This is a genomic window from Rathayibacter sp. PhB152, from assembly GCF_003751395.1.
GTDB classification, from domain to species: Bacteria; Actinomycetota; Actinomycetes; order Actinomycetales; family Microbacteriaceae; genus Rathayibacter; species Rathayibacter festucae.
Window position 1 is genome coordinate 285064 of sequence record NZ_RJUT01000001.1, and the last position, 113319, is coordinate 398382.

Genomic DNA, 113319 nt, shown 5'->3' on the forward strand with positions numbered 1-113319 from the left:
GGATGCGCGTGGTCGGCGTCGTCGCCGGGACGAACGTGCTCCGCGGGCTCCCGGCCGAGCGCACCTCCGTCGGCGCGGCCCTCGTGGACACGGCGAGCGAGCTCGCGACCGCGGTCGGCATCGCCGCCGGCGGCACGATCCTCAGCGCACTCGTCGCCGGCAGCATCACGAGCGCCCGGGCGACGGCGGCCGGGGCCGAGCAGCTCTCCGGCGCGGTCGGCGTCGCCGGGCTCGTCCTGGCCGGCCTCGCCGCGGCACTCGTCGCCCTCGGCGTCCTCCGGGCGCGCACGTCGCCGTCGGAGCGGTGACCTCGATGCCGAGCACGACGCCGACCGGCACTCACCGTGGAGCGCCGGCCGGCGTCGGTGCCGTTCCTGACCAGTCGGGTCAGCGCTGGACGAGCGGGATCGCGATGTCGGTGACGTCTGCGCCGATCGTGCCGAGGCGGGTGGCCGTGCCGTTGAGCACGCCCACCTCGTAGAGCGAGCCGTTCACCGCGGCCAGGCCGATCGAGCCGATCGAGCCGCCGTTGCGCAGGACGGAGTAGATGTCGAAGCCGGTGACACCCGCGGCGTCGACGCCGAGCTTCCCGGTCGGCGCCAGCGTGCCGGCGTTGGCGGGGGACTGGATCGCGATCTGGTCGAGCGCCGTGTCGAGGACGAAGAGGGTCGTCGCCGTGTTCGGGTCGAGATCGTTGTTCGTGTACGCGGCCCCGTTGACGCCGGTGGCGACGGCGGGCGCGGCGTAGCTGAGCGCGCCGTCGGCCACGGTCGCGGCACCCGGGGTCGCGAACGGCTGGCGGAGATTCTGGCCGGTGTCGCTGATCACGCGGAGGGCGTTGGCGGCCGGGTTGAAGTCGACCCCGAAGGTGGTGCCGCTCAGCGCCACGGTGAGGCGGGTGACCGGGGTGGCCACGCCGGTGGTCGCGTCGATGGAGTAGACGCCGGCGCTCGCCGCGGTGTTGCCGACGCCGTAGAGCTTGCCGTCCTGGACGCGGTAGTCGATGCCGACGAGCGCGGTGTCGCCGCCGGTCAGACCGGTGACGGCGACGCTGCCGGAGACCGTGCCGGGCTTGAGGGGGTTGAACTGCACCAGCGTCGTGCCCTCGTCGGCGAGACCGACGACGCGCAGCTTGGCGGCCACCGAGCGGGCGGCGCTGACCAGGGCGCTGCTGGCATCGCTGGTCGCGGCGGCGGGAGCGACAGTGCTCGCGCCGGCCAGCACGGGGGCGACGGCCATCACGCTCGCGACGGCGACAGCGGTGATGCCGACTTTCAAGGTCCTGCTCATCATGAACTCCTCGAGACTTCCGGTCGCCGCAGATCGGCGACTCGAAGAGGGGTACTGCGCGGACCGCGTGAGCGTTCATCCGGGTCGCGAGATTCTTCGCGGATCGGCGTGCGGGAGGTCGGGTCGCGGGCCGGAGGGCGCGCTCGGGCTCGCGGAACGGGCTCGGGCTCGCTGGCTTCGCGCGGAACGGCCTGCCGGAGGTCGAATCACGTGCCGGAGGTGGCGGCGGACACCCTCCGGCTCGCGGAACGGGCCTGGGCTCGCTTGATTCGCGCGGAACGGCGTGCCGGAGGTCGAATCACGTGCCGGAGGTGGCGGCAGACGTGCTTGGGCTCGTGGAACGGGCCTGGGCTCGCTTGATTCGCGTGGGATGGCGAGCCGGGGTTCGGATCGCGTGCCGGAGGTGGCGGCAGGCGCGCTCGGGCTCCCGGAACGGGCCCGGGCTCGCTTGATTCGCGCGGAACGGCGTGCCGGAGGTCGAATCACGTGCCGGAGGTGGCGGCGGGCGTGCTTCGGGTCGCGGGACAGGCCTGGGCTCGCCGGAATCGCTCGGGTGAATGCGTGCTGATCGAGTAGCCCGCGGAGCGGGCGTATCGAGATCCGTCAGCGTCAGAAGGGGAGTCTGCAGACACGCCCTGCTGATCGACGGCGGGTCTCGATACGCCCCTGCGGGGCTGCTCGACCGGCATGTGTGCGGGCGTCTCTTCCAAGTAGATCCACCAGCGTCAGAAGAGGAGTCTGCAGACACGCCCTGCTGATCGACGGCGGGTCTCGATACGCCCCTGCGGGGCTGCTCGACCAGCATGTCTTCAGGCGTCGCTTCCACGGAGATCGCCTTGTACGTGCGGGTGAAGGCATGCTGATCGAGTAGCCCGCGAAGCGGGCGTATCGAGATCCACCAGCGTCGGAAGGGGAGTCTGCAGACCGCCCAGCTGATCGCGGCGGATCTCGATACGCCCCTGCGGGGCTGCTCGACCACCATGAGGCAGCGTGCGGGCTGCGATCGTCAGTCGGCTGGCGCGTCGGCCTTGTAGACCTTCCGGAAGGCGTCCTTGCGGGCGATCCTGCCGCCGCGGAACTCGTAGATGTCGCAGCCGCGGGTGACCTGGGGCTCGCCGTCGGGGCCGGTCCCGGTGAAGGACCAGGTGGCCGCGCCGCGCGTGCCGGCGATGAGGGGCTCCCCCTCCTCGTGCCGCTCCTGGCCGGTGTCGAAGGCGAGCATCAGCGCGAAGCCCTCGCGGACCTGCTCCTTCCCGGTCCAGGTCCGGCCGGGCTCGGGACCGACGGACGCGCCGTAGACGCAGTCGTCGGTGACGTGACTCATCAGCTCCTCGAGGTCGTGGCGGGACCAGGCGTCGCTGAACGCCGCCAGCACCTCGGGCGTCATCTCGCTCGTGGGGTGATCGGTCGACAGGGAATCGCTCATCGGTGAACTCCGGTCCTTCGAGTCGTGGACCGTCATCGGTCGCTCTGCGACAGTGGCAGGGTCCGGGGCGAGGAGGCAACGTCCTCTAGCGGTCATGTCCGGAATCGGACGATCGGCGGTCGGCGAGGGGCGGTCGTCCTCCGGCGGGCCGGTGACGTGGCGGCCGTCGGAGACCGCGGCGCGATCACTGCAGGACGAGTCCGACCAGCGGGGGCAGGACCAGCGTCGCCAGGCCCACGAGGACGCCGTGCGCCCCGACGCCCAGGGCGATCGCGGCGAGGATCCGCGGGCGTCCCTGCCGGACCACGCCGGCGACGCCGAGCCCGGTGGTGGCGGCGGCGAGGAGCAGCTGAACGAGGGCGATGCCCGTGAACAGCGCGCCGATGCTCGTCGCGTCGATGCCGTTGCCGTAGGCGAGCACCGGTATCGCTGTGGTGACCCCGGCGAGCAGGATCTGCGTCAGCGTCTGGAGGACCGCGAGCAGGAAGCCGATCAGCCCGACCGTGTTGCGAGGACGACCCGGCGCGTCAGTGCGTGTCATCGTCGAAGCGTAGGGCGGAGCGGGCCCACGGGTCGATCCCCGGGGGCGAGTGCCGTCGCCATGCAGCGTGCAGGTGGATCTCCTGGGAAGAGACGCCCGCAGACATGCTGGTCGAGTAGCCCCGCAGGGGCGTATCGAGACCCGCCGTGATCAGCAGGGCGGGTCTGCAGGCTCCAGGACCGGCGCGGGTGGATCTCGATACGCCCGCTCCGCGGGCTACTCGATCAGCATGATTCTCCGAAAGCCCATCCCGTCGGGGCTGGTGCTCTCGGCCGCAGTCCCCCGATGCGGCCGAGAGCACCTCGGCACCGACGTCCGCGTCGGTCTGCCCCGCGGCGTCGCCGGAGCCCCCACTCCTCGACCGCCCCTCCACAGTAGGTTTCCGGGGCGCTATTCGCCATCTGTCGTTTTGCGTCAGGATCCGACCGCGGGGGAGCTAGGCGCTCTGCTCGCGGGTGCTGAGGAAGGCCGCGGCCGTCGCGGCGGCGAGCAGGACGGCCGCCGCGATCAGCATGCTGGTCTGCATCCCGGTGACGAAGTCGCGGCTGCCGGCGAGGAGGGCGCCGAAGACGGCGATGGCGACGGCGCCGCCGACCTGGCGGAAGGTGTTGAAGACGGCGCTGGCGGTGCTCGCCCGGTGCGGCGGGACGCTGGCGAGGACGACGGCGGTCGCGGGGGGCATGGCGACGGAGCCGCCGACTCCGGTGAGCACGAGCAGGCCGCTGACGAGGAGCGGCGAGCCGAGCGGTGCGGTGGCGAGCAGTCCCGCGAGGCCGGCGGCCATCGTGGCGAGCCCGCCGACGATCGGCAGGCGCGGGCCGAAGCGGTTGGCGAGGCGGCCGCTGACGATGTTGCCGACGACGGCGAAGGCCGCGGAGGGCAGGAAGGCGAGTCCGGCGAGCAGCGGGGTGAGGCCGAGGTGCTGCTGGAGGTAGAGGCTGACGACGAACACGGAGCCGAAGTTGCCGACCATGAACGCGAAGCCGACGAGGAGGGCGAGGCGCATGTTCCGGCTGCGGAAGAGGTCGGGCGGCATCATCGGATGGCGGGCGCGCTGCTGCACGAGCAGGAAGCCGGACAGCGCGAGGACGGCGAGGGCGAGGCAGCCGAGGACGAGCGGGTCGTCGAAGCCGATCGCGCCGCCCTCGATCAGTCCGTACATCAGCGCGCCGAGTCCGACGAGGGAGAGGACCTGGCCGGCCCCGTCGAACGGCGGCGAGGTGGTGGGCGAGGGGGCGACCCGGCGCAGCAGCACGAGCATGACGGCGCAGACGGGGATGTTGATCAGGAAGACGAGTCGCCAGTCGATCGTGGTCAGCAGACCGCCGAGGAGGGGGCCGACGGCGCCGGCGACCGCGCCGCCGACGGCCCAGATCCCGAGGGCGCGGGCGCGTTCGCGCGCGTCGGGGAACGCCTCGCGGATCAGCGCCATCGAGGAGGGCAGCATCGCGGCGGCCGCGGCGCCCTGCACGAAGCGGGCGGCGATCAGCGCCCCGACAGTGGGCGCGAGGGCGCAGGCGATCGACGACAGCAGGAACAGCGCGATCCCGCTGCCGAGGGCGCGCTTGGCGCCGAGGCGGTCGGCGAGGTTGCCCGCGAAGAGCAGCAGCGACGCGAACAGGAGGGTGTAGCCGTCGATGATCCACTGCTGACCGGTGGTGCCGCCGCCGAGGTCGTCGCTGATGCGGGTGAGGGCGACGTTGACGATCAGGATGTCGAGGGTGATCAGGAAGAACCCCAGCGGCGCGAGGAACAGGGTGCGCCGCGGGGACGCGGGCTGTCCCGGGACGCGCTGTTCGGGGACACGCTGCTCCGGGACGGGGGGCCGGGGGTGCTCCATGCCCACCACGCTAGGTCGGGGCCGCGCCGCCAGGGGTTCCCCAGCAGGGCACCCGCCCGCCGGTGCGGTGGGCGGGCTGCTGATGCGGAGTGTCCTGCCCGACGTCCCGCGCCACTGATCCTCCTCACTGACCTGACGCGACTGACGCCGGTAGAATTTTGACCTGACGCGATTGACGGGGGGTCGAGACATGGGCGGGCGGGTTCGAGGTGGCGGTGCGGCCTTCCGTCGGGCGCGCGGGCGGAAGCTCAGCGGGGCGGATCGCCTCCGGGCGGCCGCAGGCGTCGGCGGGGTCTTCGGTGTCGCGCGAGCGGGGCGAGTCCTGCGAGCGCGAGGCGGAGGCCCTTCGGACCGAGCCGTGCCGACCGCGTCCGTCGTGCCCGACGACGCCTCGAGGGATCGAACCGTCAGGCAGAACCGGACCGGCGAATCGATCGACGAAGCGGAACCGGAGCTGCGCGCTCTCCTGGAGGCGGTGCGTCGCCACGCGACCGGCCTGGACCTCGATCTGGTCGCCGGTCGGAGCGGGGGGATGGAGGGCGTCGTCTCGAGGATGTTCGCGAGCGTTCCCGGCGCGAACCACTACGACGCCAAGATCGGCCCGTTCTACGACACGGCCGGTCTGCGGGCGTGGCGGAAGGTGACCCGGCAGTCGATCGACGGCCAGATCGAGCGACGCGATCTCCTCTGCGTCCGCACGACGGACGGTCATCGGCTGTACCCGGCGTTCCAGTTCGAGGGTCCCGGCGGAGCGCTGCTGCCGCAGCTCCGCACCGTTCTCGCCGCACTGGACCCCCGATCGATCGACGAGTGGGGTGACGCGCTCTGGTTGAACAGCCCGATGCCGTACCTCGACGGGGCGACTCCTGCTCAGGCGCTGCGCCAGGGACGCATCGCGGAGGTGCTCGTCCACGCGAGGAGCGCCGGCGCGCTCTGGGCGCCATGAGCCGCGCGGAGGTCGCCCAGCAGGGCCCGAGTGCCGATCAGGACCTCACGGCGTTCCCGGCGGTGGAGCCGGAGCCCGAGTGGCGGTGGCGGGCGCACTCGACGGAGCTCGCGGCGTGGTGGTTCAGCACGAGCGGCCGCGGCCGGTTCGACCTGCCCGACAGCGGCGCGGACGGCACCTGCTACGTCGCGGACGACGTCCGGACCGCGGTGCGGGAGAGCCTCGGTGACCGGGTCGTTCCCGATCAGGTGATCACGCCCGCCGCGGCGGCCGCGTTCCGAGTGTCGGCCGTCCGTCCTCCGCCGGGGCTCACCTGCGCCGCTGTCACCTCGCAGAGCGCGGACCAGCACGGCGTCACGCGCGAGCTCACGACGATGACCGACTACGACGTCACTCAGGCGTGGGCGGCGGCTCTGCACGCCGCCGGATTCGACGGGATCCGGTACTCCTCCCGGTACACGAGCGCCGCCGGACCGAACTCCTGGGCCCTGTTCGCGCCGAAGGGCGGGAACGACGACTTCGCCGTCGACGCGGCGCGCGAGCTGGACGGCCCTGCCGCCTGCGCCCAGGCCGGGGTGCGCGTGCTGGAGCCGCCGCCGCTCAAGCGCGCCGTCACGCTGCTCACGGGGCCGCCGCGCTGACAGTGCTCGGGCCTGCGTGCTGGTGAAGCGACGGCGGAGGACAACGGCATCGACCCGAGAGGACCGGCCAGCAGCGCCTGTGAATGAGACGCAATGTCTCCAGATCCGCTTCGTTCTTGCGACCCTGTGGATACAAACACATATGTCGGATACTGTTCCGAGCGTGCTCCTCACCCGAACGTGGGGCACTCCCCCCTCCGGTCACCCTGCCGATGAGGTGTGCGCGCAACGCCCGATTCCCTGATCGGTTCCATTGCGCTCCTCGGGGACGTCTCGCTCGTGGAACGTCGTGAGCGCGACTCATCGGAGCAGGGCGGCGACGTACCCGGTCGACGCGTAGCCCGGAATCAGTACCCGGATTCCGGAACTTCCTCTGCTCCATCGATCCAGCGAGGCCGAGAGGCGCCGCTGGCAGCTGCGCGGGAGCGCAGTGAGCCCGATGACGTGCTCGATCATTTTGATGACGGTGCGACCCGAAAGCGCGCCATCAATTTCTGGAGAGTGCTATGCCCGAAGCGCTGATTCATCGACGCCGAAAACTGACCGAAGCCTCCTTGCAGGAACGGTCCGTCCCGATTCCGCGAGCGCCCCGAGACGCTCTCCTCAGACGGCTGGCGGCTCCGCAGCCGGTCGCGGCGGCACCCGAGGATCCCGCAGACCTCGACGTGATCATCCCGGCTTTCAACGAGGAGTCCCGGATCGGTGAGGCACTCGAGGCGCTCTCTCGAGAGTTCTCCTCGCAGCCCGGGCGCATCCGTGTGCTGGTCGTCGACAACGGCAGCGTCGATGCCACGGTCGAGGCCGTCGACAGGGTGCGGCGCTCAGGCGTGCGGATCGACATCGTCAACTGCCGGACGCCGGGGAAGGGCGCAGCGGTCCGAGCCGGAGTGGCGCGCGCGACCGCGGGCTCCATCGCCTACGTCGACGCGGACACCTCGGTGCCGCCTCATGCCCTCGCGACCGGTCTGTCCCTGCTCGAGCACGGGTGGGACGGCGTGATCGGGTCGCGGCGTGCGTTCGGCGGCAAGTACGCCGTCGCTCAGCCGCTGGTCCGCAGGCTCGGGAGCCGTGCTTTCAATGTCGCAGCTCGCACAGTGGTCGGGCCGCTCAGCGATACCCAGTGCGGAATGAAGATGTTCCGACGCGAGGTGGCTGAGCACCTTTTCGCCGAGGCCTGGGTCGACGGGTTCGCGTTCGATGTGGAGATCCTCGCTCGTGCTCGTGCCGCGGGGATGAAGCTCATGGAGCTGCCGGTGACGTGGACGGACAGCCCGGGCTCGTCGTTCTCCCTGATGAGGCACGGGACGGCGTCCTTCCGCGAGATCGCTCGCGTCCACCGCCTGACCAGGAAGCTCGCTCGTGTCGCGTGACGGCCGGCGCGACCGCAGAACGGGTCTCCTCGTCATCGCCAACTGGCGTGACCTGGACCACCCGGAGGCGGGTGGGGCCGAACTCGTCTGTCAGGAGCTCGCCGCACGGTTCGCCGAGCGCGGCGAGAACGTCGTCGTCCTCGCCGCTTCGGTGGCGGGTCGTCCGCGCCACGAGCGACGCGACGGCTACCGGATCGTTCGCGGCGGGGGACGGTTCACCGTCTACGCGCATGCCCTGGCGTGGTTGCTGCGGCACCACGGCGAGGTGGGCGCGGTCATCGATTCGCAGAACGGCATCCCGTTCTTCACCCCGCTGGCGGTCGCGTCGCGCACTCCCGTCGTCATGCTCCTGCATCACGTGCACCAGGACCAGTTCGGTGCGTACTTCTCTGCACCCGTGGCGGCACTCGGCCGCTGGCTCGAGAGCAGCGCGAGTCGACGTGTCTACGGTCGGCGCGCGGTGGTCGCTGTGTCGCCCTCCACGCGGACGGATGCCCGCCGGAGGCTCGGCCTGCGCGGGAGCCTGTGGGTCGCGCCGCCCGGCTTGGCGGTGGACAGTGCCCGAGGTGTCGCGCGCTCGGAGCATCCGTCCGTCGTCTCCGTCGGACGCCTGGTGCCGCACAAGCAGGTCAATCAGGTCATCTCCGCGCTGCCGGCGGTGCTCGAACGGCACCCCGCTCTCACCGTGACCTTCATCGGGCGCGGACCGGAGCGGGAGGGGCTCCTGCGCCTGGCGGAGGATCTCGGAGTCGCACATGCGGTGGACATCCGCGGAGACCTGGACGACGAAGCCCGCGACCGTGCCCTCGCCGGCGCCTGGATGTCGGTCAATGCTTCGGAGGGTGAGGGATGGGGCCTGTCGGTCGTCGAGGCGAACGCACAGGGAGTCCCGGTGCTCGCGTTCCGTCGGCGGGGCCTGCGCGACTCCATCGTCGACGGTGAGACCGGCTGGCTCATCGACGAGGGCGGCGATCTCGCCGCCGCCCTGGCGGACCGGCTCGACGAACTCGACGACGCTCGCACGGCAGCGCAGTACGCTCGCCGGGCCCGCGACTGGGCCGCGACCTTCACCTGGGAGGCGATGGCCGACCGGATCCTGCTCGCGCTCGACGTCGAGGAGGACCGGCTGAACGCGTCCGGTGAGGGAGCGCGAACGCTGTCCGATGCGGCGACGGTGCTCACGCTGCCGACGGAGGTGCTGCCGGCGGGGTGGACTCAGCGTCTGCGCCGCTCCGATCTGTGGATCCGGGACGGCGACGACGTCCGGATCCTCTGCCTCGACACGGACGTCGTCGCAGCGGAGCAGCTCGTCCAGTCGCTCGGTCTGGCGATCGGTTCGCCTCAGCGAGCTCGAGTGACGATCGAGGTCGCGCGCACCCGCGACTACCTCAGCCTGAAGCGGGCGGATGTCCGGAACGCGCTGGCGGACCAGTGAGCACGACGATCGCCCCGGATGCCGCCGGCATCCGCCTCCCCGTGTCCGCTGCAGCGCACGTCGCGAGGCATCGGGAGGAGCGTCCCCGTCGACGACCGGTCACGACCGTCGCGACCGCCTTCGGAGTCCTCGCCGTTGCGCTGTTCCTCCGGTTGTTCCATCTCGCGTCCTCCTACGACCTGTTCATCGACGAGACGACCTACACGGCGATCGCGAGGGACACGACCCTAGGTGCCGGCCCGCTGCTGCACGGGATGCCGTTCGTTCTGCATCCTCCGCTGGCGCTCCTGCTGCTGGCGGGCCCGGCACGACTTCTCGCCACGCAGGACACCGCCGCACTGGTGGACGGACTGCGGCCGTTCGTGGCGGTCACCGGGGCGCTGATCGCGGCACTGGTGTATCTGGTGCTGCGTCAGTCGGGATTCCGGCGGTACGCCCTGGTCGGCGCGGCCGTCGTCGCACTCGACCCGCTGATCGTCAGCTTCGACAGCCGGGTGATGCTGGAGGCTTTCGCGCAGCTGTTCGCGGTACTCGCGATCGCTGCGGCCGTCCGGGCGGTCACGGCTCCGCCGGCCTCACGCGGACGATGGTCCCTCCTGACCGCCGTCGCAGGCGCGGCGACGATCGCGACGAAGGAGACCTTCGGGATCGTCGTCCTCGTCACTCTCGTCCTCGTCGCTCTCACCGCAACGCGAGGACAGCGTCGATGGCCTCTGGCCGCCGTCGGCGGAACGCTGCTCGGGTACGGGCTCGTCAACGTGGCCATGATCGACTGGGCCGGACTAGGGCTGTGGTGGCACATGCGGACCGACGGCCTCATGCGGCTGCTCGGTCTGCAGCAGTCGACGGGATTCAAGGCGGAGGGAGTCGAGCACTCGTTCTGGGAGCGAGTGCTCCCGAACGGGGCTGAACTCGGCGGCACCTACGCGGTGCTCGTCCTCGGAGGACTGAGCGCCCTCTCCCTGCTCTGGAGAGTCCTCCGTCGGCACGAGACGGTGACGACGCTCCCGCCCACCGGCCGATCCGCCGCGCGGATCGTCGCGATCTGGGCGGTCTGCGCATGCGGTTACGTCGGCTACGCCGTCGTGTTCGGCTCGCTCGAAGAGCAGATGTTCTACATCGCTGCCGTGCCGTGCGTCGCCGCGCTGATGATCCGATCCGCGATCGCTCGCCGCTCTGTGCGCCGCATCGCGGCCTTCGGCATCGCCCTCGTTCTCCTTGCGCAGGCGTTCGCCTGGTTCTCGGTGCACACCGCACGAGATGACGTGTACTCCCAGATGCTCGAGCAGCTCCCTCGAGTCGTGGCGCCCGACAGCACGATCGCGGTGACCGAGGAGACCGCTCAATTCGTCCTCACCGGATACGACCTCGGTCAGTGGGTGACAGTGCCTGACCTCCAAGCGAACGCGGTCGACTACGTGCTGCTCTCCGACCGCCTCGTCGAGTACGGGTACGGACTCGCTGACGGTGACTTCGCCGCCGAGGTCCGCGCCAACGGCACGCGCGTCCTCTCCATCCAGGGTCGGGAGAACGACCTCCAGCTCTACGACGTCCGCGAATGGACCGGTTCGGCCGTCGACTCGACCGCACCGTCAGGAGATGAATCATGACGACCGTTCGACCGCGGATCCTGCACCTCGGCTACGAGGATCCTCGCAAGCCCGGCGCCGGTGGTGGATCGGTGCGCACCCTCGAGATGAACAAGCGTCTCGCCGACGACTTCGAGATCGTCGTCGCGTGCGCGCGTTTCGCCGGCTGCGAACCGTACGAGGAGGACGGAGTCCGCTACGTGCACCTCGGTGCGGGAACGGGCCGCGACGTCGCCGCTGCGACCTACTTCGCCTCGCAGCGCCGCGCGGTGAGCCGCTACGCGCCGGATCTCGTCGTCGAGGACTTCGGCGCCCCCATCTCGACCTGGGGACTTCCGCGCACGACGTCGGTCCCCGTCATCGGCGTCGTTCAGTGGTTGTTCGCTGCGGAGAAGGCTCGGCAGTACCACCTGCCGTTCGATCGCCTCGAGCAGTACGGTCTCGCGGCGCACCGCACCCTGATCGCCGTCTCGGACGACCTCGGCGCGCGATTGCGCGAGCGCAACAGCAGAGCTGCGGTGCATGTCGTGCCGAACGCCCTGCCGCCGCAGGCGTTCGCCACCCCGACCCTCGGTCGACGTCGCGGAATCCGGTACCTCGGTCGGCTCGAGGACGCGCAGAAGGGGATCAGCCTGCTGCTCCGCGCCTTCGCTAGCGCAGCGCGAGCCGGCCTCCAGCAGGACCTCCTCCTCGCAGGCGAGGGACCCGATCGCATCGCGCTCGAGGCGCTCGCCGCCGACCTCGGGATCGCTGATCGGATCGAGTTCGTCGGGCCGGTGGCACACCAGGACCGCTTCGCGTGGCTCGCCGCGGCCGAGATCGTCGCGATGCCCAGCCGCTACGAGACGTTCGGGATGGTCGCCGCCGAGTCGATGGCGGTGCACTCTCCGGTCGTCGCCTTCGACATCGACTGCCTGCGCAACCTGGTGCACGACGGCACCGGACGGCGGGTGGCGGCGTACGACGTCGAGGCTTACGCTCGCGCTCTCCTCGAGCTGGGCGCGGATCCTGAACTGCGGTCGTCGCTCGGTCGAGGCGGTGCGGCGGACGTCGCATCCCTGACTTGGGACAACGCGGCGGAGCAGCAGGGCGACCTCTACCGCGCTGCTGTGCGCGACCGAGTCTCCGCGGAGGCCTCTCGGTGAGAGAGACGATGAACGGCGCCCACGACCGGGAGCTGCGCGCTGACGAGCCGACGACCGTCGATGCCGACGCCGACAGGGTCCGGCGGCAGTCCGCGGTGGTGTCCGCGACGACTCTGGTCGTCTCGATCGCGAACTACGCCTTCTCGCTCGTCCTCATCCACCTGCTGACGGCGCCCGACTACGTCGCCTACGCCTCCGCGCAGAGCCTGCTCCTGGTGCTCGGCTCGGGAGGCATGGCCGCGATCCCCTGGGCTGTCGCCCGGCATGTCGCTGTTGCTCGGACGACCCGAGCGGTGAGCGAAGCACTGGGATTCGGCCTCGTCGCCTCAGTGCTGCAGGGCGTCGTCTTCGCGGGGCTGGCCTTCGCGCTCGTCACGCCGACCTCGGGCGTCGAACTCGGAGCGGCGACGGCAGCCGCCGCCTTCGCGCTGTCCGTCATCGCCGCGCCGCTCGGACTCCTGCAGGGACAGAGCCGCTTCCTCTCCATCTCCGCTCTCCGTCTGGTCGAGATGGTGGTGCGGATCGGGCTCTCCCTGCTGCTGCTCCTTCTCGTGGCAGCGGATCCGCTGTCTCCCGTCGTCGGTTTCATCGCCGGCAACGCCGTCCTCTTCGTCGCCGCACTCATCGCATGCCGGGTCGCTTTTCCTCTGCGCCGTGCGGCGCTCACGACCTACAGCGGACTGCTCCGGCACAGCGTCCTGCTCGGAGTCGCCCAGCTCGCTCTGGCGGCCCTCGGCACGGCCGACACGGTCGTGATCGCGATGACCGGCATGTCGGCGATCGACGCCCGCGACTACCAGGTGGCCGCGCTGCTGGGACGCGTGCCGCTGTACCTCGGCACTGCCCTCGCCATGACCTACTTCCCGATCATCGCCGGCGCGGTCTCTGCAGAAGAGGCGAGGAGTCATCTCCGCCGGGTCGTCCGTCTGATCGTCGTCGTCGCCGCTCCGGTGTCGATCCTGATCGCCACCACCCCGGCGTGGGCGCTCGAGATCATCTCTCCGGAGCGGTCCGTCGAGGTCGGCCGACTGCTCCCGCTGACGGCGATCACGGGGTTCTCCGTCGCTGTGGCGACGGTACTGGCCTGCGCTCGCCAAGCTCGAAGGAGATACGGACGGCTCTTCGCGCTTCTCGTTCCGCTGGTGGCCGTGCAGCCGTTCGCGCTCTTCGCAGTGGGAGACGGCGCCGGGGCGGTCGGCTTCGCAGCCACCGCTGCAGTGTTCGGAGTCCTCGCAGTCGCCGTTCTCGCTGTCGACCTGCGCTCGTGGCAGCCGTGGTCGCTCGTGCGCAGGGTCGATGTCGGGGCCGTGCTCCTCGTCCTCGTCTTCGCCACCTTTGGCCGGGAGATCGGGTGGCTCTGGTGGGTCGCGGCGACGGGAGGCGTCGTGCTGTGCGCCTGGGTCCTGCTCGGGCGATCGGCGTCGACCGGAAGAATCGCCGGGTGACCGAGACGGGAACCGGGCGGCGCTGTTCCGATGCGCTCTAGTCCGGGAACGCCGCGAACAGAGTCTGCGGCGGCAGGGCGCCCGCCCTGTCCGGCATCCAGGTGACACGGTCGAGATCGAGACGATTCACCTGCGAGACGACTCGGTCGACTGCAGCGTCGCCCCCGCCCCCCGTGTTCTCCCCGCTCAGCGGCATCCCGAGCTCGCGGACGAGCGGCGCCAGGTAGTCGGCCGGCGCGAGGTCCCGCGGGGCCGTGCCGTAGGACGGCGCATCCAGCCAGGTGGTGACGGCAGTGACGTTCAGCCCGAGCTTGTCGATCGCACGGAGCTGTCGGGGCCAGTCGATCCCACCGGCGAGATCATCGCCGGTGCTCGCGACCGCGGAGCTGGAGACCCGCGCGTTCGCCACTCGATCGATGTCGCCGGGACGCACCCCCCATCCCGGGAGCAGGACGTCGATCGGGGCACGCGGGAAGGCGGTGCCGACTGTCCGGGTGAGCCACGTGCCGTATCCGCTCACCGACGAGAGATAGAACTCGAGCCACTGGCGCGACTGAGTAGCCGTCCCCGACCCCGGTCGCCATCTCGGGTCCGGAGCCGCCGCGAGAGCCCCAGGGCTGAACGCCCACAGGCTGTCGACGCGTGCGGCCGAGTGTGCCGGCGGAAGTCGCAGCTCGCCCGAGAGCAGACCGCCCACGCGGACTCGATCGACGACGCCGGCGAAGTCCCTGGCGACCGCCGAGACGTAGCTGCTCTGCGCTTTCCGGACCGCCGGGTTCCAGACCGCGTCGAGTGCGTCGCTGCCGATGTCTCCGCGCCACTGCTCTCCGTACTGATTCGTGAACCGGGTGCTGCCGGGCAGCTTCCACGCCCAGGCCGGTGGGTACTGCAGGCCCAGGTCCAGGACGACCTCGATGCCTGCACTCCGGTAGCCGCGGGCCTCGGCCAGACGGCGTGCGACGTAGTCCCGATTGGTCGAGGTCGCGGTGGGCTGGTAGGCGTCCCACCCCAGCTCGAGGGTGACGAGGTCGATTCCGGCAGCTGCATAGGAGGATGCGTCGCCCGCGATGGGCTGCAGGAGCTCGATGCTCACCGGGTGATCGGCCTCAGCGGCGGTCGTCGTCAGGGAGGCCGGGTTCACGGACCCACGCCCGACGAACGAGGCTGCGCGAGCCGGGAAGTCCGCGTCGCCCATCGTCATTGATCGAGTATCGCCGCTCGGAGCCGAAGGGCCTTCTCCGCCGGCGCAAGCCGAAAGGAACAGGAGCAGGACGCAAGCCAGAAACCCTCCTGCTGTTCCGACTCGGTGAGACGATCGTGGAGAACGCATGGTGCCCCCGGTGCTGTCCTGGCTTCGGGCCTCGCACTGCGACGAGCGGGACGGTTCGGCTGACGTTAACACTGCGGGTATTCGGCCCTTGCCCCGCAGAGAGAGGGCAAGGGATCTCACAAAGACTCACTGGACCGGCGACCGATGCGGCCGGCGGTCGCAGATTCAGCGGCTGGCTCCTCGGGCGGAGGGACGCGGGTCGAGGCCGGTGCGAGTGCCGCGACAGGCTGTCGCCGTTCGAGTAGCGGCGGAGGGGCGTCTCGAGCCCGACGCGTTCGTGCGGTGGTGGATCTCGATACGCGCGCTGTGCGCGCTACTCGACCAGCATGATTCCGCGACGGGACCAGCGGTCTGCGCGCGACCTGAAAGCGCGGTCTGCTCGATCAGCAGGTTTCCGGGGACGGACCCGCGCTCTGCATGCTGGTCGAGCAGCCGCGGAGCGGCGTATCGAGACCCGCCGTCGTCAGTGCGGCGGAGGGTCGGGCGCGATCCCGGGCGTCAGACCGCCGCGAGGACCGCGCGGGCCGTCACCGCGTCGGTGACCAGCGCGTTGATCAGGGAGCCGCGGACCGCGCCGAGGATGCTCGGGGCCTTGTCGACGCCGACGGCGACGCCGACCGCGTGGGGGAGGGCGGCGAGGTCGGCGCGGGAGACGCGGACCATGCGCTCGCTGCCGGGGAACTCGACGGCGGAGCCGTCGGCGCGGAAGAAGTTGAGGCAGACGTCGCCGGCGGCCTCGTCGAAGAGGTGCCGGTCGCTGGGGAGGCCGGAGGAGAGCTCGTGGCGGGTGGCGGTCGGGGCGCCGATGCCGAGGAGGGCGCCCTTGGCGCTGCTCCAGAGGTCCATCACCTGGAGGAACGCGGGGTCGGCCTCGAGGCCGGAGCGCATCGCCGGGCTGGGCAGGGCCTGCGCGAAGAGGAAGCTGGAGCGGGCGCCGGTCGCGGCGGCGGCCATCCGGGTGATCTCGTTGGTCTGGAACCAGGACTGCGGCTCGGCCTGGCCGCCGACGGCGGGGACGATCGTCACTCCGGGCAGCGGCGGCAGCATCCCCGAGCTGGCCAGGTCGTGCACGGTGCGGCCGAGCGACATCAGCAGGGCGTCGCCGACGCCGAGCTGCATGTCGGCGAGGGCGGCGGCGACCGGGACGGCGAGGTCGCGGCCGAGGGTGGCCGCGTGCGTCACGGGGGCGAGGTGCACGGCGTTCAGGCCGAGTGCCTCGCGGAGGGCGTCGGCGAGGCCGGTGTTCTCGTCGACGAAGGGGTCGATCACGCTGATCTGGACGAGGCCCAGCCGCCGGGCCTCGGCGATGAGGCGGCTGACCGTGGGCCGGGAGACGTCGAGCCGCGCGGCGATCTCGACCTGCGTCGCGTCCTCGAGGTAGTACATCCGCGCCGCCTGGTAGACGACGTCGAGGGGGAACCTGACGGTGTCGGAGCGCCGGGGGGCACTGGGCGGCGGAGTCACGTGCGTCATTGTGCCCTCTTCCTCGGCGTCGTGCAGGTCCCCTCCCCCTCCGCGAGATGCCACTTGTGAGCGCGACACGCCGTGGAAGGCGCTCACAAGTGGCATCTCGCGGAGAGGGGGGAGACGGGCGGGTTACTCGGAGAGGGTGAAGGGGGCCGTCATCTTGTCGACGTTGTCCTTCGTGATGAGGATGCAGTCGAAGGCCTGCTTCTCCTCCGAGGCGCCGGTCTCGCCGGTGCGGATGAAGGAGTCGGCCTGCTGGACGGCCTCCTTCGCGAAGGTCGCGACGGGCTGGAGCACGGTGTACTGCAGCTCGCCGGCCTTGATGGCGTCGACCGCGTCGGGCGAGCCGTCGAAGCCGCCGACCTTGACCTGCTCGAGCTTGCCGGCCTCCTTCAGCGCCGCGATCGCGCCGAGCGCCATCTCGTCGTTGCCGGAGATGACGCCGGTGACGTCCGGGTTGGCCTGCAGGATCGACTGCATCTTGTCGTGGCCCTCGGTCCGGTTCCAGTTGCCGACCTGGTTCGCGACCTCGACGAGGCCGGGGTACTGCGAGATGACGGTCGCGTAGCCGTTGGAGCGGGTCTGCGCGTTGTTGTCGGAGGGGGATCCGAACAGCTCCGCGTAGTTCGCGGTGTCGCCGACGTCGGCGACCCACTGCTGCGCGCCGAGGGCCGCGCCCTGGGCGTTGTTCGAGACGAGCTGCGCCTTCGCGAGGCCGGTCTCGTTGATCTCGGCGTTGACCAGGATCACGGGGATGCCCGCCGCGTCGGCCTTCTTGACGGCGCCGACCGAGCCGGAGGCGTTGGCCGGGTCGAGGATGATCGCGACCGACTTGTTGGTGATCGCGGTGTCGATCAGGGTGCTCTCGGTGTTGGTGTCGCCCTTCGAGGCGCCCACGTTGGCGGTGTAGCCGAGCGCCTCGGCCTCGGCCGACGCGACGTCGCCCTCGGTCTGCCAGTAGGGGTTGGCCGGGTCGTTGACGATGATCGAGATGAGGCCGCCCTCGGAGGCGCCGGGGGTGCCGGCGGCCTCTCCCGCGGTCCCCGCGTCGGAGGAGCATCCGGACAGGACGAGGGTGAGCCCCGCGCCCGCGGCGAGCACCGTTGCCAGCTTGCGGTTCATTGGTCTGTTCCTTTCACTGTGGTCCGATCGGCGGTGGCCGACCGAGGTCTTCTCTCGGGAGGCCGGCCTAGGCGGCCGGGGTGCCCGATGTCTGGGGGACGGGCGCCGCAGCGCCCGCGTCGGAGGCGGGCCGCGGGCCGGAGCCGCCGCCGCCCTTGCGCGGCTTGCCGCGGTACTGCACCGCGTTCAGCAGGACCGCGAAGACGATCACCGCGCCGGTGAAGACGGTCTGCCAGTACGACGAGACGCCGATGATGACGAGGCCGTCGGAGAGGAAGCCGATGACGAACGCGCCGAGCAGCGTGCCGCGGACGGTGCCGACTCCGCCGGTGAGGGCCGCGCCGCCGATGACGACGGCGGCGATCGCGGTGAGCTCGTAGGAGCTGCCGGCGGTGGGGCTGGCGCTGGTGAGCTCGGAGGAGAGGATGAGGCCGGCGATCGAGGCGAACAGGCCCGAGAGCACGTAGACGCGGACCTTGACCCGCTTCACCGGCACGCCGGAGAGCTCCGAGGCGCGCTCGTTGCCGCCTGAGGCGTAGAGCCAGCGGCCGAAGACCGTGCGGTTGAGCAGGAGGCTGACCACGATCGCGACGACGATCATGATCACGACGCCGATCGGCAGGCCGAGCAGCCGGTTGAAGCCGAGCCAGTCGAAGCCGGTGTTGCCGAGCTCGGGCTGCCCCGCGAGGTCGTTGTAGGTGAGGCCGTTGGTCATCAGCAGCCCGACGCCGCGGACGACGTAGAGCATGCCGAGGGTCGCGACGAACGGGGCGACCTTGAACCGCGCGACCAGGATCCCGTTGATCAGGCCGATCAGGGCGCCGGCCGCGCAGGAGAGCACGACCACGACCCAGAGCGCGGGGTAGAGGGTGCTCCCGCCGATCTGCACGCCCTGCATCAGGAAGCCGGCGATCACTCCCGAGAAGCCCAGCGTCGAGCCGACCGAGAGGTCGATGCCGCCGTTGAGGATGACCAGCAGCATGCCGATCGCGAGGATCGCGTAGACCGCCACGTGCGAGGACATCGTGAGGATGTTGCCGACGGTGAAGTAGTTGGGCGAGAGGATCGAGAACACGACGATGATCGCGATCAGCGCGAAGAACGCGCGCCCCTGCAGCAGCAGGCGGCCGAGGTCGAAACCGTCCTTGAAGAGCGCGGGGCGTCGCTGCCCGGTCGCGGTGGAGGTCATTGAGGGCTTCCGTTCCGTAGTGGTCACGAGATCACGGCCTCACCGGAGGCGGCCATGATGTCTTCTTTGGAGACGTCCGAGCCGAACTCGGCCGCGATCCGGCCTCGGCTCAGCACGATGATGCGGTGGGCGATGCTGAGGCACTCGCCGACCTCGGAGGTCGTGTAGACGACGGCCAGGCCGTCGCGGGCGCGCTCGGAGAGCAGTCGGAACACCTCGGCCTTGGCGCCGATGTCGATGCCGCGGCTGGGCTCGTCGAGCAGGATCACGTCGGGCTGCGTGGCCAGCATCTTGCCGATGACGACCTTCTGCTGGTTGCCGCCGGAGAGCGAGCCGATCATCGCCTCGCCGCCCGCCGTCTTCACGTGCACGGTGCGGATCGAGTCGGTGACGAGGTCGACCTCGCGGCGGGGGGAGAGGAACAGCCCCTTCACGAAGGAGCCGATGCTCGCGAGCGAGAGGTTCCGGCCGACGGTCATGGTCTGCACCAGGCCGTCGCGCTGGCGGTCCTCGGGGACGAGGCCGAGGCCCGCGCCGATCCGCTCGGCGATCGACATCCCGGCCAGGTCGCGGCCGTTCTTCGAGATCGTGCCGGCGGTGACCGGGGTGCGGCCGGCGATGGCCTCGAGCAGCTCGGTGCGGCCGGCGCCCATCAGCCCGTAGAGGCAGACGATCTCGCCCTCGCGGACGTCGAGGTCGATGCGGTCGACCACGTCGCGGCCGGGGATCGACGGGTCCGCGACGCTGACGCCGCGCACCGAGAGCGCGACGTCGCCGAACGGGTAGCCGGTGGGCGGCGAGCCGAGGTCGAAGCCCTCGCCGACCATCGCGCGGACGACCCAGGCGAGGTCGATGTCGGCGGCGACGGCGGTCGCGGTGACCGAGCCGTCGCGGAGGACGACCGCGTGGTCGGTGATCTCCAGCGCCTCCTCCAGGTGGTGCGAGATGTAGACGATGGAGACGCCTCGGGCGGTGAGGTCGTGGATGACGGTGAAGAGCACCTCGACCTCGGCGGCGCTGAGCGCGCTGGTCGGCTCGTCCATGATCAGGATCCGCGCGTCGACGGAGAGGGCGCGGGCGATCTCGATCAGCTGCTGCTGGCCGAGCCGCAGGTCGGCGACGAGGGTCAGCGGATCGATGTCCTCGCCGAGCTCCTCCAGCACGGCGCGGGCCTGGCGCGCCTCCTCGGCGTAGTCGACGCCGGACGGGCCGGTGATCTCGCGGCCGAGGAAGATGTTGTCGCGCACCGAGAGGTTCGGGGCGAGGCTCAGCTCCTGGTGGATGATCGAGACGCCGTGCTCGCGGGCGTCGACGGTGTCCTCGAAGGCGACCGCGGTGCCGTTCAGCACGATCTCGCCCGAGGTGGGCTGCTCGACGCCGGACAGGATCTTCATCAGCGTCGACTTGCCGGCGCCGTTCTCGCCGAAGAGCGTGGTGACCTGGCCGCGGTGCACCGAGAAGCCGACGCCCTTGAGCGCGCGGGTGGCGCCGTAGGTCTTGACCACGTCGACGGCCTCGAGGACGACCTCGCCGATGCCGGCGACCGGGGCCGCGGCGGTGCTCACTGGACCACCAGCTCGGACGGCGTGACGAGCCAGCCGGCCGGGTTGATCAGCTGGAACGCGCCGGTGACCTGGATCGTCTTCCCCTCGAGCGCGGTGGTGTCGACCGCGCCGAGCACGGTGGTCTTCAGCTGCTCGTTGAGGGCGCTCGCCGCGTCCTGGTAGTCGATCTGGTTGGTGAACTGGCCGAACTCGACGGTGCCGGTGGCGTCGCGGAGGTCGGTGCCGTTGATCGCGGGGCCGGTCTGCACGCGGATCAGGACGTCGCCGGGGACGCCCTCGACGGTCACGGGGTAGATGCCGTTCTGGCCGGCCCCGACGGTGCCGGTGAAGGTGGTGGCGAACTCGGGGCCGGTGCCGCCGGGGACGCCGTACTCGGTCGCGGCGCCCGCGCTGTCGGCGGCGATCGCGGTGGCGAGGGTGGCGGCGTCGACCGCGCGGTCGGCGATGCCCTCCTGGATGACGGGGAAGTTCTCGGCGGCCCAGGACTCGGCCGAGAACTCGGCGGGTCCGGCGCCCAGGTCGGAGTCGGCGCCGACGACCTTGGTGCTGAACGCCATCGCGGCGAGGACGACCACGACGACCGCGGCGAGGATCAGGCGCTTCCGGGAGGCGCCGATCGGGGGCCTGCTCGTGGTGGGAGGGAGTGCACGCGTCATCGCGGTGTCCGTTCGCTGGTCGGGAGTGCTGGTCGTGGTGGTGCTCGTGACGGCGTCCCCCGGGGGCGGCTCCGTCGCTGCGGGAGGTGGGCGAACCCGCCTCCGGAGAAGAAATTATGTTCAACACAGAATTTCCGCAAGGGCCGCGACGGAATTGGCGGCAGATCGGCCACGTCCCGCGGAGAACAGAAATTCTGTTCTTGACAAGTGTTCTGGACGGGGTAGGTTCGGGAAGGCCGCGACGAAGCGGTCCCGCGAACCCCTCGGAGGCTTCCCATGACCATCACCACTCCTTCCCCGCAGACGGCCCCGCAGTCGCGGCACTCCGACGGCTCCGACGTGCCCGAGTCCATGCGCGCCGTCGTCGTGCACGGCCCGGAGGACTACCGCCTCGAGACCGTGCCCGTGCCGGTCCCCGCGGCCGGCGAGCTGCTGCTGCGCGTCGACGCGGTCGGCGTCTGCGCGAGCGACCTGAAGTGCTACCACGGCGCCGCCAAGTTCTGGGGCGACGAGAACCGCCCCGCCTGGGCCGAGCGCGACCGCATCGCGGGCCACGAGTTCGTCGGCACCGTCGTGGCCGGCGACGACGCGGCGCTCGCCAAGCGCGGCGTCGCGCTCGGCGACCGCATCGCCTGCGAGCAGATCGTGCCGTGCTGGGAGTGCCGCTACTGCCTGATGGGCGCCTACTGGATGTGCGGACCGCACGACATGTTCGGCTTCAAGGGCTTCGACGGCGCGATGGCCGAGTACGTGCTGGTCCCGACCCGCGCGCTCACCCACCCCGTCAGCCGCGATCTCGCTCCGCAGGTCGCCGCGTTCAGCGAGCCGCTGTCCTGCGCCATGCACGCGGTCGAGCGCGGCAGCATCCAGTTCGACGACGTCGTGGTCATCGCGGGCGCCGGGCCGATCGGCCTCGGCGCGATCGCGGGCACCCGCCAGAAGAACCCGAAGATGGTCATCGCGCTCGACATGAGCGACGAGAAGCTCGCGCTCGCCACCAAGGCCGGCGCCGACCTCGTCATCAACATCACGAAGCAGGACGCGGTCGCCGTCGTCAAGGAGCTCACCGGCGGCTACGGCGCCGACGTCTACATCGAGGCCACCGGCCACCCGTCCGCGGTCTCGCAGGGCCTCAACATCCTGCGCAAGCTCGGCACCTACGTCGAGTACTCCGTCTTCGGCTCGAACGCGTCGGTCGACTGGTCGATCATCAGCGACGACAAGGAGCTCAACGTCCTCGGCGCCCACCTCGGCCCGAACTGCTGGCCGGCCGCGATCAAGCTGCTCGAGAGCGGGATCCTGCCGATGGACGAGATCTGCACGCACCAGTTCCCGCTCGAGCAGTTCCAGGAGGCGCTCGACCTCGTCGCCGACAGCCAGGGCGGCTCGGTCAAGGTCTCGATCGTCCCGTCGCTGACCGAGGCGGTCGTCGCGGCCGACGCTCGGAGCTGAAGGGCATGACGACGATCTACGACGACCCCGACGAGTTCGCCGAGGACCAGCTCGCCGGCTTCCTCTCCCTCTACGCGGACCGCCTGCGCGGCGTGCCGGGCGGAGTGGTCGCGCACCGCACCGCCGGCGCGGAGCCGCAGGTGGCGCTCGTCATCGGCGGCGGCTCCGGGCACTACCCGGCGTTCAGCGGCACGGTCGGCCCGGGTCTCGCGACCGGAGCGGTGGTAGGCAACATCTTCACCTCGCCCTCCGCGGCGCAGGCCTACTCGGTCGCGAAGGCGGCCGATCAGGGGCGCGGAGTGGTGTTCAGCTTCGGCAACTACGCCGGCGACACGATGAACTTCGGCATCGCGGCCGAGCGGCTGCGCAAGGAGGGGATCGACACCCGGATCGTCGTCGTCACGGACGACATCGCCTCGGCGGAGGAGATCGGGAAGCGCCGCGGGATCGCGGGCGACTTCCCGGTGTTCAAGGCGATGGGAGCGGCGGCGGCCGAGGGGCTGTCCCTCGACGAGGTCGAGCGGGTCGGGAACGCGAGCAATGCGGCGACGCGCACGCTCGGCGTCGCGTTCTCGGGCTGCACGATGCCCGGTGCCGCCGAGCCGCTGTTCAGCGTGCCCGAGGGTCACCTGGGTCTCGGGCTCGGGATCCACGGCGAGCCCGGCATCCGCGACATCGAGCTGCTGCGCGCGGCCGAGCTGGCGGACATGCTCGTCGACCGGCTCCTGGCGGACCTTCCCGAGGGTGCCGGGGCGGAGGGCGGCACGACGCGCGTCGCCCCGATCCTGAACGGGCTCGGCACCACGAAGTACGAGGAGCTCTTCCTGCTCTGGCGCCACGTCGCGCGCCGGCTGGAGGAGGCCGGGCTGCAGACCGTCGAGCCCGAGGTCGGCGAGCTGGTCACCAGCCTCGACATGGGCGGCGTCTCGCTGACGCTGCAGTGGCTCGACGACGAGCTCGAGCGCTTCTGGCGCGCCGACGCCTACACGCCGGCCTACCGCCGGGTCGCGGCGCCGGTCGCGGCGCTGCTGGCGCCCTCGGGCGAGGACGCGGCGGCGGGCGAGGAGGAGTCCGCTCCCTCCGCCACCGGCGCGGCCGTCGCGCTCGGCGAGACCGTGCGCGCGGCGCTCGCCCGGATGCACGAGCTGCTGCAGCGCGAGGAGGAGACCCTCGGGCGGATCGACGCGGTCGCCGGCGACGGCGACCACGGCCGCGGGATGCTCAAGGGCATCGGCGCGGCGACGCGGCGCCTCGACCGGATCGAGGAGCGCGCGGGCGGCGCCTGGCTGCTGTCCCGCGCGGGGCAGTCCTGGGCGGAGCAGGCCGGCGGCACCTCCGGGGTGCTCTGGGGCGCGGCGCTCGAGGCGCTCGGCGCGTCGCTCACCGACGGGCGCGAGGAGTACTCGGCGGCGGACGTCGTGGCCGGCGCCGACGCCTTCGCGGAGTCGATCGTGGATCTCGGGCGCGCGAGCGAGGGCGACAAGACGATGCTCGACGCGCTGCTGCCGTTCGCCCGCGTGCTGCGCGAGCGGGTGGCGGGCGGCTCGTCGCTGGTCGAGGCGTGGCGGGAGGCGGCGGGTGTCGCCGTCGAGCGCGCCGCGGCGACGGCGGACCTGCGGCCGAAGGTCGGCCGCGCGCGGCCCCTGGCCGAGAAGAGCCTGGGCACACCGGACGCGGGCGCGACCTCGATGGGGATGATCCTGACCGCGGTCGGCGACGTCCTCGCGGAGCGCGCCGGTGCGGATACCACGATGGAAGCCACCACGGAAGCCACTACGGAAGCCACTGAAGAAGGAGGAGCGGAATGACCACCACCTATCGGGTCGTCGTCGGATCGGACGACGCGGGCTACGACTACAAGGAGGCGCTGAAGGCCGACCTGATGAAGGACGACCGCGTCTCGCTGGTGACCGACGTCGGCGTCGACGCCGACAGCCACACCGACTACCCGGACATCGCGGTCACGGCCGCGCGGATGATCGCCGACGGGTCCGCGGACCGCGCGATCCTGATCTGCGGCACGGGCCTGGGCGTCGCGATCGCGGCGAACAAGGTGCCGGGGGTGCGCGCGGTGACGGCGCACGACTCCTATTCAGTGGAGCGGTCGGTGCTGTCGAACAACGCGCAGGTGCTCTGTATGGGCCAGCGCGTGGTCGGGCCGGAGGTGGCGCGGCGGATGGCGCGGGAGTGGCTCGGCTACGAGTTCGACCCGTCGAGCGCGTCGGCGGGCAAGGTCGCGGCGATCTGCGGGTACGACGGGAGCGCGCCGAAGGGCGTGGACGCTCAGGCGTAGGGGGCGGCCCCGCGGCTCCGCTGCGCCAGGCGGTGCACGGTGGCGCGGGTCTCGGGGTAGAGCCGGCGGAAGTCGGCGTACAGCTCGTCGTAGAGCGCGGCGACGGCCGGATCGGGCACGAGGGTCGTCGCCGCCGGGTTCCACTCCTCGATGTCGACCTCGGTGACCAGGCCCGCCGCGAGCACGGCCGAGCCGTAGGCCGCGCCGACCGAGACCGTGGGGATCACCTGCTCCAGGCCGCAGACGTCGCTGACGATCTGCGGCCAGAGCTCCGCGGCGACCCCGCCGCCCGCGCCGACCAGCGCCTCGACCCGCACGCCGTGCTCGCGGAGCACCTCGAGGTGGTGCCGGACGGCGAAGGCCGTGGCCTCGAGGACCGCGCGGTAGAGGTCGCCCCGGGTGGAGCCGACGCCGAGTCCGGCGATCACGCCGCGCGCGTCGGAGTCGGCGAACGGCGAGCGCTCGCCGGCGAAGTAGGGCAGCACGAGCAGTCCGCCGGCGCCCGGTCCGGAGCGCGCGGCCTCGTCGAGCAGCTCGGCCCAGGAGGCGCCGGTCAGCCGGCGCAGCCAGTCGGTCACGGCGCCCGACGTCGCCATGCCGCCGGCCGCGGTCGGCTCCCCCGGGGCGGCGCCGACGGTCGTCCACATCCCGCCGAGCGGGGTCGGGGCGGCCATCGGCGCGACCAGGAACATCGTCGTGCCGTACTGGAGGAACACCCGGCCCGGTCGCCGGCGCCCGGCGCTGAGGCTCTCGGCCCAGGCGTCGATGGTGCCGAAGACGACCGGCACGCCGGCCGGCAGCCCGGTCGCGGCGGCGGCCTCGGGCGTGATGCGGCCGGCGGTCTCGCCCGGCCAGCCGAGGCGGGGGAGTGCGAGGCCGGGGGCGAGCAGGGCGGCCCACTCGTCGATCCACTCCTCGCGGGCGACGTCGTAGAGCGGCGTGCACTGGCTGGCCGAGTGGTGGTCGAGCACGTACTCGCCGGTGAGCAGCTCGACGATCCGCGAGGAGGGCATGGTGAAGCGGACCGCGCGGCGCCAGAGCTCCGGCTCGTGGCGGGCGACCCAGGCGAGCTTCACGCCCGCGGCCTGCGCCGAGAGCCCGGAGCCGGTGCGGGCGCGCATCGCCTCCTCGCCGCCGAGCAGCGCGGTCACCTCGTCGAGCATGCCGACGCTGCGGGTGTCGACGCCGTAGAGGATCGCGGGGCGGAGCTCGTCGCCGGCCGCGTCGGTCAGGAGCACGCACGGGCCCATGCCGCTGACGCCGACCGAGACGACGACCCCGAGCGGCGCGGCGGCGGTCAGCTCGGCGACGAGGCTGCGGAACTCGGCCCACCAGACGCCGGAGTCCATCTCGACCCAGCCCTGCCGCGGCCGGTCGACGACGTGCGCGCGGGCCGCCTCGGCGACGACCCGCCCGTCGAGGCCGACCAGGATCGCCTTCGTGCTGGACGTGCCGACGTCGACTCCGAGAACCACGTCCACGACTCGTCCTCCTGCTGGGCTGCACCGACCACCGACGCCCTCGAGCTTAGGGCGGCCGCCTGCGGCCCCCGGCGGGGACCTGGAGTGCGCCGCCGAGGCGTCCTCGAACCGTCGAGGCGTCCCGCTGCTCCTGGACGTCTCGACCGTTCGAGGACGTCTCGGCCGGGGGGCGTCAGCGGGGGCGGCACTCCAGGCTGAGCCAGAGCTCGAAGCAGGCGCTGCGGGAGAGGGCGGTGGCGCCGATGGAGGCGCGGCCCATGCGGCCGGCGTCGGGGCCGAAGACGTCGAGGAGGAGGTCGCTCGCGGCGTTCGAGACCTCGTTGAGGCGCTCGAAGCCGGGCGGGCAGAGCACGAAGCACAGTCCTCGGGAGAGGGCGACGACCTCGTCGAGCGAGCCGAGGGCCGCGCGGATCATGCCGAGTGCGTTGACGGCGGTGTAGCGGGCCGCCTCCCGCGCCTGGTCGAGGGTGATGTCGACGCCGACCGCGCCGGGGTGCAGCAGGGCGCCGTCGCGGGACTCCGGGGTGATGCCGCTGAGCTCGAGCAGGTCGCCGGTGCGGTGGAACGCCCGCAGGGTGCTGCCGCCGTAGCGGCCGCCGTAGGGCGGGTCGAGGTAGTCGGGGATGGCGAGGCCGAGCTCGCGGGCGCGCTGCTCGGCGGAGTGCTCAACGGCGGAGGGGCTCATGCCGCCAGCGTATCCGGCGGTAGCCAGAATGGATACAACCTGCGTACGATGGGATCCATTAAGGGGTCGGCGGTACGGCGACCGCGAGAAGGGACCTGCAGATGACGATCGGCCTCACCGGTGGCGCCCCCGCCCGGACGTCCATCGATGTGGCCGCCGAGCGCGCTCGCACCGCCGGAACGGCCGGCCGGCACTACTTCAACGCGGCCGGCGCGGGCCTGATGAGCGACTCCGTCCTCGAGACCGTCATCGCGCACCTCCGCCTCGAGCAGCGGATCGGCGGCTACGAGGCCGCGAACCACGTCGCCGACCGGGTCGACGCCGCCTACGGTGCCGCCGCCGCGCTGCTCGGCGCGGACACCGACGAGATCGCCTTCTTCGACAGCGCGACCAGCGGCCTCCGCGCGGTCTTCGACGCCCTCCGCCTCGGCCCCGGCGACACCGTGCTCGCCCCGCGCTCGAGCTACGTCAGCCAGGCGCTGCGGCTGCTCGCGCTCGAGCGCTACGACGGCGTCCGGCTGACGCTCCTCCCCAACGACTCCAGCGGCGGCCTCGACATCGAGGCGCTCGAGAGCGCCCTCGCCACCGCGAGCGGCCGCACCGTGATCAGCGCCGTGCACGTCCCCACCTCCTCCGGACTCGTCGAGCCCGTCGCCGCGATCGGCGCGCTGGCCCGCCGCTACGGCGCGATCACGGTGCTCGACGCGACCCAGTCGGTCGGCCAGCTCGACATCGACGTCCGCGCGATCGGCTGCGACGCCCTCGTCACCACCGGCCGCAAGTTCCTCCGCGGGCCGCGCGGGACCGGGCTGGTCTTCCTCCGCCGCGGCCTGCTCGACGGCATCGGGGCCTGGGCACCCGACGTGCGAGGCTCGCAGTGGACGAGCGAGCAGGAGTGGACGATGGACGGCACGGCGAGAGCCCTCGAGACCTGGGAGTCGTCGGTCGCCCTTCGCCTCGGACTCGGCGAGGCGCTGCGCGAGGCGCACGAGCGCGGCACGGCGGCGACCGAGGCGCACCTGGTGGCGCTCGGCGCCCGGCTGCGCACCGAGCTGTCCGCGATCGGCGGCGTCACCGTGGCGGATCCGCCCGTGTCGCCCTCCGGCATCGTCACCTTCACCGTCGACGGCGTCCCCGGCAAGACCGTCTCGGCGCGGCTGCGCGAGGCGGCCGTCGACTCGCTCGCGGTGCCCGCCTCGCACGCGCAGTGGGACCTCGGCGCGCGCGGCCTCGCGAGCGTCGTCCGGGTGTCGCCGCACGTCTACACCGACGAGTCGGACGTCGAGGCGCTGCTGACGGCGGTCGCGGGGGTGACCTCGTGACGGCCTTCGACGTCACCGTGCACGACGCGATCGTCGTCGGCCTCGGGATCCACGGCTCCGCGACGGCCTACGAGCTCGCCGTGCGCGGGCGCAGCGTGGTGGGGATCGAGCAGTTCGGCCCCGGCCACGTCCGCGGCTCCTCGCACGGCGCGACCCGGATGATCCGCCGCGCCTACCCGAGCCCGGTCTGGAACGACCTGGTCGACCGCGCCTTCCGCGGCTGGGACCGCTGGTCCGCCGCGGCCGGGGCGCCGTTCGTGCACCCGACCGGCGGCCTCTACGCGCACCGCGGCGAGGCGGCGCTGCAGGGCGGGCGCAGCCGGCCGGTGCCCGTGCCCGACACCTCCTTCGCCCCGCCCGCCGATTACGGGGTCGTCCACGATCCGGACGCCGGCGTCGTCGAGGCCGCCCGCGCGCTGGCCTTCGCGCAGTCCGCCGCGACCGCCGCCGGCGCCGAGCTGCGCTTCGACGAGGAGGTGCTCGACTGGAGCATCGGCACCGGCGACAGCGCCGGGGTCGTCACCCTCCGCACCTCCGCCGGCGAGCTGCGCGCGCGTCGGCTCGTCGTCTCCGGCGGCGCCTGGGTCGAGCGGCTGCTGCCCGAGACCGCCGGCTTCTTCGAGGTGCAGCGGATCCTCACCCTCACCGTTCCCGCCGGTCAGAGCGTCGCGCAGCCGCCGGCGCTCGGCTGCTTCTCCGTCGATCTGCCGGACGGGCTGGTCTTCGGCCTGCCCGAGGCGGCCGGCTCCGGCGCCAAGATCGGCGTCGACGCGGGGCCGGTCTGGGACCCGGCCGTCCCCGTCGCCCCGCCCACCGCGGCCGAGATCGCGCACCTCGAGAGCCTGCTCCGTCGCTTCGTCCCCGGGATCGAGACGGCCGGCGGCGAGGCCGTCGCCTGCCTCTACACGATGACCCCCGACAAGCGCTTCGTCGTCGGCGCGCTGCCCGGTCGGCCCGAGGTGCTGGTCGCCGCGGCCTGCTCCGGCCACGGCTTCAAGTTCGGCCCCGCGATCGGCGAGGCGCTGGCCGACCTCGTCGACGGCGTCGACCGCCCCGACCTCGACTTCCTCAGCCCGGACCGGACGGTGACCGCATGACCCTCTCCCCGCCTCCCGCCCGCGTCGCCGTCGCGGCGCCGCACCCCGCCGCACTCGACGCCGCGGCCCGCGCCATCGCCGACGGCGGCGACGCGATCGACGCCGCTCTGGCCGCCGCGACCGCGCTCACGGTCGTCTACCCGCACCAGTGCGGCCTCGGCGGCGACCTGATCGCGCTGGTCCGCCGCCCCGGCGAGGACGTCGTCGCGGTGCTCTCGGCCGGAGCAGCGCCCGCCGGCATCGACGTCGCGGCGCTCTCCCGCGAGGAGCGGATGCCGCGCCAGGGCCCGCAGACCGTCACGATCCCCGGCGCGGTCGCCGGCTGGCGGGCGATCGCCGGCCTCGGCGGCCGCCTGGGCCTCGACACCCCGCTCCGCCGGGCCGCGACGCTCGCCGCCGAGGGCTTCCCGATCTCCGCCGGACTCGGCCGCGCGATCGCCCTCCGCCGCGAGGAGCTGCTGGCCGACGAGGGCATGCGCGGCGTCTTCGGCGACGGCGACGGCGGGCTGCTCGGCGAGGGCGACCTGCTGGTCCAGCCGGCGCTGGCCGCGTCACTGGCAGAGCTGGTCGACGACCCCGGAGCGTTCTACCGCGGCCGGATCGCCGACTCCCTCGCCGCGCGCCTGGCCGCCCTCGGCGGTGCGCACACTCCCGCCGACTTCGCGGCGCACGAGGCCGAGCTGGTCGAGCCCGCCGCCTCCCGCGAGGGCGGCGTGCGCTGGTGGGTGGCCCCGCCGCCGAGCCAGGGCGTGGTGCTGCTCGGCGTCCTGCCCGAGGCGCTCTCCGGCGACACGGCGCAGCTCGTCGAGGCCGTCCGCGACGCGGCGCTCGTGCGGCAGTCCGCGCTCGGCGACCCGCGCGGCGGAGCGATCGACGTCGCCGCCATGCTCGACCCCCGCTCCCTCTCGCGCGGCTCGCTGCCGCGGGCCGGGCGCGCGCTCGGCGACACGGTCGCGGTCACCGCGGCGGACACCGACGGCACCGTCGTCACCCTGATCCAGAGCGTCTACCAGCTCTTCGGCTCCGGGATCCTCGACCCCGGCACCGGCATCGTCCTGCACAACCGCGGCTCCGCCTTCAGCACCGACCCCGCCCACCCCGGCCGGGTCGGCCCGGGCCTGCGCCCGCCGCACACCCTGCTGCCGGTCATCGCCGAGAGCGGGGATCTGCTGCTCGGCCTCGGCTGCCAGGGCGGCAGCGCCCAGCCGTGGATCCTCGCCCAGCTCGTGCGCGAGCTGCTCGATCCCGCCGCGGATCCGGGAGCCGTGCTCGAGCGGCCGCGCTTCGTCGTCGGGGCGCGGGACCTCGGGCACGAGGAGCTGACGCTCGTGGCGGAGCCGGGGGTTCCCGCTGCGGTCGCTGCTGCGGAGGCACTGGGGCTGCCGGTCGCCGAAGCCTCCGGGCCGATCGACGAGGCCGGGCACGTGCAGCTCGTGCGGCTGCATCGCGACGGGCGGCTCGACGCGGCCAGCGACCCGCGGGCCGATGGCCGCGCGCTCGTCGCGGGGGCGGGCTGACCGCTCTCGGCCGTCGCGGCCGGGAACCGCGCCCGCCCCGGCGGACCGGCCCCGTCACTCCGCTCCTCTTCTCCCGCTGAACTCTCCTCTTCTTCCGCACGCCTGACGCCCCGAACCGAAGGACCGCCGCCGCCATGAGCTCCGCCTCCACCGCCACCACCACTCACCCGCACGTGCTCGACCCGCTCGCCGCCGCCGAGATCGCGTCCTTCGTCGCCGCCGTCCGCGCGAGCGACCGCATCGGCGCCCGCCCGCGCTTCTGGGGCATCAGCCTCGACGAGGAGAAGGCCCGCGGCATCGCGCCCGGCGGCGCGCGCCCGGTCCGCCTGGTCGTGCTCGACCCGGACGCCCGCGCCGCCTGGGAGGTGCGCGGCTGGACGGCCGGCCCCGACAGCCCCGCGATCGTCGAGGTCTGGACCGACGTCGACCACCGCCGCCCCGGCGTCTCCAGCGACGAGGCGCGCCTGATCGCCCAGGCCGCCCGCAACTCCCCGCTCCTGAAGGAGGCGCTCGCCCTCCGCGGCATCACCGACACCTCGCTGGTCTGGGTCGACCCGGAGTCGATCACCGGCTTCGTCCCCGACGACCTCGCCGACCGCCGGCTCAGCTGGGGCACGGTCTGGTACCGCGAGTTCCCCGAGGACAACGGCTACGCCCGCCCGGTCGCCGGCCTCGTGCCGATCCTCGACCTCGACACCCTCGAGGTGATCCGGATCGAGGACCACGGCGTGATCCCGATGGCCAGCGAGACCGGCGTCTACACCGCCGGCACCTGGGGACCCGACCGTGAGGTGTCCAAGCTCGACATCGTCCAGGCCGACGGCCCCGGCTTCGCGATCGAGGGGCACCGGGTCCAGTGGCAGAACTGGTCGTTCCGGGTCGGCTTCAGCCACCGCGAGGGCCTCGTGCTGCACGACCTGACCTACCGCGACGGCGACGTCGAGCGGCCGGTGCTGGCGCGCGCCGCCGTCAACGAGATGTACGTGCCGTACCTCGACAGCGACCCGACCGCCTACCGCAAGAACTTCTTCGACTGGGGCGAGTACGGCGCCGGCCCGCTCACCGCGAGCCTCGAGCTCGGCTGCGACTGCCTCGGCGAGATCCGCTACTTCGACGTCGACTACCTCGACGGCCACGGCGAGCCGCAGACCATCGTCAACGGCATCTGCCTGCACGAGGAGGACGACTCGATCCTCTGGAAGCACGTCAACACCCGCACCGGCAGCGCCGAGGTGCGCCGCAGCCGCCGCCTGGTGATCTCGAGCTTCGCGACCGTCGCGAACTACGACTACGGCTTCTACTGGTCGCTCTACCAGGACGGCTCGGTCGAGCTCGAGGTGAAGCTGACCGGCCTGATGTCGGTGAGCGGCATCGCCGACGGCGAGTCGCCGCGCTCGGGGCGGATGGTCGCGCCGAACGTGCAGGCGCCGATCCACCAGCACTACTTCGCCGTCCGGCTCGACACCGCGATCGACGGCCCGCTCAACCGCCTGGTCGAGGTGCACGCCGAGGCCGACCCCGACGAGACGACCAACCCCTACGGCAACGCGTGCCTCGCCGTCGAGACGCCGCTGGCCTCGGAGGCGGTGGCCGCCCGCCGCGCCGACCCGTCGCGCGCCCTGCACTGGCGGATCGAGAGCGAGTCGGCGCAGAACCGCTACGGCGAGGCGACCGCCTACCGCCTCGCGCTGCAGAACACCGCGCAGCTCTACGCCCGCCCGGGCAGCGTCGTCGAGCGGAAGGCGCCCTTCGTCGGGCAGCACCTCTGGGCGAGCGCCTTCGACCCGGAGCAGCGCTTCATCGCCGGCGAGTACCCCAACCAGGGCGAGCTCGGCGACGACGGCGTGCACGTCTGGCAGCAGGCCGACCGCTCGCTCGAGAACGAGCGCCTGGTGCTCTGGCCGGTGCTCGGCGTGCACCACTTCCCGCGCCCGGAGCAGTGGCCGATCATGCCCGTCGACCGGATCAGCCTGCGGCTGGAGCCGGACGGCTTCTTCGACCGCAACCCGTCGCTGGACGTGCCGGCGTCGGAGTCGGCGCACTGCGCGCCGGGGGCCGGGGGATCCGGGTCTGCGGGCGACGCGCACGCGTGCCACACGGACGCCGCCTCCGACGCCCACGGCGGGCACGAGCACGCGGAGCAGCAGCACGGGCACGAGGGCGGGCGCTGATGGCGGGCCTCGCCGCGCACCTCGCCGACAGCAGCGCCGTCGCGCTCGCCGCGGCCGTCGCCTCCCGCGAGGTCTCGGCCGTCGAGGTGATGCGCGCCCACCTGGAGCGGATCGAGGAGCGGAACCCCGCGATCCGCGCCGTCGTCTCGCAGCAGCCCGACTCGGTCTCGCTCGCCGCCGCGGAGGCCGCCGACCGGCGCACCGCCGAGGCGCTCGCGGCCGGCGAGGCGCTGCCCCCGCTGCACGGCCTGCCGACCGCGGTGAAGGACCTCATGGACGTCGCCGGCTTCCCGACGACGAACGGCTCCGCCGCCTTCGCCGACGCCGCGCCCGCCGCGCACGACAGCGTCCTGGCGACGCTGCTCCGCGAGTCCGGCGCCCTGATCATCGGCAAGACCAACACCCCCGAGATGGGCCAGGGGGTGCTCACCTTCAACCCGGTGTTCGGCACCACCGTGAACCCGTGGGACCTCTCGCGGCACGCCGGCGGGTCGAGCGGAGGCGCGGCCGCCGCCCTCGCCGCGCGGATGCTGCCGATCGCCGACGGCTCCGACAGCGGCGGCAGCCTGCGCTACCCGGCCGCGTTCTGCAACGTCGTCGGCGTGCGGCCGAGCCCCGGCCGCGTGGCCAGCGGGCGCACCGGCAACGCCTGGACCCCGCACGGCGTGACCGGCCCGATGGCCCGCGACTCCGCCGACGCCGCTCTCTTCCTCGACGCGCTCTCGGTCGAGAAGAGCGTCTGGCCGCTGTCGTCGCTGCCCGTGCACGCGGCGCGCCCGGTCGCGGTCGACGGCCTGCGGATCGCCTGGAGCGAGGACGCCGGCGGGCTGCCGATCGACCCCGACGTGCGAGCCGTGCACGCCGCCTTCGCCGCGCAGCTGTCCGGGCTCGGCGCCGTGCTCGACGCCGACGAGCCCGACTTCGCGGGCGCCGACGAGGCCTGGGAGACCATCGAGACCTTCGAGTTCTTCCTCGGCGGCCGGCACGCCGTCGACGCGGGCGCCACCGGCTTCCGCCCCGACTACGTCCGCAACGTCGAGCAGGGCCGCGCGACGACCGCGACGCAGCTCGCCGACGCCTACGAGCGCCGCACCCGCCTCTTCCGCGACACCGCCCGCGTCCTCGAGACGCACGACGTGCTGATCCTGCCCGCGACCCCGGTCGTCGCCCCGCCCGCGGAGCTCGAGTGGGTGCCCTCCGTCGACGGCCACGCCTTCGACCGCTACTTCACCTGGCAGATGCTCGCCAACCGCCTGACGCTCACGGCCCACCCCGTCGTCGTCACCTCCGCCGGCTTCACCCCCGAGGGCCTGCCCGTCGGCGTCCAGGTCGTCGGCCGCCACGGCCGCGAGGCCCAGCTGCTGGCGGTGACCCGCGCCCTCGAGGAGGCCACCGGCTGGATCGCCCGCGCCCCCTCCACTCTCCAGAAGTTGCGGTAGTCGCGCGCCACTACCGCGACTTCCGGAGAGTCGCGGGGGCCGGTCGGCGGCTCGCCGCGGCCGGCGAGGGGATCGGCGCGCACAACATCAGCCAGAACGCACCGGCCTCCCCTGACAGCGGAGGCCCTCCTCTCTCAGCTCATGTTGTGCGGGCCACGATCGTCGAGGGAGCGACTGCGGCCGCCGCGTGGGACGATTCGGCGTCTGCGGATGTCGCGCCTCAGAGATCGACGCCGACCCCCGCGAGCTGCTCGACCTGGCGCCAGAGCCTGTCCGCCGCGTCCGCCGGGGGAGCGGCGGTCCGGGTCGGCGGCGCGACGAGGACGGGCGCTCCCCGCAGTCGGCCCCGCGGGGAGACGTACTCCCCGCCCTGAAGCCGCGGATCGGTGAGCGCCCGGACGGCCGACCAGGCGGCGGTGTCCTTGCCCTGCGCCCACGGCGTGTACGGATTGCGCTGGTGAGGCGTCGTCGCGTCGCGGATCCCCGCGCGCTCCGGAGTCTTCGCGTCGACGCCCACTCCGGGCCGCGTGACGATCGACGCGACCGGGACGCCCGCGGCGCGCAGCCGGCGGTCGAGCTCGAAGGCCCAGATCTCGGTCGCCGTCTTGGCTTTCGTGTAGGCGCTGATGCCCACCCGCGGGACCCGGCGCAGGTCGTCGACGCGCGTCGGGAACTGCTGCACGAACCCCGTCGAGGTGTGCACGATCCGGCTCCGGCCGCCGTGCTCGGCCGCGGTGGCCGCGAGTGCGGGCAGCAGCCGCGCGACCAGTCGCGCATTGGCGGCGACGTGCGTGCCGAGCAGCAGCGGCAGCCCGTCGTCGGTGACCGCGCGCGGGTCCATGCTCATCGCGCCGCCGTTGAGCAGGATCCCGTCGAGGCGCGGCAGCGCGGCGAGCTCCGCGGCGGCCCGGTCGACGGAGGCGGACGAGCCGAGCTCGAGCACGACGGTCCGGATCCGGGCTCGCGGGACCACGCCGCGGAGGGTGTCCGCCGCCCGCCGGAGCTTGCCCTCCGAGCGGGACGCCAGGACGACGTCCGCGCCGGCGCCCGCGAGCTGCTCGGCCGCGAAGTAGCCGATCCCCGCCGTCGCGCCGGTCACTACGACGGTGCGCCCGGTCTGGTCGGGAAGTCGGTCGGTGTCCCAGCTCGGGTGCTCGCTCGTCATGCGGTCCTCGTCTCTCGAAGCGGATGATCTATCCGCATCGGACGCTAGCACGAAACGGATGACTCATCCGCTTGCGTAGGATGGGGCGCATGGCAGTCCTCCGATCCGACGCCGCGCGGAGCCGCGCGCGCATCCTCGAGGTCGCGCGCACCCACGACCGCAGCACGCTCCGGCTGAACGAGGTCGCCCGCGAGGCCGGGGTCGGCGTCGCCACCGTCTACCGGCACTTCCCGACCGTGCACGCGCTCGTCGAGGCCCTCTCCGCCGACACCCTCGACGCGATGCTCGCCGTCTCGCGCCGTGCCGCCGCCCTGCCCGACCCCGGCGCCGCCCTCGCCGTGTACCTGCGCGAGGCGCTCGACCTCCAGCTGTCCGACGGCGGGCTGCAGGCCGTGCTGCTCTCGCCGGAGGACGAGGCCGAGTCCGTCCGCGCGGCCAAGCGCGAGATCTTCGAGTCCTTCGCGACCGTGCTCGCGGCGGCGCGCGCCGCGGGCGCCGTCCGCCCCGACCTCACGATCGATCACCTCGAGCACCTCGTCTGCGGCATCGAGCACGCCGTCCGCCTCGGCTCTCCCGGCGACCGGGCGGTGCTGCTCGACGTGCTGCTCGACGGCCTGCGGCCGCGTCGCCTCCCATCGGCGATCCTCGGTCGACCTCGCTAGGATCCGAGCATCACGACTGGTCGTCATCCCCGATGAGGGGAGGCGGCCAGTTCTCTCTGACATGGCGGCCCGGCGGCGAAGCGACGCGATCGAGATCGCGCGGGTCTTCGCGCTCAGGCGATCGGCCGGCGCGCGGCGACGTCCGCCGCCTGCGCGACTCCGGACCGCCACGGCACCCCGTGCCCCGGCAGCAGCACGTCCGCCCCGGTCGCCGCCAGCACCTCGAGCGACGCGAGCGAGACCGCCGTGTCCGCGGTCGCCGCCCGGGCCACGAGATGCGGACCTGTCCGGGCCGAGTACGGGTCGAGCGTCACCAGGGCGTCGCCGCCGATCACCGCCCCGCGCTCGGGCAGGTGCAGCGAGACGTGCCCGTCGGTGTGCCCGGGGGTCGCCAGCACGGCGGGCGAGCCGGGCACGTCGAGCACGGCACCCGGCTCCAGCGGCGTCGTGCCGGTGAGCGGAGGGACTCGCAGTGCCCCCGCCCGCGCCATCGCGCCCAGCACCGGAACGGCCGACGGGTGGCGCAGCGGGTACAGCAGCGGCGTGCGCTGCCGGCGGTAGGAGTAGGGATGCGCGGCGAGCCGGGCGTCGGCGGAGTGCAGCCACACCGGCACGCCGCGCTCGCGCAGCCGCCGCGCGAAGCCGAGGTGGTCGAAGTGCGCGTGCGTGAGCACCAGCGCGTCGATGTCGCCGAGCCCGCGGCCGAGGACGTTCAGCGTCCGGAGGAGGTGCGGCCAGGTCCCGGGCAGTCCCGCGTCGACGACGGTCAGCCGCCTCCCCTCCTCCAGCAGGAACACGTTGGTGAAGGCGTGCTCGATCCGGTGCACCCCCTCGACCTCGTGCCGGTGAAGGCTCGGGCCCCCGCGCCGCCGCCCGCCCGTGTACGCGCTCATGCCGCCTCCTGCTCGTCCGCACCCGAGCGCTCACCCGGGTCCGACGACGGTAGGCCGCCCCGCCCCGCGAGCATCAGGGCGTTGACAGCCCCTGCCGATGGAGTAGCCCGCGCGGCGGGCGCATCGAGATCACCGGCGCCGGGAGGACCCGGGACCCCGGGCGCACGACGCGCCAGGGGCGGCGTCGTCCTGGCCATCGGCTCGACAGTGGTCGGCGTGCGATCTATGATCGACCGTGCAGACCCCCCCGCACACGTGGATAAGGGGGTCTCGCTGTTTAAGTCCGCCTCCCGCGGCACCTGCTACACCTCGCACGGCGCCCTCGACGGATCACGCTCGCTCAGGTGATCGCTGTACCAGCTCCACGCGAACCGGTTGCGGGGGTGCCGCTCGATGTGGGCGTACGCGGACCAGGCGACGAGGTCCGCCATCTGAACGAGCTGGGACGCGCGGGAGTCCAGATGGATCGCATCCTCGATGACTCGGCGTTCCGAGAGCTTCAGGTTCCGATGGGTCGACCGATAGCTCGGGTCACTGCCGTTCCCGTCCATCACGATGATGCCGAGGGACTGCTCGGCGGCGAGCTCTCGTTCCACCCGGGTGACGAGCGCCGCGTAGGTGTCCTGCCGCGTGCGGGCGATGTCCTGCGCCCGGCCTCTCCGCCAGACGGCTCCCACCCGGAGTCCTTCGATCGATCGGAGGGTCTGCAGGCACTCGACGGCGACCTCGCGGCCGAAGTCCTTCCAGTACTCCGCGCCCGAGTGGACGTGCCTCTCCGGGATCCGCTTCGAGATGCGGCCCCGCCCGTTGACGTACTCGGTCGTGTGCAGCTCCTGCACGAGGGGGATCCCGAACTCCCGCCACAGCCGCTTGCGCAGGTCGAGCCAGGTGCGGAGGACTCCGGCCCAGTGGTCGGGAGCGAACTCGATCCAGCCGTAGACGACGAGCCCCGAGGCGGGATGGCCCGAGTCGTCCACGTACATCATCCGATCGAGACGCCCAGGCATCACGCAACCCTAGGCAGCCCCATCGCTTCGGCGGCCCCGAGGCGGGAGCGTCGGCGCCGGATGTCGGGAGGGGGACGGAGCGGGCTGACGCGATCCGTGGCGCGGGATGTGGTCGACTCGGAGGAGGCACGATCCCGCGCGCGCTGCGCGGATCGCCGGAAGGGGGAGCCGTGACGGAGTCGACGCGCACCGGGGGTGCGCCCGGGACCGCCCTGCTGCTGCGGGGGGACGGGCGGTACGCCGATCCGTGGCATCCGTTCGAGGAGACGGCGGCGGCGCTCGCCGGGCTGCTCGCGGCGCGCGGGTGCGAGGTGGCGGTGCGGGGCGACGTCGACCGGGCGCTCGCCGAGCTCGGGGCCGGGCGGGTGTAGCTGCCGGGGCTGCTCGTCGTCGACGTCGGGCAGCCGCGGGACGGCGGGGCGAGTCCGCGGCCCGAGGGCGCGGCGGCGCTCGCGCTGCTCGACCGGGCGGCGGTGCCGGTGCTCGGGGTGCACGTCAGCGCGACGAGCTTCGGCGACTCGCCGGAGTGGGCGGCGCTCCTTGGCGGGCGCTGGGTGCGGGGGAGGACGATGCATCCGGAGTACGGACGCGCGAGCGTCGCGATCGAGGCCGGCCATCCGATCAGCGACGGACTGGACGACTTCGAGGTGGACGACGAGCGGTACTCCTGGCTCGAGGTCGCGCCGGCCGCGCGGATCCTGGCGACGCACGAGCACGACGGCGAGCGGCACCCGATCGCCTGGGCGCTCACGCGCGAGGGCGGCGGCCGGACCGTGTACGACGCACTCGGGCACGACGCGGCGTCCTACTCCTCGGCGGGGTACCTGCGGCTGCTCGGGCGGGCGCTCGACTGGCTCGGGGTGTGAGCCCCGGAACCCGCCGGCCGGCCCGCCCGCATCAGCGCCCGCCCGCCTCCTCGTCCGCGAGGCGCTGCAGGAAGCGCTCGGACGCCGCCGACATCTCGGCCGGCACCTCGAGCGCGGTGAGGTACTCGACGACGGACGCCATCTCGTGGCTGCGCCGGACGGCGTGCTTGCGGCTCCCGGTCTCGTAGCGGTCGATCTTCGCCTCGACGTCGCCCGAGAGCTGGGCGGCGATCTGCTCGCGCACCCACGGCTCGCAGCCGGCGGCGCGGCCCGCCGTGACGGCCTCGACGACGACCGCGGCGAGGCTCTTCATCAGCACGCTCCGGAGCAGCTTGCGCGAGGTGGCGACGCCGGCCGGGCCGTCGATCCGCTCGACCTCCGCCCCGAGCGCGGAGAGCCAGGCCGCCACGTCGCCCGCCGCGGCGCCGCTGACGATCGTCTCGGTCCGCGCGCCCTTGGCCGGCACCGGGCCGAGGATCGCGACGTCGGCGAAGCGGGCGCCCGCGGCGTCGATCATCCGCTCGACCGCCTCCATCGTCGCCGGGGAGGCGGTGGTGAAGTCGGCGGAGACGGCGCCCGGCCCGCTCGTCACCGCCCTGACCGCCCCGACGATCGAGGCCGCAGAGGATCACGGGGCGCACTCGCGCGGCGGTGCCCGAGCGACTGTCAACCCACGTTCCTCCGCTGCCGCTCCGGGCGTAGCGTGCGCGCATGATCGATCGCATTGCAGAGATCTGGGGCACCCGCACGCCGTACGCGCAGGGGGAGAGGTGGCCGGTGCGCGTGGACTCGGTGCTCGCCGAAGGGGTGGCCGAGGAGGACGTCGACCGCTGGGTGCAGTCGGCGTGCGTGCTCTGCAGCAACGGCTGCGGCACCGACATCGCGGTCAAGGACGGGCGGATGGTCGGCGTGCGCGGCCGCTCCGTCGACATCGTGAATCATGGGCGGCTCGGACCGAAGGGCCTCTTCGGCAGCTGGCAGGGCGTCGCGAACGGCGACCGGCTGACCCGGCCGCTGATCCGCGAGGGGGACCGCCTGGTCGAGACGGACTGGGACACCGCGATGTCGCGGATCGTCGAGCGCAGCCGGGCGCTGCTGGCGGAGAAGGGGCCGCTCTCGCACGGCTTCTACACCAGCGGGCAGCTGTTCCTCGAGGAGTACTACGCGCTGGGGATCATCGGGAAGGCCGGGATCGGCACCCCGCACATGGACGGGAACACCCGGCTCTGCACCGCGACGGCGGCGGCGGCGATGAAGGAGAGCTTCGGCTCGGACGGGCAGCCCGGCAGCTACGCCGACATCGACGAGTGCGACGCGATGCTGCTCTTCGGGCACAACATGGCCGAGACGCAGACGGTGCTCTGGATGCGGGTGCTGGACCGGCTCGCCGGCCCGAACCCGCCCCTCGTGGTCTGCGTGGACCCGCGGGAGACCGAGGTCGCCCGGCACGCGACGGTGCATCTGGCCGTGCAGCCGGGCACGAATCTGGCGCTGATGAACGGACTGGTGCGCGAGCTGATCGTCAGCGGAGGGGTCGACGAGGAGTACGTGGCGGCGCACACGGTGGGCTTCGACGAGCTGCGCGCGGCGGTGGAGCCGTGGACGCCCGAGGAGGTCGCGCGCGTCTGCGAGGTGGACGCGGACGACGTGCGCCGGGCCGCGGCGATCTTCCGCGAGTCGCCGCGCGTCCTGTCGACGGTGCTGCAGGGCTTCTACCAGTCGAGCCAGGCGACCGCGGCGGCGTGCCAGGTCAACAACCTGCACCTGCTGACCGGGAAGATCGGCCGGCCGGGTTCCGGGATCCTGCAGATGAACGGGCAGCCGACCGCGCAGAACACCCGCGAGTCCGGGGCGGACGGCGACCTGCCGGGCTTCCGGAACTGGGAGAACCCGGAGCACATCCGCGAGCTGGCGGAGCTGTGGGGCGTGCATCCCGACCGGATCCCGCACTGGTCGCCGCCGACGCACGCGATGCAGATCTTCCGCTACGTCGAGCAGGGGTCGATCCCGTTCCTCTGGGTCCAGGCGACGAATCCGCTCGTCTCGATGCCGCAGGCGCGGCGGATCCGCGAGGTCCTCACGACACCGGGGCTGTTCCTGGTGGTGCAGGACCTGTACCTCACCGAGACCGCCCGGCTCGCCGACGTGGTGCTGCCCGCCGCGGGGTGGGGCGAGAAGCAGGGCTGCTTCACCAACGTCAACCGCACGGTCCACCTCTCCGACAAGGCCGTCGAACCGCCGGGGGAGGCGCGCAGCGACCTCGACATCCTGCTCGACTACTCACGGCGGATGGACTTCCGGCGCGACGACGGATCGCCGCTGCTGGACTGGAGCGGACCGGAGGACGGCTTCCGCGCCTGGCAGGAGTGCACGCGCGGCCGGCTCTGCGACTACACCGGGATCAGCTACGAGCGGCTGCGCGGCGGCAGCGGGATCCCGTGGCCGTGCAACGACGAGCACCCGGACGGCACCGTCCGGCTCTACGGCGACGGGGTCTTCCCGACCGCGGTCGATCGCGCCGAGACCTTCGGCCACGACCTGCTGACCGGCGCCTCGACCACCCCCGAGGCCTACCGCGCGAGGCGGCTGGACGGTCGGGCGATCCTGAAGGCGGCGCCGTACCGGCCGGCGCACGAGCTGCCGAGCGAGGAGTATCCGCTGCGGCTGACGACCGGGCGCACGGCGTACCAGTTCCACACCCGCACGAAGACGGCCCGGGCGCCGCAGCTGAATCGGGCGGCGCCGTCGGCGTGGGTCGAGCTGTCGCGCGCGGACGCCCGGCGGGCGGGCGTCGCCGAGGGGGACGTGGTGCGCGTGGTCTCTGCGCGCGGCGAGATCGTCGTGCCCGCGCGGGTCGGCGACGTGCGCGAGGGCTGCGTCTTCGCTCCCTTCCACTACGGCTACTGGCAGGAGGAGCGGAGCGGACCCGGCGAGACGCCGACCGCCGCGAACGAGCTCACCCGGACGGAGTGGGACCCGGTCTCGAAGCAGCCGCTCTTCAAGGTCGCGGCCGTGCGCATCGAGAAGGTCGCTGACGGCAGGGGGCCCGCGCCCGCGCCGACCACGACCGCGTCCCGGCCGGCCGACCCCGAGGGCGTCCCGCCGACCCGCGGCGGCGAGGCCCGGGAGCTGATCCGACCCACCGCTCCGCCCGAGCTGGCGACGGCGGAGGAGCGCTCGTGAACGTCGACCTCTACCTCGGCCTCCTCCACTCCGGCGAGCGGGTCCTCGCACAGTCGTTCCACCTGGTCGCGGAGCACCACGGCGACGAGCCCGACGTGCACGGGATCTGCCTCACACTCGCCGAGCAGTGCGACGATCACGCGCACCGCCTCGCTCCGATGCTCGACCGGTACGGCGAGCGACCGGACGGCGAGCCCGCGCGGTTCCACGCCGACGCGCTGACCGAGGGGCGCACCGGACCGGTGGGGCTGCTCCGCGACCTGCAGGATCTGCACCTGCTCGCGTCGCTCGTCGACGTCACCGGGACCGTGCTCCGTCAGGCCGCGCTCGCCCTCCGCGACGAGGAGCTGCTCGCCCTGCTCGAGGACCACCGCGCCGAGACCGCGATCCAGGAGGCGTGGCTGCTGACCCGGATCAAGCAGGCGGCACCGCAGGCGCTGCTGGTCGCGACGTGAGCGGCCCGCGCCCGATCGCGCGCCTGCGCCGACGCCGGACCGGGGCCGCGGTGTACGCGGCCGTGCTGTGCCTGGTCGTGCTGGCGCTCAGCGCCGCGATCGGCCTCGCGCTTCGGCAGCCGTGGCTCTTCCCGAGTCTCGGGCCGACGATCATGCTCTTCTTCGAGTCCCCGGAGCAGCCCGCATCGCGACCCGTGAACGCCCTGGTCGGGCACGGTGTCGGCCTGCTGGCCGGCGTCGCCTGCTTCCATCTGCTGGGGCCCGGCGGGGGAGCGTCCGTCCCGGAGGCGGGGATCACGGTGCCGTACCTGCTCGCCGGCGCGGTGTCGGTCGCGGTGACCACTCTCGTCCTGTCGCTGCTGCAGCTCCCGCATCCGCCCGCCGGCGCGACGACGCTGATCGTCAGCCTCGGGATCCTCACCCAGCCCGCGCAGCTGGCCGCGATGGCCTGCGCCGTGGTCGCGGTCACCGCTGCGGGGTGGAGCCTGAACGCGGTGCTGCTGGGGCGGGACGGGGTCGATCCGCCGGGATCGCGGACTACCGCAGCACGGCCGTGACCGGATTGCTCGTCGTCGTGTTGCCGGCGGAATCGGTCGCCCGGGCGGTGAGCAGGAAGGTGCCGTGCGGACGGGACCTCTCAGCCGGCGACCCGCTACCGCGTGTTCCCGACCCTCGGCTCGGAACCGCCCGCGCATCCGCGACCGCACCGATGCCCTGACCGGCAGCCGTCCGGTCGAGCCGGGAGATGACGCGGCCGGCCCCGGCTGTGAAGTCCGGTCAGTGGAACGGGCAGCGTGCGGGTGCGTCGGCGGATCGCACGTCGCCTCCTGAGGTCGGCATGGTCGGCAGTCGACGTCGGTTCACGCTCAGCCCGCTGCCCAGGATCCGAAGCCGTGGGTCGCTGAGCGCGGCGATCGCCGTCGCGAGGCCGGCGATGGCCGGCTTCTCCCCGGGGCAGCGATGGCCGGTGGCGACGTCCGCTCCGCCGTGCGGAATGAAGACGGAGACGGACTCGTAGTCGTCGATGCCGACGAAGCGCTCGGGATCGAAGACGTCGGCGCGGGGCCAGGACTGCTCGTCCGTGTCGGTGCCCAGGATGTCCAGCAGCACTCGTCCTCCGGCGGGCAGTCGGGCGCCGTCGAGTTCGACGTCCGTGATCGCCCAGCCGGGCAGCATCGGCACGAAGGGCGCGGTTCGCCGGATCTCCTGCGCGAAAGCGGTCGCGAGCCGGCCCGCCCTCGGCGCGCCGGACTCCTCCGCCTCGGCGGCGATCCTCTGCCGCCACTCGGGCCGGTCGTGGAGCTCCTTCGCGGCGAAGGCGACGAAGCGGGCGACGGCGATCATCGGCCGGATGCTGTTCTGCAGCTCGATGCCCGCGAGGCGGTCCGGCAGCAGCTCCCCCGACAGATCGCGATGCCACGCCCACTCGTGCAGCGCGGTGCCGGGCGGGGCGGACAGAGCGCCGCCTCTCACCGCTTCGATGAGCCGCTCCGCGTGCCGATCGGACCACAGCCGGTTCGCGGCGGCGAGGAGGTACTCGGGCGAGTAGGGCGCACCGAACCCGTCGACGATCTGCGCGAGACGTGCGGCCCACCGGGTCTTCGCGCGCCGAGTCCCGGGAAGACCGGCCCAGCTCATGCTCGCCCGGCCGAACGCGCCGACCGCCGCGTCGTAGGCGCTCCGGGTTCCGCCCGCCAGCCACGCCTCCTGCTCGATCCGCCACTCCCGTTCGAGCAGGGGGATCAGCCGCTGGACCTGCGCGTCCTCGTAGGCGACGTCGACGAAGGCGGCCTTGCGGTGCCGGTGCTCGTCGCCGTCGAGGCTGTGCACCGAGCCGTTCCCGAACAGGGTCTGCTGCACGATCGCAGGCATCGCGCCGTGTCGAGCGATGCGGGCGTCGTCGTAGAACAGGTCGACGGCCTCGGCGCCGCGGACCAGGAGCGCGTCGCGTCCCAGCAGACGAAGGGGCACCGCTCGAGCGTCGGTGCGGGCGCGACGCCAGATCCGGGCACCGAAGCCGTAGCCGCGCGTCAGCAGGGACAGGGAGTCGTCGCGGAGGACGGTCGTCTGAGACGTCATGCACCCAGGGTCACTGCCGGGCCGTCTCTCGTCCAAGGGGGTGCCGCTCGCGCCGGAATCATGCTCGCATGTCCTCGGAGCCGCAGTGAGTCCGGGTGACAGTCCGTCCGGCACACGCGGCCGGCAGCTGGAGGGCGCAGGGCGCGTGTGCCGCTCCAGCGCGGTGAGGCGTTCGACGGGACGCCGGCAGGAGGAGGGGCGCGGATGACGTTCGCGGATCGCAGCAGGAAGGGTGCGGGCTCTCCTCCGGCTCCCGAGCCGGCCTGGCCGCACCAGGTCCCGGTACCGCGATTCCGAGGACCACGTCGGCGCGATCAACGCCTCGAGTCGGTCCTTCCGTTCGCGTCGAGGGTGCCGACGCTCAGCCCGGCTGATGCACGTGGATGTCGCTGCTCGACGTCACGCCGTTGAACTCGAGATACAGCTGCCCCTCGACGACCGACACGGTCAGCGTGTTGCGGCGCTCGAGTACCGCGACCGCGGCATCCAGGAATCCCTGGTCGAAGCTCTGCACGGTGATCTGCTCGAGCTGGTGGACTCGCTTCCCGGACCACGCCGCGATCACCTTCTCCGGGTTGCGATGCGTGTAGACCGTCGTGCGGTCGGCCAGCCTGCTCCCGAAGTGCAGTCGCTCGGCATCCGGCGCGCCCACCTCGATCCACGTGGTCAGCCTGCCGGTGAGATCGCGGACCAGCACCGCCGGCTCGGTGGCCGTCGACGAGATCCCCTCGCTGAAGGTGATCCCCTCCACGTATTCGAGGCAGTACGCGAGCACGCGCGTCATCATGAACGCGTCGGTCTCGGAAGGGTGCCGAGCGGCCCGCAGCGTGATGTCCTCGTAGACGCCGCGGTCCACATCGGCCAGCTGTATCGCGAAGTTGTACATCACTGCGCCGGCTGCCATGTGTGCGAGCTTATGTCTTCTCGCTCATCGAGGAGCGCGAAGCTTCTCCGGCGCCGTCGGGGCATCGTGTTCGCGCGCCTCCTCGCAGGAACGGCCCGGCAGGAGGCGTTCACTCCGTCGAGAGCGTCTCACTCGCTGACTCGCAGCAGGGGAGGTCTTTCGTTGCTCGATGCGCGACGGCTGTACGCACGCTCCCGTTCTCGAGGGACCGCCGAGTCGAGCCGGATACTCATGGGATGACATCACCACTCGTCTCGGCCGTCGCTCACTCCGGCCTCACCGTGACCGATCTCGACGACTCGGTGGAACTGTGGTGCTCGGGTCTCGGCTTCACACTCGACCGCACCTTCACGCTCGATGCCGACACCACGGTCGCGACCACGGGCGTCGACGGAACGACGACCCGGGGAGCGGTGGTGACGCTCGGAGACCACCGGGTCGAGCTGCTGCAGTACGACCCCCCTCGGTCGGCTCGAGCAGCCGGCTCACCCGCGGACATCGGCACGGTGCACATCGCCCTGACGGTCTCGGACCTCGACCGGGTGCTGGGCCTGTGTGCCAAGCACGGTTGGCGGCCGGTCGGTCCGCCCCACCGGATGACCAGCGGCGCCCGAGCGGGTACGCGCATCGTCTATCTCGAGGGTGCGCTCGGCGGCTTCGTCGAACTGATCGCGCCACCGCGACTTCCCTAGCGCGGGCCGGGCAGTCAGGCGATGGCGGCGATCCGGAGATCGCGGCGCGCAGCGCGGCAGCCGCCGCACCCACGTCGGGCGCGCCGTAGATCGCGCCGCCCGCGACGGCGACCACGGCGCCGGCGCGCTGCACGGACTCGATGGTGGCGGTGCTCACGCCGCCCGCGACCGAGAACGGGACGCCCGAGGCCTCGCCGTCGCGCAGGAGCGTCTCGAAGGTGAAGCCCTCCTCGGCCTGCTCGTCGAGGCCGGCGTGCATCTCGACGAACTCGGCGCCGAGGGCGACGACCTCGCGGGCGCGGGCGGCCTTGTCGGGGACGCCGATCAGGTCGACGACGACGTCCTTGCCGTGCTTCTTACCAGCGGCGATCGCGCCGGCATCGAGCTCGCCCACGTCGATCGTCGTGAGGAATGATCAATAGTCCCACAGGCTGTGGGACTATTCGTCGACGACCCCGCTGGCGTCGAGGGCGGCGATGATGCGCTGCTCGTCGGGAAGAGCGAGGCGCTCGGCGTCGGGTAGCGCGTCGTAGGTGTAGGTCGCGACGGCGATGGGCGATGCTGCCTGGCTGAGGGCGTACCTGACGATGTGCTCGTCCTTGTCGCCGCAGATCAGGATGCCGATGGTCGGAGCGTGGCTCGGGCGTCGGAGTCGTTCGTCGACGAGGGCGATGTAGAACCCGAGCTGACCGGTGAACGCCGGCTCGAAGTCGCCCTTCTTCAGCTCGACGACGACGTACCGGAGCTGCTCGGTGTGGAAGAAGAGCAGGTCGAGGAAGAAGTCTCGGCCGTTGACGCCGAAGTGGACCTGGCGGCCTGCGAAGGTGAATCCGGTGCCGAGCTCCTGGAGGGTCTCGGCGATGCGGTCGAGGAGGGCGTTCTCCATGTCCCGTTCGGCGGCATCCTCGGTGAGGTTGAGGAAGTCGAAGACGTAGGGGTCCTTGGCGATCTCCCGCGCGAGGGCCGAGTCGGCGGGCGCGAGCCTGTCGACGTAGTTCGACGGTGCCCGACCGGCCCGCTCCAGGGTCTGGTTCTTCACATGGGTGAGCAGCATCGACCGTGTCCACGAGTTCTCGGCCGCCGCGGCGGCGTACGCCGCGCGCACCTCGGGGATGGAGAGCTTGTCGAGCAGCAGGCGGACGTGGCCCCAGGGCAGATGTCCCACAGCCTGTGGGACTTTCTCCCGATCGGGCCAGGCGGCGGCGAGGGCGCGCATGTAGAAGAGGTTGCTGCGAGACAGACCCGTCATCGCCGGGAACTCCCGGCGCAGGTCTTCCGCGAGCCGGTCGAGGACCCGGGTGCCCCACGGCTCCTTGGCCTGCTGATCGAGGATCGCGCGGCCGAGCTCCCAGTACAGACTGATGAGCTGCGCGTTCACGGTGCGCTGAGCGCGCAGCTGCGCATCCTGAACGCGCGACGTCAGCGAACGCAGGAACGGCTCGTAGCCGGTCGGCAGCTCGATGTCGCGTTCAGTCATCCCGTCATTGTCCCGGATCGGCGACTCGACGCCGGCCGCCTGAAGGGTGGCGGGCTGGAATCGGAGGGTGGCAGGAGGAAGGGCGGCGCTGCGCAGATGCGCGGCGCCGCCCCGGGGGATCAGGCGATGGCGGCGATCAGGCGATCGCGGCGCGCAGCGCGGCAGCCGCCGCACCCACGTCGGGCGCGCCGTAGATCGCGCCGCCCGCGACGGCGACCACGGCGCCGGCGCGCTGCACGGACTCGATGGTGGCGGTGCTCACGCCGCCCGCGACCGAGAACGGGACGCCCGAGGCCTCGCCGTCGCGCAGGAGCGTCTCGAAGGTGAAGCCCTCCTCGGCCTGCTCGTCGAGGCCGGCGTGCATCTCCACGAACTCGGCGCCGAGGGCGACGACCTCGCGGGCGCGGGCGGCCTTGTCCGGGACGCCGATCAGGTCGACGACCACGCCCTTGCCGTGCTTCTTCCCGGCGGCGATCGCGCCGGCGATGGTGCTGTCGCCGGCGACGCCGAGGACGGTGACGAGGTCGGCGCCGGCCTTGAAGGCCATGTCGGCTTCGAGCTCGCCGGCGTCCATGGTCTTCAGGTCGGCGAAGACCGTCTTGTCGGGGTGGGCCTCCTTGACGGCGGTGATGGCCGAGAGGCCGGCGCTCTTGATCAGCGGGGTGCCGAGCTCGAGGATGTCGACGTGCGGGGCGGCCGCGGCGGCGAGCTCGAGGGCGGCGTCGGTGCTGAGGGTGTCCATGGCGAACTGGAGCTTCACGGGGTGCTTCTTCCTGTCGGGGTGGGGGTGGTGAGGAGGGTGGGGCCGGTCGTCACTCGAGGTTCGCGTGGCGCGGCCAGAGCTCGTCGGCGCTCGCGCCGCCGCGCTTCCAGAGGGCGTGGAACAGGGCGTCGCCGGTGAGCACGACGACCTGCTCGAAGAGGCCGCCGGAGTACTGCGCCGAGGCGGCGCCCGAGCGGTCGAGCTTGTCGGCGGCCGGCACGATCACGACGGCGGAGGCCAGCTCGGCCAGCGGGGATCCGGCGGCGGTGGTGATCGCCGCGACCCGCGCGCCGGCGTCGACGGCGGACTGCGCGGCGCGTACGATGCCGCCGGTGGTGCCGGAGCCGCTCGCGGTGAGCAGCACGTCGCCCTCGCGGATCGCGGGGGTGGTGACGTCGCCGACCACGTGCACGACGAGACCGAGGTGCATCAGGCGCATGGCGGTCATCCGCAGCGCGAGGCCGGATCGACCGGCGCCGTGCACGAAGACGCGCTCGGCGTCCGCGAGCAGCTCGGCGACGGGCTCGAGGCGGTCGGTCGTGAGCGCGGCGGTCGCCGTCGAGACCTCGGAAACGATCGCGGCGAGGGCCTGGGCGGGGTCGGTGGTGACGTCGGTGGATGCGGGCATGCAGCAAGCCTGCGCGCGGGGGACGCCGGCTCCCACCACCCGTTGGAACGGTTCCGCCTACCCGATCGGGTGGGTGGCGCCGTGCGCGGGTAGGCCGGGTAGGTTCGAGGGATGGAGCCCGCCGAGACCGCCGCCGAGACACCCGCCTCCCGCGCCCTGCTGCAGCAGCACGCGCGCACCGTCGCCGAGCAGGCCGACCGGCACGCGGTGGCGCTGGAGTCGGTTCTCGCCGCCCTGCGCGCCGAGCGCCTGGACGATCGGGCGGCCCGCACCGTCGCGATCGACATCGCCGCGAACGCGCTGGTCGAGCTGCGCACCGCCTCCGACGAGCAGCGCAGTGCGATGCTCGAGCCCGTCGTCGGCGCCTTCGCCCGGCTGCGGCGCGATCTGCGCCCGCTCGTGCGGTTCGGCGATCTCGACGTGCAGTTCGTCGAGCCGCCGGCGACCGGACGCGCGCTGCCCGGCGAAGTCGCGCACGCGGCGCGTGCGATCGTGCGGAGCGCCGTGCTGGCGTTCGTGGAGTCGGAGCAGACGCGGCGGGTGCGGATCCAGTGGGACTGCGACGGGCTGAACCTGCTGGTCGAGATCCGCGACGACGGCCGCGGCGAGCTGACCACCCGCGACGAGGCGCTGCGGCCGATCGCGGAGCGCGTGCGCGGCCTCGACGGCGAGCTCTCGATCGCGTCGACCGCGGGCTGGGGCTCGACCCTGTCGATCCGCCTGCCGCTCGATCCGCCGGCTCAGCCCGACGGGCTGGACCTCGCCGAGCTCAGTGCCCGCGAGCGCGAGGTGCTGAACCTGATCACGCTCGGCGCCTCAAATCAGCGGATCGCGGACGACCTCGGCATCAGCGGCAACACGGCGAAGTTCCACGTGTCGAACCTGCTGCGCAAGGCCGGCGCCCGCAACCGGGCCGAGCTGGCAGCCCTGGCCCGGTGACGCGCGCCGGCCGCGCAGGATCGTCGGCGGGTCAGCCGATCAGCTCGGCGACGGTGTAGCCGAAGACCGCGCCGTCGGCGTCCTCCGCCTCGACGCCCGCGTAGACGAAGCCGAACGGGTTGTCGCCGCCGACGATCGCGTTGTAGACGCCGTGGACCTCGAAGCGGCCGGTCGCCGGGTCGACCGCGACGTAGCGGCCGGCGTCGCGGCGCAGGTCGACGCGTCCCTCGCTCACCTCGGAGAAGTTGAGGAAGACCTTGGCCGGCAGCGGGCCGCGGGAGATGGTGACGACACCGGTCAGCACCGGGAACTCGACCCGGTCGCCGGCGCGGGTGCCGCGGTACTGGACCGGGGTGAACGCGATGGTGCCGGTGATCGGGCCCTTGTCGGCCTCGGGGGCGGTCGAGGCGGCGGCGGCCGGGGTGGCGATCGCGACGGCGATCACGGGGACGGACCAGGCGGCGCCGGAGAGGACGCTGCGGCGGGGCAGGGCGGGCGAGGTGGGCGGAGTGGGCAGGGTGGAGCGCAGGCGGGTGTCGTTCATCAGGGTGTCCTTGGGGGTGAGGAGCGCGGGCCCGGGCGCTCCGGAAGGAGGCGGGCCGGCGGCGGGCGTGAGAGCGACGGGACAGCGCCGCACGCGAGGTGCGCCGCTCGGGATGCCCGTGCCGCTCGGTTCTTCGTCACGATGGCAGTTTCGGGTTGCCTGTCGCGACAACCGACTGTCTCACACCCTCAATGCGTATGCATAGACCCTCTCCGGCAATCGTCGGGTTTCGACGGGCGCTGCTGGCGCCGGTCCGCGCCGAGGCGTCCCGGAGTGGTCGAGGCGTCCCGGTGCTGCTGGACGCCTCGACCGCAACGGGACGCCTCAGCGGATCCGCGGAGGTCTCGATCCGGGGGTCAGCGCGGCGCCGGTGCTTCCCTCCGCCCGCACGCGGCTGCTACGGTGCCTGAACCGGTTAAGTAAACCGGTTCAGATCCGGACTCGACGACGAGCAGGAGGCGCGGCCATGGCGGCACGACCGACGATCCTCGACGTCGCCCGCGCGGCCGGCGTCAGCAAGGCGCTCGTCTCGTTCGCGCTGAACGACCGGCCGGGCGTCTCGCCGGAGTCGCGCGAGCGGATCCTGCGCGTCGCCGGCGAGCTCGGCTACCGCCCCAGCCTCACCGCCCGCTCGCTGTCCACGAGCGTCTCCTTCGCGGTCGGGCTGGTGGTCGCCCGCGACCCCGAGGTCATCGCGGCCGACCCGTTCTTCCCCGCCTTCATCTCCGGGGTCGAGCGGGTGCTCGCCGAGCACGGCCGGGTACTGGTGCTCAGCGTCGTCGACCCGGGCGCCTCGGAGGAGGCGGTCTACCGCACCCTCGCCGCCGACCGCCGCGTCGACGGCGTCTTCCTCAGCGACCTGCGCGAGGCCGACGCCCGCCCGGCGCTGCTCGCCGAGCTCGGCCTGCCCGCGGTCACGCTCGGCCGCCTCGACGGCTCCACCTCGCCCGCGGTGGTGATGGACGACACCGCCGGCATCACCGGCGCCGTGCAGCACCTCGCCGCTCTCGGCCACCGCCGCATCGCGCACGTCGCCGGCTCCGGTCACCTGCTGCACTCCCTCCGCCGCCGCGAGGCGTTCGAGCGCGCCTGCGCCGACGCCGGCCTCGAGCCGGGCCCCGTCGTCGTCACCGACTTCAGCGCCGGCCAGGGTGCGAGCGCCACCGAGACCCTGCTCGACTCCGCCGTCCCGCCCACCGCGATCGTCTTCGCCAACGACCCGATGGCCATCGCCGGCCTCGGCGTCGCGCACACCCGCGGGCTGCGCCTGCCGGACGACCTCTCGATCACCGGCTTCGACGACTCCGAGATCGCCGCGCACGTCTACCCCTCGCTCACCTCGGCCCGCACGCGCCCCGCGCGCTGGGGCGAGGCGGCCGCGCGGGCCCTCCTCGACCTGATCGAGAACGGCACCGCCCCCGACGTCGACCTCGAGCCCGCAGGACTCGTGGTCCGCCACTCGACCGCCGCACCGCGGTCCCGAATTCTGAACCCGACCCCCTGAACCCGATCCACTGACGCGCCTGCGCACCGCCGCGCACGCGCAGAACAAGGAGAACACCATGGCCTCGATGAAGAGACGCTGGCTGACCGGAGTGGGCATCGCCTCGCTCGCGACCCTCGGACTGACCGCCTGCAGCGGCGGCGGGGGAGGCGCCTCCACCGACCTGACCGCGACCGGCCCGATCACCATCTGGTACTCGAACAACGAGCAGGAGGTGCAGTGGGGCAAGTCGATGGTCGACGCCTGGAACGCCGACCACCCCGACGAGCAGATCACGGGCCAGGAGATCCCGGCCGGCAAGAGCAGCGAGGAGGTCATCGGCGCCGCGATCACCGCCGGCAACGCGCCCTGCCTCGTCTTCAACACGGCGCCCAGCGCGGTCGGCCAGTTCGAGCGCCAGGGCGGACTCGTGAACCTGTCCGAGTTCGAGGACGGCGTCGACTACATCGAGACCCGCAGCGGCGACCTCGCCGAGCAGTACCAGAACGCCGACGGCGAGTACTTCCAGATGCCGTGGAAGAGCAACCCGGTCGTCATCTTCTACAACAAGGACGTCTTCACCGCGGCGGGCCTCGACCCGGAGAACCCCTCGCTCGCCACCTACGACGAGTTCACCGCCACCGCGAAGACCCTCGTCGAGTCCGGAGCCGCGCCCGCCGCGATCCAGCCCGCGCCGACCAGCGAGTTCTTCCAGACCCAGTTCGACTTCATGCCGCTCTACGCCGCGGCGACCGGAGGCACGGGGCTGGTCGAGGACGGCAAGGCCACCTTCGCCGACGACGCCGGCTACCAGGTCGCCGACTTCTGGAAGAGCCTCTACGACCAGGGCCTCGCCGGCCGCGAGCAGTACCAGGGCGACGCGTTCGCCGACGGCCAGGCCGCGATGTCGATCGTCGGCCCGTGGGCGGTCTCGGTCTACAAGGACCTCAACTGGGGCTCCGTCTCCGTGCCCACCCCCGACGGCACGCCCGCCGAGGACACCTGGACCTTCAGCGACGCGAAGAACGTCGGCCTCTACTCCGCCTGCGAGAACAAGGGCACCGCCTGGGACGTGCTGAAGTTCGCCACCAGCGAGGAGCAGGACCGCTCGCTGCTGGAGACCACCGGCCAGATGCCGCTGCGCACCGACCTGCAGACCACCTACGCCGACTACTTCGAGGCCAACCCCGCCTACCAGCGCTTCGGCGACCAGGCGAGCCGCACCATCGAGGTGCCCTCGGGCCCGAACACCGTGCAGATGCTGCAGGCGATCCGCGACGCCTGGGGCAAGACCGTGATCTTCGGCGACGGCGACGTGCAGTCGGCGCTCGACGGGGCGGCGGAGACCGTCACCGGGCTCGCCGGCCAGCAGTGAGACGCCGGACGGCAGTGAGATGACGACTCTCGCCCCGAAGGCTCCGGCGTCGCAGGGCGCCGGAGCCCCGCGGCCCCAGGACAAGCGGAGCCTGCTCCGCCGCGTCCTCGGTCCGCAGCCGTTCGGGCTGCTGCTCGGCAGCCCGTACCTGCTGTTCGTGCTCGCGGTCTTCGCGTTCCCGGTCGGCTACTCCGTCTACATCGCCTTCCACGACTTCTTCTTCGCGGCTCCCGGCGTGCAGGTCGAGCGCCCGTTCGTCGGCTTCGACAACTTCGTCACCGCGTTCTCGAGCCCGCAGGTCATCCGCTCCTTCGGCAACATCGGGATCTTCCTGGTGATCAACGTGCCGCTGACGGTGGTGCTCTCGCTGCTGCTCGCCTCGGCGCTGGACAAGGTCGTGCACCTGCGCACGTTCCTCCGGGTCAGCTTCTACGTGCCCTACGTCACCGCGAGCGTCGCGGTCGTCGGCGTCTGGCTGTTCCTCTTCAACGGGAACGGACTCGTGAACAGCCTGCTCGGGCCGCTCGCGCCGGACCCGTCCTGGCTGATCAACGACAAGCTGGCGATGCCGATCATCGCGCTCTACGTCACCTGGAAGCAGCTCGGCTTCTACATCCTGCTGTACCTCGCGGCGCTGCAGAACGTGCCGAAGGAGCTCTACGAGTCCGCGTCGACCGACGGTGCGGGCCGGATCCGGCAGTTCTGGTCGGTGACCGTGCCGAGCGTGCGGCCGGCGACGCTGCTGGTGCTGCTCGTCTCCACCGTGACCGGCGCGAACCTCTTCACCGAGCCCTACCTGCTCACCGGCGGCGGCGGGCCCAACGGCGCCTCCGCCTCGCCCGTGCTGCTGATGTACCAGCTCGGCATCCAGCAGGGGCAGCCCGACGTGGCCTCGGCCATCGGCGTCGTGCTGGTGCTGCTCGTGCTCGTCATCGCCTACCTGCAGAACCGCTTCGCCGGGGAGAGGAACTCATGAGCACGCTCGCCAGTGCCGGAGGCGCGACCTCCGCGGTCCCCGCCGCCGCCGCCCCGCCGACCCGGCGGAAGCGCCCGGCCTCGAGCCGATCGGCCGTGATCCTCCGCGGCGTGGTGCTCGCGCTCGGCGCGATCGTCTTCCTGTTCCCCTTCTACTACATGGTGATCGGCTCGCTGCAGACCGACCCCGACCCCACCCTGGCCGGGGCGATCCCGGAGGCGGGCAACCTCACCCTCGACAACTACGTGAACGTGAACGAGCGGATCAACCTGCTCACCGGCCTGATCAACTCGGGGATCTTCACCGGCGGCGTGCTGCTCTGCACGATCGTCTTCGGGGTGCTGGCGGGCTACGCGCTCGCGATGCTCGAGTGGCGCGGCCGGAAGGCCGTGTTCGCGCTCGCGCTGCTGGTGCAGGTCATCCCGTTCCAGCTGCTGCAGATCCCGCTCTACGTGCTGATCGCCCGCGACTACGGCCTCGCGGACAGCCACCTGGGCATGATCCTGCCGTTCGCCATCAACTCGACGGCGGTGATCATCTTCCGGCAGTACTTCCTGCAGCTGCCCAAGGAGCTGTTCGAGGCCGCGCGGATCGACGGGGCGGGCGAGATCAAGCTGCTCTGGAACATCGCGCTGCCGCTCGTGCGCCCCGCGCTCGTCACGGCCGTGCTGCTCACCTTCATCGGCCCGTGGAACGAGTTCCTCTGGCCGTTCCTGATCACGAAGGACGCGTCGCTGCAGCCGCTCGCCGTGTCCCTCGCCAACTACATCTCCAACGTCGCGTCGTCGACCGACAACCCGTTCGGCGCGATCCTCGCGGGCGCCGTCGTGCTGGCGGCCCCCGTCGTCGTGCTCTTCATCGTGTTCCAGCGCTACTTCGTCTCGACGGATCTCGGATCCGGAGTGAAAGGATGACCATGACTCCCACCCCCGGCACCACCGCCAGCACCCGCACCGCCGTGCCCTACCGCCTCGAGCGCGTCGGCGTCGTGATGGAGCCGCTCGCCGGCGATCCGCTCGAGGCCGAGGGGGTGCTCAACCCCGGCAGCGGACGCGGACCCGACGGCGAGCTCTACCTCCTGCCCCGGATGGTCGCCGCCGGCAACGTCTCGCGGATCGGCCTGGCCCGCGTGCTCGTCGAGGGCGGCGTGCCCGTCGGCGTCGAGCGCCAGGGCGTCGTGCTGGCGCCCGACCGCGGCTTCGAACGCGGGGCGACGCACTCCGGCGTCGAGGATCCGCGGGTCACCTTCATCGAGGCGCTCGGCCTGCACGTGATGACCTACGTCGCCTACGGGCCGCTCGGGCCGCGGACGGCGCTCGCCGTCTCGGAGGACCTGCGCGAGTGGCGGCGCCTGGGCCCGGTGACCTTCGCCTACGACGACGACCTCGACATCGACCTCGGGCTCTTCCACAACAAGGACACGGTGTTCTTCCCGGAGATCGTGGCGGCGCCGGACGGCACGCGCTCGTTCGCGGTGCTGCACCGGCCGATGTGGGACCTCGGCGAGACCCGCCCGGGGGAGGGCGTGCGGCTGCCCGCCGGCGTCGACGACCCGCGGCAGAGCATCTGGATCAGCTACGTGCCGGTCGCCGAGGTGGACCGCGACCTGGCGAACCTGACCCGCTGGACCCGGCACCGCTTCGTCGCGGGCCCCGAGTTCGCCTACGAGGAGCTGAAGATCGGCGGCGGCCCCGTGCCGCTGCGGGTGCCCGAGGGCTGGCTCCTGCTGCACCACGGCGTCACCGGCACCATCGACAGCGCCTTCTCGCAGCAGCAGCACGTCAACTACGCGGCCGGCGCGATCCTCCTCGACGCCGACGACCCCTCGAAGGTGATCGCCCGCACCTCCGAGCCGCTGCTCGAGGCCGAGACCGAGGAGGAGCGCAGCGGCATCGTCCCCAACGTCGTCTTCCCCACCGCCATCGAGGAGATCGACGGCCGCCACTTCGTCTTCTACGGCATGGCCGACTCCAAGATCGGCGCGGCCCGCCTGCTCCGCACGGACGCGTAGGCGCGGCGGAGCCCGCGCGGCGGGCGCCCCTCCGAGGCCGCGGAGCGGGCGCCGTCCGAGCCCGCAGAGCGGGCGCCCTCCTGCCGAGCGCGCGACGCGGGCGCCGTTTCATGCTGATCGAGTAGCCCGCTCCGCGGGCGTATCGAGATCCGCCGTTCTGCAGGCGCCGGGTCTCGATACACCCCTCCGAGGCTACTCGACCAGCATGGGTCGCCCCTCCGATTCCCGCGGGCGATGCCCCTCCGAGCCCGCGCCACGCGCGCCCTCCGTTTCATGCTGATCGAGTAGCCCGCGCAGCGGGCGTATCGAGATCCCCCACCCCCAGCCACCCCCCCACAAGGAGAGAGTTCAATGACGAACTTCAGACCCCGCGCCGCCGCCGTCCTGGCCGCGACCGCCCTCGCCGCCGGAGGCCTCGCCGTCGGCGCGGCCCCCGCCCAGGCCGCCGAGACGCTGACCAACACCGCGCACCTCGACTTCCTGCTCGACACCGCCACTCCGCAGCCCCAGGCCGGCCACAGCACCTACCGCCTCGCCGAGGAGCCCGACCTCGTGCTCCCGTGGACCTACGCCGACGCCCGCGACGGCGGCACCTTCGAGCGCGTCGGCGGCGGCCCCCTCGACCCGGCGACCGGCGACTGGGCGCAGGGCGCCTACAACACCGACGACGTCTCCCGCGCCGCCGTCGTCTACCTCCGGCACTGGCAGCAGACCGGCTCGACGGCGAGCCGCGACAAGGCCTACGAGACCCTCCGCTCGCTCGCCTACTTCCAGACCACCGACGGCGACGACGCCGGCAACGTCGTGCTCTGGATGCAGCCCGACGGCGACCTGAACCCCAGCGCCGAGCCCGTGGAGCTGCCCGACCCGAGCGACTCCGAGGACAGCTACTGGCTCGCCCGCACCCTCTGGGCGCTCGGCGAGGGCTACGCCGCGTTCCAGGACGAGGACCCCGACTTCGCCGCCTTCCTGCAGGAGCGCCTGCGCCTCGGCGTCTCCGCCGTCGACCGCGAGGTGCTCACCCGGTACGGCGAGTACGCAGTCGCCGACGGCGTCGACGTGCCCGCCTGGCTGATCGTCGACGGCGCCGACGCCACCGCGGAGGCCCTGCTCGGCCTCTCCGCCTACGTCGAGGCCGCGCCGGAGGACGCCGCCGTGCGCGCCAGCACCGCGAAGCTCGCCGAGGGCGTCGCCACCTACGCCCGCACCACGACTCAAGGCGACACCACCGCCTGGCCGTACGGCGCGATCCTGCCCTGGACGAAGTCGCGCTCGCTCTGGCACTCCTGGTCGTCGCAGATGGCGGGCGGCCTGGCCGCCTCGTCCGTCGCGCTCGGCGACGCGTCGCTCCTCGAGCCGGCCGTCGTCGACGCCGCGCGCTTCGCCCCCGAGCTGCTGACCGCCGGCGGCCCGGACAACGGCTGGAACCCGACGCCGACCGACCGCGTGCAGATCGCCTACGGCGCGGACTCCCGGCTGCAGAACTCGCTCGCCCTCGCCGACGCGACCGGTTCGAGCGCCTACCTCGACCTCGCCGGGGTGCAGGGCGCCTGGTTCTTCGGCCTCAACCTCAGCGGCGCCCCCGTCTACGACCCGGCGACCGGAGTCACCTACGACGGCGTCCAGGCCGACGGCAGCGTCAACCGCAACAGCGGCGCCGAGAGCACCATCCACGGCCTGCTGTCGATGCTCGCGCTCGACGCGCACCCGTCGGTCGCCGCCCGCGCGACGGCGGTCACCACCCAGGCGAGCCGCGACGGCCTCCGCCTCGTCGAGGCCGAGTCGGCCCGCGGCGGCACGGTCGTCACCCCGGAGTCGGCCTGGACCGGCGAGTCCGGCTGGACCGGCTCGTACCTGTCGCTCACGAACTGGCGCCGCGCGGCGACGATCCCCGTCGGCTCCGCGACCCAGGACCGTCTCGTCGAGGCCGTGATCTTCGCCGCCGAGCGCGGCACCGAGAAGACCCCGATCAGCCTCTGGAACTCGGGCCGCCGCCCGCTCGACGTGCTCACCAGCACCGTCGGCGCGCAGGGCATCACCGAGGCGTCCGGCATCCTGCTGCCGCAGAAGCTCCGCCGCACGCTCCCCGCGAGCGCGACCACCGTCGAGGTCCGCGCCCTCTCCGGCGAGACGAAGCTCGACGCCCTGCTGGTCCGCCCCGTCGTCTCGCGCCTCGTCCTCGTCGGCGACACCGGCCGCACCGAGCTGGTCCGCAACTCGACCGCGTCGCCCCAGCCGACCACGGTCGACGGCACCGGCACCCTCCGCGTCTACGCGCAGGACGGCACCCTCGTGAGCGAGTCGCCCGCCACGGGTACGACCCCGGTCACCCTCCCCGCCCAGGGCTTCGCGATGCTCCTCGGCTGACGCGCCCGCCGCAGCATGCTGATCGAGTAGCCCGCTTGCGGGCGTATCGAGATCCCCCGTCCTGAGCGCGTGTGGTCTCGATACGCCCCTCCGGGGCTACTCGACCAGCAAAGGTGTCGCGACCGCTCCCACCGCATGCTGATCGAGCAGCCCGCTTGCGGGCGTATCGAGATCCCGCGCGATCGGTGCGACACACCATCAGCTGAGAGGCGCGCTCATCGCCCATCGCGGTCGAGCGGCCCCCTCGGCTGATGTTCTGCACGGCCGGAGCGCTCCAGCCCGGGGCCCGCCTCCGTCCTGCTGCTCGCCCCGCCCACCGGGCGGCCCCCCATTCCTCAGAAGTTGCGGTAGTCGCGCTCGACTACCGCAACTTCTGCGTCGTCGATGTGGCGACCGGCCGGGCGGCGCGCGTCAGCGGGTGCGGTGCAGCGTCTTCGAGGCCAGGCCGGCGATCGCGGCCCCGAGCACCGGCGCCAGCAGGAACACCCAGACCTGGCCGAGCGCGTCGGGCCCGGCGAAGACGGCGGCCGCGATCGAGCGGGCCGGGTTCACGGACGTGTTGCTGATCGGGATGCTGATCAGGTGGACGAGGGTCAGCGTGAGGCCGATCGCGATCGGGGCGACCGACTTGTACTCGCTCTTCGCGGTGACGGAGAGGATCACGCCGACGAAGACGGCCGTCAGCACGACCTCGGCGAGGATCACCGCGCCGAGGCCGAAGCCGCCGGGGGAGTGCGCGCCGAAGCCGTTCGAGGCGAAGCCCGCGTCGCGGGCGGCGTCGAAGTAGCCGGCGGGTCCGTCGGCCGCGATCAGCGCGACGACTCCGGCGCCCGCGATGCCGCCGATCAGCTGGGCGACGATGTAGCCGGGGATGTGCCGCCACTCCGTCCGCCCCGCGAGGGCGAAGCCGATCGAGACGGCCGGGTTGAAGTGGCCGCCCGAGATGTGGCCGACGGCGTAGATCCCGGCGACCAGCGTGAGCCCGAAGGCGAGCGCGACGCCGAGGAAGCCGACGCCGAGCGCATTGCCGCTGTCCGGGAAGGCGGAGGCGAAGATCGCGGTGCCGACGCCGCCCGCGACGAGCAGGAAGGTGCCGAACGCCTCGGAGGCGTAGCGCGCCGCGGCGGAGTACTGCTCGGCGTGCTCCTTCCGCTGCTCACTCGTGGTGCGGCTGGCGGGCTTCGATGACGGCATGGGGGTTCCTCCGCGGGTCGTGGACGGCCCCGCGGCGCGCGAGGGCAACGGCCACTCCAGCACCCGCAGACGCCGGGCGAGCCGCGCGCCCAGTCGGCTCCCGGCCGTGCGGCCCCGGAGGCGCCGTGCGCGGCCACCCGCCCCTCGCTCAGCGGCCAGCCCTTCCGCCCGCATGCTGGCCGAGCAGCCCCCGACATGCTGGTCGAGCAGCTCCCGGAGCGCCTCTGCATGCTGGTCGAGTAGCCTCGGAGGGGCGTATCGAGACCCACCCTCCGAGCGGCGGTGGATCTCGATACGTCCGCTGCGCGGACTACTCGATCAGCATGCGTGGGGTCCGCTGCACGGGGTCCGCTGCGCGGACTGCTCGATCAGCATGCAGGGGTCCGCTGCGCGGACTGCTCGATCCGCAAGGCGCTGTCACGCCGCGAGGTGGAACGTGCTCGCGAAGCGCCCGAGCAGCGCGTCCCGCCCGCGGAGCACCGTGACCGCGCCGGTCGCGATGGCCCGCTCCGGCGCGAGCTCGCCCGACAGCAGCAGCCGGATGTCCGCGCCGGTCGAGAACGCCAGGTCCACCGGGGCCTCACCGCCCGGCACCTCGCCGCGCGACACGTCCAGCACCGCCCCGTCGACGCGGATCAGCAGCCCGGCCGGTCCGACCTGCGCCGCGTACACCGTCGCCGGCAGCTCGGCCGCGACCTGCGGGCGGAACGCGGTGCGCAGATCCACCGTCATCGAGTCCGGGGTGATCACCTGCTCCTCGCGCGGATCGCCCAGCGCCTTGAACCCCCAGGCGCCGAGCGCGAGCACGATCGGCTCGAGCTCGCGGCCGTAGGGCGTCAGCTCGTAGACGATGATGCGCGAGCGCGGCGCCCGCCGGATGATCCCGGCCGCCTGCAGCTCCTTGAGCCGGCCGGCCAGCACGTTGCTCGGGATGCGAGCGAGCCCCTGCGCGAGCTCGCTGTACCGGCGCGGCCCGACCAGGAGATCCCGGACGATCAGCAGCGCCCAGCGCTCGCCGACCAGCTCGACCGCGCGGGTGAGTGCCGAGTACTGCCCGTAGTCGCGTGCGGCCATCGCCCTCAGGCCTGCTCGCCGGTGAACGCCTCCGGCCCCTGCGCCGCGGCGACGGGGTCCATCCAGCCGAACTCGAGCAGGTTGCCGTCGGGGTCGGCGACCTGGCGCTGGTACATGAAGCCGTAGTCGGAGGCGGGCCGTGACTCGGATCCGCCCGCGGCGAGCCCCGCGGTCACGGTGGCGTCGACGGCCTCGCGGGTGTCGAGGAAGATCGCGGTCGAGACGGAGGGGTTCACGGCCGGGTCGCCGATCGGCAGATCGCTGAAGGTCTGGAAGTACTCGCGCACCAGGATCATGAAGTAGTTGTGGTCCTCCTCCACCACGACGCAGGCCGCGTTGTGGTCGGAGAACGCCGGATTGATCGAGAAGCCGAGCGCGACGTAGAACGCCTTCGCGCGCTCGAGGTCGGTGACGGGCAGGTTGACGAACATCGAGGTCATGGCGGTCTCTCCTTCTCGGCGGAGCCGCGGACTGCGGCGTCTGCGCTCATGCTTGTGAAAAACAAGTGCCACGTCAAGAGGCGGACCCGAGACGCCGCGATCGACGCGGCCGCCTCCGGCTCGTGAGGCGACCTCCGGCGCGCTGTCTCGTCCGGTCTCGTGCCGAAGGTGATGAGGCGAGCCGGAGTCGCCGCGGGCCACCGCCGGCTCGCGCGATCGTCACCGACTCGTCATTTCATCCGGTCTCCGCGTGCCGAAGGGCGTTCCACGAGCCCGAGGTGCTGCGGAGTCGCCTTCGGCCCGCGCGATAAGCTCCGGCTCGTCGTTTCGGCAGGTTTCCACGAGCCGAGGGTGATTCCGCGTGCCCGAGTTGCGGCGGAGTCACCGCCGGCTCGCGCGACAGTCTCCGGCTCGTCGTTTCCGCGGGTTTCCGCGTGCCGAGGGTGATTCCGCGTGCCCGAGTTGCGGCGGAGTCACCGCCGGCTCGCGCGACAGTCTCCGGCTCGTCGTTTCCGCGGGTTTCCGCGTGCCGAGGGTGATTCCGCGTGCCCGAGTTGCGGCGGAGTCACCGCCGGCTCGCGCGACAGTCTCCGGCTCGTCGTTTCCGCGGGTTTCCGCGTGCCGAGGGTGGTTCCGCGTGCCCGAGTTGCGGCGGAGTCGCCTTCGGCTCGCGCGATCGTCTCCGGCTCGTCGTTTTGGCAGGTTTCCACGTGCCGAGGGTGGTTCCGCGTGCCCGAGTTGCGGCGGAGTCACCGCCGGCTCGCGCGATCGTCTCCGGCTCGTCGTTTCGGCAGGTTTCCACGAGCCGAGGGTGGTTCCGCGTGCCCGAGTTGCGGCGGAGTCACCGCCGGCTCGCGCGACAGTCTCCGGCTCGTCGTTTCCGCGGGTTTCCGCGTGCCGAGGGTGATTCCGCGTGCCCGAGTAGTCCGGGGCTACCTCCGGCTCGCGAGATCACGTCCGGCTCGCGGTTCTGCCGGATCTCCGCGTGCCGAGGGTCGTTCCGCGTGCCGGATCCGTGCGGAGTCGCCCGAGGTCCCGGCGGATCTCGAGCTCGCACGTCTCCGGCTCGCGGAATCCGCTCCGGCACGTCGTTTCGTCCGGTTTCCGCGTGCCCGAGGCCGTTCCGCGTGCCGGGCGTCTCCAGGCGTCATGTCCGGCTCGCGGGAGCAGCTCCGGCTCGCGATTCCGCCTCGTTTCCACGAGCCGAGGGTGGTTCCGCGTGCCGGAGTTCGCCTGGTGCGGCCTCCGGCTCGCGGAAGCACCTCCGGCTCGCGAGCCCGGCCCGACTCTGCGTGCCGAGGCCGATTCCGCGAGCCGAACCTCCTCCAGGACACGCCGCGACCGCAAAAGAGAGCGCTCTCACAAAAGTCTTGACCTCCCCGCGACCCGCTCCGTATGCTCGCCTCACACCTCGTGAGAGCGCTCTCACGCACGGCAGCACAGCACCGTGGGAGCGCCCCCAGGGGTGCCCTGACACCCATCACGAAGGAGTGACCGTGCTCGAATCACGACGCGCCAGGATCGCCACGGCGATTGCCGGCGCCGCCACCCTGGCCCTGCTCGTCTCCGGCTGCTCGTCCGGATCCGGCGCGGCCGAGGACGGCGACATCGAACTGACCGTGACCACGTTCGGCGCCATGGGGTTCGACGACCTCTACGCCGAGTACGAGGCCGCCCACCCGGGCGTCACGATCGTCCCGAACAACATCGACACCGGCGGCAACGCCCGGACCGACGCGTTCACCAAGCTCGCCGCGGGCTCCGGCCTCGCCGACGTCGTCGCCATCGAGGAGGGCTGGCTCGGCTCGATCATGGAGGTCTCCGACCAGTTCGTCGACCTGCGCGACCACGGCATCGAGGACCGCAAGGCCGACTGGGTCGACTGGAAGTACGAGCAGGCCGTCGACCCCGACGGCCGCGTCATCGGCTACGGCACCGACATCGGCCCCGAGGGCCTCTGCTACAGCACCGCCGCCTTCGAGGCCGCGGGCCTGCCCACCGATCGCGCCGCCGTCGCGGAGCTGCTCGGCGGCGCGGACGCGACCTGGGAGGACTACTTCGCGGCCGGGAAGCAGTACCACGACGCGACCGGCAAGGCCTGGTACGACCAGTCCGGCTTCGTCTGGAACGCGATGGTCAACCAGCTCCCCGAGGGCTACTACACCGCCGACGGCGAGCTGAACATCGACGACAACGCCGAGCTGCAGGAGCGCTGGGGCTGGATCACCGACGGCGCCGCCTCCGGACTCTCGGCCGCGCAGAAGGCCTGGGACTGGAACAAGGGCAAGTCGTTCAACGACGGCACCTTCGCGACGTTCGTCTGCCCGGGCTGGATGCTCGGCCAGGTGAAGGCGCAGGTCGAGGCCGGCGGCGGCGATCCCGAGGCCACCGGCTGGGACTTCGCGGACGTCTTCCCCGGCGGCGCGGCCAACTGGGGCGGCTCGTTCCTCTCCGTCCCGACGCAGTCGAAGCACCCCGCCGAGGCCGCGGAGCTCGCCTCGTGGCTGAGCGAGCCGGAGCAGCAGATCGCCGCGTTCGACGCGACCGGTCCGTTCCCGAGCACCGTCTCCGCCCAGGAGCAGCTCGCCTCCGCCGCCGCGCCCGACCCGGCGCTGAACGGCTCGCCGACCGGCGCGATCCTCGCCGAGCGCGCCCAGGGCGTCGTCGCCCAGTACAAGGGTCCGGACGACTCGCTGATCCAGGAGAACGTCTTCGGCCCGGTGCTGCAGAAGGTCGACCGCGGCGAGCTCGACGGCGACAAGGGCTGGGACGAGGCGCTCTCGCTCCTCGACGAGCTGGTCGACTGACCCGCTCCCCTCCGACAGGGCCCCCGTCCGGTAGCAGGCCGGGCGGGGGCCCTCCCTCCCCTTCCCATGACGCGTCCGACGACGCGTCCCACGACGCGTCTCACGAACGCGTCCCCCCACGAGAGCGACCGACGAGAGCGACCCATGACGAGCACCCTGACCCCGCCGACCGCATCGGCCGCGCCGCCTCCCGGCCGCCGCCCCGCGCCCCGCCTGCCGCTGACGGCCAAGCAGCGGATGAGCCGCTTCGACGTCAAGGCGTCGCCCTACCTCTACATCTCGCCGTTCTTCCTGCTGTTCGCGATCACGGGAGCCTTCCCGCTCGTCTACACGCTGGTGGTCTCGCTCTACGACTGGCAGCTGCTGCAGGGCCAGGGCGACTTCGTCGGCCTCGGCAACTTCGCCGCGGTGCTCGGCGACCGCTTCTTCTGGAACTCGATCGGCAACACGCTGAGCATCTTCCTGCTCTCCACGATCCCGCAGCTCGCCGTCGCCCTGGTGCTCGCGGCGGTGCTCGACCAGTCGCTGCGCGCCCGCACCTTCTGGCGGATGAGCGTGCTGCTGCCCTACGTCGTCTCGCCCGTCGCCGTGGCGCTGATCTTCTCGAGCATCTTCGGCGACCAGGAGGGCCTGGCGAACAACCTGCTCGGCCTGGTCGGCATCGCCCCGATCGACTGGACCAACGACCGCCTCGCCAGCCACATCGCGATCGCCTCGATGGTCAACTGGCGCTGGACCGGCTACAACGCGCTCATCCTCCTCGCCGCGATGCAGGCCGTGCCGCGCGACCTGCACGAGTCGGCCGCGCTCGACGGAGCGGGCTCGTTCCGCCGCTTCACCTCGATCACCATCCCGAGCATCCGGCCGACCCTGATCTTCGTGATCATCACGGCCACCATCGGCGGGCTGCAGATCTTCGCCGAGCCGCGCCTGTTCGACGTCTCGAACGCCGGCGGCATCGGCGGCTCGGACCGCCAGTTCCAGACGACCGTCCTCTACCTCTGGGAGATGGCGTTCTTCCGCCAGAACTTCGGCGAGGCGGCGGCGGTCGCCTGGCTGCTCTTCCTGCTGATCGTGCTGATCGGACTGGTGAACTTCGCGATCTCGCGACGGATCGCGTCCGTCGAGAACCGCGTGAGAACGCGCACGCGCCGACCGGCGCAGAAGGTGAGCGACCGATGACCGCCACGATCCCCACCGTTCCCGCCGCCGTGCCCGCCGTGGCCGAGCGTCGTGCCCGGCGCCCGCGCTCCTCCGGCGCCGGTCGCGTCGACCGCCCCGGCTTCCTCACCTACGGACTGCTCAGCGCCTTCATCCTCGGCTCGACCTACCCGCTCTGGTGGTCCTTCGTGGTGGCCAGCGGGAGCAACGCGACCCGCGGCGAGACGCTGCCGCTGATCCCGGGCGGCAACTTCCTCGCGAATGCGGCGCAGGTGTTCACGGCGATCCCGTTCTGGACGGCGCTGCTGAACAGCGTGGTCGTCTCGGGGATCATCACGCTGTCGGTCGTCTCGTTCTCGACCCTGGCCGGCTACGCCTTCGCGAAGCTGCGCTTCCGCGGGCGGGACGGCCTGATGATCACCGTGATCGCGACGATGGCGATCCCGACCCAGCTGGGCATCATCCCGCTGTTCATCCTGATGCGTCAGCTCGGCTGGACCGGCACCCTCGGCGCCGTCATCGTCCCGACGCTGGTCACCGCGTTCGGCGTGTTCTTCATGCGGCAGTACCTGGTGGACGTGATCCCGGACGAGCTGATCGAGGCGGCGCGGGTCGACGGAGCGAACCAGTTCCGGACCTTCCTGACCGTCGCGGTGCCGGCCGCGCGGCCCGCGATGGCGATCCTCGCGCTGTTCACGTTCATGATGGCGTGGACCGACTTCCTCTGGCCGCTGATCGTGCTGAGCCCGACCAACCCGACGCTGCAGACCGCCCTGTCGCAGCTGCAGTCCGGCTACTACGTCGACTACTCGATCGTGCTGGCCGGCGCCGTGCTCTCGATCATCCCGCTGCTCGTGCTGTTCGTGCTGGCCGGCAAGCAGCTGATCGCCGGCATCATGGGCGGCGCGGTCAAGGGCTGACCCAGGGGGCAGCCGAAGCCCGGCTGGACCTCCGGCTCGCGAGAACGGGTCCGGCACGCGGAACCAGCCGGTTCCCGCGTGCCGAACCTGTTTCTGCGTGCCGGAGGTGGCTGGGACGGAGGTTCGGCTCGCGGTTCCATTTCTGGCTCGTCGATTCGGCCGGTTCCCGCGTGCCGGAGCTGTTTCCGCGTGCCGGAGGTGGCGGGCACAGCCTTCCATGCTGGTCGAGTAGCCCCGGAGGGGCGTATCGAGACCCACCGTCCTCAGCAGGGCGGACCTGCAGACTCGTCTCCTGACGCCGCCCGGCCGGCATGGCCGGTGAGCGAGCGCCCCCGCAGGGGCGTCTCGAACGCCACCCGCCCGCTCGGTTACTCTCGGGCCCGGGGGTCCACCGCTCGAGAGGCACGCATGAGTCACGACACCGCACCGGCCGCACCGACGCTCGAGGCCGTCGCCGCGCTCGCCGGAGTGTCCCGGGCGACGGTCAGCCGGGTCGTCAACGACTCGCCGAAGGTGAAGGCCGAGGCGCAGGCCGCCGTCCGCCTCGCGATCGAGAAGCTCGGCTACGTGCCCAACCGCGCGGCCCGCTCGCTCGCCAGCCGGCGGACCCAGGTCCTCGCCCTGCTCGTGCCCGAGTCGATAGGCAAGGTGTTCGGCGATCCGTTCCTCGCCGCCGTCGTCCAGGGCGCGGCCACCCGCCTCGCCGCGACCGACTACATGCTCAACATCGTGATCGCCTCCGAGGCGACGCCCGACAAGACCCGCCGCTACCTGCTCGGCGGCAACGTCGACGGCGCGCTCGTCGTGTCGCACCACAGCGGCGACCACTCCTACGCCCGGATCGGCGCGAGCGTGCCCCTCGTCTTCGGCGGCCGACCGCTCAGCCTCGACGACCACGACAGCCACTTCGTCGACGTCGACAACGTCGGAGCGGCGCGGCAGGTCACCGAGCACCTGCTGGGCCTCGGGCGGCGCGCCCCGGCGATGATCGCGAGCCGCCAGGACATGCCCGGTGCGATCGACCGCCTGGCGGGCTGGCGGGCGACCGTCGAGGCGGCGGGCCTGGACGCCTCGCTCGTCGAGATCGGCGACTACTCGCCGCGGGACGGCGCCGAGGCGATGCGGCGGCTGCTCGACTCCGGCCGCCCGATCGACGCGGTCTTCGCCTCCAACGACCAGATGGCCTCCGGTGCCCTGGCGGTCCTGCGCGAGCGCGGCCTGAGCGTGCCGGGCGACGTGGCGCTCGCCGGGTTCGACGGCGACTACTCCTCGGAGGCGGCCGAGCCGCCGATCACGACCGTGCGCCAGCCGGCCGCCGGCCTCGGCGACGCGATGGCCGAGGTCCTGGTGCGGCTGCTGGCCGGCGACGACGTCCCGCGGGCGACGCTGCTGCCGACGGAGCTGCTGATCCGCGCCTCGACGGTGCCGCGGAGCTGACTCCGCCGCACAACATCAGCTGAGAGCCGTGTTCATCGCCGATGGGCGATGACGGCGACTCCTGGCTGACGTTGTGCGCGGGCCGACGCGCCTCAGCCCGTGAACACCGTCGAGGAGCGGCGCTCGTACCAGTGCGCGAGGTGCTCGCCCGCGCGGAGGACGTGCTCGCGCATGATCGCGGCGGCGCGCTCGCGGTCGCCGGCGACGAAGGCCTCGACGATCTGCTCGTGCTCGCGGAAGTTCTCCTCGCGGTGGCGCGAGTTCTCGCGGAGGACCAGGCCCGAGACGTTCCGGGGGAAGGCGTCGTTGATCTCGATCAGCATCCGGCTGAGGCGGGTGTTGCCCGAGGCCTGGTAGATCAGCCCGTGGAACTGGTCGTTGGCGCTGCCGTCGCGCTCGGCCGCGGTGCCGGCGGCGACGGCGAGCGAGCGCTCGTACATGGCCGTGTTCACCTCGCGGAGCTCGGCGATCGTCGCATCGTCCAGGCGGTCGACCGCACGGCGGGCGGCGAGCGACTCGAGCTCGGCGCGCACCTCGTAGGCCTCGCGCACCTCCCACGGCACCGGCACGCGGACGACGGCGCCGCGGTTGGGGACGACCTCGATCAGCCCGCCGGTCTGCAGCTGGCGCAGCGCCTCGCGGACCGGGGTGCGGCTGATGCCGAACTGCGTCGCGAGCTCGGCCTGGCGCAGCGGGGCGCCGATCGGGATTTCGCCGGACATGATCTTCGCCCGGATCCGGGCGGCCAGATCGTCCACGAGTGCATTGTCGCCCTGGGTCGTCACGCGATGATCCCCTCCGATCAGCGGCCAGGTCGGCCGGGATCCAATCATGACAGGCATTGGATCCCACGCGAGGGTCGATGTCGTCGAACTGCGAGCCCGCTCCTGCGTCTGGCTTGACCCGTGGATCCGCGCAGCCCTAGATTGGATCCAATGTTGCCCGCCGTGGCGACCGATCGAGGTCAGGAGGCCGGCGTGGATGTGCTGCTGGTCGTGATGCTCGCGGGCGCCGCCGCCTCCCTCGCGCTCGGCCTGGCCGGCTGGCGTGGCGTCGGCCGCGGCTGGCTCGTCGCCGAGGCGGCCATGCTCGCCGCGATGCTCGACGGGCACCTGCCCGCCCTGCACCTCCTGCCCGCGCCGCTCTGGTCCGCGCTGCTCGCGGGCTGCGCGCTCGTCGCCGCCCTCGTCGACCGGGTGCGCCGCGGCCGCGGAGTCCGGCGGCACGGTGCCGACGCGCTGCACGCCGTCGGGATGCTGCTCGCCGCCGTCCTCGTGCTCCTCGCCGACGCCGCGCCGACCGCGGGTGCTCTCGCGGGCGCCGGGCACGCGCACGGCGGCGGACTCGCCCTGCCGCTCGGCGCCGCCGTCGCCGTCTACGCGGCGTGCACGCTCCGCGTGGCCCTCGCCGGCCGCCCCGGTCGCCTCGACACCACCCGCAGGCTCGCCTCCCTTGCCGCGCTCGTCGCCATGGGCGCGATGGCCGCGGTCGGCTGAGCATTCCGCCCCGCCCCCGCACCCCGCACCCCGCACCGCACCGGAAGAAGGAGACGCCGCATGATCATCGACGCGTACAACACCACGCAGGACCGCCGAGGCCGCAGCGACTATCTCAGCGGGGTCCGCCCCGGCGAGCAGCCCCCGGCCTACACCCCGTTCGACCCGAAGCGCATCCTCGACCGGATGGACGCCGCCGGCGTCGACCGCGCGATGGTCTGCTCCCTCGCGCAGGGCATCGAGAACGACTTCCTGATCGACCTCGTGAAGGCGCACCCCGACCGGCTGTTCGGCTTCGGCCAGGTCATGCCGCAGTGGGAGAACGCGACCGACGAGATCCGCCGCTTCGCCGACGCCGGCCTGGTCGGACTCAAGCTGCACCCCAGCCTGCACGGCTACCACGTCGCCGACCACGGGCTGCTCGACCCGCTGTTCGCGGTCTGCGACGAGCTCGGCCTGCCCGTGCTGATCAACGCCCTCGACGACGCGTTCTGCGCGCCGTTCGCCATCGAGGAGATCGCCAAGGGCTTCCCCGGGGTGCCGACGATCATCGCCCACATGGGCGCGGTCTGGAACGTGCCCGAGGCGATCATCGTCGCCGAGCGCAACCCGCACATCTACCTCGAGACCTCGGCGACGCTGATGTCCGACGTCAAGCGCGCCTACGCCCGGCTCGGCGCCGAGAAGATCCTGCTCGGCTCGGAGTGGCCGGGCAGCGACTTCGACCTCGAGCGGATGAAGATCGCCAAGGCCATCCCGGACGAGGCCGACCGCGCGCTGGTCGAGGGCGGCAACATGGCGCGGATCCTGGGCTGGTCGTGACCGAGGGGGCGGAGTCGGGGCCTTCCGCGCCGGAGAGCCCGGTGCTCGATCGGCCGGTGCTCGACGGGCCTCCCGCCGGGATGTCCGCGCCGGACCGCGAGCTGCTCGGGACCGCCTCGGCGATCCTCGACGCCCGCTACCGGACCGGCGTCCACGAGGTCGCGGCCGCCCTGCGGCTCGCGGACGGGCGGATCGTGACCGGCCTGCACGTCGAGGCGAGCGCCGGCCGGGCCTCCGTCTGCGCCGAGTCCGCCGCCCTGAGCGCCGCGGTCGTCGCCGGCTCCCCGGTCGTCTCGATCGTCGGAGTGCTGCAGCGCCCGGGCGGCTCGCGCCACCTCATCGAGCCGTGCGGCGTCTGCGCCGAGCTCCTCGGCGACCACGCCCCCGACGCGACCGTCTGGGTCGCCGTCGCCGACGCCTTCGCCCCGGTCCCCGTCGCCGCCCTGCTCCCGCACCGCCGCCGCCGCGCCGCCCGCCCGGTCTGACGGCCGCCCCCCTCCACTCCGCAGAAGTTGTCGTACTCCCGCACCCGCTACGACAACTTCTGCGGAGTGGATCCGCCGGGCCCTGCGCTGCCACCGCCGCTCTCCAGAAGTTGTCGTACTGGACGCGCGAGTACGACAACTTCTGCGCACCGGAGGAGCCGACTCTCCTCCACAAGCCGAGCAGCCCGAGGTTTTACCCCGGGGAAACACGGCCGACCCCCGCCCGAACGATCGCCTGGCCAGACTTGCCGGACGGACGACGGGCCCCGGCCCTCGCGCCGCCGGGGTCGTGGGGGCACCTCACCCGACCCGCGCACCACCCGGAAGGATCCACCCGCATGCTCGCCGTCTCCGGCACTCCCGTCCTCCTCGTCGTCGACATCCAGGGCGGGGCCGCCTCGGGCCTGCCGACCCCCGGCATCCCCGTGATGAGCGGCCGGGCGGAGCGCGCGCCCCGGGTGCGCGACCTGATCGCGCACTGCCGCAGCGCCGGCGTGCCGGTCGTCTTCGTGCAGGAGGTGCACAAGCGCGACCTGATCGACATCGGCCGCGAGCTGGACGGCGCCGAGGGGCCGCACTGCCTCGAGGGCGACCCGGGCACCGAGCTGGCGTCCTGGCTCGAGCCGCGACCGGAGGAGTTCGTGATCCGCAAGCGCCGCTACTCCGCCTTCTTCGGCACCGAGCTCGAGATCGTGCTCAAGGCCTACCGCGCGGGCACGCTGCTGCTGGTCGGCGGCCTCACCGACGTCTGCATCCACTACACGGCGGCGGACGCGCACCAGCACGACTACGCCGTCCGGGTGCTCACCGACTGCGTCGCCGGCTCGAGCGAGCGCGCGCACGCGGCCACCCTCGAGGCGATCGAGTACCTCCAGCGCGACGCCCTCGTCACCGCCGCCGACGTGCACGACTGGCTCGACCGCCGGGAGACGATCGATGCCTGAGCCACTGACCAAGACCGCGCCTCGCCTCCTCGTCGCCCGCGTCCGCACCACGGACCCCGAGAACCCGCTCGCCGAGGCGCTCCTGATCGACGGCGACCGGATCGCCGCGGTCGGCACTCTGCAGGAGGTCCGCGCCGCCGCCCCGGCCGGCACCCCCGAGGAGCACCTCGACGGCACCCTCCTCCCCGGCTTCATCGACGCGCACTCGCACGCCCAGCGCGCGGGTCTGAAGGCCCTGCAGCTGCTCGACGAGGGCGCCGGCGCCGACGCGTTCTCGGCCGCGATGCTCGCCGACGCGGACGCCGATCCGGACGCCCCGGACTGGCTCGGCGACACCCCGCCCACCCCCGAGGACCGCCGCGCGGCCCTCCTCCGCATCCAGCCGCTGCTGCACGAGCTGGGCTTCACCGGCGTCATCGACCCGGCCGTCACACTCGACGAGCTCGCCGCCTACCGCGCGGCCCACGAGCGCGGCGAGCTGTCGCTGCGCGTCGTCGCCATGCCCTACCCCGAGCTCGGCACGGAAGCGGTCCCCGGCGTCGACGAGCCGCTCGCCCTGCTCGACACCGTCGGTGGCAGCACCGGCGACGGCGACGAGCTGCTCCGCCTCGGCCCGATCAAGGTCTACTACGACGGCGAGGGGATGAAGGGCCAGGCCCTCCTCGAGCGGCCCTGGCCCGGCGGAAGCCACGGCGTGCAGCGGATCGGCACGGAGGAGTTCGCGCGGCTCGCCGCCGAGTGCGTCGCCCGCGGCTGGGGCCTGGGCGTGCACGCGGTCGGCAGCCGCGCGGTCGCCGAGGTGCTCGACGCCCTCGAGGCGGCGGGCCCGCCCGAGCGGATCGCCGCCCTGCGCTGCCAGCTGATCCACGCCTACCTCGAGCCCTCCGCCGAGAGCCGCGAGCGCGCGGCCCGGCTCGGCGTCGTGGCCTCGCTGCAGCCCTCGATCGCCTGGAGCAACGCGGCCGGACTGACGCAGCGGCTCGGCGCGCGGGCCGAGCCGGTGAACCCCCTGCGCGACTGGCGCGACTCCGGCGCCGTGATCGCGCTCGGTTCCGACGCCCCCTACTTCCCGTTCGATCCGCGCCAGGTGGTCGCGACCGCGGTGAGCCGCCGGATGCGCCGCCTGCCCGAGCCGCTCGGTCCGGAGCAGGCGCTGACTGTGCTCGAGGCCGTCGAGGGCTACACCCGGGGAGCGGCGCACGCGGCCTTCGCGGAGGACCGCCGCGGGATGCTCCGCCCCGGCTTCCTCGCCGACCTGGTGCTGCTCTCGGTCGACCCGGGGGAGTGCTCGGCGGAGGACTTCGCCGGGGCACGCGTGCTGTGGACGGTGGTCGGCGGGCGGACGGTGCACGAGGCGGCCGCGGGGATCGCCCGGCAGATGTAATCCCGACGAAACACAATGGGATCCGCATTGCCTTAGATTGGATCCAAGTTGAGCGGCCCCCCGAGCAACTCCGCCCCGCCCCCGATGCACCACCCGTACCCCTTGGAGGACAGCACCATGGTCAGGAAGAGCTTGCTCGCCGGCGTCGCACTGGCGGCCGTCGCGAGCCTCGCGCTCACCGCCTGCGGGACCACCAGCGCCCCGCAGAGCGCCACCGGCACCGCCGGCACCACCGACACCATCAACGCGGAGCTCTGGTACGCGCCGTCCACCTTCGACCCCGCGAAGGCCTCCGCCGACGCCGACGTGACCGTCGCGCGCCTCGGCTTCGACACCCTGCTCCGCCAGGGCGAGACCGAGGGCTACATCGGCGGCCTCGCCACCGAGTGGAACGCCGTCTCGGCCTCCGAGTACACGTTCACCCTCCGCGACGGCGCCACCTGCGCCGACGGCACGGCGATCACGCCGACCGTCGTCGCCGACTCCTTCACGTACCTGACCGGCCTCGACGACTCGGGCGCGCTGACCTGGAAGAACCAGGCCTTCGGCTCCGGCGAGCCGACCTTCACCCCCGACGACGCGGCCGGCACGCTGACGATCTCGCTCAGCCAGCCCTACTCGCAGCTGCTCGGCGGCGTCACCCGCCCCGGCACCGGCATCATCTGCCCCGCCGGCCTCGCCGACACCGAGGGCCTCGCCGCGGGCACCGTCGACGGCGCCTGGTCCGGCCCGTACATGCTCTCGAACCTCTCGGCCGGCGTCAGCGCCGCCTACACGCTGCGCGACGACTACGACGCCTGGCCCGACTGGCAGGACGTCGAGGGCGAGCCCGCGAAGACGATCAACCTGACCGTGCAGTCCGACTCCAACACGAGCGCCAACCTGCTCGAGTCCGGCGTCGTCGACCTGGCCCGCTTCTACGACTCGAACGCGCTGCGCTTCGAGGACGACCCGGCCTACACGACCGTAACCTTCGCCAGCTCGGCCTACAACCTCGTCTTCAACGAGGCCCCCGGCTCCGGCTCGATCTTCGAGGGCAAGGAGGACCTCCGCGCCGCGGTCGCCCAGGCGATCGACACGCAGGGCTTCAACTCCGCCGGCCTCGACGGACTCGGCGTGCCGCAGTACACCGTCAACGCGGCCAGCTACCGCTGCGCGCTGGACGACGAGTCGCTCGTGCAGACGTACGACCCCGCCGCCGCGACTCCCGAGCTCACCGGTCAGTCGATCCGCCTGCTGATGATGTCGAACTGGGACCCGGCCGCCGACTACCTGGCCGAGTCGCTCCGCGCCGCGGGCGCCACCGTCACCGTCTCGGCGCTCGACCCGGCCGACTGGTCGAAGGCCATGCGCACCGAGCCCGCCACCTGGGACGTCGCGATCGCGGCGGAGAACGCCGGCCCCGGCCTCATCCACACCACGATCGCCCGCTACCTCGGCCCGACCTACGCCGACGGCGGCACGAACGTCTCCTCCAGCGACAACCCCGAGGGTGTCGCCTACTACGAGGCCGCGATGGCCGCCTCGGACACCGAGACGCAGTGCGAGAACCTGCTCGCCGCCCAGAAGACGATCCTCGAGCGCGTCGACATGACGCCGCTGATCACCGACACGCACCGCTACGTGGCCCGCTCCGGCTTCGCCACCTCGGTGTTCTCGGGCTACTGGGACATCTCGGCCATGCGGATCCTGTCCTGATCCGCTGACGCCCTGATCCACTGAGCAGCCCACCCGAGCCGGACGACACGAGGAGACGACGCGATGAGCACCACGACCGCCACCACCGCTGCATCGTTGGACCTCGGGTCGTCCGGCGCGGCGGGCCCCGGCCCGGGCGCAGTCCGCGCCGGCACCCTCGGCGGGGCCTGGCGGAGGTTCCTCCTCCGCCGGGCCCTCGGCCTGCTCGTCAACCTCGCGCTGCTCGTGCTGGTCACCTTCCTGATCGTGCAGCTCATCCCCGGCGACCCGGCGATCGCCATCGCGGGGGAGGCGGCCTCGCTCGACCAGGTCGAGCTGGTCCGCACCCAGCTCGGCCTCGACCAGCCGCTGCCCGCGCAGCTCTGGACCTACCTCCTCGGCGTCCTGCAGGGCGACTTCGGCGCCTCCTACCGCTACTCCATCCCCGCGATGGACCTCGTGATGACGGCCGTGCCGTACACGCTCACCATCACGATCTCCGCGGTGCTGCTCCTGCTCGTGCTCGGCATCGCGCTGGGCATGGCGGTCGGAGTCGCGACCCGCGGCGACCGCCGCCGCTGGCTCGACGCGGTGTTCAGCACCGTCACCGGGCTGATCTCCTCGGTGCCCACCTACGTACTCGCGACCGGCTTCGTCGTCGTCTTCGCGGTGCTGCTGAAGGTGCTGCCGCCCGCGTACTCGCCGGCCTACGACTTCGGCACCGCCGCGATCCTGCCGATCGCCTCGCTCACCGTCGGCGGCACCTGCTCCGTCGCGAGGATCGTCCGCCGCGAGACCGCCGTGATCCTCGAGCAGGACTACATGCGCACCGCCCGCGGCTGGCGGCTGCCCGCGCTCACCCTCTACGCCAAGCACATGCTGCCGAACCTGCTGACCACGGCGCTGACGCTCTCGGGCATCATCCTCACCGCCCTGCTCGGCTCGGCGCTGATCACCGAGGCGGTCTTCGCCTGGCCCGGCCTCGGCGGCGTGATCGTCCAGGCGATCGCGATCGACAAGGACTACCCGGTGATCCGGGCGGCCGTCTTCGTCATCGGGCTCATCTCCCTCGTGATCACCCTCGTGATCGACGTCATCCTGGGTCTGATCGACCCGCGCACCCTCGGAGAGCAGCGTGGCTGAGTCCCTCCCCGCCGTCCGCGGCCTGAAGCCCGCCGGCGCGCGCACCTTCGCCTGGAACCCCGGGCTCGTGATCGGGCTCGGCCTGCTCGGCGTGATCGCCCTCACCGCGCTGATCGCCCCGATCGCGCTCGAGGGCCAGGCCACCGGCCTCGGCGGCAGCCCCAGCCTCGGCTCGACCGCCGAGCACCCGCTCGGCACCGACACCCTCGGCCGCGACATGCTCGCCCGCACCCTGGTCGCCACCCGCTCGACCGTGCTGATGGCGCTCGCCGCGACCGTGCTCTCGGCGATCGTCGGCATCGCGGTCGGCATCGGCGTCTGGCTCGCCCCGCGCCGGGTCCGCGAGCTCGGGCTGCGCGCGATCGAGCTGGCCGTCAGCTACCCGACGATGCTCGTCGCGATCATCGTCGCCGCGATCCTCGGCCAGGGCGTCGTGCAGGTGGTGGTCGCGATCGCGGTCGCCAACATCGCCGGCTTCGCGCGGCTCACGGCCAACCTCGCCTCCAAGATCGCGGCGAGCGAGTACGTCACCACCGCCCGGCTGACCGGAGTGCCGACGCACCTCGTCGCGCTGCGGCACGTGCTGCCGAACATGGCCGAGCCGACGCTGATCCTCGTCGCCGGCGCCTTCTCCGGCGCGCTGGTCGAGATCTCGGGCCTCTCCTTCATCGGCCTCGGTGCGCAGACGCCCGCCTTCGACTGGGGCACGCTCCTCAACGACGGACTGAGCCGCATCTCGGTGAATCCGGTCGTCATCCTCGGCCCGGCGCTCGCGCTCACGGTCGCCTCCTTCGCGGCGCTGCTGGTCGGCGACGGGCTGGCGGCGGCGGCGAACCCGCGCTCGAACACGACGCGGGCCCGGATGACGCGGGCCGCCGACTCCTCGTCCACCGGCTCCTCGACCGCCGCGCCCGTCCCGGCCGACGCCGTGCTCGTCGCCGACGGCATCACGGTCCGCCACGGCGCGACCGGCCGCGAGCTCGTCTCCGACCTCTCCTTCACCATCCGCCGCGGCGAGGTGCTCGGCATCGTCGGCGAGTCCGGCTCGGGCAAGTCGCTGACCGCCTCCGTCGTCGCCAAGCTGCTCGGCGAGGGCCTCGAAGCGTCCGCGCGCCGGCTCGAGCTCGGCGGCACCGACCTCCTCGGCCCCGTCCCGGACCGGGTGCTCGCCGCGAAGATCGGCCTGATCTACCAGGACCCGGGCACCGCGCTGAACCCCGCCATGGTCCTCGGCACCCAGCTGTCCGACGTGCTGCGGATCCGCCTGCGCCACTCCCGCCGCGACGCGCTCGACCTGCTCCTGCGCGGCTTCCGCTCGGTGATGCTCTCCGATCCGGAGGGGCGGCTCCGGCAGTACCCGCACCAGCTCTCCGGCGGCATGAAGCAGCGCGCGATGATCGCCTCGGCGATGAGCGCGAAGCCCGACCTGCTGATCGCCGACGAGCCGACCACCGCGCTCGACGTGACGGTGCAGCGCGAGGTGCTGAGCGTGCTCAAGCGCATGAACGAGGACTCCGGCACCGCCGTGCTCTTCATCTCGCACGACCTCGGCGTCGTCCGGGCGCTCTGCGACCGCGTCCTCGTGATGAAGGACGGCCGCATCGTCGAGCGGATCGAGGACATCGCCCATCTCTCGGAGGAGACCGTGACGCATCCGTACACGCGGCAGCTGCTCGCCGCGACGCCGGTCGTTACCGTGCCGACCACGCCGGAGGTGCGCTCGTGAGCGCCGCCGCCGCTTCGCCCGCCGGAGCCGCCGCGTCCTCCGCGATGGTCGACGTCCGCGGTCTCGACGTGGTCTTCGGGCACGCGAAGGTCCTGCACGGCGTCGACCTGCGGGTCGAGCGCGGCCGCACCGTCGGCGTGGTCGGCGAGTCCGGCTCCGGCAAGTCGACCCTCGCCAAGGTGCTGGTCGGCTCGGTCCGCGCGGCGGCCGGCACGGCGAGCGTCGACGGCGTCGACATCGTGGCCGCGAACCGTTCGGCGATGCACGCCTACCGCCGGCGCACGCAGATGATCCCGCAGGACCCCTACTCGTCGCTGTCGCCGCGGCGCACGATCGCGCAGACCCTGGCCGAGGCGATCGACCCGGTCCGCGCCCGCGTCGGCCGGAACGAGGAGCTCATCGTCGCCTGGCTCGAGCGCGTCGGCCTCAGCGCCGACATGCGGCACCGGTTCCCGCACGAGTTCTCCGGCGGGCAGCGTCAGCGCGTCGCGATCGCCCGCGGGCTGATCATCGATCCGACCTTCGTGATCGCCGACGAGATCACCTCGGCCCTCGACGTCTCGGTGCAGGGGCAGATCCTCGACCTGCTGGCCGGGATCAAGGAGTCGCTCGGCCTGACGATGATGTTCATCTCGCACAACCTCGCCGTCGTCCAGCGGGTCAGCGACGAGGTCGTGGTGCTCTACCGCGGCGAGGTCGTCGAGGCCGGCCCGGTCGAGCGGATCTACGCCGACCCCCAGCACTGGTACACCCGCCGCCTGCTCGACGCCGACCCGGGCTCGCCCGGCTTCAGCCTCACCGGAGCGGCGTCGGTCCCCGTGAAGGAGAGCGCATGACCGCCCGGCTGCCCCTCACCCCCGTCGCCGAGGGCGTGCTCCGCCTCGTCGGTGCGACGCTCGTCGACGGCACGGGAGCCGCTCCGGTCGAGGACTCCGAGGTCGAGATCCGCGACGGCGTGATCGCCTACGCGGGGCCGCGCCGTGCGGATCCCGGGCTCGAGGGCCGCGCGGTCGACGTGTCCGGCGCGTTCCTGCTGCCGGGCTTCGTCGACGTGCACGTGCACCTCGCGATGGTGCCGGTCGCTCCGGAGGCGGCGCGCGAGCGCTTCCCGGAGGAGGACGTCCTCGAGATCGCCGGGCTGCTGCGCCGCACGCTCGACGCCGGGGTGACGACCGCCCGCGACCTCGACGGGCTCTCGCCCGGCTACCGCGAGGCCGTCGCCCGTGGCGCCGTCGACGGCCCGCGCCTGCACCTCGCGATCGCCATGCTCTCGCCGACCGGCGGCCACGCCGATCCGCACCACCGCAACGGCAGCCTGCCGGCCTGGGCCGTGCGCCCGGGCATGCCCGCGCCCGGACTCGTCGACACCGACGAGGACGTGGTCCGGATGGTCAGGACGCTCGTCCGCACCGGTGCCGACGTGATCAAGGTCGCCACTTCGGGCGGGCTCGGCTCACCGAACGACGACGCCCGCGATGTGGGGATCACGCAGAAGCAGGTCGCCCTGATCGCGGAGCTGCTCGCCGAGCGCGGCGGCCGGCCGATCACCGCGCACGCCCTCTCCGACGACGCCGCGCGCGCCGCCGTGCTGGGCGGCGCGACGAGCATCGAGCACGGCTACGACCTCTCCGACGAGACCATCGCGCTGATGCGCGAGCGCGGAACGACGCTCGTGCCGACCCTGAGCATCCTGGTCCGCGCGTTCGACCCGGCGACGACGACCGCCGAGCGGCTCCGGCAGCGCGAGCTCCTGCGCGAGCGCGGTCTCGACTCGGTCCGCCGGGCCGTCGCGGCGGGGATCCCGCTCGCGCTCGGCACCGACGCCGGCGTGCACCCGCATGGGCGCAACCTCGCCGAGCTGGCCCAGCTGGTCGCCGTCGGGCTCACGCCGCTGGAGGCGCTGAGCGCCGGCACCCTCGGCGGCGCCCGCCTGCTGGGCCTGGACGCGCAGCTCGGCTCGGTCGAGCCGGGCAAGCTCGCCGACCTGGTGCTGACCGACGCGGACCCTCTGACGGACATCGCGGCGCTCGGTGATCCGTCGGCGGTGCGCGCGGTCCTGCAGTCGGGCCGCGTGGTCAAGGACCTCGACGGGCGCCTCTGAAGCGCGAGCCCGCTTCCCGTCGCCGGCGAGCGAAGTGGCGATCCGTCCTCGACCGGTCGTTCCACGACATGAGCACGAGCGGATCCGCGCTAGTCGCCGTTCTGGTTGCCGTTTCAGTATCCTTGAGGGATGACGCTCCGACCCGGATACACGAATGCGCCGCTCGAGCTCGTGGTCTTCGAACTCGCGCACCCACCGAGCCCGTTGCGTCAGGACGAGGTCTACGCCGTCAAGTCGGTCCTGGGCGACCTCGCACCGATCGCTCGGCTGGAGGTCGAAGGGGGTCCCCTTCTCATGTCCCGTGGTCGGCATCTGAACATCTCGTTCGGGCCGGAGGCGCTGACGATCAGCACGACGTCGTACGAGGGCTGGCCCGGCTTCCGGACCACGATCGAAGCTGCGATCCGCGCGCGTCACGGGATCAGCCCCATCGATGCCTCCGAGCGCGTCGGTCTTCGGTACATCAACGAGATCCGCGTCCCGCAGCCTCCCGCCGGTGACGGCGATGTGGACTGGTCGGAGTGGCTCGTGCCGAGCGTGACCGCTCCGGCGTTCGATCTGGACGGCGACAGCCTTCATCTCCAGGTCCACCGAGGTCTTGCAGCGTTCTCGCTCGACGAGGAGGGAGATGTCGTCGCAGTGCGGTATTCGGCCGCGCGGGAGGAGGCGATCGAATCGACACCCACCCTCGTCCGTCGCAGTCCCAGCCCGGGCGGCCCGTTCTTCCTCCTCGATACGGATGCGTCGTGGACGAGGGCTGACAGTGCTCGGCTCGAGACCTTCGATGTCGAGAGCACCCTCGCGACGTGCGATCGACTTCATGCGCCGATCGGCACGATCTTCGAGAAACTCATCACGGATCGCTTGAGGAAGGAAGTGCTGCTCTGATGGCGGAGGGAGCACGTTCGGACCGTCTCACCGGCGGACGGCTGTACGAGACGGCGACGCAGCGCTCGAGTGGCGAGACGGCTCGCGCCATGGTCGGTCGGACGGATGTCCTGCGCCGCGAGTCCTGGACGCTGACCAAGCGCGTCCACGTCCTGCACCGCCAGGCGAGCGACGCGGAGTTGGACGCTCTGACGAACAAGCGTGCGGCCGAGAGCCCTGTCGAGGTGCTCGAGTACCTGAGCGAGCAGGGGATCGCCTGGCGCGACATCGCGAGTGTGGTCGGCGTCAGTGTCGCTGCCGTGAAGAAGTGGCGTCAGGGCGAGACCATGACGGGTGAGAACCGGCTCCGTCTTGCGGGTTTCGCGGCTGTTCTGGACAAACTGCACGACCGGATGATCTCGGACCCGGCCTCCTGGCTCGAGATGCCGATCGTGCGCGACGTCTTCGTGACCGGCCTCGATCTCCTCATCGCCGACAGGAGAGATCTCCTGATTCAGCACGCGGTCGACTACGAATCTGTCCCGAAGGAGGCCGTCTTGGACGCCTTCGACCCCGAATGGAGGACGACACGCGTCGACGACTCGTTCGAGACGGTCGTCGGAGCAGACGGGAAGCTCTCGATCGCACCGAAGTCCTCGTTCTAGTGCTCCAGCTTCAGACACCGGCATCGCTGCTCGACCTCTACGCGGCACGCGGCGAAGAGGTGGAGACCCACCGTCCGCTCTTCACCGGAGACGTGTTCGATTCAGCGGACGAGCTGGTGCAGGTCGTCCAGCACCCGTGCGCGCTCAGACGTGGGCCGGAGCTCTTGCCGCGTCTGCTCGTCGTCCCTGTCCGCCCCTGTTCGAGGCCGCGGTCCGACTGGGCGAACGCGGACTACAAGACCATGCCGTTGCCGGCGCTGCTCGGCCCGGCGGGGCACCATGAGGGACTCTTCGCCGAGCCGTCGGTGATCGAGTCGTCCGTGCTCGTCGCGCTCCCTCGGGTGGCCACGCTCGCGCCGACGGGCGTCGATCTCCTTCTGCAGCGATTCGTCCACCATTCCTCGAGGGTGATCGTGCCGATCGACCGGCTCGACGAGGTGACGAGCGGCCCGTTCGAAGAAGCGGACCTGCACGCGGAGTGGGTCGAGGGTCGACGGACCGGGCCTGAGGAGGCTGCGCTCGAGTTCGACACCTGGATCAGGGAGGAGGAAGGGGGAGATACTCGGCAGTCACGGTTGGACGTTCCTGCATTCCGATCGACCATCCGTCGCGCTCTCCGTGCAGAGCTGAAGAAGCGGAACGCTCAGAACTCCTCGTAGTTGTAGGGCTCCGGGTCCGGCTCGATCACGGGGCGGGCGACGGTGCGCCTGTTGTTCTTGATGCGGGAGCGGATGTCCTCGACGGCCGACGCGACGGCCTCGTTCATCGCGGCCTCGTCGTCGACGGCGACCTCCACGGGCACGGCGACGAGCTCGCTGCTCGCGTCGAGGGTCATCTTCGCCTCGACGAGCACTCCCTCGTCGGTGAACGCCGGGACGGTGACCGCCTCCGAGTGCTCCTGCCGGTCGATCGCGGTCACGAGGTCGAGGAGGGCCTCGGTGACGGCGTCGGTGGTGACGATGCTCTTGGAGGCGTAGGTCAGCTGCTGCATGTCTTCAGTCTGAACGGGGCGGATCCGGATCTCTCGGGGTTGCGGCGGGGGCGGGCGGGCGTCTACCGGGCGGCGGGCTCTCGTGCTCCGTTCACCTCGGAGGCCTTGCGGCGGGCGTGGCGCGCGCCGCAGTCTGGAGGCATGCGAGACGTGCTGAGGAGATCCAGCGGCGGCGAGATCGTCGGCGCCGTCCTGATCGTGCTGGCCTCGATCGTGCTCCTGATCGGCGCGTTCGCCGCCGGCGCGGGCAGCGTCTACGGGATGCTCGGCGTGATCGTCGCGTTCGCCGCCGGCATCACCGGCCTCGGCGTGCACATCGCCGGCCGCGAGGCCCGGCTCCGCCGCGACGGGAACTGACGCCCTCATGGTGATCGAGTAGCCCTCGGACCGGGCGTATCGAGATCCGCACACCGCTGGCACGTGGGTCTCGATACGCGCTGCGCGCTACTCGACCAGCATGGAACGGGTGTGCCCACCCGTGCTGTGCGGCGAGTCAGCGGTCGACGAGGGTGATCTCGAAGGAGTAGAGGTCGGGGCGGTAGCAGTGCTGGCCGTACTCGACGGCGCGGCCCGAGTTGTCGAAGGCGGTGCGGGTCATCGTCAGGACCGCGGCGCCCTTGCGGAGGTCGAGGAGCTGGGCCTCGCGCGGGGTCGTGGCGCGGGCGCCGATCCGCTGCTTGGCGACGCGCATCGCCACTCCGCGGGCCCGGAGCAGCTGGTAGAGGCCGTGCGTCTCGAGGGCGCCGAGGTCGAGGTCGACGAAGTCGGCCGGCAGCGTGTTGTCGAGCACGGCGAGCGGGACCCCGTCCGCGGACCGCAGGCGCACGAGGTGCAGGACGGGCGAGCCGACCTCGACGCCGAGCGCCTCGGCGGTCTTCTCGTCGGCCGTGCCGACGGTGGAGGAGAGGGTGCTCGTCGTCGGGCTCTGCCCGGAGCGCTGGAGGTCCTCGAAGAGGCTGGTGAGCTCGACGTTGCGGGTGACCCTGCCGTGCACGACCTGCGTGCCGATGCCGCGGCGGCGCACGAGGAGTCCCTTGTCGACGAGGTCCTGGATGGCGCGGCGGATGGTCGGCCGCGACATGCCGAGACGGTTGCCCAGCGACACCTCGTTCTCGAGCCGGGAGCCGGCCGGGAGCGTCTCGTCGAGGATGGCGCGCTCGAGGCGGGTCGCGATCTGGTGGTAGAGCGGGATGGGCCCGGAGCGGTCGAGGTCCATGAAGAGGTCCATCGGCAGGGCGTGCTCCTCCTGCAGCGCCATGTCGTCCCCCTCCGCTCGCCGGCTCACCGCCGGCTGTCCTCGACACCTGTCGGCGTCATTACATTATGCAGCGCACATCAGCAGCTCAGCAGTCCGTCCCATTGTGCTATTGTAACGACATTACAGACCGCCCTCTCGAGGAGTAGTACACCGTCGTATGGTCCAGATGATCCGCCGCGCCCTCGCGCACGCCGCCCCTGCGCTCGCCGCCGCCGCACACGTCGTCCCCGGAGTGTCCCGATGAAGGCCGCGGTCGCCGGCGCCCCCGTCAGCTTCGGCGTCTTCGAGCTCACCCCCGAGGGCGCCGACGTGGTCTCGCCCGACGACCTCGTCGACGTGCTCGCCGAGGCGGGCTACACCGGCGTCGACCTGGGACCGGCCGGCTACCTCGGCCGCGGACGAGAACTGCGCCAGCGCCTCGAGCGCTCGGGACTCGACATCGCCGGCGGCTGGATCCAGCTGCCCTTCTCGGACGACGAGGCCTTCGCGGCGTCGCTCCCCGAGCTCGACGCCGCGCTCCGCCTCTTCGCCGAGGCGTCCGAGCACGGCCCCGCGCGGCTCCCGCTGCCGACCCTCGCCGACGACGGCTCCGCGGCCCGGCGCTCCTCGCCCGGTCGCGGCGCCGGCGCCGACCCGCTCGACGACGCCCGCTGGTCGCGGCTGGTCGCCAACGTCGAGCGCGCCACCGCCGCCGTCCGCGCGGCCGGCTTCGAGCCGACCTTCCACCACCACGCGGGCACGTACATCGAGTCGCCGGAGGAGATCGACCGCTTCCTCGGCGCCGTCGACATCGGGCTCACCCTCGACACCGGCCACCTCCTGATCGGCGGCGGCGACCCGGTCGCGGCCGTCGAGCGCTGGGGCTCCCGGATCAACCACCTGCACCTCAAGGACGTCGACGTCGCCGAGCTGCGCCGGGTCCTCGCGGCCGGCGGCGGGATGCGCGAGGTCTGGTCCTCCGGAGCGTTCGTCGCCTTCGGCCGCGGCGACATCGACCTCGACGCCGTGATGACCGCGATCGACGCCCAGGGATACGACGGCTGGGTCGTCGTCGAGCAGGACGTCCTCAACGCGCCCGACGCCGACATCACGGCCTTCCGCGACGAGCGCCGCGACGACCAGGCCGTCAACCGCGAGGCCCTGCGCGCCTGGGCCTGACCCGCCGCGCCCTCCTCCCGAGACCCGGGACTCGAACCCCGACACCCGACACCCGACCACCCAGACCGCCCCCGGGCAGCAAGGACATCGCCGTGACCGACACCCCTCTCCGCTTCGGACTCATCGGCACCGGCCGCATCGGCCAGGTGCACGCGGCGAACATCGCCGCCGACCCCGAGGCGACGCTCGCCTGGGTCTGCGATCCGTTCGTCGACGGCGCGAACGCCGTCGCGGCCCGCTACGGCGGAACCGTGACGACCGACGCCGCCGAGATGCTCGCCTCCGGCACCCTCGACGCGGTGCTGATCGCCTCGCCGACCGCGACCCACGTCGACCTGCTCGAGGCCGCGATCTCGGCCGGGATCCCCGCGCTCTGCGAGAAGCCGATCGACCTCGACATTGCGCGCGTCGACGCCCTGCTGCCCCGCGTCACGTCGTCGGGAGTCGCGATCGCCCTCGGCTTCAACCGCCGCTTCGACCCGGCCTTCGCCGAGGCGCGCGCCCGCGTCGCCGCCGGCGAGATCGGCGCGCTGGAGCAGCTCTCGATCATCAGCCGCGACCCCGCCGCCCCGCCCGCGGCCTACATCGGCGTCTCCGGCGGCATCTTCCGCGACATGACGATCCACGACTTCGACATGGCGCGCTTCTTCCTCCCCGACATCGTCGAGGTCACCGCGACCGGCACGACGACCTTCGACCCCGGCGCGCGCGAGCACGGCGACTTCGACACCGCCGTCGTCACGCTCCGCTCCGCCTCCGGCGCGCTCGTCTCGATCACCAACTCGCGGCACAGCTCGGTCGGCTACGACCAGCGCATCGAGGCCTTCGGCGCGGACGGCTCCATCGAGGTCGCGAACGCCCTCACCAGCCTGGTCAGCGTCTCGAACGGCACCAGCGTGCAGGCCAAGCCGCCGTACCAGGACTTCTTCCTCGAGCGGTACTCCGTGGCCTACCGGGCCGAGCTGAGCGAGTTCATCAAGCTCGCCCGCGGTCAGGAGTCGACGAGCCCCACCTTCGCCGACGGTCGCGCCGCCCTGGTCCTCGCCGATGCCGCCGCCCGCTCCGCGGTCGAGCGCGTCTCGGTGAGCGTCGAGCTGTAGGGCGCCGGCCGTGACCGTCCGTCTCGCCGCCTCCGCGGAGATGCTCTTCCCGGAGCTCGAGTTCGTCGACCGCGTCCGCCGCCTGCACGAGCGCGGCTTCGAGGTCGAGATCTGGGACTGGTCCACCAAGGACCTGCCCGCGCTCGCGGCGACCGGAGCGACGTTCTCGTCGATGACCGGCTACCTGACCGGCGACCTGATCACCCCCGACGGCATCGCCGAGACGCTCCGGACGGCCGAGCTCTCGCTGGCGGCCGCCGAGATCATCGACAGCCCGCGGCTGAACCTGCACGGCACCGGCCTCGCGCCGGGCGGCCTGCCCGTCCGGCCCGGCACCCAGGTGACGCCCGCGGATCGCGAGCGCGCCGAGGTCACCCTCCGCCGGCTGGCCGCGCTCGGCGAGGAGCGCGGCCGGGTCTTCACCCTCGAGAACCTCAACACCGCCGTCGACCACCCGGGCACCCCGTTCGCCCGCGCCGAGGACACCCTCGCGCTGGTCAGCGCGGTCGACCGCCCGGGTCTGCGGCTGAACCTCGACCTGTACCACGCGCAGATCGGCGAGGGGAACCTGCTCGAGCTCGTGCGCCTCTGCCTGCCCTGGATCGGCGAGATCCAGGTCGCCGACGTGCCCGGCCGCTGCGAGCCGGGGACCGGCGAGATCCGCTACCCGGCCGTCGCACGGGAGCTGAGTGCCCTCGGCTACGACGGGGTCGTCGGGCTCGAGGCGTGGCCGTCGACCGACTCCGAGTCGGCGCTCGACGCCTTCGAGGCGGCCTTCGCTCTCTGAAGGCCGCCCCGCGGGGGCGTCGGACGGCTCAGGCGTCGTAGGTGACGTCTCCGCTGACCGTCCAGACGCTCTCCCACGCCCGCGAGCGGTCGCTGCGGAGCGCGGCCTCGACGATCTCGGCGGCCGACCAGGCGTCCGCGGCCGACGGCGCGAGCTGGCGACCCTCGAGCACCGAGGTGAGGAAGAGCGACGCCTCGATCGTCTTGAGGTCGTCGAAGCCCATGCTCGTCCCGGCGCCCGGCTGGAAGCGCGAGAAGTCGCCGAAGCCCGGCTGCGCCATGATCGTGCGGTAGCCGCTGGGGTCGTCGGCGAGCTGCAGCTCGTTCAGCCGCTGGAAGTCCCAGCGCAGCGAGCCCTTCGTGCCGTACACCTCGAGGGTGTACTCGGCGCGCGGCCCGACCGCGACCCGGCTCGCCTCCAGCACCGCGACCGCGCCGGACTCGAAGCGGCCGAGGACCGCCGCGTAGTCCTCGTTCTCGACCGCGCCGCGCTCGCCGCCCTCGGAGCCCTTGCTGAAGTGGCCCGCCGCGGCGGAGCCGGGCAGCGGGCGCTCGCGCACGAAGGTCTCGGTGAGCGCGGAGACCGAGTCGATCCGCCCCACCAGGTACTGCGCCAGGTCGGCGCCGTGCGAGAGCAGATCGCCGAGCACGCCCGAGCCGGCCCGCGCCTGCAGGAAGCGCCAGGTGAGCGCGCCGAGCGGGTCCGCGGAGTAGTCGGCGAGCAGGCGCACGCTCACGTTCGTGACGCGGCCGATCGCTCCCTCGCGGATCAGGGCGCGGGCCTGCGCGAGCGCCGGCGCGTGCCGGTAGTTGAAGCCGACCGAGGTGACGACGCCGGCGTCGGCCGCGGCGCGCGCGATCTCGGACGACTCGGCGGCGGAGCGGCCCATCGGCTTCTCGATCCAGAACGGCTTGCCGGCGGCCGCAGCGGCGAGGGCGACCTCGCGGTGCAGGAAGTTCGGCGCGCAGATCGAGACGATGTCGACCTCGGGGTCCTCGAGCACGTCGCGGTAGTCGGCCGTCGTCCGGCGGTAGCCCAGGACGTCCTCCGCCAGCGAGCGCGTGCCAGGATCGGTGTCGGCCGCCGACACGAGGTCCACGGCGACGCCGAGGTCCGGGTAGTGCTCCGGGACCGCGCGGTACGCCCGCGTGTGCAGGCGCCCCATCCAGCCGACCGACACCAGACCTACTCCGAAACGGTGCACCATTGCGCGCTCCTCCCTGCTTGTGACAGCAGCTCGGCACCCGATGCCTCTCACCGGTGAGCCGCTCCGAGCGTAGCGCAATGACAATATGTATTGACATTTGCAACCAGCGATTTCATACTCGACCCGACAACGACGTTCCGGACCGTCAGAGACGACGCCGTCCGCAGAGAAGGAGCTCTCCATGAAGAAGCGATTCCTCGCCGGCCTCGGCCTCGCAGCCTCGGCCGCCCTGCTGCTCAGCGGGTGCACGGGCACCGGGCAGGAGCCCGCCGCGACCACCGGCGGCGGCGGTGGCGCGGGCGGCGGCGGCGACTACACCTACGCGGTCGTCACCCACTCCGGCCCCGGCGACGCCTTCTGGGACCGCGTGAAGTCCGGCGCCGAGGCGGCCGGCGGCGACTACGGCGCGACCATCACCTACAACGCCGACCCCGACCCGGCGAAGCAGTCGCAGCTGATCGACAACGCGGTCGCCCAGCAGGTCGACGGCATCGTCGTCTCGATGGCGAACCCCGACGGCGTCAAGGACAGCGTCGAGAAGGCCGTCGCGGCCGGCATCCCGGTCGTCACCATCAACTCCGGCATCGAGCGCTCCGCCGAGTTCGGCGCCCTCACCCACATCGGCCAGAGCGAGACGGTCGCCGGCGAGGCGGTCGGCACGAAGCTCGCCGAGGCCGGCGCCACCAACGCGCTCTGCGTCATCCAGGAGGCGGGCAACGTCGGCCTCGAGGAGCGCTGCAAGGCGGCCGCCTCGACCTTCGGCGGCAGCATGAGCAACCTGCAGGTGGACGGCACGAACGACGCCGACGTCAAGGCGACCATCAAGTCCAAGCTGCAGGCCGACCCGTCCATCGACGGCGTGCTCACCCTCGGCGGCCAGTACGCGATCGACGCCGTCGGCGCCGTGTCGGAGTCGGGCAGCTCGGCCCAGGTCGGCACCTTCGACCTCTCCGAGGACGTCGTCACCGCGGTCGAGGACGGCTCGATCGTCTTCGCCGTCGACCAGCAGCCCTACGTCCAGGGCTTCCTGGGAGTGACCGCGCTCCAGCTCTACACGACCAACGGCAACGTCATCGGCGGCGGCCAGCCGGTCTACTCCGGACCCGCCTTCGTCACCAAGGAGAACGCGGCCGCGGTCGCCGAGTTCGCCGCGAACGGCACCCGCTAGCGGCCCCGGCCCGTCCCCGACAGGAGTCAGCAGTGACGACGACAGACATCGTGACGATCGCGACGAGGCCCCGCCTCGAGCGCCGTCCGCTCCGCAAGATCCTGGCCCGGCCCGAGACCGGCGCGTTCGTCGCCGCCCTCGCCGTGCTCGTGTTCTTCTCCCTCTACACCCCGCAGTTCCTGAGCTTCGCCGGGGCCGGGGTCTGGCTGGAGTCGGCCTCGACCTTCGGGATCATGGCCGTCGCCGTGGCGCTGCTGATGATCGGCGGCGAGTTCGACCTCTCCGCCGGCGTGATGACGGGCTTCTCCGCCCTCATCGTCGGGATCCTGACCACCCACTACGGACTCAGCATCTGGGTGGCGGTCTTCGTCTCGCTGATCGTCTGCCTCGGCGTGGGCGCCCTCAACGGCATCCTGGTGATGAAGACGGGGCTCCCGAGCTTCATCGTGACGCTCGGCACCTTCTTCGCCCTCGCAGGCATCGACCTGGCGGTGACGAAGATCATCACCGGCCAGGTCGCGATCCAGGGCATGACCAAGGTCCCGGGCTACGACGGCATCCAGCCGCTGTTCGGCTCGTCGGCCGGCATCGGCGGCGGCACCTTCTACGTGTCGGTGCTGTGGTGGTTCGTGGTGGCGGCCGTCGCGACCTGGATCCTGCTGCGCACCCGCGCCGGCAACTGGATCTTCGCGGTCGGCGGGGCGCAGACCGCGTCGCGCCAAGTCGGCGTCCCGGTGCTGAAGACCAAGATCGGCCTCTTCATGGGGACCGCCGGCGCCGCGTGGCTCGTCGGCATGATCTCGCTCTTCCGCACCTCGACGGTGCAGGCGAACACCGGCGTCGGCCAGGAGTTCATCTACATCATCTGCGCGGTCGTCGGCGGCTGCCTGATGACCGGCGGCTACGGCTCGGCGATCGGCGCCGCCCTCGGCGCGCTGATCTACGGGATGGTCTTCCAGGGCATCACCTTCGCCCAGTGGGACACCAACTGGCTGCGCACCGTCCTCGGCGGCATGCTGCTCGCCGCGGTGCTCCTCAACAACTTCGTCCGGACACGAGCAGGAGGCGGACGATGAGCGCCGACACGACGAGCGGCCCCTCGACCGGACAGCCGGCCGCGCCCCGCACCCCGGTGGGCACGACGATCGTCGAGGTCCGCGACATCGGCAAGAGCTACGGCGCCGTCAATGCGCTCGCCGGAGTCTCGACCACGGTCAACGCCGGCCAGGTCACCTGCGTCCTCGGCGACAACGGCGCCGGCAAGTCGACGTTCATCAAGATGCTCGCCGGTGCGCACACGCCCTCCGAGGGCGAGCTGCTCCTCGATGGGACGCCGGTCACCTTCTCGTCGCCGCGCGCCGCGCTGCAGGCGGGGATCGCGACCGTCTACCAGGACCTCGCGGTCGTGCCGCTGATGCCGGTCTGGCGCAACTTCTTCCTCGGCTCCGAGATCACCAGGGGGCGCGGACCGCTGCGCCGTCTGGACGTGAAGCGGATGAAGGAGATCACGCAGAGCGAGCTGGCGAACATGGGCATCGACCTGCGCGACGTCGACCAGCCGATCGGCACCCTCTCCGGAGGCGAGCGCCAGTGCGTCGCCATCGCCCGCGCCGTGTACTTCGGTGCCCGCGTGCTGATCCTGGACGAGCCGACCGCGGCGCTGGGCGTCAAGCAGTCGGGCGTGGTGCTCAAGTACATCGCCCGCTCCCGCGACGCCGGGCTCGGCGTGGTCTTCATCACCCACAACCCGCACCACGCCTACCCGGTGGGCGACCGCTTCCTCCTCCTGAACCGCGGCACCAGCCTCGGCAACTTCGAGAAGAGCGAGATCACCCTCGGCGAGCTGACCAGCTTGATGGCCGGCGGCGCCGAGCTCGCCTCCCTCGCCCACGAGCTCGAGCGCTCGATGCCGGACTCCGCGGTCACCGCGGAGCTCGCGCACGAGGCCGCGGCGAGGCCGGAGTGACGGCGGGGCCCTAGGTGAGGCTTCCAGGTCAGGCGATCGATGCCCCGGGCAGGACGAACCGCACGCTCTCGGCCCGGAGCATCGTGAACGGGTCGATGCACGGAACCCCCATCGCGGCGCAGGCGTCCGGGATCTTGATCCTCCGGGTCGCCTGCGGCGCCGACTTCTCGTGAGTGACGACCGTGTGCCCGTGCGCGTGGGCGTACGCCACGAGCTGGAAGTCCCCGACACTGAGGAACTGGCTGACCGCGGCAGCGGTGAAGTCCGACGTGCTCGCCCAGGTCGAGACCAGCGCGAGGCTCGGGAGCGTGGCCTGGTCCATCCGGAGGAACATCGGAGCGCGTCCGCTCGCCCAGGTCGACAGGTCGTCAGCCGCGGCTCTCAACTCGTCCGCGATCCTGTCGATGCTGCAGAGGACGCCCGCGGAGTGCCCCTGATCCAGCCACTCCCAGAACGCGGGGACGAAGTCGAAACCGTAGTGCGCGTTCTTCGACGTGATGAAGATGTTGGCGTCCAGCAGATACATCACGCGACTCCCAGCTCGCGCGCGAGGCGGGCGAACGTCTCCGCCTTCTTCGTCGCCAGGAGGCTGTAGGCGTCACGGTGCAGTGTCCGACCCTCCTGCGTGTCGACGATGACGGCGCGAGCGAAGAGACGGCTCACCTTGAGCGGGTGGCTCAGGGAGAAGTCCCCGCCGCTTCCGCTCCTTCGGCTCTCGAGGATCGCGCGCACCCGAGCCAGCTCCTCCGCGTGGCGCGCTCGGTAGTCGTCCCACTCCAGGAACGCGGCGTCGAAGATCCGCCGGAGGACCACGAGGGTGCTGACCCGGTAGATCCGCGCGAGACGTTCGAGTTCCGCGACGTCGGCCTCCCCGCGGTACTCCGCGCGCACGGCGTCCAGCGGAACGAGGACCTCCGCGGCGACCCGATTGCACCAGACCTCGACCTCGGCGGTCCGGTCGTCGTCCACCGACGCGTCGTCGACGCCGCCCAGTCCCAGCCACAGGTGTGCCACCTCGTGGACGAGGGTGAAGATCTGCGCGGCCTTCGTGTCCGCGCTGTTCACGAAGACGAGCGGTGCGAACTCGTCGCTCAGCGCGAAGCCGCGGAACTCGCTGCTGTCGAGCCTGCGGTGGGTGTTGCTTCCGACGACACCGTTCACCATCACGAGGACACCCAGCTCCTCGATCGTGTCGATGAGCCGGCGGAGAGCGGACTCCCCGCTCGTGAAGAGGTGGCGCTTCGTCGTCTCGAATCGGAGGGCGGTCCGGATCGCGGCCGCCGTCTCCGCGACGGGGGCTCGGACATCGACGCTGCCGATGAAGGGCAGGCGCGGATGGCCGTTCAGGATGCAGTGGTTCCTGAACCAGTCCTGGCGCCGCTGGCAGAGGTAGATCGTCTCCAGGAGGTCGGCGCTGGGAGCGGCGATGTGCGCATTCCCGACGGTCCGGTAATCCGGAACAGGCAGGGTCTCGACCGGTGCCTCATCGAGGAAGAAGTAGCCGACCGGCGCTCGGGTCGCGGTCGCGAACCGCTCGAGCTGCGGGAAGGTCGGGTTCTTCTCGCCCGCCTCCCAGGAGCGCAGGTCGGGGAAGCGGCGGTGGAGGTCTCCTGCATCGACTCCGGACCGCTCGACGGCCCAGGCGAGCAGCTGACGCTTCACCGGCACTCGGATGCTCATCGGCTCTCTCCCGGGTTCTCTCGTCATCGGTGTGCGGCGGAGTGGCGGCTCGTGCTCCCGGACGGAGCGGAGCCGGCGCGCTCCATGGTCGCAGGTGCCGCCGTCCGCGGGGCCGACGTGTCCCGTTTTGCATGTTCGCTTGTTAGGACATTCCGTGTAGAGTCGGACCAGCATTCCTCCTCGATCCACGTCTCCGCCGAAGCGACGGGCGACAGAGAGTTGTACAGAGTCGTATGAGTCCCTCCACCACGCCCTACGACGTCCTGACCATCGGCCGGGTCGGGGTCGACATCTACCCGCTGCAGGACGGCCTCGGGCTCGAGGACGTCGAGACCTTCGGCAAGTACCTCGGCGGGAGCGCCGCCAACGTCGCGATCGCGGCCGCCCGGCACGGGCACTCCGCCGCGCTGATCTCGCGGGCCGGCGACGACCCGTTCGGCCGCTACGTGAAGCGCGAGCTGGTCCGGCTCGGCGTCTCGGACGAGTTCGTCGGCACCGAGCCGGACCTGGCCACCCCGGTCACGTTCTGCGAGATCTTCCCGCCGGACGACTTCCCGCTGTACTTCTACCGCAAGCCCAAGGCCCCCGACCTGGCGATCACCGCGCAGTCGCTCGACCTCGACGCGATCGTCCGGGCGAAGGTCTACTGGTCGACCGTCACCGGGCTGACGGAGGAGCCCAGCCGGTCCGCGCACTTCGTCGCCTGGCAGGCGCGCGACCGCCGGCCGTTCACCGTGCTCGACCTGGACTACCGGCCGATGTTCTGGCGCTCGCCGGAGCGGGCCTCGCAGGAGGTCGCGAAGGCGCTGGAGTGGGTCACCGTCGCGGTCGGCAACCGGGAGGAGTGCGAGGTCGCCGTCGGTGAGACCGACCCGTCGCGCGCGGCCGACGCGCTCCTCGACCGGGGCGTCGAGCTCGCGATCGTCAAGCAGGGGCCCCGCGGCGTGCTCGCGAAGACCCGCTCCGAGACGGTCGAGGTCGCGCCCTTCCCGGTCCAGGTCGTCAACGGCCTCGGCGCCGGGGACAGCTTCGGCGGCGCGCTCATCCACGGCCTCGTCGAGGGCTGGGACCTCGAGCGCATCCTCCGCTTCGCGAACGTCGCCGGCGCGATCGTCGCCTCGCGGCGCGAGTGCTCGACGGCGATGCCCACCACGGCCGAGGTCGAGGCCTTCCTGAAGGAGCGCACCGATGTCACGCTCTGATCGCGACTTCGCGGAGCTGCGCCGGCTCCGCGCCGAGGACCCGGCCGCCGTCGCACGGGCGCTCGCCGGGCGCCGCCGCCGTCCGCTGCTCGGCGGGAACGGCCGGCTGCTGCTCGTGGCCGCCGACCACCCCGCCCGCGGCGCGCTCGGCGTGCGCGGCGAGGCGATGGCGATGGCGGACCGCTACGACCTGCTCGACCGCCTCGCGACCGCGCTCTCGCGGCCGGGAGTGGACGGGGTGCTCGGCACGCCGGACATCATCGACGACCTCGCCCTGCTCGGGCTGCTCGACGACAAGGTCGTGGTCGGATCGATGAACCGCGGCGGCCTGCGCGGCGCCTCCTTCGAGATGGACGACCGCTTCACCGGCTACGACATCGACGGGATCGTCCGCGACGGCCTCGACTTCGCGAAGACGCTGCTGCGGATCAACCTCGCCGACGCCGGCTCGGTCGCGACGCTCGAGGCCAACGCGGCGGCCGTGACCGCGGCCGCGGCGGCCCACGTGCCGATCATGCTCGAGCCCTTCCTGAGCGAGTGGGTCGACGGCGCCGTCGTCAACGACCTCTCCGCCGACGCCGTCATCACGTCCATCGCGATCGCCTCCGGGCTCGGCTCGTCCTCGGCCTACACCTGGATGAAGCTGCCCGTCGTCGACGAGATGGAGCGGGTGATGGCCGCCACCACCCTCCCGACGCTGCTGCTCGGCGGCGACCCGACGGGGAGCCCCGACGAGACCTACGCGGCATGGGGTGCGGCTCTCGCGCTGCCCGGTGTCCGCGGCCTCGTCGTCGGGCGCACCCTCCTCTACCCGGCCGACGGCGACGTCGCGGCAGCGGTCGACACCGCCGCCGCGCTCGTGCACGGCTGACCGCACCCCTGACCGACAAGCCCCTCTCCCACGAACCCCCTCTCCCACGAACCCCCTCTCCCACGAACAGAGACAGGAATCATGTCCGAGACCATCGGAACCACCCCGCTGCACCAGCTCGCCGTCGTCCCGCACTGGATCGACGGGCGCGAGTCGCCCTCGACCTCGGGCCGCACCGCGCCGGTCTTCGACCCCGCGCTGGGTGTCGCGACCAAGGAGGTGGCGCTGGCCGACGAGGCCGAGATCGCCGCGGCGATCGCCTCCGCGAAGGCCGCGTTCCCGGCCTGGCGCGACCTGTCGCTGGCGAAGCGGCAGCAGATCCTCTTCTCCTTCCGCGAACTCCTGGAGGCGAAGAAGGGCGAGCTGGCCGAGATCATCACGTCCGAGCACGGCAAGGTCGTCTCGGACGCGCTCGGCGAGATCACCCGCGGGCAGGAGGTCGTGGAGTTCGCGACCGGGCTCGCGCACCACCTCAAGGGCGAGTACTCGGAGCAGGTCTCGACCGGCGTCGACGTCTACTCCACCAAGCAGCCGCTCGGCGTGGTCGGGATCATCTCCCCGTTCAACTTCCCGGCGATGGTGCCGATGTGGTTCTTCCCGATCGCGATCGCGGCCGGCAACACCGTCATCCTCAAGCCCAGCGAGAAGGACCCGACCGCGGCGATCTGGCTCGCGAAGCTGTGGAAGGAGGCCGGCCTGCCCGACGGCGTCTTCACCGTGCTCAACGGCGACAAGCAGGCCGTCGACGGGCTGCTGACCTCGCCCGACGTCCGCTCGATCTCCTTCGTCGGCTCCACGCCGATCGCGCAGTACGTCTACGAGACCGGGACGAAGCACGGCAAGCGCGTGCAGGCCCTCGGCGGGGCGAAGAACCACATGCTGGTGCTGCCGGACGCGGACCTCGACCTGGTCGCCGACTCGGCGATCAACGCGGGCTTCGGCTCGGCGGGGGAGCGCTGCATGGCGATCTCGGTCGTCGTCGCCGTCGAGCCCGTCGCGGACGAGCTGATCGCCAAGATCCAGGACCGCGCGTCGAAGCTGCGCATCGGCGACGGCCGCCGCGGCTGCGACATGGGACCGCTGGTCACCGAGGTCCACCGCGACAAGGTCGCCTCCTACATCGCGATCGCCGAGCAGGACGGCGCCGAGGTCGTCATCGACGGCCGCGGCATCGAGGTCGACGGCGACCCGAACGGCTTCTGGCTCGGCCCGACACTGCTCGACAAGGTCCCCACCACCTCCCGCGCCTACACCGAGGAGATCTTCGGACCGGTGCTCTCGATCGTGCGCGTCGCCACCTACGAGGAGGGCGTCGAGCTCATCAACACCGGTGCGTTCGGCAACGGCACCGCGATCTTCACCAACGACGGCGGGGCCGCGCGGCGCTTCCAGAACGAGGTCCAGGTCGGGATGATCGGCATCAACGTGCCCATCCCGGTGCCGGTGGCGACGTTCTCGTTCGGTGGCTGGAAGTCGTCGCTGTTCGGCGACACCAAGGCCCACGGGGCCGAGGGCGTTCGCTTCTTCACGCAGCAGAAGGCGATCACGTCGCGCTGGCTGGACCCGTCGCACGGCGGCATCAACCTCGGCTTCCCTCAGAACTGAGCCGTTGTGCCTCGCTCCTCCTTCGTCGTCGCTCGGCCGCGGTCGGCTTCGCGAAGGGGGAGCGTCCCGCAGAGCGTTCTGCGTCCGCGCACGTCGAATCGCTGGCACGCGATTCACCGGTTGCGCTCCACCCTTATGCAGACGCATCGGGCTCACATGCTGGTCGAGTAGCCGCCGCAGGCGGCGTATCGAGACCCGCCCCGCCGGCACCCCCGCACCCAGACACGACGGAAGGCCCGAGATGACCACGCACAACGAGTGGCTGTTCCCGCGGGGCGCGCTCGCCCGCGACGGCTGGGAGTCCGTCGTCGACGGCGGCCTGCCCGGCTGGCGGCACACGGGCCTCCGCGTCGCGGAGCTGGGCCCCGGCGACGAGCTCGCGCTCCCGGCGGCGGGCGTCGAGCGCCTCGTCGTCCCGCTCTCCGGCTCCTTCACTGTCCGGCACGAGGCATCCGGCCCTGCCGAGACCACCGTCCTGGCGGGCCGGGCCTCGGTCTTCGGCGGCCCCAGCGACGTGCTCTACCTCTCGACGCTCTCCTCCGCGACGGTGTCGGGGGAGGGTCGTGTCGCGATCGCGGAGGCGCCCGCCGCGACCGCGCACCCGAGCCGCTACGTCCCGCGCGCCGAGGTCCCCGTCGAGCTGCGCGGCGCCGGCCGCTCCAGCCGGCAGGTGCACAACTTCGGCACCCCGAGCGCGCTCGAGGCCGACCGCTTCATCGTCTGCGAGGTGATCACTCCGGCCGAGAACTGGTCGAGCTACCCCGCGCACAAGCACGACGAGGACGTCCCCGGGCACGAGTCGCGGCTCGAGGAGATCTACTACTTCGAGACCGCCGTCAGCCGCGGCGTCGAGGCGCCCGCGGGCGCCGAGCCGTTCGGGATGTTCAGCACCTCCACCTCGCCCGCCGGCGAGATCGCGATCGACGCGACCGTGCGCACCGGCGACATCGCCCTCGTCCCGTTCGGCTACCACGGCCCCGCCGTTGCGGCGCCGGGCTACGACCTCTACTACCTCAACGTGATGGCCGGCCCGGGCGAGGAGCGCGCCTGGCTGATCAGCGACCACCCGGCGCACGGCTGGATCCGCAGCACCTGGGACGACCAGGCCATCGACCCCCGACTCCCGTACACGCCCGACAGCACACCCAGCACCACCGGAGGACAGCACTGATGGCCGACAAGACCCAGCGGATGACCGTGAGCCAGGCGCTCGTCGAGTTCCTCGCCCGGCAGTGGACCGTGGACGGCGACCACCGCGAGCGCACGATCCCGGGGATGTTCGGCATCTTCGGGCACGGCAACGTCGCCGGTATCGGCCAGGCGCTCGCGCAGTCGAACGCCCTCGACCCGACCCTGATGCCGTACCACCAGGCCCGCAACGAGCAGGCGATGGTGCACCAGGCCGTCGGCTACGCCCGCATGCACCGCCGGCTCGGCACCTACGCCAGCGCCGCCTCCGTCGGCCCGGGCGCCGCCAACATGCTGACCGGCGCCGCCCTCGCGACCGCGAACCGGCTCCCGGCGCTGCTGCTGCCCAGCGACACCTTCGCGACCCGCGTCGCCGACCCCGTCCTGCAGCAGCTCGAGCTGCCGCACGACATCGGCATCACCGTGAACGACGCCTTCCGGCCGCTCTCGCGCTTCTTCGACCGCGTGCAGCGGCCCGAGCAGCTCTACTCGATCGCCCTCGCCGCGCTGCGCGTGCTGACCGACCCGGCCGAGACCGGCGCGGTCACCATCGCCCTGCCCGAGGACGTCCAGGCCGAGGTGCTCGACGTCCCCGTCGCCTTCCTCGAGGAGCGCGAGTGGCACCTGCGCCGTCCGGTCCCGGAGCGCGGACCGCTCGAGCGCGCGGTCGCGGCGATCGCCGCCGCCCGGAACCCGATCGTCGTCGCCGGCGGCGGCGTGATCTACTCCGGCGCCGAGGAGGCGCTGCGCGCGTTCGCCGAGGCCACCGGCGTCCCCGTCGCCACGACCCAGGCCGGCGGCGGCGCCCTCGCCTGGGACCACCCGCAGTACCTCGGCGGGATCGGCGCCACCGGCTCCACCGCCGCGAACCGCCTCGCGGCCGACGCCGACGTCGTCATCGGCATCGGCACGCGCTACAGCGACTTCACCACCGCCAGCCGCACCGTCTTCCAGAACGACGGCGTCGTGTTCGTGAACGTCAACGTCGCCGCGTTCGACGCCTACAAGCACGGCAGCCGGCTGCCGATCATCGCCGACGCCCGCGAGACGCTGGAGGCGCTGCGCGAGCAGCTGAGCAGGTTCCACGTCTCCGAGGAGTACGCCGAGCGCCTCCGCCGCGAGAAGGCGGAGTGGGACGCCGCGGTCGACGCCGCGTTCGCCCCCTCCGGGCTCGCGCTGCCCGGCCAGGCCGAGATCATCGGCGCGGTGCAGTCCGCGACCGACCCCGAGGACGTCATCGTGCAGGCGGCCGGCTCGCTGCCCGGCGACCTGCACAAGCTGTGGCGGGTGCGCGACAGCCTCGGCTACCACGTCGAGTACGCCTTCTCCTGCATGGGCTACGAGATCGCCGGCGGCCTGGGCGTCAAGCGCGGGGCGGAGGCGTCGGGGTCGGACCGCGACGTCGTCGTGATGGTCGGCGACGGCTCCTACCTGATGCTGCACACCGAGCTGGTGACCGCGGTGGCCGAGGGACTGAAGATCATCGTGGTGCTGATCCAGAACCACGGCTACGCCTCGATCGGGCACCTGTCCGAGACCGTCGGCTCCGGCCGCTACGGCACGCAGTACCGCGGGCTCGACGACCGCGAGATCCCGCTCGATCTCGCCGCGAACGCGCGCAGCTACGGCGTCGACGTGATCGAGGTGGCGCCGAGCGGGACCTCGATCGACGACCTGCGCGCCGCGATGGCCGCCGCGAAGGCGTCCGACCGCACGACCCTCATCCACATCAACAGCGACCCGCTGCTCTACGCGCCGAGCGGCGAGGGCTGGTGGGACGTGCCCGTCGCCGAGGTGTCCGAGCTGCCGAGCACGCGGCGGGCGTTCGAGGAGTACACGCGGCAGCGGGCGGCGCAGAAGCCGCTGCTGGGCTGAGCGCCGACGGGAAGCGCTGCACTAATGTCAGGACATTTGCACAGAATTCGCCTAGAATGAGCATCACCGCCACCGGCGCCGACGCGCCCCATCCCCTGGAGAAGACCATGAGCGCCACCGTGACCGCCGACGCAGCGACCGCCCCGTACGAGCCGCTGCGGGCCGGCGCCGCGACGGCGACCAGCCTCTGGAACGACTCCGCGGACCTCGAGGAGCTCGGCCGGTCGATCGCGTTCGGCGCGGTCGGCGCGACCTGCAACCCGGTGATCGCGCTCACCACCATCGAGAAGCACCTCGACGTGTGGGGCCCGCGGATCGCGGCGCTCGCTGAGCAGCACCCCACCGCGGGCGAGAGCGAGCTCGGCTGGCTGGCCATCGAGCAGATGTCGATCGAGGCGGCCGAGCTGCTGCTGCCCGCGTTCCGCGCGAGCGGCGGACGGGACGGGCGCCTCTCGGTGCAGACCGACCCGCGGCTGCACCGCGACGCCGACGCGCTCGTCGCGCAGGCCGTGCACTTCTCGGAGCTCGCAGAGAACATCATCGTGAAGATCCCCGCGACCGCGATCGGCATCCGCGCGATCGAGGAGGCGACCTACCGCGGCGTCAGCATCAACGCGACCGTGTCGTTCACGGTCGCGCAGGCCGTGGCCGTCGCCGAGGCGATCGAGCGCGGCTTCGACCGCCGCGAGGCCGAGGGGCTGCCGGACCACGAGTTCGGCTCCGTCGTCACCATCATGGGCGGGCGCCTCGACGACTGGATCAAGGCGTCGGTGGCGACCGACCGCCGCCTCGTGCAGCCCGGATACCTGGACTGGGCGGGCGTCGCGGCGCTCAAGGAGGCGTACCGGATCTTCCGGGAGCGCGGCTACCGCTCGCGCATCCTCTCCGCCGCGTTCCGCAACCACCTGCAGTGGTCGGAGCTGGTGGGCGGCGACCTCGTCGTCTCGCCGCCGTTCGAGTGGCAGCTGCTGATCCACGAGAACCGCATCGAGGTCGACCCGGCGCAGATCGACGTCCCGGTCCCCGCCGAGATCCTGTCCGCGCTGCTCGAGCTCCCCGAGTTCCGCCGCGCCTACTTCGAGGACGGCATGACCGTCGACGAGTTCGGCTCGTTCGGCGCCACCCGCCGCACCCTCCGCCAGTTCCTCGATGCGGACGCCCGCCTCGACGCCCTCGTCCGCGAGATCCTCCTCCCGACGATCTAGCCCCTGCGTCGTCCGGTGGGTGGGTCTCGATACGCGCTGCGCGCTACTCGACCAGCACGGGCGGATGCGCGTCCGGCACGGGGCGCGGTTCATGCTGATCGAGCAGCCCGCGGAGCGGGCGTCTTCCATGCTGATCGAGTAGCCCGCGGAGCGGGCGTATCGAGATCCACCACCGTCTGCACCTGAGTCTGCAGACCCGCCCTGCTGGTGACGGCGGGTCTCGATACGCCCCTGGCGGGGCTACTCGACCAGCATGAAAGGGTGCCGGTCAGCGCGCCAGGTACGCGCGCCAGCCGCCGAAGGCGGTGATGTCGTCCGCGCCGGCGAGGGCGATCGGCTCGACGAGGAAGCCGCTGACGAGCGAGCCGTCGGCGAGCGACACCGAGCCGATGGCCATCGGCTGGGGGAGCGCCGCGACGAAGGAGCCGAACGCGGCCTCCGTCAGCCGGTAGACCTCGACCTCGAGCGCCGCGCCGCCCTCGGCGACCCGCACGACGCCGGGCTTCGGCGGCACGGTCGACAGCGCGTAGAGCCGGTAGTCGGCGCTCGTGGTCGTCGCCTCGACGAACTCCGCGTCGCGATCCGCGAGCTGGTGGTGCAGCGGCTGGTCGCGCAGGTGCGCGCCGGCGACGGCGAGAAGGACGGTGGTCGCGGCGGCGGTGCTCATGAGCGGCTCCAGACGAGATCGGCGAGCTGGTGGTCGGAGAAGGCGGGGCCGATCAGCTGCACGCCGAACGGCAGTCCGTCGACGACCCCCGCGGGGTAGGCGACGGCCGCCAGATCGAGCAGGTTCGCGAAGTTGGTGAAGCGCCCGAGCCGCGAGTTGACGCCGATCGGGTCGGCGGCGACGGCCGCGAGCGTCGGGTGCTCGGTCGTCGTCGGCAGCAGCAGCGCGTCGATCCGCTCGAACACGGCGTCCGAGGCGACCCGCGCGCGGTCGAGCCGCTCCTGGTCCTGGAAGAGCTTCCAGGCCGGCAGCTCCCGCGACCGCGAGACGATGCCGCCGACCACCGGATCCACCTCGTCCGGGTGCGCGTCGACGAACGCGCCGACCGCCGCGTAGCGCTCGGCCACGAAGGCGCCGTCGTAGAGCATCCGCGCGGTCTCGAGGAACACCTCGATGTCGAGCTCGACCAGCGTCGCCCCCGCCTCGGCCCAGCGGGCGACCTCGGCGTCGAACGCCTCGGCCCAGCCGTCAGCCAGCTCGCCGAGCTGCCCCGGCCGCGGGACGCCGATCCGCGCGGTCGCCGCGAACGGCGCCGCGACTCCGCTGCGGCTGAGCGGATCGCGCGAGTCCGGCCCGGCCATGACGTCGAGCGCGCGCCGGGCGATCGCCGGATCCGCCGCCATCACCGTCACCACGTCCAGGCTCCGGCAGGCCGGCACCACGCCGGCGGCGCTGACCCAGCCCTTGGTCGGCTTCAGCCCGACCAGCCCGTGGAACGCGGCCGGCACCCGTCCGGAGCCCGCGGTATCGGTCCCGAGCGCGAAGTCCGCGCCGCCGAGCGCCACCGCGACCGCGGAGCCGGAGGACGAGCCGCCGGAGATGCGCGACGCGTCCACGGCGTGCCGCACCGCGCCGTACGGCGAGCGGGTGCCGACGAGTCCGGTCGCGAACTGGTCGAGGTTGGCCGAGCCGAGCACCACGGCTCCGGCCGCGCGCAGCCGCGCCACGACGGTCGCGTCCTCGGCGGGGGCGTACGCGAACGCCGGGCAGGCCGCGGTCGTCTCCAGACGCGAGACGTCGATGTTGCCCTTCACCGCGAACAGCAGCCCGGCGAGGGGGAGCGCCGGATCGACGGCCGCCAGCTCCGCGGCCACCTCGGCCTCGGGCCGCAGGGCGATGAACGCCTCGGGCCGGGCGGCCAGCCGCCGGTAGCGCTCGGCGACGTGCGCCGCGGGGTCCTGAATCGCGGGGTCCAGCGCGGGGTCGTCCATCATGCTGCGTCCTCTTCCTCGGCCTGCTCGGCCCTCGTCTCCAGCACCACGAGCACCGTGCCCGCGGCCACGTGCGCCCCGACCTCGGCGACCACGGCGACCACGCGCCCGGCCGCCGGAGCCGTCACGGGCGCCTCCATCTTCATCGCCTCGAGGGCGACCAGCGTCTGCCCGGCCGCGACCGTCTCGCCGACGGCCACGTCGATGCGGAACACCGTCGCCACGAACGGCGCCTCGACGCCCTCGCAGCCCTCCGGGATCTCCACCGCGGACGATGCGGGCGGCGCGGGCACCGCCTCCACGCGGTCGAACTCGCCGGACGCCTCCCAGGCGGCGCGCTCGGCGCCGAAGGCCCCGGCCTGCACCGCGCGGAAGTCGGCGATCGACTCCGCGTTCTCCGCGAGGAACTCCTGGTACTCCGCGAGCCCGAACTCGCCCTCCTCGATCCGCAGCGGCAGCCGCCCCGCGGCCATCTCCGAGCGCAGCTCGAGCAGCTCGTCCGGCTCCACCGGGTACCAGCGGATCCGGTCGAAGAACCGCAGCAGCCACGGCACGCCGGTCTCGAACGCTCCGGCCTGGTGGTGCGTCGACCAGATCGGCACCGTGCGGCCGACGAACTGGTAGCCGCCCGGCCCCTCCATCCCGTAGATGCAGAGGTAGGCGCCGCCGATGCCGACGGCGTTCTGCGGGGTCCAGGTGCGCGCCGGGTTGTACTTGGTGGTCACCAGCCGGTGCCGCGGGTCCAGCGGAGTCGCGACCGGCGCGCCGAGGTAGACGTCGCCGAGCCCGAGCACCAGGTACTCGGCCTCGAACACCGTGCGGTAGACCTCGTCGACGCTGTCCAGGCCGTTGATCCGGCGGATGAACTCGATGTTCCACGGGCACCACGGCGCGTCGTCGCGGACCCCCGCCATGTAGCGGCGGATCGCCTCGCGCGTCGACGGGTCGTCCCACGCCAGCGGCAGGTGCACGGTGCGGCTCGGCACGCGCAGATCGGCCGTCGCGGGCAGCAGCGCCTCGGCCGCGAGCACCGCCTCGGCGACCGCGTCGGTCGAGGTCGTCCGCGGGTCGAAGTGCACCTGCAGCGAGCGGATGCCCGGGGTCAGCTCGATCACGCCCGGCAGCGCCGCCTGCTCCAGCGTCTCGGCGATCGCGTGCACGCGCATCCGCGAGGCGAGGTCCAGAGTCATCTCGCCGATCTCGACGAGCAGGTTCGCGTCGCCGCTGCGGCGCAGCACCAGTGACGGATCGCCGTCGTGCGCGGGCCGGCGGTGCAGCACGCCCTGGTCGTCGACCGCCGCGCGGCCGGCCGCGGGCTCGGCGAGCGGAGCGTCGAGCAGTCCGGTCGCCTGCGCCGCGGTGACCGGCACGAAGCGCACGGTGTCGCCGGGGCGGAGCTGCCCGAGGCGCCAGAGGTGGCCGGTCGCGACGCTCGCGGGGCAGGTGAAGCCGCCGAGGCTCGGGCCGTCGGGTCCGAGCAGGATCGGCAGGTCGCCGGTGTAGTCGACGGCGCCGACCGCGTACGGGGTGTCGTGGATGTTGGAGGGGTGCAGCCCGGCCTCGCCGCCGTCCTCGCGGGCCCAGTGCGGCTTCGGGCCGAGCAGGCGGACGCCGGTGCGCGCCGAGTTGAAGTGCACCTCCCAGTCGGTGGCGTAGAAGACCGCCATGTCGTCCTCGGTGAAGAACTCCGGAGCGGCGTGCGGTCCCTCGAGCGCGGCGAGCGTCCAGGCGTGCGGGAACGCGGGGCGCTCCTCCACCGGCACGATCGCCACGGTGTTCGGGACGCTCGGCGTCCGCAGCCCGAGCACGTCGCCCGGGGCGAGCGCGCGCCCCGCGTGCCCGCCGATCGCGCCGAGGTCGAAGGTGCTGGCCGAGCCGAGCACGAGCGGGATGTCGAGCCCGCCCTCGACCAGCAGGTACATGCGCATGCCGCTCTCGGCCGTGCCGATGGCGAGGACGCCGCCGGCCGGCACCGCGACGGGCTCCCACTGCGCGATCGGCGCGCCGTCGAGGGTCGCCGGTGCGGGTGCCCCGGTGAGCACCACGCGGGTGGCGGTGTGGAAGCGGAGGGTCGGCCCGGTCATCGTGATCTCGAGTCCCGGCGCGTCCTCGGGGTTGCCGAGCGCGGTGTTGCCGAGCCGGAACGACAGCGCATCCATCGGTCCCGACGGCGGCACGCCGACCGGCCAGTAGCCCAGGCGCCCGGTCGCGTCCTGCACGGTGGTCAGCATCCCGCCCTTCAGCACCTCGACCCGCGGGCTCGCGTCGCGCAGGTCGTCGAGGGTCGCGGTGGAGTGCTCGGCCGCGAGCACCGAGGGCTCGGCGGCGATGGCCCGCAGTAGGCCGACGTTGGTCGCGATGCCGTCGACCCGGGTGGCGGCGAGCGCCCTCCCGAGCGCGGCCCAGGCCTCCTCGCGGGTGCCGCCGCTCACGATCACCTTCGCGAGCAGCGGGTCGTAGGAGGTGGAGACCTCGCTTCCGGGGCGGATCCAGCCGTCGACGCGGACGTCGTCGGGGAACTGCAGCCCGGTGATGGTGCCCGAGCTCGGCGCGTTGCCGAGGTCCGGGTTCTCCGCGTAGACCCGCGCCTCGACGGCCGCGCCGCTCGGCTCCGGGACCGCGTCGAGGAAGCCGGTCTCGCCCTGCGCGAGCCGCAGCATCCACTCGACCAGGTCGATGCCGTAGCGCGACTCCGTCACCGGGTGCTCGACCTGCAGCCGGGTGTTCACCTCGAGGAACGCCGCCTCCTGCCGGACCGGGTCGTAGATGTACTCGACCGTTCCCGCACTGCGGTAGCCGGCCTCGGCGCAGAGCCGGCGCGACGCCTCCGCGATGCGCTCGCGCACGGCGTCCGGCAGATCCGGGGCGGGGCTCTCCTCCACCACCTTCTGGTTGCGGCGCTGCAGCGAGCAGTCGCGGTCGCCGAGCGAGACGACGCGGCCGGCGCCGTCGCCGAAGACCTGCACCTCGACGTGCCGGGCGCGCTCGACCAGCCGCTCGAGGAACACGCCGGCGGAGGAGAAGCCGGCCTCGGCCAGGCGCCGCACCTCGCGCCAGGCGGCGCGCAGCTCGGCCTCGTCGCGGCAGGCGCGCATGCCGATGCCGCCGCCGCCCGCCGTCGCCTTGAGCATCACCGGGTAGCCGATCCGGTCGGCCTCGCGAGCCGCGTGGTCGGCGTCGTCGAGCAGCCCGGTGCCGGCCAGCAGTGGCACGCCCGCGCGCTCGGCGGCGTCGCGCGCGGTGTGCTTGGCGCCGAACACCTCCAGCTGCTCGGGAGTGGGGCCGACGAAGACGATGCCGGCCGCCGCGCAGGCGCGCGCGAACTCGGCGTTCTCGCTGAGGAAGCCGTAGCCCGGGTGGATCGCGCCGGCGCCGGTCTGCGCGGCCGCCGCGAGGATCCGGTCGATCCGCAGGTAGCTGTCGGCCGCAGGGGCCGGGCCGAGCCGCACCGCCTCGTCGGCGAGCGCGACGTGCGCGGCGCCGAGGTCGGCGTCGGAGTAGACCGCGACCGTGCGCAGGCCCATCGCCTTCGCGGTGCGGAGGATGCGGACCGCGATCTCGCCGCGGTTGGCGACGAGGAGGGTGTCGAAGGTCATGCGGTGCCCGTTCCCGCGTTCTCGCCGCTGTGCACGATCATCTCGGCGCGAGACGGGTCGAAGCCGTTGCACGGGTTGTTGATCTGCGGGCAGTTCGAGACGACGACGAGGGTGTCCCGCTCGGCCCGCAGAGTGACGCTGAGCCCGGGGGAGGAGATGCCGTCGACGATGCCGAGCGCGCCGTCCAGATCGACCGGCACGTTCATGAACCAGTTCACGTTCGAGACCTGGTCGCGCTTGCCCATCCCGTGCCGGGAGAGCTCGGCGACGAAGTTCTCGGCGCAGGCGTGCTGCGCCGTGGTGTGGAAGCCGTAGCGGAGCGCGTTGCTCTCCTTCGAGCAGGCGCCGCCGAGGGTGTCGTGGCGCTCGACGTCGGTCGCCACGACGGTCAGCAGCGGGCGGTGCTCGGCGTCGCGGAGCACCGAGCCGGTGACGAGGTACACCGTCTCCTGCGCCTGCAGCGTCGTGGCGGCGGAGTAGGCGGTGCGGTCCTCCGCGTCGTAGGCGAGGAAGTCGACGGCCTGGTTGCCGTCGACGTCGACGATCGTGAGGTGCTCGCCGCGCTTCAGGAGGCGCGACCAGGGGGCGCGGGCGGCGACGGTCTCGCGGTGGATCTCGGTGCCGTAGGTCGTGGTCGTGGTGGTGCTGCTCGTGCTCGTGTCGCTGCTCATGCGATGCCCCTCGCGCTCAGGTACTCGTCGGTCTGCAGGAAGGCGCGGCGGCCCTCCGGAGTGGCGTCGCGCTCGTCGGCGCTCGCCGGCTCGCCCGCCCAGGCGTGCACGTCGACCGGGCCGACCGTGAACTCCGGCCGCGGGTCGAGCGGATGCGCGGTGTTCGCCAGCAGGACGATCGCCGGCATCTCGAGCCGCAGCGTCACCGAGCGGCCGGGTCCCGCGCCGCCGAGCCACTCCGGGCTGCCGTCCTCGCGGATCCGCACCCCCTGGAAGTACGAGACGCTCGGCGGCAGATCGCGTCGGCCGAGCCCGTGCTTGGCCGCGCCGAGCAGCAGCAGCTCGCGCCCGGCCGGCGACGGGCCCTGCGGGGAGCCGTCGCCGTAGCGCTCGACGTTCCGCGCCAGCGCGGTCGTGCCGTAGATCGTGTCGTGGCGGCCGGAGTCGTCGGCGACGACGCTCGCGAGCACGCGGCCCTGGTCGCTGAGGAGCAGCTGTCCGGCGCCGGCGTAGACCTGCCACTGCACCTTGACGGTGTCCGCGACGTTCAGCCGCTCGTGCGGCTCCATCGCGTTGTACACCAGGAGCGAGACGCAGGCGTCGCCGGTGACGTCGGTCAGTCGGAGGCGCGTGCCGCGGGCGAGGACGCGGTGGCCGTAGCCGCCGCCCTCGATCCGCTCGGACCAGTGCAGATCCGCCGGGGCGACGCCCTCCGGCGCGTCGGGGCGTGTGCTCGCCGCCGCCGCCTCCTGGGCGCGGGCGTGCTCGCGCGCACCCGCCGTGGTCGAGGTGCCTGATGTCGTCATACTGCGCCTGCTCCGTCTGCTGGTCCGGTCGCTGCCGGGGTTTCTATCGCTCGACAGGAAGTCAACCGCGCCCCCGTGTCGCCGCTGTGACCCCGACGTTGCGATCGTGTTTCGCGCGCGCCCCAGCCCTTCCCACTCTCCAGAAGTTGTCGTACTCGACCGCCGAGTACGACAACTTTCGAGGAGCGGAGGGGGCTCCGGGCGCTGCTACGGTCGAGCGCATGGCGAGCGCACCCCCCGGACGGCCGCGCGCCTCCGGGGCGTCGCTCACCGGGCTGGGTACGCGGGCCGACATCCTCGCGGCGAGCGCGGCGCTCTTCTGCACGGAGGGGTTCGGCGGCACCAGCACGCACGCCATCGCCGCGGCGGCCGGCATCCGCCAGGCCTCGCTCTACCACCACTTCGGCGGCAAGCACGCGGTGCTGCTCGAGCTGCTGCTCGGCACGGTGCAGCCCTCGCTCGATGCCGCCGCCGTGCTGCTCACCCGCGACGAGCCGCCGGCCGCGCGCCTCTGGGCGCTCTGCGTCTCCGACGCCCGGCTGCTCGCGGCCGGCGAGCACAACGTCGGCGCGCTCTACCTGCTGCCCGAGCTCGGCGACGAGCGCTTCGCCGTGTTCCGCGACCGCCGCTCCGAGCTGGAGACCGCCTACCGCACCCTCGTCGCGGCCTGCGGCGCCGTCGACCCTGCGACCGGCGCCTCCCTCGTGCTCGCCCTCGTCGAGAACGTCATCCTCCAGCGCCGCCGGCAGCCCGCCGAGCCCGGCCCGTCCGCCGAGGCGGTCGCCCTCGCCGCCCTCCGCGTCCTCGACCTCCCGCGCCCCGCCGTCGCCGAGGCGCTCGCCGCCGGCCCGGCCCTGCTCGCCCACCTGCGCTGACGCCCCGCCGCCACTCCTGAGTGCCCGCCCACTCCTGAGTGCCCGTCCACTCCCGAGCGCCCGCCCACTCTCCAAAAGTTGTCGTACTCGAGCGCCGGATACGACAACTTTTGAGGTGTGGCCGAGGGGGCTGCGCGCCGGAGTTAACAGGATCGACCCACGCCCGAAAAGAACCGCGACCGAGCGCGCGGCAGGATCCGTGTCTATCAACCGATAGAAACACCCCGCCGCACCACCCAGCAGCTCGGAGCACGCATGATCATCCTCGGAGTGGGGATCACCGTCGTGGTGATCCTCGCCGTCGGCATCGCGGTCGCCCGCAAGATCGACGGCGACAGCGCCAACTACCTCGTCGCCGGACGCCGCCTCGGCATCCCGCTCGTCGCCGTGAGCCTGACGGCCGCCGCGGTCGACTCGAACGCCACCGTCGGCAACACCGACCTCACCTCGCAGTTCGGCTTCTGGGCGGGCGCCTCGCTCGCGATCGGCCTGGCGATCTGCCTCCTGATCACGGGCCTCTTCCTCGCCAAGCCGATGAACGCGATGAAGCTCTTCACCCTCGCCGACTTCTTCCGGATGCGCTACGACCGCACCACCGAGGTCGTCGCCTCGGTGATCATGGTCTTCTCCTTCACGATCCTGCTGGCCGGCAACCTGGTGGCCTGCGGCTTCCTGCTCGAGCGCTTCGCCGGCATCCCGTACGCCTGGGGCGTGATCCTCTCGGTCGCCCTCGTCCTCAGCTACACGATCGCCGGCGGCCTCTTCTCCGACGCCTACACCGCGGCCATCCAGACCGTGATCACGGTCGTCGCGGCGGTCTCCCTGCTGGTCTGGGTCGCGCTCGCCTACGGCATCGTCATCCCCGAGGGCATGGGGCCGTTCGACTTCGAGCAGCTCACCGACCCGGCGATGGGCGCCCCCGTCAACTGGGCCACCCTCGTCGCCCTCGGCATCGGCGACCTCGTCGCGATCGACTTCATGCAGCGGATCTTCGGCGCCAAGTCGCCCGAGGTCGCCCGCCGCGCCTGCTACGCCGCCGCCGTCGGCACCGCGGCGATCGGCTCGATCTTCGCGATCGTCGCCCTCAGCGCCACCGCCGTCCTGGGGCTCTCGGCCGCCGACGGCCCGGTCCTGTTCACGCTGCTCGACGACTACGCGCCGCCGGTCATCGCGATCCTGGTGCTCTCCGGAGTCGTCGCCGCGTCGTTCTCGACGGCGTCCGGCGCCATCCTCGCCACCTCGGCGATCGTCGTCCGCAACGTGCTCTCGGTCCGCCGCCACTCCGGCAGCGGCCCGGACCCGCTGCTGCGCTGGACCCGCGTCGCCATGGTGCCGATCGTGATCCTCGGATCGTTCCTCGCGATCCGGGTCAGCCAGACCGGCATCCTGCTGACGCTCGCGTTCGACATCATGCTCGCCTGCCTCGCCGCGCCGTTCCTGCTCGGCGTGTTCTGGAAGCGCCCCGGAGTCGTCGCCGCGCTCACCGCGGCGGGCGTCGGCCTGGTCGTCCGCCTGGTCTTCCTGGCGCTCACCCCGACGCTCTACGGCGTGCCGAACGACATCCTCTACGTCCCGAACGACCTGATCGGCGCCGGCTTCGACGGCTACGCCACCCTCGTCGCCGCGGCGATCGGCTTCGGCACCTTCATCGTGGTCGGCCTCCTGGCCCCGCGCACCCCGCGCGAGCTCGCCGGCGAGCGCTCGGTCCGCACCGAGCTCGACCGCGAGCAGCAGGGCGCCCTGGAGCCCGCAGGAGTCTGACCCCCGCCGCGAGTCCGCCTCCCGCCGCGAGTCTGGGTTCTGCCGCGAGTCTGCCTCCCTCCGCGAGATGCCACTTGTGAGCGCTTTCCACGGCGTGTCGCGCTCATAAGTGGCATCTCGCGGGGAGCGGCTCACGGGAGGGGGAGCAGGACCGTCGGGGCGGGGGCGGCCTCGCGGCCCTCGAAGGCGACGGGCTGGCAGACCATCAGGTAGTCGCCGGGCTCGACCTGCGCGAGGTCCGCGTTCTCGAGGATCACGACGCCGGCGCCGCAGAGGATCACGTGCGTCGGCCACTCCTCGGTGTGCGCGGGCGCCTCCATCGTCATGTAGTCCAGGCCTGCGAAGAGCACGCCGTGCTCGACCAGCCAGCGGGCGCCGCTCGGCGCGAGGCCGACCCAGGTCTCCGACTTCACCGCCCGGGTCAGCGCGTCGGTCGAGTTGCGCGTGCGGAACAGCACGCGCACGGCCCCCTCGGCACCGGCCGCGACGAGGTCCTCGTCCGTGATCTCCTCCGCGACGTGCCGCAGATCGAGCACCCGCACCGGTCCGACCACGCTCTCCAGCGCGATCTCGTCGACGGTCGCGCCGCCCGGCACGAAGTGCGACGGCGCGTCGACGTGCGTGCCGGTGTGCGCGCCGATCAGCCAGCGCGAGACGTCGGAGGGGTAGCCGTCCACGATCTGCTCGACCATCTCGTAGGTCGGCCGACGGCCCCAGTGGAGCATCTCGGTGGTGATCGGGATGTTGATCGGGATGGCGCCGGTCATGCGAGCCCTCGTCTCGTGCGGGATGGATCAGTGGATTCATTCACGACTATATTGGATCCAATCAGGAGTGCTGCAGGAGGTTCCCGTGATCGCCGACGACTGGCCGGGCGCCCTTCCGCTCGGCCGCCCCCGCCGCCTCGTCCCGCTCGTGCTCGGCCACGAGCCGATCGCCGAGTCGATCTCGCTCCGCGGCGGCGACCCGGCGCGCTTCCTCCTCGAGCCGGTGACCGGCGCCGCGATCGATCTCGGCGACTCCTGGATCCTGATCGACGGCGGATTCCACCTCGACCGCGTCCGCGACCCCGCCCAGCGCGCCGCGCACTACGACTACGAGAGCTACACCGCCGTCGTCCCGCCCGGCGACGCGCTCGCCGAGCAGGTCGCGGCGGCCGGCCTGCGCTGGAGTGACCTCGCCCTCGTCGCCCTCTCGCACCTGCACCTCGACCACACGGGCGGGTTGCGCCTCGTCCCGGCCGGCACCCCCGTCGCCCTGCAGCGCCGCGAGTGGGAGTGGCTCGGCGAGGGCCTCGGCCGCCGCGAGACCGTCGTCCCGCAGGACCTGCTCGACGCCGACGTCCGGGTGCTGCTCCTCGACGGCGACACCGGGCTCGCCCCCGGCGTCACCGCCCTCGACACCCGCGGGCACACCCCGGGCCACCAGTCGTTCCGGATCGACCTCGCCGACCGCTCGATCGTGCTCGCCTGCGACGCGGCGGACCTCCGCCGCAACCTCGACGAGCGCACCGCCTGCGGTTGGACGGCGCGCCCCGGCGACGCCGAGGCGGCCCAGCGCTCGATCGAGCGCCTCGCCGACCTCGCGGCGGAGCCCGGCGTCGAGGTCTGGCCCGGTCACGACCCCGGCTGGCCCGCCTGGCGGCGCTGATCCTCGCGTCTCCCGCGCCTCCGGTGCACAAAGAAGGCTGGATGCTCCGAATCCGGCGGTTTCGCTCCGATTCGGGGCGTTCAGCCTTACTTGTGTACGCCCGCGACCCCGGTCAGCCCGCCCGGCGGGGCTTCCTTGAGGTTCGCTGAGACGCCCTTGCGATGACGCTTCCGCCGTTGTAAATACTTGTGTGTCACCGGCGAAAAGCCCGGTGGCGAGGCATTTCAGAACAAGTGAGGAGACCATCATGCTTCTGCAGCAGGACCCGTTCCGCGACCTCGACCGCTTCAGCCGGCAGGTCTTCGGCACGGCCGCCCGACCGACCGTGATGCCCCTGGACGCCTGGCGCGAGGGCGACGACTTCGTCGTCGAGCTCGACCTGCCCGGCGTCCGGCCCGAGCGGATCGACATCGATGTCGAGAGGAACGTGCTGACCGTGCGCGCCGAGCGCACCGGCCACCTCCCCGAGGGCGCCGATCCCGTCGCCGCCGAGCGGCAGTGGGGCGTCTTCAGCCGCCAGCTCGTCCTCGGCGACTCCCTCGACACCGAGAGCGTGCACGCCGACTACACGGCGGGCGTGCTGACGCTGCGCATCCCGATCGCCGCGAAGGCGAAGCCGCGCCGGATCAGCCTCGCGTCGAGCGACGTGGGAGCGACCGACGTGACGGTGACCGACGAGGGGTCGGCCGACGCGGTGGCGAGCCCCGACCCCGGCGCGCAGCGCACGATCGACGCCTGATCCGCGTCACTCCGCGGCGCGGCCCGAGTCCTCGATCAGGCGGACCTTCACGTTCACGGCGAGCGGGCCCGTCACCGACGGCTCCGCGTCCAGCAGGCGCCGCAGCTCCTCGCCCACCGCGCGCAGGGTCTCGGGCGCGGGCAGCGCCGCGGTCGCCGCGATGTGCGCGCTCACCGTGGTGAAGCCGTCCGAGCGGTCGATGTCGACGAGCACGTCCGGCTGCCGCAGGGCGAGCTTCACGGCCAGCGCATCGGCGGCCGCCTCGAGGATCGGCTGGGCCGGATAGACGCCGGTGACCCCCTCGGAGTCGCGGATCGCCGCGGTGAGGCGCTGCGAGAGCGCGGTGTCGTCGTTGGCGGGGTCGTCGCGGGCCGTGTCGTCCCGGGCGCTGTCGTCGAGAGCGCTGTCGTCGGTCCCGGTGCTGTCGGTCCCAGTGCTGTCGGTCGCAGTGCTGTCGGTCACGGCTGGTCCTCCCTGCTCGGGTACACGTCGTCCACGGTCACGTCGATCGCACCGACGACGAGCTCGGTGTGCCGCTCGAGGGCGTAGCGGATCCGCTCGCGCAGGCGGTCCGCGACCGTCGCGACGGGGATCCCGAACTCGAGCGCGAAGGTGACGTCGACCCGGATCACCGCGCCCGGGGTCCCGACGTCGCCGTCGAGGGTGCAGCGGCCCATGATGACGCCGCCCATGGTGTCGCCCGCGCGCCGGATCATCCCGCGCACGGCCGCCTCGGTGAGGGCGAGCCGCAGCGTC

103 protein-coding genes and 1 pseudogene (2 of these 104 cut by a window edge) are annotated in these 113319 nt (G+C 72.5%); 64 read left to right on the forward strand and 40 right to left on the reverse strand.

Annotated features, from left to right (window positions below; translation table 11 throughout):
• Positions 1-308, forward strand: partial view of an MFS transporter gene (locus EDF36_RS01230; RefSeq protein ID WP_123731572.1) — the 3' end only. The gene continues 1180 nt to the left of window position 1, outside the view; only the last 308 of its 1488 coding nucleotides appear in the window; its start codon lies beyond the left edge, outside the window; it ends in the stop codon at positions 306-308.
• Positions 309-387: 79 nt separating this feature from the next.
• Here the strand turns inward: EDF36_RS01230 and EDF36_RS01235 are convergent, their stop codons facing one another.
• The 4 genes from EDF36_RS01235 to EDF36_RS01250 form a co-directional block, all read right to left on the reverse strand.
• On the reverse strand, positions 388-1290 hold the full coding sequence (locus tag EDF36_RS01235; RefSeq protein ID WP_221181580.1) for a DUF4394 domain-containing protein: 903 nt from the start codon (positions 1288-1290) through the stop codon (positions 388-390).
• Between the two features lie 1006 nt (positions 1291-2296).
• Positions 2297-2716 (reverse strand): nuclear transport factor 2 family protein, encoded by a 420-nt coding sequence (locus EDF36_RS01240; protein ID WP_185020321.1) that lies wholly within the window; start codon positions 2714-2716, stop codon positions 2297-2299.
• A gap of 184 nt (positions 2717-2900) precedes the next feature.
• Positions 2901-3257, reverse strand: coding sequence for a hypothetical protein (locus EDF36_RS01245; protein ID WP_123731574.1), 357 nt, complete (start codon positions 3255-3257; stop codon positions 2901-2903).
• Between the two features lie 436 nt (positions 3258-3693).
• Entirely contained in the window at positions 3694-5097 is a 1404-nt protein-coding gene (locus EDF36_RS01250; RefSeq protein ID WP_123731575.1) for an MFS transporter, read from the reverse strand.
• Positions 5098-5572: 475 nt separating this feature from the next.
• On the opposite strand from EDF36_RS01250, the gene EDF36_RS01255 reads away from it, so the two are divergent.
• The 7 genes from EDF36_RS01255 (at position 5573) to EDF36_RS01285 (ending at position 13668) form a co-directional block, all read left to right on the forward strand.
• Positions 5573-6043 (forward strand): hypothetical protein, encoded by a 471-nt coding sequence (locus EDF36_RS01255; protein WP_221181581.1) that lies wholly within the window; start codon positions 5573-5575, stop codon positions 6041-6043.
• The gene (locus EDF36_RS01260) at positions 6040-6684 is read left to right on the forward strand and encodes an RES family NAD+ phosphorylase (protein WP_123731577.1); all 645 of its coding nucleotides are present in this window, start codon (positions 6040-6042) and stop codon (positions 6682-6684) included. Before EDF36_RS01255 ends, EDF36_RS01260 begins: the two co-directional genes overlap by 4 nt.
• Before the next feature lie 506 nt (positions 6685-7190).
• Positions 7191-8054: a glycosyltransferase gene (locus EDF36_RS01265; RefSeq protein ID WP_123731578.1), complete on the forward strand. Its 864-nt coding sequence runs from the start codon at positions 7191-7193 to the stop codon at positions 8052-8054.
• A complete protein-coding gene (locus EDF36_RS01270) occupies positions 8044-9489 on the forward strand; it encodes a glycosyltransferase family 4 protein (RefSeq protein ID WP_123731579.1) in 1446 nt (481 codons plus the stop codon). The genes EDF36_RS01265 and EDF36_RS01270 overlap by 11 nt, the downstream gene beginning before the upstream one ends.
• On the forward strand, positions 9486-11099 hold the full coding sequence (locus EDF36_RS01275; protein ID WP_123731580.1) for a phospholipid carrier-dependent glycosyltransferase: 1614 nt from the start codon (positions 9486-9488) through the stop codon (positions 11097-11099). The genes EDF36_RS01270 and EDF36_RS01275 overlap by 4 nt, the downstream gene beginning before the upstream one ends.
• Positions 11096-12223, forward strand: coding sequence for a glycosyltransferase family 4 protein (locus EDF36_RS01280; RefSeq protein WP_123731581.1), 1128 nt, complete (start codon positions 11096-11098; stop codon positions 12221-12223). Before EDF36_RS01275 ends, EDF36_RS01280 begins: the two co-directional genes overlap by 4 nt.
• Entirely contained in the window at positions 12220-13668 is a 1449-nt protein-coding gene (locus EDF36_RS01285) for a lipopolysaccharide biosynthesis protein (protein WP_148059941.1), read from the forward strand. The genes EDF36_RS01280 and EDF36_RS01285 overlap by 4 nt, the downstream gene beginning before the upstream one ends.
• A 37-nt stretch (positions 13669-13705) precedes the next feature.
• Here the strand turns inward: EDF36_RS01285 and EDF36_RS01290 are convergent, their stop codons facing one another.
• The 6 genes from EDF36_RS01290 to EDF36_RS01315 all read right to left on the reverse strand — a co-directional run bounded on the left by EDF36_RS01290 (position 13706) and on the right by EDF36_RS01315 (position 20997).
• Complete coding sequence (locus EDF36_RS01290) at positions 13706-14761, reverse strand: hypothetical protein (RefSeq protein ID WP_221181582.1); 1056 nt, start codon at positions 14759-14761, stop codon at positions 13706-13708.
• Between the two features lie 735 nt (positions 14762-15496).
• Positions 15497-16462: a sugar-binding transcriptional regulator gene (locus EDF36_RS01295; RefSeq protein ID WP_208110619.1), complete on the reverse strand. Its 966-nt coding sequence runs from the start codon at positions 16460-16462 to the stop codon at positions 15497-15499.
• A 132-nt stretch (positions 16463-16594) separates the two neighbouring features.
• Positions 16595-17587: a D-ribose ABC transporter substrate-binding protein gene (locus EDF36_RS01300; RefSeq protein ID WP_123447404.1), complete on the reverse strand. Its 993-nt coding sequence runs from the start codon at positions 17585-17587 to the stop codon at positions 16595-16597.
• A gap of 67 nt (positions 17588-17654) precedes the next feature.
• Complete coding sequence (locus tag EDF36_RS01305; RefSeq protein ID WP_123731584.1) at positions 17655-18776, reverse strand: ABC transporter permease; 1122 nt, start codon at positions 18774-18776, stop codon at positions 17655-17657.
• A gap of 23 nt (positions 18777-18799) precedes the next feature.
• The gene (locus tag EDF36_RS01310) at positions 18800-20341 is read right to left on the reverse strand and encodes a sugar ABC transporter ATP-binding protein (RefSeq protein ID WP_123731585.1); all 1542 of its coding nucleotides are present in this window, start codon (positions 20339-20341) and stop codon (positions 18800-18802) included.
• On the reverse strand, positions 20338-20997 hold the full coding sequence (locus EDF36_RS01315; protein ID WP_123705917.1) for a DUF2291 family protein: 660 nt from the start codon (positions 20995-20997) through the stop codon (positions 20338-20340). Before EDF36_RS01315 ends, EDF36_RS01310 begins: the two co-directional genes overlap by 4 nt.
• A 276-nt stretch (positions 20998-21273) precedes the next feature.
• Between EDF36_RS01315 and EDF36_RS01320 the strand changes: the two genes are divergently transcribed.
• Genes EDF36_RS01320 through EDF36_RS01330 form a run of 3 tightly spaced genes read left to right on the forward strand, consistent with a single transcriptional unit; the run spans position 21274 to position 24742 of the window.
• Positions 21274-22449, forward strand: coding sequence for a zinc-binding dehydrogenase (locus EDF36_RS01320; RefSeq protein ID WP_123731586.1), 1176 nt, complete (start codon positions 21274-21276; stop codon positions 22447-22449).
• Positions 22450-22454: 5 nt separating this feature from the next.
• Positions 22455-24257, forward strand: a complete 1803-nt coding sequence (locus EDF36_RS01325; RefSeq protein WP_123731587.1) for a dihydroxyacetone kinase family protein — start codon at positions 22455-22457, stop codon at positions 24255-24257.
• Positions 24254-24742, forward strand: a complete 489-nt coding sequence (locus EDF36_RS01330) for a ribose-5-phosphate isomerase (RefSeq protein ID WP_123731588.1) — start codon at positions 24254-24256, stop codon at positions 24740-24742. Before EDF36_RS01325 ends, EDF36_RS01330 begins: the two co-directional genes overlap by 4 nt.
• Here the strand turns inward: EDF36_RS01330 and EDF36_RS01335 are convergent.
• Positions 24733-26223, reverse strand: coding sequence for an FGGY-family carbohydrate kinase (locus tag EDF36_RS01335; protein ID WP_123731589.1), 1491 nt, complete (start codon positions 26221-26223; stop codon positions 24733-24735). The two genes, EDF36_RS01330 and EDF36_RS01335, sit on opposite strands and share 10 nt — an antisense overlap.
• 172 nt (positions 26224-26395) lie before the next feature.
• On the reverse strand, positions 26396-26908 hold the full coding sequence (locus EDF36_RS01340) for a RidA family protein (protein WP_123731590.1): 513 nt from the start codon (positions 26906-26908) through the stop codon (positions 26396-26398).
• 101 nt (positions 26909-27009) lie between these two features.
• Between EDF36_RS01340 and EDF36_RS21505 the strand changes: the two genes are divergently transcribed.
• The 5 genes from EDF36_RS21505 (at position 27010) to EDF36_RS01360 (ending at position 34454) form a co-directional block, all read left to right on the forward strand.
• On the forward strand, positions 27010-28230 hold the full coding sequence (locus EDF36_RS21505) for an aminotransferase class V-fold PLP-dependent enzyme (RefSeq protein ID WP_208323018.1): 1221 nt from the start codon (positions 27010-27012) through the stop codon (positions 28228-28230).
• Positions 28227-29327, forward strand: a complete 1101-nt coding sequence (locus tag EDF36_RS21510; protein ID WP_221181583.1) for an FAD-dependent oxidoreductase — start codon at positions 28227-28229, stop codon at positions 29325-29327. Before EDF36_RS21505 ends, EDF36_RS21510 begins: the two co-directional genes overlap by 4 nt.
• Positions 29324-30844: a gamma-glutamyltransferase gene (locus tag EDF36_RS01350; protein ID WP_123731591.1), complete on the forward strand. Its 1521-nt coding sequence runs from the start codon at positions 29324-29326 to the stop codon at positions 30842-30844. The genes EDF36_RS21510 and EDF36_RS01350 overlap by 4 nt, the downstream gene beginning before the upstream one ends.
• 134 nt (positions 30845-30978) lie before the next feature.
• Positions 30979-33015 (forward strand): primary-amine oxidase, encoded by a 2037-nt coding sequence (locus EDF36_RS01355; RefSeq protein WP_123731592.1) that lies wholly within the window; start codon positions 30979-30981, stop codon positions 33013-33015.
• Positions 33015-34454: an amidase gene (locus EDF36_RS01360; RefSeq protein WP_123731593.1), complete on the forward strand. Its 1440-nt coding sequence runs from the start codon at positions 33015-33017 to the stop codon at positions 34452-34454. The genes EDF36_RS01355 and EDF36_RS01360 overlap by 1 nt, the downstream gene beginning before the upstream one ends.
• Before the next feature lie 220 nt (positions 34455-34674).
• On the opposite strand, the gene EDF36_RS01365 is transcribed toward EDF36_RS01360, so the two are convergent.
• A complete protein-coding gene (locus tag EDF36_RS01365) occupies positions 34675-35619 on the reverse strand; it encodes an SDR family NAD(P)-dependent oxidoreductase (protein ID WP_123731594.1) in 945 nt (314 codons plus the stop codon).
• Between the two features lie 89 nt (positions 35620-35708).
• Between EDF36_RS01365 and EDF36_RS01370 the strand changes: the two genes are divergently transcribed.
• Positions 35709-36281, forward strand: coding sequence for a TetR/AcrR family transcriptional regulator (locus EDF36_RS01370; protein ID WP_123731595.1), 573 nt, complete (start codon positions 35709-35711; stop codon positions 36279-36281).
• A 113-nt stretch (positions 36282-36394) separates the two neighbouring features.
• Here EDF36_RS01370 and EDF36_RS01375 read toward each other — a convergent pair whose 3' ends face one another.
• Positions 36395-37174, reverse strand: coding sequence for an MBL fold metallo-hydrolase (locus EDF36_RS01375; RefSeq protein WP_123731596.1), 780 nt, complete (start codon positions 37172-37174; stop codon positions 36395-36397).
• A 302-nt stretch (positions 37175-37476) separates the two neighbouring features.
• Positions 37477-38181 (reverse strand): DUF3800 domain-containing protein, encoded by a 705-nt coding sequence (locus EDF36_RS01380; protein WP_123705906.1) that lies wholly within the window; start codon positions 38179-38181, stop codon positions 37477-37479.
• Between the two features lie 170 nt (positions 38182-38351).
• On the opposite strand from EDF36_RS01380, the gene EDF36_RS01385 reads away from it, so the two are divergent.
• Both EDF36_RS01385 and EDF36_RS01390 read left to right on the forward strand, forming a co-directional pair.
• Positions 38352-38552, forward strand: a complete 201-nt coding sequence (locus tag EDF36_RS01385) for a hypothetical protein (protein ID WP_123731597.1) — start codon at positions 38352-38354, stop codon at positions 38550-38552.
• A 108-nt stretch (positions 38553-38660) separates the two neighbouring features.
• Positions 38661-39047, forward strand: coding sequence for a ThuA domain-containing protein (locus EDF36_RS01390; RefSeq protein ID WP_185020322.1), 387 nt, complete (start codon positions 38661-38663; stop codon positions 39045-39047).
• A gap of 31 nt (positions 39048-39078) precedes the next feature.
• Here the strand turns inward: EDF36_RS01390 and EDF36_RS01395 are convergent, their stop codons facing one another.
• On the reverse strand, positions 39079-39639 hold the full coding sequence (locus tag EDF36_RS01395) for an NAD(P)-dependent oxidoreductase (RefSeq protein ID WP_208323016.1): 561 nt from the start codon (positions 39637-39639) through the stop codon (positions 39079-39081).
• Between the two features lie 119 nt (positions 39640-39758).
• Between EDF36_RS01395 and EDF36_RS01400 the strand changes: the two genes are divergently transcribed.
• Genes EDF36_RS01400 through EDF36_RS01410 form a run of 3 tightly spaced genes read left to right on the forward strand, consistent with a single transcriptional unit; the run spans position 39759 to position 43242 of the window.
• A complete protein-coding gene (locus EDF36_RS01400; protein WP_123731599.1) occupies positions 39759-42230 on the forward strand; it encodes a molybdopterin oxidoreductase family protein in 2472 nt (823 codons plus the stop codon).
• Positions 42227-42685, forward strand: coding sequence for a hypothetical protein (locus EDF36_RS01405; protein WP_123731600.1), 459 nt, complete (start codon positions 42227-42229; stop codon positions 42683-42685). Before EDF36_RS01400 ends, EDF36_RS01405 begins: the two co-directional genes overlap by 4 nt.
• A complete protein-coding gene (locus tag EDF36_RS01410; RefSeq protein WP_123731601.1) occupies positions 42682-43242 on the forward strand; it encodes an HPP family protein in 561 nt (186 codons plus the stop codon). The genes EDF36_RS01405 and EDF36_RS01410 overlap by 4 nt, the downstream gene beginning before the upstream one ends.
• A 220-nt stretch (positions 43243-43462) precedes the next feature.
• Here EDF36_RS01410 and EDF36_RS01415 read toward each other — a convergent pair whose 3' ends face one another.
• Together EDF36_RS01415 and EDF36_RS01420 are read right to left on the reverse strand one after the other, a co-directional pair.
• The gene (locus tag EDF36_RS01415; protein ID WP_123731602.1) at positions 43463-44764 is read right to left on the reverse strand and encodes a cytochrome P450; all 1302 of its coding nucleotides are present in this window, start codon (positions 44762-44764) and stop codon (positions 43463-43465) included.
• A gap of 361 nt (positions 44765-45125) precedes the next feature.
• Positions 45126-45668 carry a YaeQ family protein gene (locus tag EDF36_RS01420; protein ID WP_123731603.1) on the reverse strand — a complete coding sequence of 181 codons (543 nt, stop codon included), beginning with the start codon at positions 45666-45668 and terminating at the stop codon, positions 45126-45128.
• Between the two features lie 236 nt (positions 45669-45904).
• Here EDF36_RS01420 and EDF36_RS01425 point away from each other — a divergent pair, with 236 nt between their 5' ends.
• Positions 45905-46360 carry a VOC family protein gene (locus tag EDF36_RS01425; RefSeq protein WP_123731604.1) on the forward strand — a complete coding sequence of 152 codons (456 nt, stop codon included), beginning with the start codon at positions 45905-45907 and terminating at the stop codon, positions 46358-46360.
• Positions 46361-46397: 37 nt separating this feature from the next.
• Here the strand turns inward: EDF36_RS01425 and EDF36_RS21695 are convergent.
• The 4 genes and pseudogenes from EDF36_RS21695 to hxlB all read right to left on the reverse strand — a co-directional run.
• Positions 46398-46739: pseudogene (locus EDF36_RS21695) on the reverse strand (orotidine 5'-phosphate decarboxylase / HUMPS family protein); the annotation flags it as partial.
• 60 nt (positions 46740-46799) lie between these two features.
• Positions 46800-47837 carry a YhcG family protein gene (locus tag EDF36_RS01435; protein WP_123731605.1) on the reverse strand — a complete coding sequence of 346 codons (1038 nt, stop codon included), beginning with the start codon at positions 47835-47837 and terminating at the stop codon, positions 46800-46802.
• Between the two features lie 136 nt (positions 47838-47973).
• On the reverse strand, positions 47974-48597 hold the full coding sequence (gene hxlA / locus EDF36_RS01440; protein ID WP_123705899.1) for a 3-hexulose-6-phosphate synthase: 624 nt from the start codon (positions 48595-48597) through the stop codon (positions 47974-47976).
• A 52-nt stretch (positions 48598-48649) separates the two neighbouring features.
• Complete coding sequence (gene hxlB, locus EDF36_RS01445; protein ID WP_123731606.1) at positions 48650-49228, reverse strand: 6-phospho-3-hexuloisomerase; 579 nt, start codon at positions 49226-49228, stop codon at positions 48650-48652.
• A 111-nt stretch (positions 49229-49339) separates the two neighbouring features.
• Between hxlB and EDF36_RS01450 the strand changes: the two genes are divergently transcribed.
• A complete protein-coding gene (locus EDF36_RS01450; RefSeq protein WP_123731607.1) occupies positions 49340-50167 on the forward strand; it encodes a LuxR C-terminal-related transcriptional regulator in 828 nt (275 codons plus the stop codon).
• A 31-nt stretch (positions 50168-50198) separates the two neighbouring features.
• On the opposite strand, the gene EDF36_RS01455 is transcribed toward EDF36_RS01450, so the two are convergent.
• Entirely contained in the window at positions 50199-50711 is a 513-nt protein-coding gene (locus EDF36_RS01455; RefSeq protein ID WP_123731608.1) for a hypothetical protein, read from the reverse strand.
• A 466-nt stretch (positions 50712-51177) separates the two neighbouring features.
• On the opposite strand from EDF36_RS01455, the gene EDF36_RS01460 reads away from it, so the two are divergent.
• From EDF36_RS01460 to EDF36_RS01485, 6 genes are all read left to right on the forward strand, one after another.
• Positions 51178-52215 (forward strand): LacI family DNA-binding transcriptional regulator, encoded by a 1038-nt coding sequence (locus EDF36_RS01460; RefSeq protein WP_123731609.1) that lies wholly within the window; start codon positions 51178-51180, stop codon positions 52213-52215.
• A 58-nt stretch (positions 52216-52273) separates the two neighbouring features.
• Complete coding sequence (locus tag EDF36_RS01465) at positions 52274-53569, forward strand: extracellular solute-binding protein (RefSeq protein WP_260300477.1); 1296 nt, start codon at positions 52274-52276, stop codon at positions 53567-53569.
• Positions 53570-53588: 19 nt separating this feature from the next.
• On the forward strand, positions 53589-54545 hold the full coding sequence (locus EDF36_RS01470) for a carbohydrate ABC transporter permease (RefSeq protein ID WP_123447429.1): 957 nt from the start codon (positions 53589-53591) through the stop codon (positions 54543-54545).
• Positions 54542-55459, forward strand: a complete 918-nt coding sequence (locus EDF36_RS01475; protein WP_123731610.1) for a carbohydrate ABC transporter permease — start codon at positions 54542-54544, stop codon at positions 55457-55459. Before EDF36_RS01470 ends, EDF36_RS01475 begins: the two co-directional genes overlap by 4 nt.
• Before the next feature lie 2 nt (positions 55460-55461).
• Complete coding sequence (locus tag EDF36_RS01480; protein WP_123731611.1) at positions 55462-56556, forward strand: glycosidase; 1095 nt, start codon at positions 55462-55464, stop codon at positions 56554-56556.
• A gap of 351 nt (positions 56557-56907) precedes the next feature.
• Positions 56908-58923: a hypothetical protein gene (locus tag EDF36_RS01485; protein WP_123731612.1), complete on the forward strand. Its 2016-nt coding sequence runs from the start codon at positions 56908-56910 to the stop codon at positions 58921-58923.
• Between the two features lie 411 nt (positions 58924-59334).
• Here the strand turns inward: EDF36_RS01485 and aqpZ are convergent, their stop codons facing one another.
• The 3 genes from aqpZ to EDF36_RS01500 form a co-directional block, all read right to left on the reverse strand.
• The gene (gene aqpZ / locus EDF36_RS01490) at positions 59335-60117 is read right to left on the reverse strand and encodes an aquaporin Z (RefSeq protein WP_123731613.1); all 783 of its coding nucleotides are present in this window, start codon (positions 60115-60117) and stop codon (positions 59335-59337) included.
• 417 nt (positions 60118-60534) lie between these two features.
• Positions 60535-61191 carry a helix-turn-helix domain-containing protein gene (locus EDF36_RS01495; protein ID WP_123731614.1) on the reverse strand — a complete coding sequence of 219 codons (657 nt, stop codon included), beginning with the start codon at positions 61189-61191 and terminating at the stop codon, positions 60535-60537.
• 5 nt (positions 61192-61196) lie between these two features.
• Entirely contained in the window at positions 61197-61631 is a 435-nt protein-coding gene (locus tag EDF36_RS01500) for a VOC family protein (protein WP_123731615.1), read from the reverse strand.
• Between the two features lie 1496 nt (positions 61632-63127).
• Between EDF36_RS01500 and EDF36_RS01505 the strand changes: the two genes are divergently transcribed.
• The 4 genes from EDF36_RS01505 to EDF36_RS01520 all read left to right on the forward strand — a co-directional run bounded on the left by EDF36_RS01505 (position 63128) and on the right by EDF36_RS01520 (position 67956).
• The gene (locus EDF36_RS01505) at positions 63128-64438 is read left to right on the forward strand and encodes an ABC transporter substrate-binding protein (RefSeq protein ID WP_123731917.1); all 1311 of its coding nucleotides are present in this window, start codon (positions 63128-63130) and stop codon (positions 64436-64438) included.
• A gap of 144 nt (positions 64439-64582) precedes the next feature.
• On the forward strand, positions 64583-65620 hold the full coding sequence (locus tag EDF36_RS01510; protein WP_123731616.1) for a carbohydrate ABC transporter permease: 1038 nt from the start codon (positions 64583-64585) through the stop codon (positions 65618-65620).
• Complete coding sequence (locus EDF36_RS01515) at positions 65617-66519, forward strand: carbohydrate ABC transporter permease (RefSeq protein WP_123731617.1); 903 nt, start codon at positions 65617-65619, stop codon at positions 66517-66519. Before EDF36_RS01510 ends, EDF36_RS01515 begins: the two co-directional genes overlap by 4 nt.
• Positions 66520-66927: 408 nt before the next feature.
• The gene (locus EDF36_RS01520) at positions 66928-67956 is read left to right on the forward strand and encodes a LacI family DNA-binding transcriptional regulator (protein WP_123705885.1); all 1029 of its coding nucleotides are present in this window, start codon (positions 66928-66930) and stop codon (positions 67954-67956) included.
• A gap of 92 nt (positions 67957-68048) precedes the next feature.
• Here EDF36_RS01520 and EDF36_RS01525 read toward each other — a convergent pair whose 3' ends face one another.
• Positions 68049-68741, reverse strand: a complete 693-nt coding sequence (locus EDF36_RS01525; protein WP_221181584.1) for a GntR family transcriptional regulator — start codon at positions 68739-68741, stop codon at positions 68049-68051.
• 162 nt (positions 68742-68903) lie between these two features.
• On the opposite strand from EDF36_RS01525, the gene EDF36_RS01530 reads away from it, so the two are divergent.
• The 13 genes from EDF36_RS01530 to EDF36_RS01590 all read left to right on the forward strand — a co-directional run bounded on the left by EDF36_RS01530 (position 68904) and on the right by EDF36_RS01590 (position 81925).
• Positions 68904-69452 carry a hypothetical protein gene (locus EDF36_RS01530; protein WP_148059942.1) on the forward strand — a complete coding sequence of 183 codons (549 nt, stop codon included), beginning with the start codon at positions 68904-68906 and terminating at the stop codon, positions 69450-69452.
• 60 nt (positions 69453-69512) lie between these two features.
• Complete coding sequence (locus tag EDF36_RS01535; RefSeq protein WP_123731620.1) at positions 69513-70274, forward strand: amidohydrolase family protein; 762 nt, start codon at positions 69513-69515, stop codon at positions 70272-70274.
• A 41-nt stretch (positions 70275-70315) separates the two neighbouring features.
• On the forward strand, positions 70316-70759 hold the full coding sequence (locus tag EDF36_RS01540) for a hypothetical protein (RefSeq protein WP_221181585.1): 444 nt from the start codon (positions 70316-70318) through the stop codon (positions 70757-70759).
• Between the two features lie 338 nt (positions 70760-71097).
• On the forward strand, positions 71098-71703 hold the full coding sequence (locus EDF36_RS01545; protein ID WP_123731621.1) for a cysteine hydrolase family protein: 606 nt from the start codon (positions 71098-71100) through the stop codon (positions 71701-71703).
• Complete coding sequence (locus tag EDF36_RS01550) at positions 71696-73087, forward strand: amidohydrolase (protein WP_123731622.1); 1392 nt, start codon at positions 71696-71698, stop codon at positions 73085-73087. Before EDF36_RS01545 ends, EDF36_RS01550 begins: the two co-directional genes overlap by 8 nt.
• 117 nt (positions 73088-73204) lie before the next feature.
• Positions 73205-74785, forward strand: a complete 1581-nt coding sequence (locus EDF36_RS01555) for an ABC transporter substrate-binding protein (RefSeq protein ID WP_185020324.1) — start codon at positions 73205-73207, stop codon at positions 74783-74785.
• Between the two features lie 63 nt (positions 74786-74848).
• Positions 74849-75907 (forward strand): ABC transporter permease, encoded by a 1059-nt coding sequence (locus EDF36_RS01560; protein WP_123731624.1) that lies wholly within the window; start codon positions 74849-74851, stop codon positions 75905-75907.
• On the forward strand, positions 75900-77633 hold the full coding sequence (locus EDF36_RS01565; RefSeq protein ID WP_260300478.1) for a dipeptide/oligopeptide/nickel ABC transporter permease/ATP-binding protein: 1734 nt from the start codon (positions 75900-75902) through the stop codon (positions 77631-77633). Before EDF36_RS01560 ends, EDF36_RS01565 begins: the two co-directional genes overlap by 8 nt.
• Entirely contained in the window at positions 77630-78469 is an 840-nt protein-coding gene (locus EDF36_RS01570; protein ID WP_260300479.1) for an ABC transporter ATP-binding protein, read from the forward strand. Before EDF36_RS01565 ends, EDF36_RS01570 begins: the two co-directional genes overlap by 4 nt.
• Positions 78466-79734 carry an amidohydrolase family protein gene (locus tag EDF36_RS01575; RefSeq protein WP_123731625.1) on the forward strand — a complete coding sequence of 423 codons (1269 nt, stop codon included), beginning with the start codon at positions 78466-78468 and terminating at the stop codon, positions 79732-79734. The genes EDF36_RS01570 and EDF36_RS01575 overlap by 4 nt, the downstream gene beginning before the upstream one ends.
• A 129-nt stretch (positions 79735-79863) precedes the next feature.
• A complete protein-coding gene (locus tag EDF36_RS01580) occupies positions 79864-80622 on the forward strand; it encodes a TIGR04255 family protein (RefSeq protein WP_123731626.1) in 759 nt (252 codons plus the stop codon).
• Between the two features lie 89 nt (positions 80623-80711).
• On the forward strand, positions 80712-81266 hold the full coding sequence (locus EDF36_RS01585) for a transcriptional regulator (protein WP_148059944.1): 555 nt from the start codon (positions 80712-80714) through the stop codon (positions 81264-81266).
• The gene (locus tag EDF36_RS01590) at positions 81179-81925 is read left to right on the forward strand and encodes a hypothetical protein (protein ID WP_148059945.1); all 747 of its coding nucleotides are present in this window, start codon (positions 81179-81181) and stop codon (positions 81923-81925) included. Before EDF36_RS01585 ends, EDF36_RS01590 begins: the two co-directional genes overlap by 88 nt.
• On the opposite strand, the gene EDF36_RS01595 is transcribed toward EDF36_RS01590, so the two are convergent.
• Positions 81910-82257: a hypothetical protein gene (locus EDF36_RS01595; protein ID WP_123705878.1), complete on the reverse strand. Its 348-nt coding sequence runs from the start codon at positions 82255-82257 to the stop codon at positions 81910-81912. The two genes, EDF36_RS01590 and EDF36_RS01595, sit on opposite strands and share 16 nt — an antisense overlap.
• 141 nt (positions 82258-82398) lie before the next feature.
• On the opposite strand from EDF36_RS01595, the gene EDF36_RS01600 reads away from it, so the two are divergent.
• Positions 82399-82614 (forward strand): hypothetical protein, encoded by a 216-nt coding sequence (locus EDF36_RS01600; RefSeq protein ID WP_123731629.1) that lies wholly within the window; start codon positions 82399-82401, stop codon positions 82612-82614.
• Between the two features lie 136 nt (positions 82615-82750).
• Here EDF36_RS01600 and EDF36_RS01605 read toward each other — a convergent pair whose 3' ends face one another.
• Positions 82751-83515 (reverse strand): GntR family transcriptional regulator, encoded by a 765-nt coding sequence (locus EDF36_RS01605; RefSeq protein WP_123705876.1) that lies wholly within the window; start codon positions 83513-83515, stop codon positions 82751-82753.
• Between the two features lie 240 nt (positions 83516-83755).
• Between EDF36_RS01605 and EDF36_RS01610 the strand changes: the two genes are divergently transcribed.
• The 3 genes from EDF36_RS01610 (at position 83756) to EDF36_RS01620 (ending at position 86560) form a co-directional block, all read left to right on the forward strand.
• On the forward strand, positions 83756-84673 hold the full coding sequence (locus EDF36_RS01610) for a sugar phosphate isomerase/epimerase (RefSeq protein WP_123731630.1): 918 nt from the start codon (positions 83756-83758) through the stop codon (positions 84671-84673).
• A 92-nt stretch (positions 84674-84765) separates the two neighbouring features.
• Entirely contained in the window at positions 84766-85773 is a 1008-nt protein-coding gene (gene iolG, locus EDF36_RS01615) for an inositol 2-dehydrogenase (protein ID WP_123731631.1), read from the forward strand.
• A 40-nt stretch (positions 85774-85813) separates the two neighbouring features.
• The gene (locus EDF36_RS01620; protein WP_185020351.1) at positions 85814-86560 is read left to right on the forward strand and encodes a TIM barrel protein; all 747 of its coding nucleotides are present in this window, start codon (positions 85814-85816) and stop codon (positions 86558-86560) included.
• A gap of 28 nt (positions 86561-86588) precedes the next feature.
• Here the strand turns inward: EDF36_RS01620 and EDF36_RS01625 are convergent, their stop codons facing one another.
• Positions 86589-87767 (reverse strand): Gfo/Idh/MocA family protein, encoded by a 1179-nt coding sequence (locus EDF36_RS01625; protein WP_123731633.1) that lies wholly within the window; start codon positions 87765-87767, stop codon positions 86589-86591.
• 181 nt (positions 87768-87948) lie between these two features.
• On the opposite strand from EDF36_RS01625, the gene EDF36_RS01630 reads away from it, so the two are divergent.
• Genes EDF36_RS01630 through EDF36_RS01640 form a run of 3 tightly spaced genes read left to right on the forward strand, consistent with a single transcriptional unit; the run spans position 87949 to position 90901 of the window.
• Positions 87949-88935, forward strand: coding sequence for a sugar ABC transporter substrate-binding protein (locus EDF36_RS01630; protein WP_123731634.1), 987 nt, complete (start codon positions 87949-87951; stop codon positions 88933-88935).
• A gap of 32 nt (positions 88936-88967) precedes the next feature.
• Positions 88968-90011, forward strand: a complete 1044-nt coding sequence (locus EDF36_RS01635) for an ABC transporter permease (protein ID WP_123705871.1) — start codon at positions 88968-88970, stop codon at positions 90009-90011.
• Positions 90008-90901, forward strand: coding sequence for an ATP-binding cassette domain-containing protein (locus EDF36_RS01640; protein WP_123731635.1), 894 nt, complete (start codon positions 90008-90010; stop codon positions 90899-90901). The genes EDF36_RS01635 and EDF36_RS01640 overlap by 4 nt, the downstream gene beginning before the upstream one ends.
• Before the next feature lie 28 nt (positions 90902-90929).
• Here the strand turns inward: EDF36_RS01640 and EDF36_RS01645 are convergent, their stop codons facing one another.
• Positions 90930-91427 (reverse strand): DUF4411 family protein, encoded by a 498-nt coding sequence (locus EDF36_RS01645; RefSeq protein ID WP_123731636.1) that lies wholly within the window; start codon positions 91425-91427, stop codon positions 90930-90932.
• Positions 91427-92581 carry an ImmA/IrrE family metallo-endopeptidase gene (locus EDF36_RS01650; RefSeq protein ID WP_123731637.1) on the reverse strand — a complete coding sequence of 385 codons (1155 nt, stop codon included), beginning with the start codon at positions 92579-92581 and terminating at the stop codon, positions 91427-91429. Before EDF36_RS01650 ends, EDF36_RS01645 begins: the two co-directional genes overlap by 1 nt.
• Before the next feature lie 233 nt (positions 92582-92814).
• On the opposite strand from EDF36_RS01650, the gene iolC reads away from it, so the two are divergent.
• The 6 genes from iolC to EDF36_RS01680 all read left to right on the forward strand — a co-directional run bounded on the left by iolC (position 92815) and on the right by EDF36_RS01680 (position 100527).
• Positions 92815-93783 (forward strand): 5-dehydro-2-deoxygluconokinase, encoded by a 969-nt coding sequence (iolC, locus tag EDF36_RS01655; protein WP_123705867.1) that lies wholly within the window; start codon positions 92815-92817, stop codon positions 93781-93783.
• Positions 93770-94654, forward strand: a complete 885-nt coding sequence (locus tag EDF36_RS01660; RefSeq protein WP_123731638.1) for a deoxyribose-phosphate aldolase — start codon at positions 93770-93772, stop codon at positions 94652-94654. The genes iolC and EDF36_RS01660 overlap by 14 nt, the downstream gene beginning before the upstream one ends.
• Positions 94655-94735: 81 nt before the next feature.
• Positions 94736-96259, forward strand: a complete 1524-nt coding sequence (locus EDF36_RS01665) for a CoA-acylating methylmalonate-semialdehyde dehydrogenase (protein ID WP_123731639.1) — start codon at positions 94736-94738, stop codon at positions 96257-96259.
• 241 nt (positions 96260-96500) lie between these two features.
• A complete protein-coding gene (gene iolB / locus EDF36_RS01670) occupies positions 96501-97430 on the forward strand; it encodes a 5-deoxy-glucuronate isomerase (protein WP_123731640.1) in 930 nt (309 codons plus the stop codon).
• Positions 97430-99322, forward strand: a complete 1893-nt coding sequence (gene iolD, locus EDF36_RS01675; protein WP_123731641.1) for a 3D-(3,5/4)-trihydroxycyclohexane-1,2-dione acylhydrolase (decyclizing) — start codon at positions 97430-97432, stop codon at positions 99320-99322. Before iolB ends, iolD begins: the two co-directional genes overlap by 1 nt.
• A 56-nt stretch (positions 99323-99378) precedes the next feature.
• Positions 99379-100527 (forward strand): transaldolase family protein, encoded by a 1149-nt coding sequence (locus tag EDF36_RS01680; RefSeq protein WP_260300480.1) that lies wholly within the window; start codon positions 99379-99381, stop codon positions 100525-100527.
• Between the two features lie 268 nt (positions 100528-100795).
• Here EDF36_RS01680 and EDF36_RS21515 read toward each other — a convergent pair whose 3' ends face one another.
• From EDF36_RS21515 to EDF36_RS01700, 5 genes are read right to left on the reverse strand one after another with little or no spacing between them, the layout of a single operon-like run.
• Positions 100796-101194 (reverse strand): hypothetical protein, encoded by a 399-nt coding sequence (locus EDF36_RS21515; protein WP_221181586.1) that lies wholly within the window; start codon positions 101192-101194, stop codon positions 100796-100798.
• Entirely contained in the window at positions 101191-102468 is a 1278-nt protein-coding gene (gene atzF / locus EDF36_RS01685) for an allophanate hydrolase (RefSeq protein ID WP_221181587.1), read from the reverse strand. The genes EDF36_RS21515 and atzF overlap by 4 nt, the downstream gene beginning before the upstream one ends.
• Positions 102465-106061: an urea carboxylase gene (gene uca / locus EDF36_RS01690; RefSeq protein WP_123731642.1), complete on the reverse strand. Its 3597-nt coding sequence runs from the start codon at positions 106059-106061 to the stop codon at positions 102465-102467. Before uca ends, atzF begins: the two co-directional genes overlap by 4 nt.
• Positions 106058-106732 carry an urea amidolyase associated protein UAAP2 gene (locus EDF36_RS01695; RefSeq protein WP_123731643.1) on the reverse strand — a complete coding sequence of 225 codons (675 nt, stop codon included), beginning with the start codon at positions 106730-106732 and terminating at the stop codon, positions 106058-106060. Before EDF36_RS01695 ends, uca begins: the two co-directional genes overlap by 4 nt.
• The gene (locus tag EDF36_RS01700; protein ID WP_123731644.1) at positions 106729-107538 is read right to left on the reverse strand and encodes an urea amidolyase associated protein UAAP1; all 810 of its coding nucleotides are present in this window, start codon (positions 107536-107538) and stop codon (positions 106729-106731) included. The genes EDF36_RS01695 and EDF36_RS01700 overlap by 4 nt, the downstream gene beginning before the upstream one ends.
• A gap of 221 nt (positions 107539-107759) precedes the next feature.
• Between EDF36_RS01700 and EDF36_RS01705 the strand changes: the two genes are divergently transcribed.
• Both EDF36_RS01705 and EDF36_RS01710 read left to right on the forward strand, forming a co-directional pair.
• Positions 107760-108413 carry a TetR/AcrR family transcriptional regulator gene (locus EDF36_RS01705; protein WP_123705859.1) on the forward strand — a complete coding sequence of 218 codons (654 nt, stop codon included), beginning with the start codon at positions 107760-107762 and terminating at the stop codon, positions 108411-108413.
• A gap of 255 nt (positions 108414-108668) precedes the next feature.
• On the forward strand, positions 108669-110174 hold the full coding sequence (locus tag EDF36_RS01710) for a sodium:solute symporter family protein (protein ID WP_123731645.1): 1506 nt from the start codon (positions 108669-108671) through the stop codon (positions 110172-110174).
• 131 nt (positions 110175-110305) lie between these two features.
• Here the strand turns inward: EDF36_RS01710 and EDF36_RS01715 are convergent, their stop codons facing one another.
• Entirely contained in the window at positions 110306-110941 is a 636-nt protein-coding gene (locus tag EDF36_RS01715) for a cyclase family protein (RefSeq protein WP_123731646.1), read from the reverse strand.
• 85 nt (positions 110942-111026) lie between these two features.
• Here EDF36_RS01715 and EDF36_RS01720 point away from each other — a divergent pair, with 85 nt between their 5' ends.
• Positions 111027-111824 (forward strand): N-acyl homoserine lactonase family protein, encoded by a 798-nt coding sequence (locus EDF36_RS01720; protein ID WP_185020325.1) that lies wholly within the window; start codon positions 111027-111029, stop codon positions 111822-111824.
• A 247-nt stretch (positions 111825-112071) separates the two neighbouring features.
• A complete protein-coding gene (locus EDF36_RS01725) occupies positions 112072-112563 on the forward strand; it encodes an Hsp20/alpha crystallin family protein (RefSeq protein ID WP_123731648.1) in 492 nt (163 codons plus the stop codon).
• A gap of 6 nt (positions 112564-112569) precedes the next feature.
• On the opposite strand, the gene EDF36_RS01730 is transcribed toward EDF36_RS01725, so the two are convergent.
• Positions 112570-113025 (reverse strand): hypothetical protein, encoded by a 456-nt coding sequence (locus EDF36_RS01730; protein ID WP_123705854.1) that lies wholly within the window; start codon positions 113023-113025, stop codon positions 112570-112572.
• Positions 113022-113319 carry the final stretch of an Asp23/Gls24 family envelope stress response protein gene (locus tag EDF36_RS01735; protein WP_133961001.1) on the reverse strand. It continues 350 nt past the right edge of the window, so only the last 298 of its 648 coding nucleotides appear in the window; its start codon lies off the right edge, out of view; it ends in the stop codon at positions 113022-113024. Before EDF36_RS01735 ends, EDF36_RS01730 begins: the two co-directional genes overlap by 4 nt.

Coding starts and splice junctions, on each gene's coding strand:
- EDF36_RS01235 (WP_221181580.1), bottom strand. CDS start 1,290: ATGAGCAGGACCTTGAAAGTCGGCATCACCGCTGTCGCCGTCGCGAGC.
- EDF36_RS01240 (WP_185020321.1), bottom strand. CDS start 2,716: ATGAGCGATTCCCTGTCGACCGATCACCCCACGAGCGAGATGACGCCC.
- EDF36_RS01245 (WP_123731574.1), bottom strand. CDS start 3,257: ATGACACGCACTGACGCGCCGGGTCGTCCTCGCAACACGGTCGGGCTG.
- EDF36_RS01250 (WP_123731575.1), bottom strand. CDS start 5,097: ATGGAGCACCCCCGGCCCCCCGTCCCGGAGCAGCGTGTCCCCGAACAG.
- EDF36_RS01260 (WP_123731577.1), top strand. CDS start 6,040: ATGAGCCGCGCGGAGGTCGCCCAGCAGGGCCCGAGTGCCGATCAGGAC.
- EDF36_RS01265 (WP_123731578.1), top strand. CDS start 7,191: ATGCCCGAAGCGCTGATTCATCGACGCCGAAAACTGACCGAAGCCTCC.
- EDF36_RS01280 (WP_123731581.1), top strand. CDS start 11,096: ATGACGACCGTTCGACCGCGGATCCTGCACCTCGGCTACGAGGATCCT.
- EDF36_RS01300 (WP_123447404.1), bottom strand. CDS start 17,587: ATGAACCGCAAGCTGGCAACGGTGCTCGCCGCGGGCGCGGGGCTCACC.
- EDF36_RS01305 (WP_123731584.1), bottom strand. CDS start 18,776: ATGACCTCCACCGCGACCGGGCAGCGACGCCCCGCGCTCTTCAAGGAC.
- EDF36_RS01315 (WP_123705917.1), bottom strand. CDS start 20,997: ATGACGCGTGCACTCCCTCCCACCACGAGCAGGCCCCCGATCGGCGCC.
- EDF36_RS01320 (WP_123731586.1), top strand. CDS start 21,274: ATGACCATCACCACTCCTTCCCCGCAGACGGCCCCGCAGTCGCGGCAC.
- EDF36_RS01325 (WP_123731587.1), top strand. CDS start 22,455: ATGACGACGATCTACGACGACCCCGACGAGTTCGCCGAGGACCAGCTC.
- EDF36_RS01330 (WP_123731588.1), top strand. CDS start 24,254: ATGACCACCACCTATCGGGTCGTCGTCGGATCGGACGACGCGGGCTAC.
- EDF36_RS01340 (WP_123731590.1), bottom strand. CDS start 26,908: ATGAGCCCCTCCGCCGTTGAGCACTCCGCCGAGCAGCGCGCCCGCGAG.
- EDF36_RS21505 (WP_208323018.1), top strand. CDS start 27,010: ATGACGATCGGCCTCACCGGTGGCGCCCCCGCCCGGACGTCCATCGAT.
- EDF36_RS01350 (WP_123731591.1), top strand. CDS start 29,324: ATGACCCTCTCCCCGCCTCCCGCCCGCGTCGCCGTCGCGGCGCCGCAC.
- EDF36_RS01355 (WP_123731592.1), top strand. CDS start 30,979: ATGAGCTCCGCCTCCACCGCCACCACCACTCACCCGCACGTGCTCGAC.
- EDF36_RS01360 (WP_123731593.1), top strand. CDS start 33,015: ATGGCGGGCCTCGCCGCGCACCTCGCCGACAGCAGCGCCGTCGCGCTC.
- EDF36_RS01365 (WP_123731594.1), bottom strand. CDS start 35,619: ATGACGAGCGAGCACCCGAGCTGGGACACCGACCGACTTCCCGACCAG.
- EDF36_RS01370 (WP_123731595.1), top strand. CDS start 35,709: ATGGCAGTCCTCCGATCCGACGCCGCGCGGAGCCGCGCGCGCATCCTC.
- EDF36_RS01375 (WP_123731596.1), bottom strand. CDS start 37,174: ATGAGCGCGTACACGGGCGGGCGGCGGCGCGGGGGCCCGAGCCTTCAC.
- EDF36_RS01380 (WP_123705906.1), bottom strand. CDS start 38,181: ATGCCTGGGCGTCTCGATCGGATGATGTACGTGGACGACTCGGGCCAT.
- EDF36_RS01400 (WP_123731599.1), top strand. CDS start 39,759: ATGATCGATCGCATTGCAGAGATCTGGGGCACCCGCACGCCGTACGCG.
- EDF36_RS01415 (WP_123731602.1), bottom strand. CDS start 44,764: ATGACGTCTCAGACGACCGTCCTCCGCGACGACTCCCTGTCCCTGCTG.
- EDF36_RS01420 (WP_123731603.1), bottom strand. CDS start 45,668: ATGGCAGCCGGCGCAGTGATGTACAACTTCGCGATACAGCTGGCCGAT.
- EDF36_RS01425 (WP_123731604.1), top strand. CDS start 45,905: ATGACATCACCACTCGTCTCGGCCGTCGCTCACTCCGGCCTCACCGTG.
- EDF36_RS01435 (WP_123731605.1), bottom strand. CDS start 47,837: ATGACTGAACGCGACATCGAGCTGCCGACCGGCTACGAGCCGTTCCTG.
- hxlB (WP_123731606.1), bottom strand. CDS start 49,228: ATGCCCGCATCCACCGACGTCACCACCGACCCCGCCCAGGCCCTCGCC.
- EDF36_RS01450 (WP_123731607.1), top strand. CDS start 49,340: ATGGAGCCCGCCGAGACCGCCGCCGAGACACCCGCCTCCCGCGCCCTG.
- EDF36_RS01455 (WP_123731608.1), bottom strand. CDS start 50,711: ATGAACGACACCCGCCTGCGCTCCACCCTGCCCACTCCGCCCACCTCG.
- EDF36_RS01460 (WP_123731609.1), top strand. CDS start 51,178: ATGGCGGCACGACCGACGATCCTCGACGTCGCCCGCGCGGCCGGCGTC.
- EDF36_RS01465 (WP_260300477.1), top strand. CDS start 52,274: ATGGCCTCGATGAAGAGACGCTGGCTGACCGGAGTGGGCATCGCCTCG.
- EDF36_RS01470 (WP_123447429.1), top strand. CDS start 53,589: ATGACGACTCTCGCCCCGAAGGCTCCGGCGTCGCAGGGCGCCGGAGCC.
- EDF36_RS01475 (WP_123731610.1), top strand. CDS start 54,542: ATGAGCACGCTCGCCAGTGCCGGAGGCGCGACCTCCGCGGTCCCCGCC.
- EDF36_RS01480 (WP_123731611.1), top strand. CDS start 55,462: ATGACTCCCACCCCCGGCACCACCGCCAGCACCCGCACCGCCGTGCCC.
- EDF36_RS01485 (WP_123731612.1), top strand. CDS start 56,908: ATGACGAACTTCAGACCCCGCGCCGCCGCCGTCCTGGCCGCGACCGCC.
- aqpZ (WP_123731613.1), bottom strand. CDS start 60,117: ATGCCGTCATCGAAGCCCGCCAGCCGCACCACGAGTGAGCAGCGGAAG.
- EDF36_RS01495 (WP_123731614.1), bottom strand. CDS start 61,191: ATGGCCGCACGCGACTACGGGCAGTACTCGGCACTCACCCGCGCGGTC.
- EDF36_RS01500 (WP_123731615.1), bottom strand. CDS start 61,631: ATGACCTCGATGTTCGTCAACCTGCCCGTCACCGACCTCGAGCGCGCG.
- EDF36_RS01510 (WP_123731616.1), top strand. CDS start 64,583: ATGACGAGCACCCTGACCCCGCCGACCGCATCGGCCGCGCCGCCTCCC.
- EDF36_RS01515 (WP_123731617.1), top strand. CDS start 65,617: ATGACCGCCACGATCCCCACCGTTCCCGCCGCCGTGCCCGCCGTGGCC.
- EDF36_RS01520 (WP_123705885.1), top strand. CDS start 66,928: ATGAGTCACGACACCGCACCGGCCGCACCGACGCTCGAGGCCGTCGCC.
- EDF36_RS01535 (WP_123731620.1), top strand. CDS start 69,513: ATGATCATCGACGCGTACAACACCACGCAGGACCGCCGAGGCCGCAGC.
- EDF36_RS01545 (WP_123731621.1), top strand. CDS start 71,098: ATGCTCGCCGTCTCCGGCACTCCCGTCCTCCTCGTCGTCGACATCCAG.
- EDF36_RS01550 (WP_123731622.1), top strand. CDS start 71,696: ATGCCTGAGCCACTGACCAAGACCGCGCCTCGCCTCCTCGTCGCCCGC.
- EDF36_RS01555 (WP_185020324.1), top strand. CDS start 73,205: ATGGTCAGGAAGAGCTTGCTCGCCGGCGTCGCACTGGCGGCCGTCGCG.
- EDF36_RS01560 (WP_123731624.1), top strand. CDS start 74,849: ATGAGCACCACGACCGCCACCACCGCTGCATCGTTGGACCTCGGGTCG.
- EDF36_RS01575 (WP_123731625.1), top strand. CDS start 78,466: ATGACCGCCCGGCTGCCCCTCACCCCCGTCGCCGAGGGCGTGCTCCGC.
- EDF36_RS01580 (WP_123731626.1), top strand. CDS start 79,864: ATGACGCTCCGACCCGGATACACGAATGCGCCGCTCGAGCTCGTGGTC.
- EDF36_RS01585 (WP_148059944.1), top strand. CDS start 80,712: ATGGTCGGTCGGACGGATGTCCTGCGCCGCGAGTCCTGGACGCTGACC.
- EDF36_RS01590 (WP_148059945.1), top strand. CDS start 81,179: ATGGAGGACGACACGCGTCGACGACTCGTTCGAGACGGTCGTCGGAGC.
- EDF36_RS01595 (WP_123705878.1), bottom strand. CDS start 82,257: ATGCAGCAGCTGACCTACGCCTCCAAGAGCATCGTCACCACCGACGCC.
- EDF36_RS01600 (WP_123731629.1), top strand. CDS start 82,399: ATGCGAGACGTGCTGAGGAGATCCAGCGGCGGCGAGATCGTCGGCGCC.
- EDF36_RS01605 (WP_123705876.1), bottom strand. CDS start 83,515: ATGGCGCTGCAGGAGGAGCACGCCCTGCCGATGGACCTCTTCATGGAC.
- EDF36_RS01610 (WP_123731630.1), top strand. CDS start 83,756: ATGAAGGCCGCGGTCGCCGGCGCCCCCGTCAGCTTCGGCGTCTTCGAG.
- EDF36_RS01620 (WP_185020351.1), top strand. CDS start 85,814: ATGCTCTTCCCGGAGCTCGAGTTCGTCGACCGCGTCCGCCGCCTGCAC.
- EDF36_RS01625 (WP_123731633.1), bottom strand. CDS start 87,767: ATGGTGCACCGTTTCGGAGTAGGTCTGGTGTCGGTCGGCTGGATGGGG.
- EDF36_RS01630 (WP_123731634.1), top strand. CDS start 87,949: ATGAAGAAGCGATTCCTCGCCGGCCTCGGCCTCGCAGCCTCGGCCGCC.
- EDF36_RS01640 (WP_123731635.1), top strand. CDS start 90,008: ATGAGCGCCGACACGACGAGCGGCCCCTCGACCGGACAGCCGGCCGCG.
- EDF36_RS01645 (WP_123731636.1), bottom strand. CDS start 91,427: ATGTATCTGCTGGACGCCAACATCTTCATCACGTCGAAGAACGCGCAC.
- EDF36_RS01650 (WP_123731637.1), bottom strand. CDS start 92,581: ATGAGCATCCGAGTGCCGGTGAAGCGTCAGCTGCTCGCCTGGGCCGTC.
- iolC (WP_123705867.1), top strand. CDS start 92,815: ATGAGTCCCTCCACCACGCCCTACGACGTCCTGACCATCGGCCGGGTC.
- EDF36_RS01660 (WP_123731638.1), top strand. CDS start 93,770: ATGTCACGCTCTGATCGCGACTTCGCGGAGCTGCGCCGGCTCCGCGCC.
- EDF36_RS01665 (WP_123731639.1), top strand. CDS start 94,736: ATGTCCGAGACCATCGGAACCACCCCGCTGCACCAGCTCGCCGTCGTC.
- iolB (WP_123731640.1), top strand. CDS start 96,501: ATGACCACGCACAACGAGTGGCTGTTCCCGCGGGGCGCGCTCGCCCGC.
- iolD (WP_123731641.1), top strand. CDS start 97,430: ATGGCCGACAAGACCCAGCGGATGACCGTGAGCCAGGCGCTCGTCGAG.
- EDF36_RS01680 (WP_260300480.1), top strand. CDS start 99,379: ATGAGCATCACCGCCACCGGCGCCGACGCGCCCCATCCCCTGGAGAAG.
- EDF36_RS21515 (WP_221181586.1), bottom strand. CDS start 101,194: ATGAGCACCGCCGCCGCGACCACCGTCCTTCTCGCCGTCGCCGGCGCG.
- atzF (WP_221181587.1), bottom strand. CDS start 102,468: ATGATGGACGACCCCGCGCTGGACCCCGCGATTCAGGACCCCGCGGCG.
- uca (WP_123731642.1), bottom strand. CDS start 106,061: ATGACCTTCGACACCCTCCTCGTCGCCAACCGCGGCGAGATCGCGGTC.
- EDF36_RS01695 (WP_123731643.1), bottom strand. CDS start 106,732: ATGAGCAGCGACACGAGCACGAGCAGCACCACCACGACCACGACCTAC.
- EDF36_RS01700 (WP_123731644.1), bottom strand. CDS start 107,538: ATGACGACATCAGGCACCTCGACCACGGCGGGTGCGCGCGAGCACGCC.
- EDF36_RS01705 (WP_123705859.1), top strand. CDS start 107,760: ATGGCGAGCGCACCCCCCGGACGGCCGCGCGCCTCCGGGGCGTCGCTC.
- EDF36_RS01710 (WP_123731645.1), top strand. CDS start 108,669: ATGATCATCCTCGGAGTGGGGATCACCGTCGTGGTGATCCTCGCCGTC.
- EDF36_RS01715 (WP_123731646.1), bottom strand. CDS start 110,941: ATGACCGGCGCCATCCCGATCAACATCCCGATCACCACCGAGATGCTC.
- EDF36_RS01725 (WP_123731648.1), top strand. CDS start 112,072: ATGCTTCTGCAGCAGGACCCGTTCCGCGACCTCGACCGCTTCAGCCGG.